Source organism: Algoriphagus mannitolivorans DSM 15301, from assembly GCF_000429425.1.
Taxonomy (GTDB): domain Bacteria; phylum Bacteroidota; class Bacteroidia; order Cytophagales; family Cyclobacteriaceae; genus Algoriphagus; species Algoriphagus mannitolivorans.
In genome coordinates this window covers 1-115,343 of the sequence record NZ_AUBV01000014.1, presented here as the reverse complement: position 1 = coordinate 115,343, position 115,343 = coordinate 1, and the positions used below count along the sequence as shown (strand labels likewise).

The following is a 115,343-nucleotide window of genomic DNA, read 5'->3' as shown; positions in this document are numbered from 1 at the left end:
ATTTTACTGCTTAGTGCTTTTCTGATTCTTACTTCTTTGGGGGCTTTTGCCCAAATCCAAACTCCAGAGCAATTTTTGGGATACAAACCCGGCGATCGCTTTACGCCCCATCACCGGATGGTGGATTATTTTGAGCACATCGCTGCAAACAACCCCAATATCAAATTGATCCAGTATGGTGAAACCAATGAAAAGAGACCTCTAATCATTGCGATTTTATCAAGCCATGAAAACATGGCGCGATTGGAACAAATCCGCACTGACAACCTCAAGCGTGCGGGTTTGATGGAAGGAAGCCCCAGCACTGAAATCCCCATCAACTGGATGTCTTTCAATGTCCACGGAAACGAATCGGTAGGAATGGAAGCTGCCATCTCTACTTTCCACACGTTGGCAGACCCTTCCAACCCAAAGTCTCAGGAATGGCTCAAGAATCAGGTTGTCATCATCGATCCTTGCATCAATCCTGACGGAAGAGATCGCTATGCCATGTGGTATAATCAAAAAATGAATACTACCCTTCAGCCAGACCTTCAGTCCATGGAACATAATGAGCCATGGCCGGGAGGAAGAGCCAATCATTACCTTTTTGACCTAAATAGAGACTGGGCTTGGCAAGTGCAGGTAGAATCTCAGCAAAGACTGAAAGTTTACCAGCAATGGATGCCTCAACTCCACTTGGACTTCCATGAGCAGGGAATCAACCAGCCTTTTTATATGGCACCAGCTGCAGAGCCATTGCACGAGCAGCTCACGGCATGGCAGCATGAGTTTCAGGATATTTTTGGAAGAAATACTGCCAAATACTTCGACCAAATGGGTCGCTTCTATTTCACAAAAGAGCGCTTCGACTTGCTTTATCCTTCTTATGGAGACACCTATCCTATGTACAATGGGGCCATCGGGATGACCATTGAGCAAGGTGGCGGAGGACAAGCTGGCCGTGGAGGATTCAATGCCGTCGGTGATACTGTGACTTTGAGCTATAGAATTCAAGGGCATTATACGGCTGCCATGTCAGCTGCCGAAGTGACCAGCCAAAACTCCAAAAAGCTTCTGGAGGAATACTCCAACTTTTTCAAATCCAATTCTTCCAATCCAAAAGGCAAATACAAGAGCTTTGTCATCAAAGGAGAAAGCAACGCTGCTCAGGTAGCCAAACTTTTGGAGCTATTGGACAAAAACGGAATTCAGTATGGCAAGGCGGGATCAAAAACCGGACTCAAGGGCTATGAATACCAAAGCGGAAAATCAGGAGTGACATTTTCCACCTCAGATCAGGATATTGTCATCAGTGCCTACCAGCCTAAATCTGTGCTCGCTCAGGTGCTCTTTGAGCCAAATCCAGTCTTGAATGACTCCATCACCTATGACATCACGAGCTGGTCTATGCCTTATGCCTATGGATTGAAGGCCTATGCCTTAGAAACCAGGCTTGACCCAACTTCGTCCTATCAAAAACCATCATTTACTCCTAATGTGGCTGGTGCGACTCCTGTTGCCTATTTGGTGAATTGGAACGGGACTCGGGACGCGGCTTTTTTAGCAGCCTTACTTAACCAGAAAATCCGTGTGAAATATGCTGAGTTTCCTTTTGAAGTAGAGGGGAAAAGCTTCCCAGCAGGGTCCCTGATCATTACCAAAGGAGGAAATGAATATGTGGGTGATTTTGACAAAAAAGTCGTGGACACGGCTAACAAATTCGGGGTTTCTCTCGCCACTACACAAACTGGCTACATGGACAAAGGAAAAGATTTTGGTTCCCCAAATATCCGAACCATCAAATCCCCAAAAATCGCATTAGTCGGAGGCGCAGGTACCTCTTCTTTGAGTTTTGGGGAAGTTTGGCACTTCTTTGAAAAAGAGTTGAATTACCCGCTCAGCACCTTGGAAGCTGGGTCTCTTGGAAACTATGATCTCAGCCGATACGATGTGATCATCATGCCCTCCACCTTTGGTTCAGCGATCAACGGAAATGCACAAACCAAGCTTATGGACTGGGTAAAAGCTGGAGGAAAGCTAATCGCTATGGATGCTGCCCTGAATCTGTTTGCCAACAAAGAAGGCTTTGGATTGAAAACTTTCGATACGGAAGAGGAGAAAAAAGCAGCTGAAAAAGCCTCTCAGGAATTGGCAAAACAGGAACGCTTAGAACCATACACCGAAGGGGAAAGAATCAACATTTCCTCAGGAGTGGAAGGGGCGATTTACGAGGTGAAAATGGATCAAACCCATCCGCTGGGTTACGGAACGGGAGGCAAATATTATACGCTGAAGAATAATTCAAGTCGATTTGCCTATCTCACAGAGGGAATCAATGCTGGAATCATTGCAGGAAACGACTCTTATCGTACCGGATATATCGGCTATAAGATCAAGTCCAAAATGGGGCAATCATTAGCCATCGGAGCAGAAAGACAAGGCCGGGGACAGATCGTTTACTTTGTGGATAACCCGATCTTCAGAGGCTTCTGGGAGTCAGGGAAATTGATTTTAAGCAATGCAATATTCCTCGTAGGGCAGTAAAGCACTCAAATCCAGAGGATATTTCACAATGCCGCTTGCCAGAAAAAAGGCAGGCGGCTTTCTTTTTGGGAATGAAAGCCGGTACCAAAAGCATTTTTTATCCTGTATAAATTGGCTATCTTTTTCAAAAAATCTGACTAGGCTGAAATCCTATGGCTTTTTCAGGACAATCTTTGGAACCCACGTTCATGAAAAGTTTACTCCGGTATTTTGGATTTTCTTTTATTCTTTTTTCATGTAGTCCAGGAGAAAAGACCCCAACTTCAGCCAATGAGGTAGTCCTTCAATCCTCCCAGGTAACGGTTCTTGCCAACCTGCCTGATTCACTTCAGGCACGAAGGATTGAACTTGCAAACTCACCTGCACCGAGAGTGGTGACTATTCCTGCGGGAGATGGAAGAGTGTACTCCTACACGAATGAATCTGGGGAACCTATCAGCATAAATCTCGCTACCCCCAAAAAGCAAGACCTGCTAGTCTTGAGTTACACCAACGGCTCAGTGATCAAAAGCCCTGATGGAAAAACATTTTTATTGGGGGAAGGAGGAGTATCCCAGTTTAAATCCTTTACCACTGATGACGGCTTAGCCCTAGATGGAGTGAATTGCGCCATTTTGGACCGTAGGGGCCACCTGTGGTTTGGCACCAATGGAGGTGGAGTAAGCCGGTATGACGGAACAGGATTTACAAATTTTTCAACTGCTCAGGGCTTGGTAGGCAATACTGTCCGGAGCATCTGGGAGGACAGCTCAGGTCATCTATGGTTTGGGACCTTAACGGGAGTAAGCAGTTTTGACGGTCATAGTTTTACCAATTATACCTTGGAAAATGGCCTGGTCAACGATGTAGTGTTTGGAATCACAGAGGATGCACTTGGCAATATCTGGATGGCTACAGGAGGTGGAGGAGTCATCAAATTTGACGGCAAAGAATTCACCAACTACACTACCAAAGATGGCTTGGCGGATGATTTTGTGATGGCGATTGGAAAAGACTTGAAAGGAAACCTGTTCTTCGGCACCAATGGGGGAGGAATGAGTAAATACGATGGCTCAAAATTCACCACTTTTACCGAAGCGGATGGCCTTGTGGGCAACCGCGTGAGAAGCTTTGGAGTTTCCTCCACCGGTGATCTCTGGATAGGAACTATCGGTGCCGGAGTCAGCCGATTTGACGGGACAAACTTCCAGAATTACTCCATTCAAAATGGTCTGGCAGACAATATTGTCCGCTCAATTCGCGAAGACAGAAATGGACATATCTGGTTTGGAACAGAACATGGAGCCAGTAGGTTTGACGGCCAAAAATTCACCAGCTACACAAGAGAGCAAGGAATTTCTGCTAACAGTGTCATAGACATCGTTCTGGATGATTCCGGGAAAATCTGGTTTTGTACAGACGGAGGGGGAGTCAGCCGTTTTGATGGAAGTTCGTTTACCAGCTTTACAGTAAACCAAGGTCTGGGAGCCAATATCATCATGAGTTCTCTGGAAGACCGTCAAGGGAACATTTGGTTTGGGACCTCGGGAGGAGGAGTAAGCAAATTTGACGGAACTGGTTTTACCACCTATTCCCTATCCCAGGGACTTGCTGGAGATATTGTTTACGCCATGGTCCAAGATCGGAGCGGCAATATCTGGTTTGGCACTGGAGGAGGACTGAGTCAGTTTGATGGGAAAAGTATGACCACTTATACCTCTGCACAGGGTCTCAACTCTAATGAGGTTTATGCCATTGAAGAAGACATTACCGGTAACTTATGGCTAGGCACTGAAAATGGCCTTGCCAAGTTTGATGGAAAATCCTTTACTCAATACACCCCTGAGCAAGGTCTGGCAGGATATATTGTTTTAAGCATTCAGGCAGAAAAAGACGGAAGCCTCTGGATCGGGACTGTGGATGGAGGACTGAGCTATTTTGACGGAAAAAAATTCACCCAATTGACAACCCATCAGGGCTTGGCAGATAATTCCGTGATTCAGGTCAAGTTAGATTCTCTTGAAAATCTTTGGATCGGAACCCTGAAAGGAATCAGTTTTCTACCCGAAAAAGTCAAATCCTTGGCAGCGGAGGGCAATACCAATGTCATCGAGCTCTTTCGGAATTTCAGTACCGACGAAGGACTTCCTGACCAAGTGATTCTCCAAATCGTTCCCTTGCAAAAAGGAAAAGTGGCTGTCGGAACGAATCTGGGGATCGCGTTTTTTGACGGACCGAAAAAAGAGGAAGAGTTTACCGAACTGAAAAACATCGAAATTTTCAATTCCAACACCGGATATCCGGTCAAAGATCTGACCGATGGGCAAGATGGAATGTATCAGGACCGCAACGGGATTTTGTGGGCAGGAACAGGAAGCAATAAAACAGCCCTAGTCAGATTTGATTATCAGGCTTTGGTCCGAAATCAAACTCCTCCAAAAGTGTTTTTGAGACAGCTTCGAATCAATGAAGAAATAATTTCATGGAACAGTTTGAAACCCAAGACCGACCTTTCTCAACAGGTCTGGGAGGAAGTTACCTCTTTAGGAAAATCACTAAATCCGGAGGAAAGATCCAGGATTCAGGATCGATTTAAAGGAGTGGATTTCTCCAGCGTAAGTCCATTTTTCCCAATTCCTCAGGGTCTGGTTCTGCCATATAAGCACAATCATATCAACATTGACTATGGAACCAGCGAACTGGCAAAGCCATTTTTGGTCGAATACCAATACATGCTGGAAGGCTACGATGAGGAATGGAGCCCGGTTCTGAAAAAGACCAGTGCAACTTTTGGCAACATCCAGGAAGGAGAATATACCTTTTGGGTGAAAGCAAGATTTACAGGACCAAGTGAAGGAGAAGCCAGCAACTGGACAGAACCAATCAGTTTTTCCTTTACAGTCTTGCCTCCTTGGTACAGGACCTGGTGGGCATTTCTTGTTTATTCCCTGCTTTTCCTTTCTTTGATTTATCCTATTCACCGGTATCAACGCAACCAAACAATAAAAGCGGAGCAAGAGAAAGCTCGGGAAAGGGAATTGGAACAGGCTCGGGAGATTGAAAAGGCATACACCAAATTGGAAGCTGCCCATGAAAATCTCAAGTCCACGCAGGCTCAGCTCATCCAACAAGAAAAACTCGCCTCCTTAGGCCAGCTGACAGCGGGGATTGCCCACGAAATCAAAAACCCGCTGAATTTTGTGAACAACTTCTCGGGATTAAGCATGGAGTTTTTGGATGAAATCGAAGAAGAGCTCGAAAAAATCGAGGAGTCTGAGTCAAAAGAAAACATCCAGGATTTGTTGGGAGACATTCGGATCAATTTGGAAAAAATCCGACATCACGGAGGAAGGGCAGACAATATCGTCAAATCCATGCTCATGCACTCCAGAGGCGGCTCGGGTACGATGGAGCCTTCTGATCTCAATGAGGTAATCCGGGAATACGTCAATCTCTCCTTTCATGGAATGCGGGCCAACAAAAACCCCATCAATGTCGATATAGCCTTAGAACTCGACGAAAAGCTGCCCAAAATCCCGCTCAACTCCGAAGACTTCAGCAGAGTCATTCTCAACCTGACCAAAAACGCCTTCGATGCCATGAGAGAAAAACTGAATTCCAATGGCCAGGAATACAAACCCAAGCTGACGGTGAAAACCAAAGATTTGGGAAATCAAGTCCTGATCGAAGTAGAAGACAATGGTCCGGGTGTATCCGATCAAATCAAAGACAAACTTCTAATGCCTTTCTTCACCACTAAAAAAGGGACTGAAGGAACCGGCCTTGGCTTGAGCATCACTCATGATATCATCAAAGCCCATAATGGTAGTCTTGATATCAGCACTGAGGTCGGGGAATGGACCAAATTCAGCATTATTATTCCAAAAACTTAACAACTCTAGAACTATGAAAATCCTAATTGTAGATGATGAGCGGGATATAGAAGACCTATTCAAGCAAAAATTCCGCAAAGAAACACGAAATCTGGGCTTAGAATTGGTTTTTGCATTTAGCGGACAGGAAGCTCTGAATATCCTGGGCAGCGAAAATCCCCCCGAAGTCATGTATGTATTTTCAGATATCAACATGCCCGGCATGAGCGGATTGGAAATGCTATCCATCGCAAAAGAACGATTTCCACAGATTCAGATCAGTATGATTTCGGCTTATGGAGATTCTGAAAATTACAACAAAGCTATGGAGTCAGGAGCAAAAGGGTTTTTCACTAAACCTGTAGATTTTGAAGCTTTGAGAAAAGAAATCGTAAAGATCCTTACGAAATAATTTTCCCGCATTGATCTGGAAAACTTAAAAACTAGAAACGCTGAAACCCTATGATTCTGGTCAATATTATTTCATTTTTCCTGCTTTACTACCTAAAGAAATTTTTTGGAGGAGAGAATTTTTCTCCTGAGCTGAAAAAGTATTTCAAATTTGGGATGCTGGGCGCTGGTATCCTAGCCTTGGCAGGTATCACCAAAATCCCTCCAAAACTTCTTTTCGACTTCCTTTCTTTAGCCTTGGCTGGGGGAATAATCTTTTTGATTATCAATTCCCCAGAGCTGGAAGAGCAGAAAAACCTCGCAGTGACTCCCCTGCCTATCCTGGTTGTTCAGGTGGTGAAGTTTATCCTCGAAACTTTCTTGCCTTCGTACTATGAGGTAATAGACAAATACCTCGCAGCAGCCGGCTTTTTTGCTATCATCTGGGCAGTCACCATGTGGCTCAATCACCGAAAGGAGATGAAAGCGATTCAGATTGAGCGGATGATTTCCAAAGAAAAAGAGCGACAGCTTTTTTTAGCCCAAGAAAGAAAAGAAGAACTCGAGCGCCTCGTTCGTGCCCGAACCTCCGAGATTCAAAATCAAAAAGAAGAACTACTTCAAGCCCTTAACCATCTTAAATCCACGCAAGAGCAACTCGTTCAGCAAGAAAAATTAGCCTCTTTGGGTCAACTCACAGCAGGTATTGCGCATGAAATCAAAAACCCGCTGAACTTCATCAACAACTTCGCGGAGCTCAGTGAAGATTTTTTGAAAGAAATCCAGGAAGAAGTCCAAAAAGAAAACGGGCAAATGGACCGGGAAAACCTTCAGGATCTTTTGGAAGATGTGAAGTCGAATCTGAAGAAAATCCGCCACCATGGACACCGGGCAGACAACATTGTCAAATCCATGCTGATGCATTCCAGAGGAGAAAAAGGCGAGATCAAAAATACTGACCTCAATGCCTTGATCCGGGAATACACCAATCTTGCATTTCATGGTATGCGAGCCAATCCCAACCCTATCAACGTGGAAATTGCGCTTGATTTGGACGAGAGTTTAAAGCCTATTCTTTTGAATGCCGAGGACTTCAGCCGGGTAATTCTAAACTTGACCAAAAACGCTTTTGATGCTATGCGCGACAAAATAAATGGTGTAAGTTCAGATTATAAAGCTAAATTAGAGATCAGAACTAAGGAGCTGGAGGATAAGGTGTTATTGGAAATTGAAGACAATGGCCCCGGAGTTCCGGAGGAAATTAAGGATAAGCTTTTGATGCCATTTTTCACCACCAAAAAAGGAACAGACGGTACGGGGCTTGGACTTAGCATCACTCACGACATCGTCAAATCGCATGGCGGTTCCCTTGAAATCCAATCAAAGGTGGGTGAGTTTACCAGATTTAGAATTTTATTACCAAACAGTGCCACTTAAATTTTTGACCTATGAAGATCATGATTGTAGACGATGAGCAGGATGTGGAAATCCTATTTCTCCAAAAATTTCGGAAAGAGATAAAAAACAAGCAGTTGGAGGTAGAATTTGCTTTTTCAGGAGAAGAGGCTCTCAAAAAACTGGGGGATTCTGGTTCTCCGGATGTGGTCTATGTTTTTTCAGACATCAATATGCCCGGAATGAGCGGTCTTGAACTTTTGGAAAATATCAAGGCAAAATTCCCCAAGATTGAAGTGAGTATGATTTCCGCTTACGGTGACAAAGAAAACTACACCAAAGCCATTAAATCCGGCGCAAAGGGGTTTTTCACAAAACCTGTGGACTTTGAATCCCTAAAGCATGAAATTGCCGAACTGCTTACCAAAAAATTAAACTGATTCTATGGCAAAGATACTGGTAGTGGATGATGAGGAAGATTTGGAAATTCTGTTTCGGCAAAAATACCGACAGAAAATCCGGTCAGGTGAGTATGAAATGCTTTTTGCGCTCAATGGGCAGCAAGCTTTGGACCTATTGAAAGACCATCCCGATGTGGACATGGTGCTCAGTGACATCAATATGCCGGTCATGGATGGACTTACCCTTCTTTCCAATACCAAGGAAAAAAATCCTCTGCTCAAAACCATCATTATCTCCGCCTATGGAGACATGGAGAATATCCGAAAAGCGATGAATTTGGGGGCATTTGACTTTGTCACCAAACCCGTAGATTTTCAGGACTTGGAGATTACCATGGAGAAAACACTTGGCTATATCCACCAGCTCAAATCCACCATTCAGGCCATGCGCGAGAACAACATCCTGAGAATGTACGTGGATGAGACTGTTTTGAATTTTATGGGTGGTAAAGAAATCGAAACGGCTCTGATGGAGAATGAAACCATCGAGGCCACGGTTGCCTTCATTGACCTGGTAGGATTCACCAGGATCTCCGAAAATGAGGATCCCAATACAGTGGTGGGCTTATTGAATGAATACTTCGACCTCATGGTCAAAGAAATCATCGAGGAAAAAGGAAGCGTGGATAAGTTTATCGGTGATGCGGTGATGGCTGTTTTTCAAGGTCCTAATCATTTGGATAGAGCTACTAGAGCCTGCATAGCTATACGGGATAAAATGGCCTTAATTCCCGAGTATTCCGAAAAATCCCATTTCAAACCCCAGGTATCCATTGGGATAAACACCGGTGAAATGATTTCTGGGAATATTGGCTCCAAATCACTCAAACGCTTGGATTATACCGTTGTGGGTGATGCTGTGAATGTGGCTTCCAGACTTCAAAATGCCGCCTCTGCAAGCCAAATTTTGATGTTAGAAAACTGTGCTGTAAACCTTTCTCCGGAAATAAAAACCGGGGTTGTAGGGGAAATGACTTTTAAAAACAAAGCGCAGCCCGTCAAAGTGGTGGAAATCCTTTCCTAAATTCTCTCCATTCTTAATGCTGGTGCCTCTCCTTGATCAGGAAAAGACAATGTCCGTTTTGTCCGATAATGAGCTATTTATCAACAGGGTGCTCACTTCTTTTTGAATCACAATTCTAAATGTTAGATTCATCTCCCCAAACCCAAATGAAAATGAGAAAACTAACCCAACCTGCCTTTTTGGTAGCCTTGGGAGTCTCGGTAAGTATGGCCGCCCTTGTGCCAAAATCCAATCCGACTCTCCTTCCTTTTTCCAAAAACCATGTGGCACAGGATAGTGTCAAAAAGGACTCTTTAGACTACCCTAAATTCAAAGAACTTCCCCTAAAGCCTGAACGAGAAGTAAAATTCACAACCAGCGAAGGCACCTGGATGAGCGTAGATGTCAGTCCAGATGGCAAAACCATTGCCTTCGATCTGATGGGAGATATCTACACAGTACCCATGGAGGGAGGAAAAGCATCTCCCCTGACTACTGGGATCGCTTATGAAACGCATCCGAGATATTCTCCGGATGGTAAAAAAATTCTCTTCACCTCAGATAGAGCCGGCAATGACAACCTCTGGTATATCGACATGGAGAAAAAGGACACTGTTCAGGTGACCAAAGACAAAAACGGCGATGTACCGGGAGCCCATTGGACACCTGACGGAGAATACATCGTGGTTGCAAAAGGCAGAAGAATCACCAAACTGTGGATGTATCACAAAGACGGTGGTGGGGGAATCCAGCTGAATGAAAATCCAGCAACCATGAAGACCATCGATCCATTTGTAAGCCCAGATGGCAAAAGTGTTTATTTCTCTTGGAGAACAGGGGCTTGGAATTACAACGCCATGCTGCCGCAATATCAGATCGGAACCTATGATTTTGATAAAGGAGAAATAACCAGCATTACTTCCCGCTACGGTTCTGCCTTTACGCCTACCCTAAGCAAGGATGGCAATTGGATGGTATATGGGTCAAGATGGCACGATAAGACAGGTTTGGTCATCCGTAACCTCAAAACAGGTGATGAAAAATGGCTTGCCTACCCCGTACAAAGAGATGAGCAGGAATCCATCGCTCCTCAGGGCGTTTTGCCTGCTATGGCATTTACTCCTGACAGCAAATTCGTGATTGCTTCGTATGGAGGAAAACTTTGGAAGCTTCCGGTGGATGGTAGCCAAGCGACAGAAATTCCATTCGAAGCTGATGTTAAATTGGCCATGGGTCCCCGCTTGTACTTCAATTATGAAATCAAGGATACCACTCATAAAGTAGCCTCACAAATCCGGGATGCTGTACCTTCTCCTGATGGAAAAAAATTGGCATTTTCTGCCCTCAACAGACTTTATGTGATGGATTACCCTTCTGGAACTCCCAAAAGAGTAACCAAGAACGAGTTCACTGAAGCTATGCCTTCTTGGAGCCCAGATGGTACTCAGTTGGTATTTGTGACCTGGGAAGAGAAAAATGGAGGCAGCATCTACAAAGCCAATATCTCAGGCAATGGAGCTGTTACCAAGATTTCCTCTGAGTCGGCCTTGTATTCTGGTCCTGTTTGGGGACCAAAAAATAGAATTGTTGTCTTTAAAGCACCCAATAGAGTAATGTTTGAAGCTGAAGGCCCCGGAGTAAATGGCTCAGAAGCGGAGCTTATTTGGATTCCTGCCGCTGGTGGTCCTGCCAGAAAAGTACTCAATGCAGGGAATTATGGAAATGCTCATTTCACTCAGGATACCAGTAGAATTTTCCTCAACAGCCCAGGAGGCACCTTGCTAAGCGTAAAATGGGACGGAACCGATCCCAAGGAAATCGCTAAAATCACCGGCATCACTCCATTTGGATCCGTGGTCGATCCGCATGAGGATCACTCAGGGCATGGCCATGTGGCTTCTGATGTGAAATACGTCATGGGGCGGCCTGTCTCTAATGCGGATGCAGTTAACTATTGCATGCTTCCGGAGGGAACTAATGCCAGAGAACCGCAGATGCGTCCGGCAAGTGCCAGCACTATCTTGATGGCTCCAGTAGGAAATCAGGCTTTGGCACAAGTCAATAATAACGTCTATGTGATCACCATTCCTACAGTGGGAAAAACCCCTAGTATTAATGTCGCAGAACCGAGCTCAAGTACTTTCCCGTCCCGTCAATTGACGGAAATCGGCGGAGAATGGCCGGCATGGGAGGCAAATGGAAAAAAAATCCATTGGTCACTAGGAAACGGACATTGGGTTTATGACTTGGATCGGGCAGATTTTATTGAGGATTCGGTAAAAGCAGCTAAAAAAGCCAAAACTCTTGCCGCTGCAGACAGTGTAGCTGCCTTGAAAGCTAAAGGCGAAGATGCAGTGAAATTAGCGGACTCTCTTGCCAAAGCCGAGAAAAAGCGAATTGATTCGTTGTTCAAAGCGGATAAAGAGAAGTTCAAAGCAGATAGTATTTACAAAGCTGAGCTCAAGGAAAAGGAAACCTACAAGCCAAGCGAAAATCAGGTCAAAGTTTACTTCGCCAAGGCGACTCCTTCGGGAAGCATCCTCTTAAAAAATGCAAGGATTGTGACCATGAAAGCAGGCGAGGTAATTGAAAATGGTGACATTCTCATCGAGAATAACCGAATCAAAGCCGTAGGAAAAACCGGCACTCTGAATGCCGGTTCGGCCAAAGTGATCGATGCTTCAGGGAAAACCATCACTCCCGGCTTTATCGATACTCATGCTCACATGTGGCCGACTTGGGGGCTACACAAGAATTCCGTTTGGATCTATGCCGCAAACCTAGCCTATGGGGTGACCACTACCCGAGACCCTCAAACAGCAACTACAGACGTATTGACCTATGGGGATATGGTAGAAGCCGGGATGGTTCCTGGACCTAGAGTATATTCCACCGGACCGGGTGTTGGATATTGGATGTACAATCTGAAATCTTTGGATCAGACCAAAAACATCCTGAAGCAGTACAGCAAGTACTTCAATACCCAGTACATCAAAATGTATCTTGTCGGCAACCGTCAACATAGACAGTGGGTGATTATGGCTGCGAAAGAACAAAAGCTAATGCCTACCACTGAAGGTGGTTTGGACTTCAAACTGAACATGACTCAGCTATTTGACGGCTATCCAGGACATGAGCACTCTATTCCGATCTTCCCGCTTTACAGCGACGTGACCAAGACTATTGCAGAAAGCAAAATGGCCTACACCCCGACTTTGTTGGTGGCGTATGGAGGTCCTTGGGCTGAAAACTTTTACTACACCACGGAAAGTCCACTTCACGATCCAAAACTTAACAGATTCACTCCTTACAATGAGCTGAATGAGAAAGCCCGAAGAAGAGTCGGTGGACTAGGTGGATGGTTTACTCCTGAAGATCATGTCTTTGAAAAGCATGCCCAAGGGGTCAACTCCGTGATCAAGCAAGGCGGATTGGCTGGAGTAGGATCCCACGGACAGCTTCAGGGTTTGGGCTACCACTGGGAGCTATGGTCTGTGGCTAGCGGTGACATGAGCACTATGGATGCACTTCGAGTTGCTACCATTTTGGGTGCAGAAGCTCTTGGTTTGGATAAAGAACTTGGAAGCATCGAAGCCGGTAAGTTGGCTGATTTGGTGATCATGGATAAAAATCCTCTCGAAAACATCCGCAATACCAACACAATCACCCATGTAGTGAAAGACGGTAGAGTGTATGATGGAAATACCTTGGATGAAATTCTTCCTACACCACGTAAACTGGATGTAAGTCCATGGACCAAGGAAGCGCCTAAGGTGACAACAACCGTTGTACAGTAAATAAAATCAGGATGATAAGAAGGCCGACTGGAATTTAGTCGGCCTTTTTTAATTCAATTGCCAAATGGCAAAATTCAATGCTGTCGCAAAAGACACCCAAAGCAGATAGGGAACCATTAATCCCGAAGCCCAAGCACTCACTTTTTTGAACTGAATGACACAAATCAAGATCATTGCCCAAAGCGGAATAATCACCACCAAGCCCAAAATCGGGCTTTCAACTCCAAAAAATGCTGGAGACCATAGTGTATTTAAACCCAATTGAATAAAATAAAGCGTCAATAGCTGTTTTTTCTGTGGATGCTCGCTTTTCCAAATCAAGTAGCAAGCAATTCCCATCAAGACATAAAGCGTAGTCCACATTGGCCCAAAAATCCAGTTGGGCGGATTCCAACTAGGACGATTGATGGTCAGGTACCAGTCCCGAACGGATGAAAAGGTAAAGAAAGCTCCCAGACCACCTGCTAATTGAGGTAAAGCTAAGCTTATAATTAATTTCAGGGCCCTAGACATCAGATGGTCTCTAATAGTGTACGGAAGGCTACCGCCTTGTCTTTGTACCTTTCTTGAGTTTTGGCGCGAAGGAGTGCTGCATGCTGCTTTTCATACTCCATCATTTTGTCAATGCTCTCGGTAAAATATTGGATGCAGTAATTGGTGGATCCATCCTCAGATTCGTGCAATAGTCTGAAAAATTTATGATCATGGAATATTCCGGTGTTCAAAACCTCTGGGATGTGGGTCGTCTTCATCCAGGAAATAAAGTCTTCCTCGATCTCCGCCGTGACATTAATGGTGATATTATATAGGATCATAATCAGTGAATTGGGTTTTATTTACTTTTTTTGCCAACAAGAATCTCTCGGGCAAAGTTAGGAATCCCAGAACGAATCTTACCTAAAATTTGAAATATGCATAAAGTGGTCCCCTCCAGAGGAGAATCAAAATCATTGAGAATCACCATTGGAAAGGTAATAATTGTCCTTTTGCACTTGGTGGGCCTGGTGGGACTAAGCTTTCCCGAGAGTCGGGAGCTTTTTCAGTTTCTCACTCCGGTTCAGCTTTTGACCACCTTGTTTTTGGTGCTTTTCTATCACCGGGGCTGGAATGATGCCTTTCCTATTTTTGCGGCAGCTGCATTCTGGATCGGATTTGGGGCTGAGTTGATCGGAATTCACACAGGGTACCTTTTCGGAGATTATGTCTATGGTACCGTGCTCGGTCCAAAACTTTGGGAAGTGCCAATTGTCATCGGAGTAAATTGGTTTATTCTTGCCTACCTTACGGGTTCGGCCTTCCATCGAGTGCCTAATGATTATTATGCCGCCTTCTTGGGAGCATCAGCTATGACCGCTTTGGATTACATCCTAGAACCCGTAGCAATATCCTTGGAGTTTTGGGCATGGAAATGGGATCAGATCCCGGTGGGTAATTATGCAGCTTGGTTTGCTGTATCATTCCTGATCCATTTCATCTGGAGAAAAGCCAATTTCGAAAAAGATAATCCGATAGCGGTATTTCTTTTGATTACCTGGATAATCTTCTTCGCGCTCTTGAATTTTACACTTGGAATTTAAAAATTCCATGATAGAAATAAGTTCCTGCAACAAAATCACCTCGAGATAGTTCTTCAAATAATGATAACGGCAATAGGATTTACGGTACTTGGATTTGCTATCATGGAGTTTTCCGGATGGTTTATTCACAAGTATGTGATGCATGGTCCCTTGTGGATGATCCACAAAACCCATCATCAACCGTCCAAATCATTCTTTGAGTTGAATGATTTGTTTTCCCTTTTGTTTGGCAGCATTGCTGTAGCACTGATATTGGTCGGTGCTTCTGGTCTGGACTATCGGTTTTGGATAGGAATTGGTATCAGCCTCTATGGGGTTTTGTACTTTTTCCTTCATGATGTATTGGTGCACAGGAGATTAAAATGGTTTGACAGACCTAAAAGTCATTTCCTCAAGGCCATCTTTAGAGCACATCAAGCACATCACAAAACCAATCAAAAGGACGACGCTGTATCATTTGGCCTTTTTTTGATCCCTAAAGAATTTCTAAAAGAAGAAGAAAAGTGAGCACGTATTCAATCAAGGACCTCGAACAACTATCGGGCATCAAAGCCCATACGCTCAGAATTTGGGAGCAACGGTATGATCTTCTTTCTCCAAAAAGAACTGATACCAATATCCGCTATTACGACGATCAGGATCTGAAGCTGATTCTAAATGTCTCACTCTTGAATGACAACGGATATAAAATCAGCAAAATTGCTTCCATGTCCATGGAGGAAATCAGAGGTGAGGTGCTCAAACTTTCTGAAAAGAGCCTAACTCACGATGATCAAATCCATACTTTGACAATTTGTATGATCGAATTGGACGAGGAGCGTTTTGAAAAAATCCTTACCACCAATATCATCAAGCTGGGATTTGAGCAGACCATGCTCAACATCATCTATCCTTTCATGACCAAAATCGGAGTCCTTTGGCAGACCGGAGCTATCAATCCAGCTCAAGAACATTTCATCTCCAATTTGGTAAGGCAAAAGCTGATTGTGGCAATTGACGGTCAGGTGGGAAATTATACCGGAAAAAAATTCCTTCTTTTCCTGCCTCAGGGCGAATTGCATGAGATCTCAATCCTTTTTGCAAACTATCTCATCAAGTCCAGAGGCCATAAAGTGATTTACTTGGGACAGAGTACTCCTCAGGCAGATCTCGAATCCGTTTATAATATCCATAGACCTGAATTCCTTCTGACGGTGATCACCAATTCACCTTCTTCAGAAAATGTTCCGGAATACATCAACTCCCTCTCTGCCAAGTTTCCAGAAAGCCAGATTTTGGTTTCTGGCCATCAAGTAATCGGTCAGGACTTTACCTTCCCTTCCAATGTCCGCCAAATGATGTATATCCGAGACATCAAGGACTTTTTGGAAGAAATTCATGAGGTACCTCAAGAGAAATAGTTTAGCCTTTTACTATTTTTCTTAAACAAGGCTAAAAATCCACTTTATTCCAATCTTCTACATTTTCGTCCATTGAATGGGTTTTTCAATCCATTTATAATTTTTTGTTGAAGTTTTTTGAAAATAAATTCAACAAAGTCTTGTTCTTTGTTTAATCTTTCTTATTTTTGATTAAACAAAACCACAAAGCTATGACAACTCTAGAATTTAGCTACTCTCTCAACAAACTATCCAGCTCCTTGAAGCCTTTCGCCTTGAAGCTGACCCGAGATGTGGATGACGCAAACGATTTGATTCAGGACACGATGGTAAAAGCCTTCACCAACAAGGACAAGTTCACAGAAGGTACTAATCTAAAGGCGTGGCTTTATACCATCATGAAAAACACCTTCATCACTAACTATCAAAGAATGGTGAGAAGAGGTACATTCGTAGATACTACCGATAATCTGCACTATATTAATTCGAGCAGCGTACAGATAGAAAACGGAGTTTTTGGTAATTTCACCATGGATGATGTGACTACCGCCATCGAAAAGCTTGATGACGTTTACAAAACACCATTCATGATGCACTTCAGAGGTTTTAAATACCATGAAATTGCAGACAAACTTCAGATTCCGATCGGGACAGTTAAAAATAGAATTCACATTGCCCGTAAGCTTCTAAAAGAAGATTTGATGGTCTATCAGCATAAAAATTGATCCTATGTCCAAGAAAAAAGTGGTAGTGATCGGCTCTGGATTTGCAGGGCTTTCCGCAGCCACCCATTTGGCGCAAGACTCCAATTGTTCAGTTACACTCCTTGAAAAAAACGATTCCCCTGGTGGTAGAGCAAGAAAGTTCGAGCATCAGGGGTTTGTGTTTGATATGGGTCCAAGCTGGTATTGGATGCCCGATGTGTTTGAGAATTACTTTGCACATTTTGGCAAAAAACCCAGTGACTTTTATGAACTTCTCCGGCTAGATCCTTCCTATGCGGTGATTTATGGGGAAAATGACGTTCTGGATATTCCTGCAGACTTGGAGCAATTCAAGTCCATGCTGGAAAAAATTGAACTCGGAGCAGGAAAGCAATTAGAGTCTTTTTTGGCTCAGGCCAAGTATAAATATGAAGTCGGCATCCATGACTTGGTCAAAAGGCCAAGCCGCTCAGTTTTTGAATTCACTTCCCCAAGTTTATTGGTTGATATGATTCGAATGGACATTTTCCAGTCCATGTCTAAGCATGTCAGGAAGTTTTTCTCCCATGATAAAATCATTCGGCTGATGGAATTCCCGGTTCTTTTCCTGGGAGAAACCGCTGAAAATATACCAGCGTTGTACAGCTTGATGAATTATGCTGATATCGCGCTGGGAACTTGGTATCCAAAGAAAGGGATGCATGAGATCATTCGAGGAATGGTCACCCTGGCAGAGGAAAAAGGAGTCCAAATCCGATACAGCTCTGAAGTAGAAGAAATCGAAATAGAAAACGGAACTGCCAGACGAATAAGACTGAAATCAGGAGAAAAGATCGAGGCAGATGTAGTCGTAGCAGGTGCAGATTATCACCATGTGGACAAACATTTAGTCAATCCCAAATACAGCAATTACACTGAAAAATATTGGGACAAGCGGGTCATGGCTCCTTCCTCCCTACTCTTCTATTTGGGAATCAACAAGCGCCTGAAGAATCTTCGTCACCACAATCTTTTCTTTGACGAGCCTCTCGGACCGCATGCCGACGCCATTTACAAAAATCCAAGATGGCCGGAGAAACCTCTTTTTTACGCTTCTGTTCCTTCCATCACAGATCCTACCGTCGCTCCTGAAGGATGCGAAAACTTATTCCTGTTGATTCCATTGGCTACAGACTTAGAGGATGGCGATGAAATGAGGGAAAAATATTACCACATCATCATGGACCGTTTGGAGAAAATCACGGGACAGGAAATCCGTTCGCATGTGATTTTCAAGAGAAGCTATGCACATGCGGATTTCAAATCAGATTACCATGCCTTTAAGGGCAATGCTTACGGACTGGCCAACACGCTGACTCAAACAGCTGTTTTGAAACCGGCACTCAAAAACAAAAACGTTAGAAATTTGTACTATACCGGCCAACTGACGGTTCCTGGCCCAGGGGTGCCTCCATCCCTGATCTCCGGGCAAGTCGTCGCTGCTGAGGTAAAGAAAGATTTCAACCTGTAACCCCAGACACATTAGAAATGGATGCCATAGAGCTATTTAATCAGACCACTTTGGAGTGCAGCAAGCTGATCACCCAGCGATACAGTACCAGCTTTACCATTGGTATCAAAACGCTGGACAAAAAACTCCACATGCCGATTTATGGCATTTATGGTTTTGTCAGGTTTGCAGATGAAATCGTAGATACTTTTCACCAGCAGGACAAATCACTTCTCCTTCAGCAATTCAAAGAAGACACCTATCGAGCAATCGAAACAGGCATATCGCTCAACCCGGTCCTCCATGCCTTTCAATTGATTGTCAACAAATACAATATCCCTCTGGAGTATATCGAAGCTTTTTTGGTCAGTATGGAAATGGATCTGGACGCCAAAAAATATGATGACTCCAAGTACAAGGAGTATATCTATGGTTCAGCTGAAGTAGTTGGGCTCATGTGTTTGAAAGTATTTTGCGAAGGAAACGAGGAGCTTTTTGAAAAACTTAAGACACCGGCATGCAAACTAGGCTCAGCATTTCAAAAGGTAAATTTCCTCCGTGACATCAAAAGCGACTATGAAGAAAGAGGGCGTGTCTATTTCCCAGGAGTAGATTACAAACATTTTGACCAAATTGTAAAAACCCAGATTGAAGAAGATATCCAGCAAGATTTCAACGACTCCCTGATAGGAATCGAACAATTGCCTACTTCGGCAAAACTCGGAGTTCGGGTTGCCTACATGTATTATCAAAAACTCTTCGATAAAATCAAAAGCCTTCCTGCTGACACCATCACTAAAAAGCGAATCCGAATCCCAAATAGCCAAAAGCTTTCTCTATTGGTTGGAACTTATTTTGAAACCAAACTAGGCATCCTCTGATGGAAAAATTCCTATATCTGGCGGTTGATCTGTTTGCTTTATCCTATCCATTGGCTCAGTCCTTTGAGCATAGAATCAAATATTCAAGTCAATGGGGAGCACTTTTCCCTGCATTGCTGATTACAGGAATCTTCTTCGTCATTTGGGACATTTGGTTTACACACTTGGGTGTCTGGGAATTCAATCCACGGTATTTAATTGGAGTTTACTTGGGAAATCTTCCTTTAGAGGAATGGTTGTTCTTTCTGATTATTCCTTTTGCTTGTGTATTTATCTATGAAGTATTGATTTACTTTTTCCCAAAAGATCATTTTAGGCCTGTTGCCAAACCATTTGTTTATGTGCTAGTCCCTTTGCTTTTAGGCTTGGGAATACTTCATCTGGACAAGTGGTACACCTCAGTCAATTTCATAATCGGAGCAATATCGCTGTTGGGACATTACCTCTATTTCGGAGATCGGTATTTGGGAAGATTCATCTTTGCCTATCTGATTCATCTGATTCCATTATTTCTATGCAATGGAGTTCTCACAGGTGGCCTGACAGAGGAACCTGTGGTGATTTATAACAATGCCGAAAACCTAGGAATCCGGATTTGGACGGTTCCGATTGAAGACACTATTTATTCTATGACGCTGTTTCTCTTGAATATCAGTATATTCGAAAAGATCCGAAGCCGAAAAACAATTACAACCCTGAGTAGTTAACTATCCGATGAAAAACCTTCAGGTACATATCGATTCAAATTCAGGCTTTTGCTTTGGAGTCGTCTATGCCATAGAAATGGCAGAGGAAATATTAGATGAGCAGGGCTACCTCTATTGTCTGGGAGATATAGTCCACAATGATGAGGAAGTAAATCGATTGACTGCAAAAGGTTTAAAAATTATCAATCACCAAGAGCTGCAGGATCTTAGTAATGAAAAAATCCTGATCCGGGCTCACGGAGAACCGCCTTCAACCTATCAATTGGCTATCAAAAACAACCTGACACTGATTGATGCTTCTTGTCCGGTGGTGTTGAAGCTGCAAAACCGAATCAAAAATTCTTTCGACAAAGAGGAAAAAATCTATATCTATGGCAAGCATGGCCACGCTGAGGTAATCGGACTTCTAGGCCAAACCAACAATGAGGCCGTGGTATTCCAAGATATCTCGGAGCTCAATCTAGAATCTCTTCCGAAGAATCTTACCCTTTACAGCCAGACCACTAAGAGCACGGACAAGTTCTACGAAATCAATGAAGTCTTGAGGGATAACGGAATTACGGTAAACACCAACGATACCATCTGTCGGCAAGTATCGAATCGGGACAAGGAACTTCGGGAATTCGCCGACAAATACGATAAAATTGTCTTTGTATCGGGCACCAAATCTTCCAATGGAAAAGTATTATTCAACGTGTGCAAGGAGAAAAATCCCAACACTTTTTTTGTCTCTAACCCGGAACAAATCGACTCTTCTTGGTTTGCCTCCAACGAATCCGTAGGAATATGTGGCGCCACCTCCACGCCGATGTGGCTGATGGAGCAGGTCAAAGAAAAATTACTTACCTTTTAGCAAAAAGGGGCTCAAATGCCTATTTCTATCCTATGTTCGGCAAAATAGATCCCAAAGGTCTAATCATCGCTTGGACCATCATTTTCATTTGGTTTTGTTCCCTCGTTTTCCTTTTGACTTGGGAAATCAACTGGTCCAATCCCGTGACTTACTTGGCGGTTTTGATTCAGATGCATCTTTATACGGGGCTTTTTATTACTGCCCACGATGCCATGCATGGGGTGGTTTCTTCGAACAAACAGATAAACCATATTACTGGGTGGATTGCTGCCATTTTATTCTCCTATAATTTCTATTGGAGACTTTTCCCCAAACATCATGAACATCATCGCCATGTAGCCACAGATCAGGATCCGGATTATCACCCTTCTGGAAAATTCCTGATTTGGTACTTTTCCTTTCTTCGCCAATACATCAATATCTGGCAAGTGCTGTTGATGGCAGTGACATTTAATATTCTAAAGCTGTTTCTTCCAGTCGAAAATCTGATTTTATTCTGGATGCTTCCGGCAGTTCTTTCCACTTTGCAGCTCTTCTATTTTGGTACATATGTTCCTCACAGGGGCGAAAGCGACAATCCACATCATTCTCATACCTTATCCAAAAATCACCTTTGGGCATTTATCTCTTGCTACTTTTTTGGATATCATTTTGAGCATCATGATGCTCCCGGGGTTCCTTGGTGGAGACTCTGGAGAGAAAAGGAGAAAGGTCTTATTTGATTTTTGGCAAAAATTCAATGCTGAGGAAACAATTCCTTTTTTAATTGCTTTTTAGTTTACCAACACTATCCACATGAATCTCCGATTATTCCTTCTTGCTCTTTTTTTGATCCCAGCCCAACTCCTCGCACAGGGTATTCTCAGGGGAAAAATCTTCAACCCGATCAACAACGATCCCATTCCCTATGCCAATGTGCTAATCTTGAACACGGATCTTGGGGGAATTTCTGATGAAAATGGATTCTATGAAATCAAAAACATCCCTCCCGGACTTTATAATATCCGCGCAAGTTTTGTCGGATTTAAAGCTCAAACCCAATACGAAATCCAAATCTCCCAAGCTCGGCCTGTCCAATTGGACTTTGCCCTGGGAGAGGAAGCTTCGGAACTCAATGAGGTAGTGGTCAGCAGTGAATTTACCCGCTCAGAAGAAACTCCCATTTCTGCACGAAGGCTCAATACCAACGAAATCGAACGATATCCGGGAGGCAACAGAGACATTTCCAGGGTGATCCAATCTTTGCCCGGGGTAGCCTCCACCGCTAGCTTCAGAAATGACATCATTATTCGCGGTGGAGCACCCAACGAGAACAAATTCTTTGTCGATGAAATCGAGGTCCCTGTCATTAACCATTTTGCGACGCAGGGTTCTTCCGGTGGTCCGGTAGGAATTCTCAATGTAAACTTGATCACAAATGTGGATGTACTGACGGGTGGTTTTCCTTCCAATCGGATGGATGCACTGAGCTCATTTTTCGATTTTCAGTTGAAAGAGGGCCGTCGGGATCGAATGTTTACTCAACTGACGGTAGGCGCCTCCGAGATCACACTTTCGAATGAAGGCCCAATAAGCGAAAAGACGACCTATATTCTTTCCGCCAGAAGATCCTATCTCCAAGGTCTTTTCAGGCTTTTAGGCCTGCCATTTTTGCCTACTTTCAATGATTTTCAGTTGAAAACCACTACCCAAATCAACGATAAAACAGAGCTGACTTTTATCGGAGTGGGGGCAATTGACCAGTTTGTCCTCAATGAAGAAATTCCAGAAGGGGAAACAGAAGAAGAATTGGAAAACAGGCTTTACCTACTGGACATCTTGCCGGTTCAAAATCAATGGAATTACACCACGGGACTGAAGCTAAAACGCTATCGGGAAAATGGCTTTTGGACGTTTATCCTGAGCCGGAACATGCTGAATAACCGCGCCTATAAATACGCCGGAAATGATGAAAGCTCCCAGGCCAATCTCCTCTCAGACTACCTTTCCCAAGAATCTGAGAATAAATTCAGAGCAGAAAATTCGATTTTCGGAAAAGGTTATACCCTGAAATATGGAGTGAATTATTCCTATTCAAGATTCTTCATCAATAATTTCGACCGCAGTACGCTTTCCTTCTCAGGGCAAATCATCGATGTACAATCCACTTCCAATTTCAACCAATACGGAGCATTCTTTTCGGGTAGTAAAAACTATTTCAATGATAGACTATTGATTACAGGAGGAGTTCGGGTGGATGGCTCAGATTTTGGAAAAACTGCCCAAAACCCTCTTAACCAGATCAGTCCGAGGGTTTCTTTTTCTTATCAATTAAGGAACAACCTCTTTGCTACAGCCAATGCCGGCATCTATTACCAAAAACCCGCTTATACCGTTCTCGGGTATCGATCCAATGAAGGACAGCTACTCAATCAAATCAATGATGTGCGGTTTATTCGCAATTCTCAACTGATTGGCGGATTGGAATTTGTCGTGCCGGAAAAGTATCGAAGATTTACTCTGGAAGGGTTTTATAAGAAGTATTCCAACTATCCTTCCTCGATCCGGAATGGGATTTCACTCGCCAATCTAGGGGCTGATTTTGGGGTCATTGGAAATGAACCTGTCGAATCCAATTCTCAGGGTCGGGCTTATGGCTTGGAGTTTCTGGCTCAGCAGCGACTTTTCAACAATTTCTATGGCATTGCCGCAATCACTCTGGTGCGGAGTGAATTCACCAATCCGAATTCTGAAGGATATCTTCCTTCCTCTTGGGACAATAGGTTTATCGTCAGCCTGACTGCCGGAAAGAGATTTGGTAAAAACTGGGAATTGGGAGGCAGATGGAGATTTTTGGGAGGCACCCCCTATACCCCTTTCAACTTGGAGGAATCTTCATTGAAGTCCAATTGGGATCTGAGGAATTCCGGAGTGCTGGATTACTCCCAGATCAACGCTGTAAGGCTCCCTGCCTTTCATCAGTTGGATCTTAGGTTGGACAAAAAGTATTACTTCCCTAAATGGAACCTCAACTGGTATGTGGACATTCAAAATTTCTACAATTTCCAAGCCCAACAAGCTCCTCTTTTGGTACCGGTTCGGGATGGGTCCGGAAATATTCTTCAAGACTCCAATGACCCGAATAGATATCAGCTAAAACTGATTGAAAATACTGCTGGAAATGTGCTGCCTACCGTGGGGATTATCGTAGAGTTTTAAGCCAAAAAATTCAGTAATCGAAGAATCTGCCGTACCTGATGATCTTCATTGGAAGAGGAATAAATGGTTTCGATCCATTCCTTTTGTTCCTTTTCCGGAAGCTTTTGAAAGCTCTCCCATTTTCCGGGATCATCTTGGAGACAAGCCTTAAGTTCTCCCGGAACCTGATCTGGAATGGATTCAGTGAAAAGAATCAATCTTACTTCGTCTCCGGCTTCTTTCTTGATTTTGGTTCGGATTTCTTTGGAAACGGGGAGGAAAACGGTCCCGTCCCCCATGGGCATCAGATGCTTTTTTTGGAAAACATACTCATCGACCTGACCAGAAACTTCCAGCATGCCAAAATACTTTTTAGAAGGCAGTTTTTCCTTTGGTACTCGTGCATAGGTCCAACCACCTTTGCCGGTAAATCTTTCCAGAATCACTACTTGGTTGAAAAATTCATCCATAAAAAAAGCGGGGTGTTCCCCCGCTAAGTTACTTAGATCATTTTAACCTCCATCGGATATTCAATCCAAATCCTCCGGCATCGAAGGTGGTCTGTTCCACCAGAATGAAGTAAGGTCTCCAGTCCAAACCTACCGTGATCGGAACTTCGGTAAAGGCATATTCTGCGCCAATTTCACCAGCGGCACCCAATCTGAAATTGTCCGCCAGAAACACAGAGGGACCAAAGCCTGCATACCATTTAAAGTCAGTGTCGGCTATGTCATCATAAACTGGGTTCCAAAGGGCATCAATACCCAAACCTCCACCGCCAAAACTCACATCAGCATGGACTCTGCTGAAATCTCCCAGAGAAAAAACTCCGTCAACAGCCACGTTATTCCCGTTCACGTTGCCTAGTCTGATACCGATTTCCTGAGCATTTGCATTCAGCACCAACGCTCCTCCCAAAAACAAGCATAGGGAGATTACTTTTAAGAATTTCTTCATTTTTTGTGTATTAAATTGTTGGTTTAATAGAAGGATCTCCATTTGGGGAGAAAAATCATAAGCAATTCCTTTCGCCAAAATCGCACCAATTATTCTTTCCCAAGGCTTAATTTGAAGATTTTACCCTTTTGAAAGCTCATTAATCCTGCCTATTCCATTCAAGACCTAGGCAGAACACATCCCATCAATAGGTTTCTCTTTTATGATCAGGGATTTTGCCTATTTCCTTACAAAAACAGGAGCCAGCTGCGTTTTGAGAAGCGTATCGGTTAAAATTTTAGATTCCTTGCTCTCCCAATTCATCAAAACAATATGAAACTGTTTGGAAAGGGTGTCCTGATATTGCTCAAAGGCAAGCCACTTTCCATCAGGACTCCAGTCATGATAGACTTCTTTTTTGCCACTTCTGCTGATCTGCCAATTTTGGGTACCGTCAGGAGTCACTCCAAAAATGAAAGTCCCATTTCCTCTGGAAGAGGCATAGGAGATAAAATCTTCGGTGGGATGCCATCTCAAGGCTCCTGCCTTATATCCATAAGAATTCGCTGCCGGATCTTCTGCAGGAAAGACGGTCAATTGCTTTTCTCCACTCCCATCCCGATTCATGAGGAAAACCTCTGGGAAAACGCCTTCCTTTTTGGTTTTCGGGCTTTTTACAAAGGCAATTTGGTTACCATCCGGTGAAAAGACCGGATCAGAAAAGCGGTAAGCCGTATCATTGACTAGAGGAGAATAATTTCCATTTTCCAGATTTATCAGATACAGCTGATACCGAATATCCAGGGAAGGTCTTGCCGCTACCACCATCTCATTTTTTTCAGGGTTTATATCCATCCAGCTATCTTCCAGTCTCAAATCTGAAAGCTTTTTTACCCCAGATCCGTCAGGACCCATTTCGTAAAGGAAGAAATGCCGATAAGCTGTATCCCTGTCGCTGATGAAGAAAATCCTGTCCTCATGGGCTAAATATGTCCACGCTACATCAGGGTGATTGATGATGTTTTGAGAGGTATGAAGGCTATCCTCTGGATCCAGAATCCGGATTTCCCAATTGTCCTCAGCTATGGAATCCGGCTCCCAGGTATTGTAAGCAATCAAGAAATCCATTTTTTCAGAAACCGTTGTTTCCTTAGGCTGACAAGAATACAGCAAGAGGGAAAATAGTAGGCAAAGGAAAGTCTTCATATGGCAAGGGTTTAAGGAATTTACCCTTTTTCCAGATTATTCGCCAATTTCCCTTCCTATCCTTAGTACCTCTCTCACCAGCAAATCCATATCTTCCATGCGGGTTCTTTGATTTACATTGGCCACACGGAGGGTATATTTTCCCTGAAGAATCGTAGAACTTGGAGAGGCAATCCCTTCTTCTTGAAGCCGAAGTAAAATCTCCCGATTCAAGTCTCGTAGTTGGGATTCTGAAAGGTCTGGTTTGACCATTCTAAAGCAAGTGATGGACATAGAAACAGGAGCCGTAAGTTCCAGCTCGGGAGAGTTTTCCACCAAACTTCCCAAATACTCGGCCTGTCGGTTGTTTTGGGCAATCATCTCGGCATACTTCATTCTACCATGCTCCTTGAGAGACATCCAAATCTTCAAGGCTTTGAATCCACGGGAGAGTTCAAAACCATAATTATTGACTGAATCCAATCCCCCGGAGAGGCCCCGAGATTCCTGCAATAAATAATTAGGGGTGATCGCAAAAGCCTCCCGATGTTTCTTGGCATCGCGAATTAAGGTGCAGCCCACTTCGTAAGGAACATAGAGCCATTTGTGCAGGTCGAAGGCCAAGGAATCTGCTTCTTCAATGGCTTTCAGTCTGTCAGAATATTTGGAATCCAGCTTCGCCAATGCCCCATAAGCGCCGTCAACATGAAACCAAAGGCCGTATTTTCTGGAAATAGCCAGCAATTCCTCCATCGGATCAATCGCGCCAGTATTGACTGTCCCCGAGGTCCCAACTACAGCAAATGGAAACAATCCAGCCTCCAAATCTTCTTGGATACAGGACTCCAGCTCATCCCCGTTCATTTCATACCGCTCATTTACACCGATCTTTCGGACTGCATCAGTCCCTAAACCAATGATTTCTGCGGCTTTTTGAATACAGGAATGGGTCTCCACTGAACAGTATAATACCAATTGGGCTGAGGCAGCTTTCAGTCCTTTTGTTCGGATTTTTTCTTCTTTGAAAGAATTTCTCGCCACTGTCAAGGCAGTAATGTTGGCCATTGATCCTCCACTGACTAGGATTCCAGAGGCTTCTAGGGGGAAGTTCATCAGCTCTTTACACCAGTTGACAACTTGCCGATCTACATACATGGCAGAATGCTCGCCGATGGTCGTATTAGGATTCATCCCTGAAGCCAAGAGATCTGCCAAAACCCCCATGGGCGTTCCGGTACCTTGTATCCAGGCAAAAAATCTCGGATGAACATTCCCTTTATTGTAGGGGAAAACATATTGTTTAAAATCCCGATAAACCTGCTCGGGATCCTGACCCTTTTCAGGAATAGGCTGGTCCAAAAAGTCTTTGACCTCACCTGGGATGGGTTTCCAGATTTTTTGATCCCGTATAGATTGCCAGTAATCAAATAAATCGTCAATCATTTGATGCCCAAGCTGCCGCATTTGATCCCAATTCTCGGGATCAAGGGTTTGGTCTTTAGCAGTAATGTCAGTCATGAATTTGGGTTTTAATGCTTTGGAATTAGCCGAACACTAAAAATATCTCCAGCTCCTTCCGGTGAAATTGAGGTTGCGCGTAAAGTCAAAGTTTGGTTGCCCTTAGAAAAGTCCATAGTGCCTAGCCGAATCTTTTTCCAAGTTTGTTCAGGTGCTTCTTTTCGTAGAATCCGATCCGGGCTTTCGATCAACTCAGGAATAAACTCTTCCTCAATCGCAAGTGATAAACTTGAGTTTGAATTTGAAAGGTTCCATTCATGTCCGGTTTGTTTTTCCGAGGCCGCATATTCAATCCAGACTTCAAAAATACCCCCATCCAAGACCTCCAAGTCCCAGCGAATAAAATCTGACTCTTTCTTCCAGTTTGTCACCCAGTCCTGAGCCCAACCATGCCCCTCAAAAAAGCGGACCTCGCCTTCCAGCAAGGCTTCATAGGCCGGCAAAACAATCTGCTTTGCCTGGTTAGTAACCGGGATTTTTCGGATCATCACAATATCCGCACTTACGTCATTCCACCAGGATTGATATTTTTCCTCCATGGATTTTGCCTGATCGGGATAGCTTTGTGCTAGATCTTGTGTTTGCCCCGGATCATTTTTTAGATCAAACAAGCTGACTCCCTCTGGCAAAAGAGTTAGCAATAAGGAATCTTGTCGGATGGCTCCAGGCCGGCTTTTTAATTCTTTGTCCAAAAACGCCACATGAGAATATATCGGTCGGGATTCCAATTCCTCCCCTTCAAAAACCGGAACCAAGGAAACCCCATCCCAAGGCTTTTCTGCCTTACTTTTCAATCCAAAAAGTTCCGCCAAGGTAGGCATCACGTCAATGTGTGCTGCTGGAGTGGAAATCTGCTGAGGAGTGATTTTTCCTTTCCACCTCCAAAAGCTCGGAACACGGACCCCTCCTTCATGAATGGAGCCCTTTACCCCTCTCATTCCCGCATTAAAGCGCTGCCCATTCGGTCCATTGTCTGTCAGAAATATCACCAAGGTATTCTCATCCAGCTCAAGCTCTTTTAAAAGGGCCATTACCCGGCCAACATTCCAGTCGATATTTTCCACCATGCCATAGATTGCCGCGAGCTCATCCTCCAGACCTGCATTTTTGTAGGGCTGAAAAAATTTATCCGGTACCTGATGAGGACTATGGGGTGTATTTAAGGGCAAATAAGCGAAGAATGGTTGGTCCTTATTTTTCCTTATAAAATCCATCGCCTCATCCGTCAACACATCTGGCAAATAGCCTTCAAACTTTATTTCTTCCCCATTTTTTTCCAGATGAGAATTGAAATAATTGGACCAATGCCCCGCAGAAAATCCGGTAAACTCCTCAAATCCCTGAGCTAAAGGGTGATTGGGAAAATGCTGTCCATTATGCCATTTGCCGAAAATCCCGGTCCTATAACCATTATCCAAAAAAAGCTCTCCTAAGGTATACTCCTCGGAGTCCACGGTCTCCAAGCCATTGGACACGGATACAGCTCCAGTTCTCAAGTGGTATCTACCCGTCAACAGGCTGGCTCGGGTAGGTGCACAAAGCGGACTGACATAAAACCTCTCAAACTGAGCAGACTCAGAGGCCAATTGATCTAAGTTCGGGGTTTTTACAAATGGGTTCCCATGGATGGCAAGATCCCCAAAACCCTGATCATCGGTCATAATGAGGATCAGGTTGGGAGGAGTCGAAGGGGATTTCTTTTCACAGCCAAAAAATAGACTACAAAAGAGGAGCAGGATAATTTGGGGAAAGTGTCTCATAATTGCCGGCTATTTCTTGAAGATAAAGTAAACCGCCAAGACTAAAAAAATGCCTCCGATGAGGTGATTGAGTCTTAATGATTCATTTTTGAAGGCAATCAAAGTGAAAACCATAAAAACAATCAAGGTAATCACCTCCTGCAGGACTTTGAGCTGAACCAAAGAAAAGGGGCCTCCATTGCCGGAGAAGCCTATTTTATTGGCAGGCACCTGAAAGCAATATTCAAAAAGGGCGATTCCCCAGCTGATCAAAATCACAGAGACCAAACCAAGTTTGGAAAACCATTTCCATTCTGCGAATTTCAAATGACCATACCAGGCAAGAGTCATGAAGGTGTTGGAAAGGACCAAAAGCCCAATGGTAAGAAATGCTTTCATAGAAATAGGGAAGAGAACCAAGAAGGAAAAATCGGAAGATTCCTAGAAATTTGGGCTAATCCAATCCGGTATCTTTTCGGACTTTTCGGATCAGGTTACCCTTTTTACCCCAAACGCTTCGAAATCGTGGTGCCGTGGGATGAATTTTCAATTTTTTCAACACCCAATCGAAAGGCAATCCAATCACACGCTTGAGCAATACTTTGGGCTGGAAGAAAAATTGATCTTGTACGAATTTGTAAGCAAAAATTGCAGCTTGCTCAAGAAGCTTAGCTTTCAATTCGGGGTCATCTAACTTTTGAGAAAAAAATTCATGCTCAAAACTACTCTTGATCACATAGGAGTTTTTTCTTTCTCCGCTCAAAATCACTATGACTCCTACCCACGAAGGAAAATGAAATTTTATCCCCGCCTGAAAAGCTCTAAAAATCCATTCTTGAGAGGGAGTGACATAGAGTTCCTTTTCAACCTTCCAAGCACCAATCTTTTGGGCAATTTCCTTTTTGAAAAACCAGGTGGAAGCCACGCTAAATACATTGGTAGAGAACTTCCCGTCAGGATGTACGCTGCAAAGGTCAGCCCTATATTTCCCTTTTTCGAAATCCTCCTTTTTGGTGGTGATAATTTTTAGCCCTGGCACAATCAAAAAATCTGCTCCAGAGGACTCTATTTCCTGAACACATTTCGATAAATGATCCGGGTAAAATAAATCATCCTGATTAAGAAAAGCGATGAACTCTCCCCGCGCTTTTGTCAATCCAAAATTGTTGGGAGTGGCCTGCTGCCCGCTGTTTTTTTTCAGATTATAAAAGAAAATCCTCGAATCAGAATAAGCTCTGACTAATTCCTCTGTGTCATCGGTACAGCAATCACCCACCACAATCAGCTCCCAATCCTGATATTCGGAATTTAAAACAGACTGAATAGCATGCCTGAGAAGATGGCTGCTATTGTAAGTGGCGGTGATAATGGATACCTGTGGTTTTCTCATTGGTTTCGTCTTTGCCGTCTATCCTGTTGGCCACTTGAAGCGCAAGCAGGGGAATTAGGGTATATTTCCCGGTATTTACAGAATGATAGCCATCAAAGGATCGAACTCCCACCTCATGTCGGGTGTGTAATTTGCTGGAGGAATTGTCCACGTCAGTATTTCCAAGAGCGAAAATTACCCCTCCTACCGGATCCACTTTCTCATTCGGAAACTGAAGTCCTTTTAATGCGGGAACTCTTTGCTTTAATTCCTCAAAACTTCTTTGGAAGATGTCGAATCTCTCCTCTTCGGAATACATCTTGTCCCATTCGGGGGGATTTTTTCCTTCTGACCAGCCTGTTCGGCCAATAGGATACCAGGAGAAAAATCCTCCTCTGTCCTTGAAATTGACACAATCTCCAAAAGGGCCTTGGACCATCGTGCAAGACGGAAAATCCTCCGCCTGAAAAGGTACCAAAACCTTATTGCCAAACTTATACCGGAAAGACCAATTGTAAAGGGGTTCAATGCCCATGGTTTGGTCGATCTGCAAAAGATTATTCCAAGTACAGTTCACTACCTCGTCGTAATCTTCCCTGAATACCTGATCCGATTGAGAATAATGAACTCTGAAATTTGTCCCGATTCTTTCTACTTTTTGAACAGCGGAATTTAAATGGAGTTCGATTTTGGGTTCCTGATACAAAGCTTCTCTCAATAGGGACGCAATCCTCCTTGGCTCCACCGAGTATTCATTGGTGATAAAGACATCCTCCATAAACTCCGGGTTGACAATGTCTTCCATTTCGGATTTGGAGAGCTTTCTGGAGAAAATCTTATCCTCCAGATCCAGGTATTTCTTACCAAAGCGTTTGCTTACCTCGTCAAAAATTTGAGAGCATTTTTGGTAATGTAATGCTAGCTCCTCTGCATCCGCCAATGACCCTTTGTGGTTACAATAATTAAAAGGAGTTGAAATCAATTCCTCTGGCTGGATCGAAATCCATCTCTTCAGATTGGAAATAAAATGAACCGCTCCCACCAACATCTGCCGGGCCGTAAATAGATCCTTGTCCAAGGCGTAGATAAATCCCAAGTGGATTTTTCCTTCATTGACAAAACTGGCTTTTCGGATAGGTTCGGAATGCTTTTCAAACAAGTCAACTTGGTATCCTCTTTGGGCAAGCTCAAGGGCAGCACAGACACCCAATCCTCCAGCCCCAAGGATTGCTATTCGTTTATTTTTCAAAATCAAAAAAAGAATTCTATGAAATGATTCTTTAAAATTAAAAGGGCAAAGCAGTTAATCAAATTAAAGCCGGGAATTCTCCCAAAATCAAAATATCAGCTGATACATCTCTTCCAGCTTACTTACCTGGAGGATTTGGATTTTAAACTTCTTTGGGTCCAAGCCTTTTACAGCGTATTTGGACACTACAATTTTCTTAAATCCTAACTTTTCAGCCTCAGCAATCCGGTTTTCGATCCGGGAAACAGCTCGAATTTCGCCTCCAAGTCCCACCTCACCAGCAAAACATATTTGCTCCGAAACAGGAGTATCCTCATAGCTGGAAATCAAGGAAGCGCATACGGCTAGATCCAATCCCGGATCGTCCACTCTCAACCCTCCAGCCACATTCAAAAAGACATCCTGCTGCCCCAGCCGCATTCCTCCACGTTTTTCCAAAACCGCCAAAAGCATATTCAAGCGCTTGGCATCATGACCGGTACTACTTCGCTGTGGGGTGCCATAGGTGGCTGGACTGACCAAGGACTGAATTTCGATCAAAATGGGACGGTTGCCTTCCATCATGGCCCCGATCGCAACCCCATTTAGTACTTCTTCTCTTTGGGTAAGTAATATTTCTGAGGGATTAGCCACAGCGCGGAGTCCTTCAGCTCGCATTTCATAGATTCCCAATTCATGGGTCGATCCAAAGCGGTTTTTGGAAGTTCGCAAGATCCGATAAGTCAAATGCCGATCTCCTTCAAATTGCAAAACCGTATCCACCATGTGTTCCAAAACCTTCGGTCCGGCAATGGATCCATCTTTGGTGATATGGCCAATCAAAAACACCGGAGTTCCGGTCTCCTTAGCAAATTTCATCAGCTCAGCAGTACATTCCCTAACTTGAGAAACAGAGCCTGCCGCAGACTCCACGTATTGACTGCTCAACGTCTGAATGGAATCGATGATTAGAAAATCAGGCTTTAGGATCTCAATTTGCTGAAAAATCTGCTGGGTATTCGTCTCGGACAACACATAGCAGTCCGGGTTTTTTGCAGACATCCGATCGGCTCGCATTTTTATTTGGGCCTCACTTTCTTCACCAGATACGTATAGGACAGTTTTATTTTTCAGCGTAAGAGCAATCTGAAGCATTAGGGTGGACTTTCCTATTCCCGGCTCTCCTCCAATCAGCACCAGTGATCCTGGCACAATCCCCCCTCCTAAAACTCTGTCCAGCTCATCATCTCCGGTAATCCATCTGGGCTGCTCTTCGTAGTTGACCTCAGTGATTTTCTTGGGAGTACTTGCTTTTTTTGTGCCTCCGGAACTTTGCTTCCAAGTGCCTTTTCCGGAGTCCTCTTTTTGAAGGACTTCTTCTACATAGGTATTCCACTGCCCACATGCCGGACATTTTCCCAACCACTTAGGGCTTTGCGCACCGCAGTTTTGACAGAAAAAGGATGTTTTGATCTTGGCCATTTTTGAAGTATCAAGTAGTTGGTATCAAGTATCAGGATCTAATCCACATTGATGGCCAACCAATTTTGAAATTTTTCAGTCTTTCAATCCTAATGCGCTTCCAACCAATCAGAACCTACTCCTACCTCCACTTCGATTGGCACAGGAAGTTTGATTGCATTGGACATCAGACCCGGGATGTTCTTTTTCAGAATTTCCACCTCATCCTTGTGTGCATCAAATACCAATTCATCGTGTACCTGAAGAATCATCTTGGACTTTAACTTTTCCTTTTTCATCCATTGATGAACATGAATCATGGCAACCTTGATCAAATCTGCAGCTGAACCTTGCAGAGGGGCATTAATGGCATTTCGCTCTGCAAATCCCCGCATGGTCTGGTTTCGGCTATTGATGTCCCTGAGGTAGCGTCGGCGACCAAGGATTGTTTCTACATATTCGTTTTTCCGGGCTTTTTCGATTGCTCCATCCATGTATTCCTTTACCGCAGGAAATTCATTGAAATAAGCATCGATAATCTCCTTGGCCTCAGTTCGGGGAATAGAAAGCCGCTGTGCCAAGCCAAAAGCCGAAATCCCATAGATGATCCCAAAGTTGGCCGTCTTGGCTTTTCTTCTCATGTCAGAGGTGACTTCTTCCAAGTCCACTTTAAATATTTTCGCGGCTGTAGTAGCATGAATATCCCGTCCATTCTTGAATGCCTCCAGCATGGACTCATCCTGAGAGAACGCGGCCATCAGGCGAAGCTCTATCTGGGAATAATCCGCAGAAAGCAGGATGTGGTTTTCATCTCTAGGGACAAATGCCTTTCGGATTTCTCTCCCTCTGGCAGTTCTAATTGGAATATTCTGCAAGTTGGGATTGATGGAAGACAAGCGGCCCGTCGCAGCCACAAACTGATTGTAAGTGGTGTGGATTCTTCCGGTCTTGGAATTGATCATGGTAGGAAGGGCATCCACATAGGTGGACTTAAGCTTGACCATTTGGCGGAAATCCAAAATTGCCTGGGCAATCTCATGCTCATCTGCCATCTTGCTCAAAATCTCCTCTCCCGTGGCGTATTGGCCGGTCTTGGTTTTTTTGGCCTTAGGGTCAAGTTTGAGTTTTTCGAAGAGTACTTCTCCCAACTGCTTTGGGGAAGCCAGATTGAATCTCACTCCAGCCAGTTCATAGACTCGCTTTTCAATTTCTTTACTTTCCTCCTCAAGTGCCACCGAAAGCTCCGCCAAACTCTCGGTATCAATCCGAACTCCTTCAAATTCCATGTCGGTCAAAACCCGAATAAGAGGGTTTTCGACCTCATCAAAAAGTTTCTCCAGCCCATTGGATTTCAAAATGGGATCAAATTTCTTTTTCAGCTGCAGAGTGATGTCCGCATCTTCTGAAGCATAGGCAGTGACCTCATCCTCGTCCACATCCCGCATGTTGCCTTGGTTTTTCCCTTTCTTGCCGATCAGCTCGGTGATGGAAACCGGCCTATAATTCAGATACTGCTGGGCAAGCCAATCCATGCTGTGTTTTCCTTCCGGCTCTATCAAGTAATGAGCCAGCATAGTATCATACAAAAGGCCTTTGACCTCAATGCCATAGTTCTTCAGCACAAGCATGTCGTATTTGATGTTTTGGCCGATTTTGAGGATCTCTTCATTTTCGAATACAGGACGGAGGATCTCCAAAATCTCCTGAGTCTCCTCCTGGTTTTCGGAAACGGGAACGTAGTATGCCTCCCCTTCCACATAGGAAAATGAAAGTCCCACCAATTCCGCCTTCATGGCATCCAAGTCGGTTGTTTCCGTATCAAAACAGAGTTCCTTCTGAAGCAGCAAGTATTCCACCAGCTCTTTTACGGCTGCAGGTCCTTTGATTTTGTGATAATTATGGACATTGGAATGGATCGTATCCAGCGTTACCGGAACCTCAAATGCCGGTGGAGCATCTTCGCCCGATTCGGAACTTGAAGCCACAGATGCCGCTGCTCCGAAAAGCTCCATTTGTGCCGGCGCAGCAATTGCAGCCTTTTTACCGGTTCCGTCTTTAAATATCCTGCTTGCCAGAGTACGAAACTCCAATTCTGTGAAAATGGCCCGGAGTTTTTCTTCATCGAATCCTTCGTACCGAAGATCTTCCTCATTAAAATCTACCGGCACATCTGTCTTGATCGTCGCCAACTCTTTAGACATGATCCCTTGCTGAGCAAAGTTTTCGACGTTTTCCTTTTGCTTTCCTTTCAGCTTGTCCACATTGGCGATCAGACCTTCCACAGTACCATATTCCTTGAGCAATTTCACTGCGGTCTTTTCCCCTATCCCGGGAATCCCCGGAATATTATCCACAGCATCTCCCATAAGTCCCAGGATATCCCGAACCTGATCCACATGCTCGATATCCCATTTGGCACATACTTGCTTTGGCCCTAAAACGTCCACACCGTTGCCCATAAAGGCTGGTTTGTAGAGAAAAATATGGTCGTCCACGATCTGCCCGTAATCCTTATCGGGAGTCATCATGTACACGGTAAAGCTTTCTTTTTCGGCTTTTTTGGCAATAGTCCCGATCACATCATCAGCTTCAAATCCGTCCATTTCCAAAATGGGAATATTAAATGCCTTGACAATTTCTTTCACCCAAGGGATGGAGGTCGTGATATCTTCGGGCTGGTCTTGTCGATTGGCTTTGTATAGCTCATATTGGACATGCCTAAAAGTCGGGCCTGGCAAATCAAATGCAACTGCGATATGACTTGGTTTTTCTTTTTCCAATACTTCTAGCAATGTATTGGTAAATCCCAGCATCACACCGGTATTCAATCCTTTGGAATTAACCCTCGGGTTTTTGCTAAAAGCAAAATGAGCCCGATAAATCAAGGCCATGGCATCCAGAAGAAAAAGTTTGTGGGCTTGTTTTTGAGACATTATACGTTTAATTTAATCTTGTCAGCTTTCAAAGGGTTAAGTTACAACTTTTCGAAAGCGTTCAGGAATATAAAATTTGAGTTCTTGTTTCCCTTTGCGCCCAAAGGGAAATGTTTTTAATCAATCTTAACCAAATAAAACAACTATGAAAAAACTCCTGACATTTCTAATCCTACTGGGATCCATTGGGTTCCTCGAGGCGGCTCCAATTAAAAAGCCCAAAAAAGATTTAACTGAAGAACAGCAGATTCTTCTGGAAAAAATGGAGAGCAGGATTGACGAGATCAAAGCAATGGATTTTAGTTCCATGAGCAAAGAAGAGATAAAGGAACTCAAAGCCGAAATGAAGGAAATGAAGAAAAAGGCCGACGGAAACGGTATCTACATTTCATTCGGGGCAATTGTGATTATCCTCCTTCTTTTGATTCTTTTGACTTAAAAATAAAGGGGTCTGAAGTTGACCCCTTTATTTTTTATTTTTCTGATTCATTTAGATAATTTTTAACCTGAAGGCTTCTCAGAAATATCAATATCAATGGAATTAGCCAGAGAAGTTCATTAAAAACCAGATAAAAAATACTCCTCTTATTCCAGCCTAGCTCCGGCGCAAAGCCCAAGGAAAACCAGATCGCTGAGATTATTTTTCCACCAATTCCTGCCAATATTAGCCACACCCAGCTTACTGGATAAAATGCTGAAACAAAAATCACCAAGCCCAGCACGATTCCAAAAATCCCAAATGCTGAATGAGGCATGGCCTCCAATTCAGGGCTTCCCAGGGACAGCCAGCGAAGCAATTCTTCCCCTGCATATCTATAGAATGCAGACCAACAAATCGTGTAAATCCCGGCCAATAAAAGTAAGCCCCGAAAATGCATGGGGAATACAGGAAAGCTTGGTCTTTGATCCATGAACGGTTTGATTTTTTTGGGCTAAATGAACACCTTCAGGCGAAGAATGTTTGGTTCTAATACAAAACTATCCAATGAAACGAAAACTCCACCACACCAAATGGCCTTTTCTTGCAGGAGGAGCCATTACCTTTCTGCTTTTGGGATTCAACCTTGGGAGAAATATGGGAGAAATAACTCCCGCTACCATTGATTCGGCTGCGGATCTGATAGGCTTGTCTTTCACCAACTCTGAGAAAGACAGTATGCTTACCAATCTCAGCAACCAAAGGACCAACCTGGAAAATCTCAGAAAAATCACCCTGGAAAACTCAGTGGCCCCGGCCTTGATTTTCAATCCACTTCCTCAGGGTTTTTTCCCAAATCAAACCCAAAAACCTCTGGATTGGGGCCTTCCCAATACGGTGGAATTGCCTTCCCAAGATCATGACATCGCCTATCTTCCTGTCCATCAATTGGCAGTTTTGATCCAATCCAAAAAATTGAGTTCGGAGCGATTGACCCAAATCTATCTGGACCGGATCAAGACTTATTCCGACACCTTGCAGTGCCTAATTACGCTTATGGAAGAGTCTGCCTTGCAAAAAGCCCGGCAAATGGATCAAGAGCTAGCCTCCGGAAAATACAGAGGCCCTTTGCATGGAATTCCCTATGGAATCAAAGATCTTCTGGCTGTACCCGGTACCAAAACAACTTGGGGAGCAATGCCCTACAAGGATCAAGTCATTGATGAAACAGCCACCGTGGTAGAAAAGCTGGAAGATGCAGGAGCAGTACTCGTTGGGAAATTTACTCTCGGGGCCTTGGCTATGGGAGACATTTGGTATGGTGGAGTGACCAAAAACCCTTGGAATCTGAAACAAGGTTCCAGTGGATCTTCAGCAGGTTCCGCCTCAGCAGTGAGTGCAGGATTGGTGCCTTTTGCTATCGGCACAGAAACCCTAGGCTCCATTGTGTCTCCCTCCACCCGTAATGGAGTAACAGGTCTCCGCCCAACTTTCGGGAGGGTGAGCAAACATGGAGCTATGGCCTTGAGCTGGTCCATGGATAAAATAGGCCCTATTTCCAGATCTGCTTTGGACAATGCAATCGTCCTTGCGACCATTCAAGGGATAGACCCAAAGGATCCTTCTACCATTCCCGCCGCTTTTAACTATTCTGCAAAAAACAATGTCAAAGCACTCAAAATCGGGTATTTCCAATCTTTCTTTGAAGGTGAACGCCCAGGAATTGAAAATGACAAGGCAGTCTTAGAGGTGTTGAGAAGCCAAGGAATCGAACTTCATCCTTTGGAATTAAAAACCTCAATCAATCCTGCCCCATTGGTGAGCATGCTCATGGTCGAGGGTGCCGCTGCATTTGATGAGTTGACACGACTAAACTTGGATGATCAGCTCGTCGCGCAGGGCAGAAATGCCTGGCCCAATTTATTTAGGTCGGCTAGATTTATACCTGCAGTAGAATATGTCCAGATGAGCCGTCAAAGAAGCCTCCTGATCCAAGAAATGTATCAGCTGATGAAAGACTATGATGTCATTGTCACTCCATCTTTTGCTGGGCAGCAGCTTCAAATCACCAACCTAACCGGTCATCCTGCACTTTGTCTTCCCAATGGATTTGGAAGTAACGGAAGCCCGACCTCCATTACTCTGCTAGGCAATCTTTTTGAAGAGGAAAAACTCATCATGCTGGGAAGGTTGATTCAGGAAAACACAGACTGGCAAGCTAAGCGCCCTCCGCTTTTCGACCGATAAAAAAATGCCCGGAAGATGATTTCGGGCATTTTTTCTTATTTCAAAATTCCTTGGATTTTGATATTGGTGGGATCCAAGAAGATCACCTTTTGGGTAGTCTCGATGGTATAATGATCCACCTTATTGGTCAGTTGACTCATGTAAAGCTCCCCAATGGTGGTGGTGGAATAAAACAGGTTTTCTTCCTTCATTTTAATAGTGATGGAAGAAGGATAACTCTGATGATATCTCACCACGATCTCCTTGACTTTTCCTTTGGCTTCAGGCAACAGCTTGTGCACTAGGTAGTCATACTTAGCATCGGTAGAGTAGGAAGTCGCCAAAGAAGGCAAGTTGATATCTGCCTGATAAAAAACCTCAAACTCTTCCTTGAAATCCTGCTGACTGTAAACGGTATCCACTATGGATTCTTTCCCATTGATCCGGGAGGTTTTAGTCACCAGCACGGAGTCCAGTTTGGAAATTTCCAAATTCATAAAGCTTTTCAGATCGAAGTAGGGGAGCTTTTCCATCTCCACTTTCTCCGATGAAGGAGCACAACTGAATCCTAAGCCTACAAATAGGGCAATTACTAGATATCTGTAAATTTTCATGGTTTAAATAAGGATATCCCCTGTCATTTCAGAAGGGGTCTCCACACCCATCAGTTTTAGAATAGTGGGTGCCAAATCTCCCAGTTTCCCGTTTCTGACAGGGATTTGGTCTTGAGCATCTACTAATATAAAAGGAACAAGATTGGTGGTATGGGCGGTGTTTGGTGTACCGTCCTCGTTGATCATCATGTCGGAATTACCATGGTCTGCAATCACGATGATCGTATAGTTATTTTCCAAAGCTGTGGAAATGACGCTTTTTGCGCAGGTATCCACTGCCTCACAAGCCTTAACAGCAGCATCAAAATCTCCGGTATGTCCCACCATGTCTGCATTTGCAAAATTCAGACATATGAAGTCCGCGCTCTTCTTTTTTAGCTCCGGGTTGATTTTGGATGCAATTTCGAAGGCACTCATCTCCGGCTTTAGGTCATAAGTAGCCACTTTCGGAGAAGGACACAGAATGCGGCTTTCTCCTTCAAATTCTTTCTCCCTGCCTCCTGAGAAAAAGAATGTCACATGAGGATATTTTTCGGTTTCAGCGATTCGGATTTGCTTTTTCCCAGCCTTCTCCAATACCTCCCCAAGTGTATTATTGAGATTGTCCTTATCAAATAATACCTGAACTCCCGTGAAGGTATCGTCATAGTTGGTAAAGGTGACGTAATCCAAGGCCAATTTCTTCATATTGTAATCCTCAAAGTCCTTTTGAGTCAAAACCTGAGTGATTTCCCGGCCTCGGTCGGTTCGGAAATTGAAACAGATCACTAAGTCACCTTCCTCAATCATAGCGAGAGGTTTGTTGTCCGCACCTACATGGATGATCGGTCGGATAAACTCATCTGTTACATTGTTATTGTAGGATTTTTTGATGGCCGCCAAAATATCCTTTGACTTTTCGCCTTCTCCATTTACCAAGGCATCATAAGCAAGCTTCACTCGCTCCCATCTGTTGTCCCGATCCATGGCGTAATATCTCCCCACTACGGAAGCAATTTGACCAGCCGAATGGGTCAGATGATTTTGAAGATCCTCCAAATATTTAATTCCGCCTTTTGGATCAGTATCCCTTCCATCCGTGAAAGCATGGATAAATACCTTTTCCATTCCGTGGAATTTGGCAGCATCGCAAAGTCCCTTTAAATGATCAATATGGGCGTGTACTCCCCCATCAGAAACCAATCCAATGAAGTGAATCTTTTTATTTCCAGCCTTGGCTTTGGAAAAGGCTGAAGCCAATACCGGATGGGAATTAAGCTCCCCTTGAGCTACTGCCTTGTTAATTTTTACTAAATCTTGATAGACCACACGGCCGGCTCCGATATTCATGTGACCGACCTCAGAATTACCCATTTGTCCTTCAGGAAGACCTACTGCCAAACCGGATGCCTCCAGAGTTGCATGGGGGTATTTGGTGTATAAGCTATCCACAAAAGGCGTCTTGGCTTTATCAATCGCAGAAACGGCCGGGTTGGTAGCAATACCCCAGCCATCCAAAATCATCAGTAAAACTTTCTTATCCATGCGGCAAATATATTACTTTTCAACCCAAAGTCCCCCAGCAAATATTTTTAGACATTGCTTGTCGCCTTCCTTTTGAGACCCCCAAAAATGAATCTCCGGTACATTTTTTTGGCTTGGATTTTGCCAATTATGGGCGATGTTGTTTTTAAATCTTTTTCTGTCTCTATGGATTTTCCTGACTCCTCTGCAAAAACCAGAGTTGGAAGTGCATACCATCGATCCCATTATCGCAGCCTTGGGCAATGGGTCAAGTAATGACCTTGCCAAATTTTTTGACAGTAGCATTTCCCTGAATATCAATGGACAGCAGGGGGATTACTCCAAGACACAGGCGGAATTGGTGCTGAGGGATTTCTTCAAGAAAAATCCGTCTCAGGGATTTTCCATCCTTTACCAAAATGAAAATCAGGGAAGCATCAGCACCTATATCGGGGAGTATTTAAGTTCTCCGGGAAATTTCAAAGTGTTCATCAAAGTATCCCAAACCCAAAGCGCTTACAAGATTTATAGTCTTGATTTTGTAAAAAACTAAGGGAAAAAGGCTCAAGAAGGGGGATTTGGCTATTTTTGCCTCATGAAGCCCGCCTACCTGACCCCAGAAGCCATCCATAATTTTATTCAATCCGCCCTTCAGGAAGACATAGGCCCGGGAGATTATTCTTCTTTGGCCTCAATTCCTTCGGATCAAAAGGGTCGGGCAAGGCTGCTGATCAAGGATGATGGGGTAATTGCCGGTCTGGAAATGGCTGAATTGATTTTTAAAGCGGTGGATCCAATTTTGGAAGTCGAGTTTTTTAAAAAAGACGGTGACCTTGTCAAAAAAGGAGATATAGGACTGCATGTCTATGGGCCCTCAGCTTCCATCCTTTCTGCAGAACGATTGGTGCTCAATTGCCTGCAGCGCATGAGCGGCATTGCGACCAAAACCCACCAGCTCACTCAATTAATCCTCCATACCAAAGCCCGTCTGATGGATACGCGGAAGACCACGCCAAATTTCCGATTGATGGAAAAATGGGCGGTGGCTATCGGCGGAGGGGTAAATCACCGCTTTGCACTTTACGACATGGTCATGCTCAAAGACAACCATGTGGATTTTGCCGGAGGGATACGTCCTGCTATCGAGAGAACCCGAAAGTATTTAAAGGAAAAGGGCCTAAATCTGAAAATTGAAGTGGAAACCCGGAATCTCGCAGAGGTACAAGAAGTCCTTGAGGTAGGAGAAATTGACTTCATCATGCTGGACAATATGGACTATGCCACGATGCGCGAAGCCGTAAAGATGATTGGAGGAAAATATTCAACCGAAGCCTCGGGGGGAATAACTGCAGAAACACTGGCCGACGTAGCTGAATGCGGGGTGGACTACATTTCCATGGGGGCGCTGACCTATTCTGTTCAGGCTTTGGACATGAGCCTAAAGGCCTTTTAAATCCAGAAATTCAACATTTCTCTTAATCCCGGAAAACTTTGTCCGCTTTACAGCCGACTTGGCAAAAACCCTTTTAAAAGTCTCCTCGGTCATCTCTTTCCATTCCCGCTTGGAGAATTGAGCCAATTCCTCGGAAGGTTGAAAAGCAGGTTCCTGATGCGGTCTCGAAAATCGGTTCCAAGGACACACATCTTGGCAGATATCGCAGCCAAAAACCCAATTTTCCATCTTCCCAGCAAATTCATCAGGAATCGCTTCTTTTAATTCGATGGTCAGATAAGAAATGCACCTCGATCCATCAATCACTTCCGGCTGCACAATGGCATCCGTCGGGCAGGCATCGATGCAGGCGGTGCAAGTCCCGCAATAGTCTTTCGCTAAAGGCGTGTCGGGTGTGACTTCCAGATCAATAATCAACTCCGCCAAAAAGAAGAAGCTCCCCATTTGCCGGTTCAGCAGCAGACTGTTTTTTCCGATCCAACCCAATCCGGCTCGTTGAGCCCATTGCCTCTCCATGATGGGAGCTGAATCCACAAAGGAACGCCCGTTGATTTCACCAATTTCTTCCCGAAGCACTTCCAAAAACTCGGTTAGTTTGGTCCGAATCACATCATGGTAATCTTCACCGTAGGCATATTTGGCCAGTTTGAGGTCTTCCGGCTGATTGGGAAGCTGCTTTTCGGGATAGTAGTTATAAATGAGAGAAACGACCGTTTTGGCTCCTTCCACAAGTTTGGTGGGGTCTAATCGTTTTTCGAAATGATTGGCCAAATAGGCCATTTTTCCCTGATAATTCCGATTAAGCCATTCTTCCAGTCTTGGGGCCTCAGATTCCAAAAATTCTGCTTTGGCAATTCCACAAAAGTCGAAACCCAGTCGCTTGGAGGTGGATTTGAGGATTTGGGCATGTTTTTCGGCGGAGCTCATAGGACTCGAAAAGTAGGTTAAATCATTTTAAAGCGAAAATTGAAAACTCGAAGAAAAAGACACGCATATTTAAATAACACACTTGCAATTTGGAATTCGAGCAAGACTCCGGCTTCTATTTGAAAACTGATTAGCATTCTTGCGAAATTCCATGAGGCCATAATAATTATAACATATGAAAACGAAGCTAACATTGACCATCAAAAAAGAAGTGGTGGAAAAAGCCAAAAGAAAGGCAGCAAGTCAGGGAATTTCTCTTTCCAAGATGATTGAGAATATCTTTGAAAAGGAAGAACCAGAATTGGAAAAAACTCCTGAACAACTCGCTGCTGCAAGATTTCTAGAAAGACTTAAGAATGAGACTCCAATCAAAGCATTGGATAAGTCTGATAAGGAGCTGGCTAGAGAGCATCGAGATAAAAAATATGTTTAGGATTTTTTTAGACACGAATGTTGCACTCGACTTGATTGCAAATCGGGAACCTTTTGTACAGGATTCCCTGCCTTTTCTTGAGCTTGTAAAAAAAGGTGAAGCCCGTCTTTTTATTTCTGAAGATTCAATTGGAACTATAGTTTACATGGCTGTTGACCGCTTAAAGCTGGTTAATGCAGAAGAAAAATTGATTCAATTTTTTGATTTTGGCAATATCATTACAGGAGGAAAGGAAGTGCTCTTGAATTCATTGAATTCAGATTTCAAGGATAAAGAGGATGCTATTCAATATTTTACAGCAATCGAAAATGATATGGATTTTTTCATTACCAGAGATAAAAACGGATTTAATACAGCTGATGGAAGAATTCCCATTCTGACCCCAAAAGAATTTTTTGAGAATTGATTTATCCTACTCCCTTCTTAAATCCTCCCGATCCTGATACCACTGTTCTTCAAAAGTCTCCTCGATTTCTACAGGCGCGGCCAATACTGCCCATACCATCCATAAAATCAAAAACGGAGCAGCCAAAAAAATCCCCCAGATCAAAACCTGGTCAATATTGAATTGAATTAAGGTGACAAACAAGATCAACACTCCCGTCACGATTCCTACTGCGCTATGATAGTTTTTCATGTTTTCCCCGGATTTTGTTCCAAATACTAAACTCAGTTGCCCCTCGCTTTGTTAACCTTTCAACGATTCCAGTTAATTTATTGCTAGATTCTGTATCACAGCCAATTACTATTGGTGTCTTGCTTCTAATGTCTAACATCTACTTATGAAAGGCTTTCGATTCACTCAATATATTCCTCCCCAAGACCCGGAGAAAAACACCTTTGAAAATCTGCTGAACATATTTCTTCAGCTGGTCACCATGACCGGCGGAGATGTAGCAGAGGCGCTGAGTTGGCTTACCAATTTGGACAAGCGCTACAACCTCACCAATCCCAACTACGGCATTGGTGACTTTATCGAGGACCTCAAAACCAAGGGCTACCTAACCGAGGAAAACCAAAAAGGGGAATTTAAAATCACCGGAAAAGCAGAGCAAACCATCCGTAAATCAGCACTGGAAGAAATCTTCGGCAAACTCAAGCGGGGAAAGTCAGGTCAGCACAAAACCACCCATTCCGGCCAAGGAGAAGAGCGTGGCACCGATCGCAGAGCTTATGAATTTGGAGATAATTTGGATCAAATTGCTCTTACCGATTCGCTAAGAAATGCCCAAGCCAATCATGGGCTTTCCGGAGATTACCTGCTGACAGAAGACGATCTGGAAGTAGTGGAGACTGAGTTCCGGTCCCAAACCTCCACCGTATTGATGATCGATATTTCTCATTCAATGATTTTGTATGGGGAGGACAGGATAACGCCTGCAAAAAAAGTGGCCATGGCTTTGGCCGAACTGATCAAAACCCGATACCCCAAGGATACTCTGGATATCATTGTCTTTGGAAATGATGCCTGGCAGATCGAAATCAAAGATTTACCCTACCTCCAAGTCGGGCCTTACCATACCAACACCGTGGCAGGTTTGGAACTCGCTATGGATCTGCTCCGACGCAGAAAGAATCCCAATAAACAGATCTTTATGATCACTGACGGAAAGCCCACTTGTCTCAAAGTCGGGATCAAGTACTACAAAAATGCCTTTGGCATAGACAGCAAAATCCTTTCAGAAACACTTAAGCTAGCTGCCCAATGCCGAAAATTGAAAATCCCCGTAACGACCTTTATGATCGCCTCGGACCCCTATCTTAAGGAATTTGTCAAAGAGTTTACCAAAGTCAACAACGGAAATGCCTACTACAGCAGCCTGAAGGGACTTGGCGATCTCATTTTTGAAGATTATAGACGCAACCGAACCAAACGATTCTAAACCACATGGACTACCAAACACTCTCTGGATCCCAACGCTTACAAATCAAAACCTTAGGCCAACTCAAAGCAGCCGGCTATCAGCCCAAATCCATCAAAGAAGAACTCCGTGACAACTTGATTCTGAAGATCAAGCGGAAGGAAAATGTTTTCGAGGGAATTTGGGGCTATGAGGATACCGTCATTCCTGACATCGAGCGGGCGATACTTTCCAGACACAACATCAACTTGCTTGGGCTTCGCGGGCAGGCAAAAACCCGGATTGCAAGGATGATGACCCAGCTTTTGGATGAATATGTCCCCGTAGTGTTTGGCTCTGAACTTAATGACGACCCACTTCATCCAATTTCCTCATTTTCCAAAAATCTAATCGAAGAAAAAGGAGATGATGCACCAATCTCTTGGCTACACAGAAATGATCGCTATGCGGAAAAACTGGCCACACCTGACGTCTCTGTAGCTGACCTTATCGGAGATGTGGACCCAATCAAAGCCGCAACCATGAAACTCAGCTATAACGACGAGCGGGTGATTCATTATGGCTTGGTACCACGCTCTCACCGGTGCATTTTCGTGATCAACGAGTTGCCGGACTTACAGGCCAGAATCCAGGTGGCCTTGTTCAATATCCTCCAAGAAGGAGATATTCAGATTCGCGGTTTCAAATTAAGATTGCCACTGGACATTCAGTTTGTCTTTACTGCCAATCCAGAGGATTATACCAATCGGGGAAGTATCGTCACTCCCCTCAAAGACCGAATCGAAAGCCAAATCATCACCCACTACCCCAAGTCCATCGAAATCGGCAAAAAGATCACCGCCCAAGAAGCAAATTTGGCAGGAAAGCCGGTGGAAAATATCCACGTTCCAGAACTGATGAAGGACCTTATCGAGCAAATTGCCGTGGAAGCAAGGGGTTCAGAATTTGTGGACGAAAAAAGTGGGGTCTCTGCCCGTTTGACTATTTCAGCCTATGAAAACCTGATTTCTGCTGCAGAAAGAAGACTTTATCTCAATGGAGAAAGCAATACGGTCGTCCGAATTGCAGATTTGATTGGGGTGATTCCAGCGATTACCGGTAAAGTCGAACTGGTCTATGAAGGAGAACAGGAAGGCGCAGGTTTGGTTGCATACAATTTGATTGGAAAAGCGATAAGAAGCCAGTTTGTGAATTATTTTCCATCTCCAGAACAAAAGAAAAAAGACAAGAATGGCAATCCCTATGTGATTCCATTGGCTTGGTTTGGAGAAGGAAACGAACTGGATATCTTGGCTTCCCAGTCAGATAAGGAATACAAAACACTTCTCCACTCAGTCCCAGGACTTGAGGAAGTAGTCACGCAGATGGTGAAGACTCTCCCGGAAAAGGAAAAAGAATTCTTCATGGAGTTTGCCCTTCATGGCCTTGCCGAATATTCCCAATTAAGCAAAAAGCTACTTGACACCGGACTTCAATTCAAAGATCTTTTTAGCTCCATGTTTGATATGGGGGCAGGGGATGAAGACGATTTTGAGGAAGATGACGATAATTAAAAGAAGGGGCGAAAGCCTCTTTTTTTTTAAATTGAGCATTGAAACGAGTTAAATATGACCATTGCAGAGAAAAAAATAAATCTAATCTCCTAGCTGTTCAATCTTCAGGATGAAGATATTTTGAATCAATTCGAGTCTAATCCAAAGAAAGCAGTTCAGAGTAACTATCATTAGTCAATCTTTCCAGTGACCATGGAGGAATTTGAAAATCGAGTGGCTGAAGCGGAGGAAGATTTTAAATAAGGTCGATATATTTTCTAGGAAGAACTCAAAAACGAATTAAAGCAGGCAGAACTCTATGAAAATTTTTTGGTCAGAATTGGCCTATTAGAACTGATAACACAAATGGGAATAAACATTGAAAAACAAGTTGAATATTAGATTACTGGAGCTTCTGAAGATCTAGAAGTTGCTGAAATTCTGATCGAGGAACGCAGATTTCTACATGGTTTATTCTTTTGTCATTTGGTTATCGAGAAAGCAATCAAAGCGCATGTGGTCAAAGTCACTGGAGAATTAGCTCCCAAATCCCACAACTTGATTTATCTTTCTGAAAAATCTGAACTATTACTTAAGGATGAAACCTTGGAGTTTTTCGGCGTGTTGATGAAATATCAATTGGAAGGAAGATACCCGGGATATCAACCGTTTATTCCCGAATATCGAGTGGTTCAAGACTATTTGAGAGAAACTAAAATGCAATTATCATGGCTCAAGGAGAGGTTATCCAACTACTGAAAAAATACATTGAAATTCTTCGCGCCGAGGGAATTTCAGTCAGTAAAGCTTTCTTGTACGGAAGCTATGGAGATAATTCTGCCACTGAAGAAAGCGATATTGATGTTTTGTTAGTTTCGGACGGATTTGAGGAATCCAATGATAGATTGGTAGGAAAAGTTTGGAGGTTGACCAGCAAAGTCAATTCTAGAATTGAGCCCATTATCATTGGGACCAAAAATTATGAGAATTCGGAAGGTTCTTCTTTGATTTCAAAAATTAAAGAAACAGGAATTCAAATAGCCTAATACCGACGGCTGCCGTGAACCTAAATCAAAATCAATACAATCCCCACCAAGGCCGGCAAGCCCTGCACATAGAATATTTTTTTACTCGCTGTAATTGCCCCAAAAATCCCTGCAATCAAGACGCAGGTCAGAAAAAACAAGGCTACTTTATCCGCCCAGACCGGGTCAGTAATAATCAAGGACCAAACCAAACCCGCTACCAGAAATCCATTATACAAGCCCTGATTTGCGGCCATTACCTTCGTTTTGGGGAAAATATCTTTAGGCATCTGCCGAAAAATCTTCCTCCCTGTAGTCTCCCAGGCAAACATCTCAAACCATAAAAAATACAAATGCAATGCGGCTATCAGCCCAATGAGGAGGTTAGTAAGGAGTTCCATAGTTGTATGAGTTCAGGATTAATTTACACATTTTTAAAGTGTTCATTGATCAATCTCAGTTATCAGAAAATCTACCAATTTGGACTGAAATCTGATCACTATCTTTGACCCATGTCAGCTATCCAACTTCCCAAGGACTTCGAATCCCAGATGCAAATCCTATTGGGAAAGAAAGAATACGAGCTTTTTTTAAATGCCATCGATAAGCCTGCCCGAACTTCCATTCGGCTAAACACCTCAAAACCTTTCAAACTCAATTGGTCTGCCAGTCAGATTCCATGGACAGTTACTGGCTATTTTTTGGAAGAAAGGCCAAGCTTTACCCTTGATCCCATTTTTCATGCAGGTGGCTACTACGTCCAGGAAGCCTCCTCCATGTTTATCGATCACATTCTAAAAAGCCTGGAAATTCCCAAAGGCATATACTTGGATCTGGCAGCTGCTCCCGGAGGAAAAAGCACACTTTTGTCCACCTATTTAGGAAATGAAGGCCTTCTGGTGGCCAATGAGGTAATTCAATCCAGAGCCCAGATTCTCAAAGAAAATGTCATCAAATGGGGTCTGGGAAATACCTTAGTCACCAATAATGACCCCGATCATTTTTACCCATTGGAGGGTTTCTTTGATTTGGTGTTAGTAGACGCTCCATGCTCCGGAGAGGGCATGTTCCGAAAAGACCCACAAGCCCGGGAAGAATGGTCTGTGGACCACGTGACGCTTTGCGCTTCACGGCAAAAACGGATTATGGATCAAGCCGGGGCATTGGTCAAAGGAGGGGGATACCTGATTTATTCTACCTGTACTTTCAACGAACAGGAAAATGAAGACATGATCCGATTTCTCACCGATGAATTTGCCTTCGAGCCGGTTCGGATTGCCCTCGAAGAATCCTGGGGAATTGTGGAATCCAGTGTGCAAACAGAGGACGGAAAATTTTATGGCTATCGATTTTTCCCACATTTGGTAGAAGGAGAGGGTTTTTTCATCACTATTCTGAAAAGACCAGACACCGCCTCAAGCCAGGAACCTGGCAGAATCAAGGATTTCAAACATGCTGTTTTGAAATCTGTCAGTGAAAAAGACGCAGAGGCTCTGGAATTAGAATTGGGATTCGACGGGTCAGGAAAATACTACACCCTAAACGACTCCTATTTCCGGATTCAAAGGGAATTTTATCGCTATTTTGAAAAGCTCAGCCAAGTGCTTAGCCTTCGCTATTTTGGGGTCGAGCTGGGCAAAAAGCAAAAAAACGAATGGATTCCAAGTCATGAATGGGCATTGTCGAATTTGCCTAAAACCCAATTTTCAAGCCTCGAACTGACACAAAGCCAAGCCTTGGAGTTTTTGAGAAAAAATGATTTCCAGATCGAAGACATCCCTCTCGGCTGGGTTTTGATCAAGTATCAGGGATTACCATTAGGCTGGATAAAGAATCTTGGCAACCGAATCAACAATTACTATCCCAAGGAATGGAGAATTCGGATTTAAGTTTCATTCTTTAATAAATTCAAACCTAGCCCATCTTTCCCGATATCTCAGGTCATTTCCTGCACCTAAAAAAGGAGGCAAATAGGTTAGTTTTTCCAATCGGACTTCGTGGATTCCAGGACTTAAATGGCCTATTGGTAATTGCCCTAATAATGCTCTCTGACCAGTATGTCCTGCCTGTACTTGTGACCAATCTTTTAATTGGAAAAGGGAATCATTCAAGTAAATTCTAAACTGATCCTGATAGGATTCTACTTTTTCATATGGAATACTGTCTTTAGGCAAGAGACTATTGATTTGAGCAATGGAATTTTGTTCCCTCCGATAAAGTGGTAAAAAGATTTCCAACACACTTTCATTAACTCTTTTGGTGGGTGTCCAGACCCGTGGAAATCGTTTTTTTTCAGAATTATACTCTTCAAAATACTCCCGGTCATTCGGCCAGTCAAAATCCTCCTGGTCTAAATTAACTTGGATTTGATAAGATGAAAATCCACTCAAATCTTGAGTAATAAAAGGTGCCGAGATCAAAACCAACAAGAGGGAAAATATAACAAATGCCCATTTTCCAAGATTGCTTTGGTACACCGCACCGATAGTGCCACTCATGCTGCTGCCAACTTTGTTCTTAATTCTAGAGTTTTTCCCGACAAATGACGCTATGGTGAAAAAAATGATAGAAACCATAAAGACCAAATAGACGACCTGAAAGTCTAAATTGAATACCAAATAAATCCCTATGAGTAAGATTAAGTACACAGTAATACTAAATATTGGAACCGCAAGAGATATTGGAAAACCATAGAGCATACTGCACCATCGCTCTAGCTTTAGAAGGTAAATATTGGGGTGGGGATACTCTACGGTCTGGGAATACTTAAATAGCTTTTCCTTGATTACACCATCCGGAAATGCATAGGTAATTCCCAGCATTCCTGCCCAAATAAATCTCATAACCAGATGTATGACCAGAAATATCTTAAAAACAGTGATTATCAACGAAAAATACACCAAGATCAGTTGAGCCGGAATTTGCTCCAATCCATAATCCTGAATCAAAACCACAGAAACTTCAAATAATCTGGACGGTATAATAAATAATACTGCAAGAGAAATACCTGAAATAATGACTTCCGGTTCCCAACTATTTCTTTGCAAATGTTCTAGCCAAGTTATTTCACTTTGTTTTTCCATATTCGGATTAAACTATTTTCTTAAATAATTTTTTTAGTTAAAAAACTCGGGAAGTCACCGCTTTTATTTGAGAAAGGTTATCTCAAGCCCCAGTTTTTTGTTAGATTCTATCTTAATATCCAATAAATATTCTGCAGATTCATGGAAGAACATCATAAAGAATCTGAAATTTCAGAAAGTAAGAAAGCGAAAAAAAGAATTCAATTAGAACGAGCAAGGGCCGCATTTGAGCGACTCCAGCTGGCTTGGATCAGAACTTCTTTTACCATATTAGCTTTTGGAGTGGTGGTCTATGAGTTCTTTTTCAACCGTGTAGCAACCAAGAAATCACCTTTATTTGAAACTTTTACCGGGCGGGAACTTGCTTTGGTGCTCTATATTCTATCCTTCATCATGCTGTCTCTTTCCCTTTTTCAGCATATGAAAAGCATGAGAACCCTGAAAGAAAGCTATCCCGATTCCAGATATTCTGTGGCCGCCCTGCTGTCAATTCTTTTGTTAGTTTTGGCACTGTCCTTGGTCGGCCTTATTCTATTCAAAGCCTAAGCGATTCAGTTTTTCCCCTTCAGCCATTCCAATACCTTCTGTTTGGGTAAGGCCTCCACGGTTCTTCCATCTTTTCCTGTCATGGTTTCAGCTGCAAATAAGGAGTTGATGATCGCTTCCTCCGTAGCCTCAATGACTGCCAAAAATAAAGCCGTCATATCCTCATTTCCCAGAAATTCAGCTTTCAAAAGTTTTTGGGAAGGATTTGAATAAGGGACTCTTAATCCCTCATTCGTAGAAAAAGCTATAACATAATCTCCAGAACCATTAGAAGCAATCCCTCCCGTCTTGGCTAAACCCATCATGGCGCGCTGGGCCATGCGTTCCAGATTTCTTTCCAACACCGGAGCATCTGTTGCTACAACGATCATGCAACTTCCGTCGGATTTTTCCAGAGCATCTTTGAATGGATACTTCCCCAGTTTTTCGCCCACAGGGATTCCTGCTATCTGAAGATTACCTCCAAAATTGGTCTGTACTAACACTCCTACGGTATAGCCGCCGAGACTTTCAGGCAATTTTCTGGAGGAAGTTCCTATTCCGCCTTTCCAGCCAAAACACACCGTACCTGTTCCTGCACCCACATTGCCTTCCTCAACAGTCCCCGATTTTGCGGATTCTATAGCTCTTATGACTTCTTTGGGTGAAATGTGCATCCCACGAATGTCATGCAGATAGCCATCGTTGGTCTCCCCTACGACCGCATTTACAGATTGAACAGATTCATTTCCGGGTTGATGGAGCGAGTAGCGTACCACCCCTTCAATTCCTGCCGCTACACTCAAAGTGCTGGTCAAAACAATGGGAGACTCGATATTTCCCAGTTCCTGGATTTGGGTGACTCCTGCCAATTTGCCGAATCCGTTCCCCACAAAAATTGCCGCAGGCACTTTCTCCTGAAATAGATTTCCTCCATGGGGAAGGATCGCCGTCACCCCGGTGCGTATGCTTTCGCCTTCGATTTTAGTCAGCTGACCTACTTTCACCCCTGGCACATCTGTAATGGCGTTGAGTTGACCAGCTGGCAAAATTCCGAATGGAACTCCCAGCTCCCTTGGGCGGGATTGGGAATAGCTTTGGTGCATCAAAAAAATGATCAGGAAAAGGAAATAAAAGTTTTTCATGGAATTAGGGGAAATACCGGTAGATCTCTTTTCGATGTAATATCCGGACAAAAATCAAAACCTCCCCGTCCAACTCCAATCCGAGACGAAAATCCCCAAGGCGGATCCTATAAAAATGATTACTTCCGGACAATTTCTTTAATTGAGGCAGTTCCGAAAGCTGATTTGCCAATTGAGCCTTTTCTATAATCTCAATTAACTTCTGATTGAGGTCCTTGTCCTTAATTTTTTTCCAATCTTTTTGAAAAGTTTTATCGATCAGAATTTTCATTTTTCAGTTCATTTAAAAAATCTTCAGAGGAAATGTAGTTCTTGGATTTTCCTGTTTTAATGGCATTTGACAAGGAAATATCCTCCAAAACCTCCTCATTGATCACAGAAAATTCTATTCCTAGTTTTTGGGCAAACTCTTTTATAAGATTAATTTGTTCTTCCGTTTGGCTTTTTAATAGGATCGCTTCCATGACTTTTTTCTTTAAATATATTCAAAATCAAAACTTGAATTCAAGAGCAACAGTTCAACAAACTTAATCTCTTAAAAGTAAAGTTTCCTTATCTTAACCTACCGATCAATTTACTGCCATAGAAATGCTCAAAAAACAACGATACGAAGCTTTTATTCAACATTTCTCAGAAAATATGCCTGTAGCCGAGACTGAATTGGAATACGAAAATCCTTTCCAGCTTTTGGTCGCAGTGGTACTTTCTGCTCAGTGTACAGACAAGCGGGTGAATATCGTAACCCGTGAATTGTTCAAGCATTTCCCTACACCAGAACATTTGGCGGCCACTCATTTTGATGAGCTTTTTCCTTACATCCGGTCTATTTCTTACCCAAACAATAAAACCAAACACCTCATCGGCCTTGGAAAAATGCTCATGGAAGACTTCGGAGGAGAGGTTCCCTCCACGGTGGAAGAGTTGGTAAAACTTCCAGGAGTGGGGAGAAAAACCGCCAATGTTATCACCTCAGTCGTGTGGAATCAGCCGAACATGGCTGTGGATACCCATGTGTTTCGCGTGTCCAGAAGATTGGGACTTGTGCCTATGACTGCCAAAACTCCATTTGAAGTAGAAAAGCAATTGGTCAAGCACATTCCTAAGCAATATATCCATGTAGCACACCATTGGCTGATTTTGCATGGACGTTACGTTTGTCTGGCCCGGAGGCCAAAGTGTGAGGAATGCACGATCACACATTTTTGTAAGTATTTTGAGAAAAACCATGGCAAGGCCATTACGAAGGAAATCGAATAATCCATGTGCGGAATTCATCTGATTTGGGGAAAAGGGGCTAATCAAGACTCCATTCAATCCCTTGTGGACAGCTCCCAGCATCGAGGGCCGGATCAAAGTGCGGTTTTTTCACCCTGGCATGGCTTATGGGTAGGTGTAAACCGACTTAAAATCCTTCATCCCGGCTCTGATGCCGACCAGCCCTTTTGGGATCAGGAGGGAAAAAGTCTTTTGGTCTGGAACGGGGAAATCTACAATTTCAAGGAGCTGAGAGGGGGCCTTACAAGAATGGGCGTGGAATTTTCAACTCAATCCGATACGGAAGTACTGCTTCAGCATCTCAAGTTTTTCGGAACCGAAGGCCTTCCCAAGCTGAATGGCATGTTTGCCATCATTTATATCAACCTGGTTCAGAAGTCTGTTTTGGTAGCCCGGGACCGAAATGGAGAAAAGCCTCTTTACTATTCCCAGAGCCCTGAAGCATTGATTCTTTCCTCTGAAACCGCCGGTATTTCCAAATTGACCAAGGCTGAATTGGATCCATTGCAAATCCCTTCATTTTATTACTTCAGAAGTGCTACACCGGGGAAAACTTTTTACAAAGGAATCCGGGAATGGAAACCCAGCCGATACAGCACCATCTTACAACATTCGACATTTAGATGGGATAATATTCCCATGCCCAAGAAGACGAGCGAAAATCCCTCCCTGGCTCTATTTCAGGAGATCTTACAGGAAGCCGTCAAGACTCAATTCCACGCAGATGTCCCGGTTGGAATGATGCTCAGCGGAGGTTCGGACAGCTCCCTGCTTTATGCCAATTGGTATAAAACAACAGGAACCCTGCTACCGGCCTATACTATCCAAGTGGAGAAAAAATACAGAAGCAAATATCAGGACGCTGATTTCGCTCAAAAATTTGTCAAGCAGTTCCCTGCAAATCATATAATGGTCCCGGTGGATCAAAAATCCTTTTTGGATCAGTGGGACTCCTACCTTTCCTCGGTAGATCAGCCTGTAGGAGATTCGGCTGGTTTCCTGACTTGGATGCTAGCCCAAGAGGCCAAAAAAGAAGTCAAAGTCCTCATCTCCGGTGCCGGAGCAGATGAGCTTTGGGGTGGATATCGGCGCCATAGCGCTTTTACGCAATACCTCAAGCAGAAAGATTTCTGGATCCAATGGGCCAAGACTTTGGGCAAAATACCTTTGGGAAGAGAGTGGAAAAAAATGATGTCAGGGATTGATCAAGATCCTAAGAAAACCTTTCTCAACTTTTCGGCTTTGGAAAACCTTGATCCCGATTTGGTGGAGGATTATGCCCGGATTTTCGATCCCAAACTTCCATTCTACAAGCAAATGCTGGACTTTGACAGACAAGTGTACCTGGTTCAGGATGTGCTCAAAATCCAAGACAACGCATTAATGGCGCACGGCATTGAAGGAAGGTCTCCATATTTAGGCAGCAAAATGCTCGCCCTTTGGAAAACGGTGGAGGACCCCAAATTGCTTTTGGATAAGCCTTGGATCAAAGCTTCACTGGATGAATACGGGTTGAACTGGATTTCCAAGCGGAAAAAATTCGGATTCGGTCTTCCGCTCCAAGAATGGCTCTTGGAAGGTGGACCAGTGGCGGTCAAGATTTTCTCCACTTTGAAAGAATTTGGGAAAAGCCGGGAATCTGAACTTCCCCTAGCCGTCAGAGACTTGTGCCAAAATCCAGAGAAAAAGGTAAAATCCCACTTTTTAACCTTGTACAATCTGTTTCTTTTGGCAGAATGGTGGAAATTGCATCAATCATGAAAGTCATCTACATCCACCAATATTTCAGGACTCCAGAACAAGGCGGAGCTGTCAGATCTTATCATTTGGCCAAAGGACTTGTTCAGCAGGGTATCGAGGTGGAGATGATCACAGCCCACAACCAGCCTACTTATGACCAACGATGGATTGAAGGAATCAAAGTCCATTACCTTCCAGTCCCCTATGATCAAAAGTTCGGATTTCTCCAAAGAACCTGGTCTTTCCTGGAGTTTGTCAGAAAAAGCAAGAGTCTGCTAAAAAAGCTGAGCCGCCCTGACCTTTTGTACATCACCTCCACACCTCTCACTACCGGATGGATTGGCCTTTGGGCAAAAAAGAAAATGGCTTTGCCTTATATTTTCGAAGTTCGGGATCTTTGGCCGGAAGCACCCATTCAGGTAGGAGCCATTCGCAACCCTTTTTTGATTCGGTACTTAAAAGGATTGGAGCAAAAAATCTACCGGGAAGCTTTGAGCTTGGTGGCACTTTCCCCCGGGATTGGAGCTCATTTGACTCAAGTCTGCCCCAAACAGGAAGTTGCCCTAATTCCGAATTTTTCAGATTTAACCCGGTTTTCTCCCCAGGAAAAAGATCAGGCTTTGAAAAATAGCTTGGAACTGACTGATGGCTTGACCATCGCCTACACCGGTGCCATTGGTATGGTCAATGCATTGGATGAATTATTGGAATTAGCAAAAATGGCCCGGGATCGAGGGAAAAACTGGAATTTCCTCATTATGGGCGAGGGAAGCCATCTCGAATTATTGGAAAAAAGAGCCAAAGATCTAAGGTTGGATAGACTCCGGTTTCTTCCTTTTTCATCCAAAGATCAAGTCAATCAAGTGCTGAGCCTAGCCGATTTTTCCTGGATTTCCTTTGCACATTACCCTGTTTTGAAAACCAACAGTCCCAACAAATTTTTTGATGCATTGGCTGCAGGAAAAGCCATTTTGGTCAATCACAAAGGCTGGGTATATGACTTGGTCAAAACCCATCAGCTAGGCTTATCTTTTTTGCCGGGGAAATGGGAAAAAGCTTTTGCCAAGCTTGAGCAACTGGAATCCCTTCCTGATGAAATCCGGCAAATGGGCAAAAAATCCCGCAAACTTGCAGAAACTTATTTTTCCAAAGAGTTGGCCATCTCCAGATTGACAGAAATTATCCAACCCAATCCCGACACTACTCAGGGCGACGTGGCCGATATCCGGACTGCCTGAAAATCTGCTCTGCATTGGCTTCCCGCATCAGCTCAGGAAGGCTAAGATCCTGGTTGAGACGATAATCATCCACGATATTCCATCCCATCCATCTTCCCAATCTTCCGGGAGCTTTGGTGCTGATGGCGTCTGTAAACGGCGCTTCTCCGATATATTTTCGGATTTCAAAGGGATTGGTCTCGAAGAGCAATTCATTTTCCACAAAATGGGACCAAATGTATTCCTCATTGGCCCAGCATTCTTCGATTTCTTCGGGGGTATATCCGATAATATATTGGTCGGAGGTACAAGGCATGATGGATTTGACAAAATGGTAGGCTTTGCCATAATAGATCATTTCTGAAAGCAGGGTAATGTCAGCCGGGTTGGTCTGATTGTATCGGGAAGATATTGCCAACACGATCATGGGTACCAAAAACTTCCGTTCATACCGCACGGCCATGTATCTGGCAATGTCCGGTTGAAACTCATGATCCGCAGGGAGAAAATAATCCAGGCCGATGACAATCATATCCTCTGAAATCACCAAATCGGAATTAAACCCTGAGACAAAGGTATATACCTTAGGGGCCTTGAAATCCGGAAAATAGTGCCGAATGGATTTAAATGCATTTTCCAACTCGGTTTCGATATCCGAAACATCCGAAAACTCCACCAGGACAGAATCATACAAAACTCGCATTGCCGAATCCTGATTGACTTCCCAGAGCACACTGGCCAAGGAATCTACTGAAGGATATTGATCCAGCTCAAGGTAACCCGAAGAAAAGTCAGGGTATTTTTCGAGTAAAAACTTGATGTCTTCTGGGCTTTTTGCTTCAAAAAACTCTTTCTCCAAGCGGGCAAATTCCAAATCCAGGGGCTGAGATAGAATATCGGGATCCAACTCACATTCGGTTTGTTTTTTTCCGCAGGAAAAGAAAACCAGCAGACCAATCATCAAAAAAACGGGGAAGACTCTTCGCATGGGTGGGAATATTTGAAGGCAAAATAAATAAAGCCTTTGGATTCAACGAAGAAACCTAAGGATTGATATCCTGAGATTTTCTCCTTGAGTCAATTCCACTAAATTTCCACGGTGAAAAATCAATGGATTACAGCACTTGCATTTTTTTCTTACCTCAGCTTCGCAAAAGTTGGGAACTTCCTGCTGCTGTTTTTTTCATTTCATTGGAGCAAATGGGTGGGAAAGCCCATGATTTTAGGGCGTCCGACCACCCTGAGCATAGAACCCACCACGAGCTGCAATCTCCGCTGTCCCGAATGTCCCTCCGGCTTGAGATCTTTCACTCGCCCTACCGGGATGCTTCAGGAGTCACTTTTTGAAAAAACCATAACTCAAGTCCAGTCTCATCTCAGCTGGTTGCATTTGTATTTTCAGGGAGAGCCTTTCTTGAATCCCCGGTTTCTGGAAATGGTGAAATATGCGAATGAGCGAAAGATATTTACCTCCTCCTCCACCAACGCACATTACCTGAGTCCAAAAACTGTATCAGAAATCCTGGACTCCGGGCTCAGGCAGTTAATTGTCTCGATGGACGGGATCACGCAGGAGATTTATGAAAAATACCGCGTGGGAGGAAACCTCGAAAAAGTCCAGGAAGGACTCCAACTCTTGCTTTCTGAACGGAAAAAGGCCAAAAAATCCTTCCCCCGTGTGGTTTTGCAGTTTTTGGTCACCGGGCAAAATGAACACCAAATTCCCGCACTTCAGCTATGGGCTAAGGAGATTGGAGTGGACGAATTGCAACTCAAGACCACCCAGATTTATGATTTCGAATACGGATCAGAGTTGATCCCTTCTGATTTGGGATATTCCCGATATATCCCTGCCGGGAATGGCAAATGGAAGCTTAAGAAAAAGCTGGAAAATAAATGCTGGAGAATGTGGCAGGGGGCCGTGGCTACCTGGGATGGTAAGATTGTGCCCTGTTGCTTTGATAAGGATGCTCATCATGTCATGGGAGAACTGAGCCAAAATAGCTTGAAGGAAATCTGGAATTCAGAGGTTTATGCGCGATTTCGGGCTCAGCTTTTGAGGGACAGAAGCCAAATCGAGATATGTAAAAATTGTACGGAGTAATTATTTTCTCCCATATAATCATTTAATTGATGATTTCATATTGCCTTTTTATTAAAAATTGTATAACCTTGTGTAAGGTTATACTCTAATGGAAAAATACTTAACTATAGGCGAAGCAGCCAAAAAACTAGAGGTTAGTACAGAGACTTTAAGAAGATGGGATAATTCTGGAAAATTCAGTTCAATTCGCCACCCAATAAATAATTATAGAGTTTACTCTGAAAACCAACTAAACTCATTTGCGGATGAACTTCAATTAGAAATAAGATATCTTAAGTCTTCTGACCTTGAATTGGTTTCTAATCCATTTTTTGAATCCAAACTTGGAAAATTATATCAAATGGATGCCATTTCATATTTGAAAACTCTCGAATCAAATAGTATCGATTTAATTTTTTCTGATCCACCGTACAATATAGGCAAAGCAGATTGGGACACATTTACTTCTCAAAAAGATTATTTGGATTGGTGCTATGAATGGATTAGAGAATCTCATAGGGTACTAAAAAAAACCGGCTCACTTTACGTTTGCGGATTTTCAGAAATACTTTCTGACATAAAATGGGTAACAAATGGTCTTTTTCATAGTACAAAATGGTTGATTTGGTTTTATCGAAATAAAGCAAACCTAGGGAAGGATTGGGGTCGTTCACATGAAAGCATTTTGCACCTAAGGAAGAGTAAAAATTTCTATTTCAACATAGATGAAGTAAGAATTCCTTACAATGATCATACATTAAAATATCCCGAAAGGTCACAAGCTGAGACTTCCCAATATTCCAAAGGGGATAATAATAAACATGTTTGGAAACCAAACCCACTAGGAGCAAAACCTAAAGATGTTTTTGAAATTCCAACTATATCAAATGGTTCTTGGGAGAGATTTCCTCACCTAACCCAAAAACCTGTTGAATTACTTCGAAAAATAATTCTTTCAAGTTCGAAAGAGGGGGACTTGGTTTTGGATCCTTTTGGAGGATCTGGGACTACATTTGCAGTTTCTGAAGCGTATGGAAGAAAATGGTTAGGTACAGAATTGAATGAAAATCATTGCAAAATAATAAGAGAACGTCTTTCAGATAGTAATCATTTAAAGAGAATTCACGCTGAATTGGATACCCGAAAATCTAATTCAAGGAGAAAAAAATTAAGAGGAGAATAATTCAAAGATGTCTACCGAAACAAGATCTGAGAACTTCTTCATGTGATTTGAAAACGGTTTTTTTAAAGCTGCAGGAGGAGGGTCCAAATAGTATATACCTTCTAAAGATGTCAAAAACTGGGTGTAAACCATAAATAGACCAGAAACTAAAGTGTGGGAAATTCCCCCGCTCTCTTTTCGTTGAACATCATTTAAAAATATTCCTATAACTTTTTGTGGGTGACCAACAAATGTCTCAAGAAGCATTTTGTCTATAAAAATCTTACCCATACGATCCTTTGAGGTGGTTTTTGCAGATACTACAATTTCATCCTTGTCAAGGAAAGAAGAGGTAGAGTTGACTTTATCAAATGGGGAAAGGATTATATCATTTTCACATTTGTAAATTTTTTCACCGTCCTCAGTCTTATAAGGAATTTGAAGGACTGTTTTTTTATTAGAAACGCCTATTTCATCAAAAACTGCCTTTACTAATTCCTCAAATCTATTTCCTACATGCTTTCTTGAGCTGTTACTTCCTAATAACAAATCGAATCCAGCGCCAATTGATTGTTGAATTGTATAAAGAACTGAATCAATAATAATTTTTTCTTCATCGAGGATAGGAAAATTCCTGGCTTTAATTTTTCCAAGCACAATTAGCAACTCTAAAAACTTATTTTCAAATTCGATGGGATCTGAAATGAATAGTTTAGTGTTAATTGGTCTCAAATATTTTTCACTTCCTTCGATTTTCTGCTTTGAAATTCTATAGTCTCCTGAAATTAAAGTGTCTGTGGTCGAAAAATTCAAGAAAGTGAGGACATTCCTGGATGTTTTAAAAAATTCTAAAAGAGTTTTTTTCTTTGATTTTAATTGTAAATCTAATGGGTCTAACATGGATCAAGATTTTTTACCTAAATACTTATTATTTCTATTCAAAGTCAAGTGTAGCCCCCAAAATTTGGTAGACTAGAGAATTTGATGGATTTTTAACTCCTAAATTGCCCGATAATACACCCGGAACTCGGTTTTACTCATGATTTTATCCAAAAGACTCTGGTACTTTTTCGCCATTCTCAGTGCGCTTTACCTGTACAGTCCAGAAGCTGTTTCCCAACAAAGTGCTGATATCACGTCCATCAAAGTGGATGAATTGAGTGATTCTCAAATCGAGGAATTGGTAAATCGTGCCAATGCTGCTGGCTTGAGCACGTCTGAATTTCTCCAAATGGCCCAAATGAGAGGAATGCCTTCTTTGGAAGTAGAAAAGCTCAGAGAAAGAATAGAAGCTATGAGTTTGGGTGGACAAAGAAGAGAATCCAATGCCTCCAAACGTGAGCCAAGGCAACAAGTGGACCTCAATGAGATCACCCGGGGATTAATCCAACCTCAGCAGATTTTGGAAAATCCTCCATCTGGTGAAATCTTCGGCTCCAGCTTGTTTTATCAAAGTAACAGAAGACTCAGTTTCGAGCCCAGCCTGAATCAGGCCACACCAAAAAATTACATTCTGGGCCCGGGAGACTTGATTTATGTGGACATCTATGGAGAATCCGAGAAGTATTACGAAGCTACGGTAAACCCTGACGGCTTTGTGCTTCTAGATAATATTGGACCTGTATCTGTGTCCGGAAAATCAATTGAAGAAGCTTCTGCAATTCTGAAAAACAGAGTGGCAAGGTTTTATCCAAGCCTCAGTGGAAGCAATCCCCGAACTTTCCTTCAAGTCACCTTAGGGAATGTCAAAACCATCAAAGTTCATATTTTGGGAGAAGTCAGACTCCCTGGCACTTTTACTTTGAGTGCATTTTCGACTGTTTTCAATGCCCTTTATGCTGCTGGTGGACCTAACGAAAATGGCACCTTAAGGGCCATCAAACTAATGCGAAACAATAAGCAGGTTGCTGAAATTGACGTGTATGACCTCTTGATCAATGGCACTGCCAACCTGGACCTCCAGCTCCAGGATCAGGATGTATTGTTGGTTCAGCCATTTTTGGCCAGAGCAAAAATCAAGGGAGAAGTCAAGCGACCTTTGACTTTTGAACTCAAGCCTCAGGACAACCTCAAGGACCTAATTCATTATGCCGGTGGGTTCACCGACTATGCCTTCAAAGACCGTATTTCAATATCCCGGATCACCGGAAATCAAAGATCAGTCTCCGATGTCTTCCAGAATCAATTTGGCATTTTTCTGCTCCAAGGAGGAGATGAGATAACCGTAGGGAGGATTTTAGACCGCTACTCCAACAGAGTGCAGATCAAAGGGGCTGTTTTCCGTCAGGGTACTTTTGCCCTAACTGAGGGTCTTACCTTGTCTCAGTTGATCAAAAATGCCGAGGGACTTAAGGGAGATGCTTATACCCAGCGAGCCAGTATTTTGAGAACCAAAACGGATTTAAGTTCAGAAGTAATTGAGGTGAACCTCAAAGGTATTTTGGAAGGTACGAGTCCAGACATTCGTCTTCAACGGGAAGATGTAGTGAGGATTTCCAGCATATACGATATTCAGAATGAGCGGTACGTACAGATTCTCGGCGAAGTCAAAAGGCCCGGAACTTATCCCTATGCTGCAGGAATGACTCCGGAGGAATTGATCCTGATGGCCGGGGGACTCCAGGAAAGTGCCAATACGCAAGATGTGGAAATCGCCAGAAGGCTGGAAGATGCAGACTTGGGAACCTTGGCAGATATCATCCCTACTTCCGTAAATCCTGACCTATCCATCAATTCCAGCAGCCAAACTTTGCAGCCTTTTGATCAGGTAATCGTCCGAAAGCGTTCCAATTTTAACATGCAGAGATTGGTGTCGGTGGAAGGCCAAGTGAATTCACCGGGAATTTTTGCAATCGAGAGCAGCGTGGAAAGAATTTCCGACTTGGTAAGAAGAGCCGGCGGGTTGAATTCTTTTGCTTATTCCAAAGGCGCTACGTTAATCCGACGAACGGAATTTTTCAACACAGAATCCGAGCAAATCCGAAGACAGCGCAACTTGGAAGCTCTTCGATTGAGGCTGATCGAAGATCCCAATAACTCAGAAGCTCAGGAAGAACTCCTGAAAAGACTTTTCAAAGACCTTCCAAAAGAAACAAAAAGCACTCAGGACACGCTTCCAACCAATGCCAAAAAAGAATCCTTGGATCAAATCGCCGCTGAGACCCCAGGGTTTGCTGTAAAAATCAAAGAATCTGAAGCTGTAGCGATCAATTTGGAGAAAATCCTTTCCAACCCCGGTTCGGAGGAAGATCTTTTATTGGAAGAAGGAGATATTCTGACCATTCCTAAGCTTTTGCAAACCGTCAGAATGAGAGGGGATGTCGTCTATCCTACCACCATCCGACACCAGCAAGGCAAGGGTTTGAAATATTACATCAACAGCGCCGGCGGCTTTGAGCGCAGAGCCAACAGGAAGCAGACTTATGTAGTCTATGCGAATGGAGCAGTGAAAAGAACCAAAGGATTTATGGGAATCAGAAACTACCCACCTGTGGAACCCGGAGCAGAAGTAATCGTTCCGACCAAAGGGCCTAGAATCCCTCTGAGACTTGGTGAAGTAGTCGGTGTCACCACCGGATTGGCCACCTTGGCTTTGGTACTCTCTCAAATCAACTGGCAATGACGGAGAATAAGCATTTTTCTGACAATCAATTCACCTTTCGTGAAGTGATTCAAAACTTACAAGATTGGCTTGCTTACTTCCTTTCCAAATGGAAAATCTTATTCCTGGCCGGAATTATCGGCCTTGGGCTAGGGGCATTGGTCTCGATTTTCAAAAAGCCTGTTTTCCATGCCGAGACCTCCTTTGTACTTGAAGAAGGGGATGCGGGAAATATAGGTCAGATGTCCGGTTTAGCTTCCTTGGTGGGGGTGAATTTGGGCTCCTTGGGAAGTACCAGCGGACTTTTTCAAGGCGATAATATCATGGAGCTCTATCGTTCGGACCGTATGCTTGGGGAGACCTTGTTGAGTCCATTTGAAGGGGATAAACTCTTGATTGACCGATTTGTCGAGTTTGAGGAATTGGATGAAAAATGGGCCTCCAAAGTTGATTTTAGCCAATTGGACTTTTCTATTCCCCGGGAAAACTTCAGCATTACACAAGACTCGGTAATCTTTGAAGTAGCCAAATTAATCCGGGAAAGCCAGCTTGCCGTAGCCAAACCTGATCGGAAACTCAGCATCATTCAGGTAAGTATTTCCTCGAAAGACCAGGCTTTTGCTAAGGTATTCAATGAGACTTTGGTAGGAAAAGTCAATACCTTCTATTTCGAGACCAAAACCAAAAAGACGGGAGAAAACCTGGCCATCCTTCAATCTCAAGCGGATTCTGTGAGGGCTATCTTGGATGAAAGTATCGGGGCCTACGCCTCAGCCCAGGACCGGGTGCCTAATGCGAACCCCTTATTGACAAGTGCTACCGTAGAAAGCCGAAAGCGTCAAATTGATGTACAAGCCACGGGGGCAGTATATCAGGAAATTGTCAAAAATCTCGAAATCGCCAAGGTCAACCACCGCAACAATTCCCCTTTGATCCAAATCATCGACTCTCCCAGATTCCCGCTGAAACGGACAGAAATCCGCTTGGTAAAAGGCATGGTCTTGGGAGCCATTTTCGCTGGTCTTCTGGTTTTATTTGGACTTTACTTCCGCAGACTGTACCAAAAACATGTGCAGGAAAGCTAAACTCTAGGCTGCCATGTTTGAAAAACTCAACCAACTCATCCCGATCGGGAATTTTATCCGAAACAAATCCATCCAGAATTTTTTGTTTTTGGCGGTGATTCAGTCCTCCAATGTGCTGATCTCGATCATTTCTATGCCGCTGCTGATCCAGAGTATTGGCGTGGATCAATTTGGCTTGGTCAACCTTGCCCTCTCTGTGATCATTTTGCTGAATATTTGGGTAGGATTTGGGTACAATCTCAGTGCACCACGTGAAGTAGCTATCAACCAAAAAGACAAAGAGGCTTTGTCGCATTTGGTTTCCAATGTATTTTCCGCCAAACTTTTGTTGGCCACATTTGCGGCCCTGGCTATTTTCATCGGAATTTTTGGCTTTAACCTTTTCGAAGACTATCAATGGATTTTAATCTTTTCCCTGCTTTTGCTCTTTTCGGAGGCTACACTTCCTCTTTGGTTTTTTCAGGGAATGGAAAAAATGAAACTGGTGTCCATTGCCAATATCTTTTCCAAGCTGCTCTTCTTGATGGGAATCGTACTTTTTATCCATCGCCCGGAGCAAAGCCTTTGGGTGAATTTCCTGATGGGATTTTTTGGATTAGGAATCAACCTTTTCCTTTTGGGATATATCCACAGCCTGATGGATATCCGCTTTTACAGACCTGAATTTGCTGCGATCTGGATCAGCCTAAAGGATAATGTACTCTTGTTTTTCAGTAATCTGGCAAGCCATATTTCCATCAATGGCGGCTTGATCATTCTGAGCTTTTTCTCCGCAGCCGAGACCTTGGGGATGTACAGTTTAGCCGAAAGAGTGATCATGGTACTTAGGCTTTTTCCTGCCTTGATCATTCAGGCTATATTCCCAAATGCCGCCAAATTGTATAAGGAAGATCCTCCATCCTTCTATAAGTTTCTGAAAAGAGTCTATGTCCGTGTTGTATTGGTAGGCGCTGTGATTTCTCTCGGCACCTATGCAGCGGCCCCATGGATCATTCAAGTCCTTTCCCGCTCCAATCTTGCAGACTCTGTGATGTATCTTCAACTTTTGGCAGCTGTGCCTTTTCTAGCCTGCCTCAATGTTGCCCATATATTGCTTCTTCTTGTGGCGGATTTAAAGTCCCTTTTGTTTCGGGCCAGCTGGATGATGTGCCTGTATATGGTTTTGGTATCGGCATTCCTGACAGCAAATTACGGAGGAATGGGGCTTTGTCTGGGGATTTTATCCACGGAAATCATCGTGTTTCTCATTTGTCTGGTCCTTTTGTACCGACACAATCCTAAATTGATTCATGGCTTCTACTCCTGAGATTTCTGTTGCGATTATCTTGGTCAACTGGAACGGGCTGGAATATACCGAGGCCTGTTTGGAATCCCTGCGCCAGGTCGACTACCCTAATTTCAAAGTAGTAGTGGTGGATAATGCCTCTGCCAACCCTGAAGGAAAGCAGCTTAAAACCTCTTTTCCTGAAATCGAACTTATCCAGAACTCCCAAAACTTAGGCTTTGCAGGAGGAAATAATGTCGGCATCTGTTGGGCCTTGGAACAGGGCTTTTCTCATGTCTGTTTGCTGAATAATGACACCCAAGTAGCCCCTGATTTTTTAGGGGAAATGGTCCTCAGGTTCCGACAAGGGAAATCCCTCGGTGTCGTGCAACCCATGATCTTGTTTCTGCATCAGCCTAAAAAAATATGGAGTGCAGGTGGGAAATGGAATCCCAAGCTCGGACGAGCGGTCACGCTTGGAGACCGTGAGCCTTTGGTAAATTACCGGGTAAAATCCCCACAAATCGACTGGGCAACGGGATGCTGTATGATGGTTTCCAGAGAAGCTTTGCTCAAAAGCGGCCTTCTAAACGAACAATATTTCATCTATTTTGAAGATGTGGAGTGGTCGCTTCGGATCAAGAAACAAGGATTTTCCCTTGAATTGGCACCGAAGGCAGTAATCTACCACGAAGCTGGAGCTGCCTCCAAAAAATCCCATATAGAAGGAGTCCTTAGCCCAAAGGTATTTTATTACCATGTCAGAAATCAGATTTTACTGCTCCGGAAGTACAAAGCCTATATGGGGTTCGGCTATCATTTGGCAAGATTCTTCTTTTGGATGCTGTATTTCTTGGGAAGAAGAAGGTTTAAAAAGCTAAAAGCAGTAGTGAAGGGAATTAGAGATGGGTTTCGGGAAAAACTTCAAGCCCCTCCAGCATGGCCCTGATTTTTTTCATATTGATTTCCCTAGGAGTGGGAGCAGGACTGCTTTGGACCTTGGAAAAGATGGTTTTCCAGGGTAAATGGACCTATTTCATTTATTTTCTGGCAGCCTTTCTGCCTTTTTATATCACGACTTTAAGCATTGTCTATTTGGCCACCCGGTCTTCTGAAATCGTCGGAATTTTTCAGGTGATCAAAGAACTGGTGGTGCTTACTTCGGTACTGGTTTTTGTCATTTATCAGAAAAAACCAGGCGCCTATCCTTTCAGGCTACAGTCAGTGGATTGGTTCTTTTTAGGCTTTCTAGGATTGGCTTTTGCTTATTTATTGCTTCCCTTGGGAGAGGCATCTTTCCTGAACAAAGCATTGTATTATAAAAGTATGCTGATCCCTGGACTGGTGTATTTTTTGGGAAGAAATACCCGCATGGAGGAGATAGAAATCAAACGGATTTTTTCCATCATTTTCCTCATCGCCATTGCCGCTTTTGTCGTCAACCTGGTTGAAAACTTCGTCCTAGGTGCTCATTTGCAGCAATTCACCGGGTATGCCCTATACAATCAGGCGATTAATGACATCGATCCCACCGGTAATTTTGGGTTGACCTGGACATTTGAGACCCAAGCGGTGACCAAACGATTGGCGAGCTTTTTCTCGGACCCGCTGGAGATGGCCAGTTCGGTCTTGATGGGATTTGCGGCCGGTTTGATTTGGTTCCTGACTACCAAAAAAGAGCAGCACTGGCTATCTCTGCTGGTGATGGCTTGTTCTCTGGGAAGCTTGGTATTCTCGGCTTCCCGGGCTGCCTTTGGGGCCTTTTTCGTGATGATTTTCTTTATCGCCTTAGTGTTTCGCTTGTACAAACTGATCGGGGCAGGATTCCTCGCCCTGCTGGGATTCGGGCTTTATGTGATCTTCTTCGCTTCTGAAGATTTTTATTTTTTCGTTGTCGATACCCTCACTTTTGAAAACACTTCCAGCATAGGCCATGTCGTGGAGTGGCTTTTGGCTTTGGATTCTATGTTAGCCAATCCTTTGGGTATTGGCTTGGCAATGAGTGGAAATGTGGGAAGCGTTACGGATGAACTTCGAGTGGGAGGAGAAAACCAGTTTTTAATATATGGGGTGCAACTGGGTTGGCTGGGGATGATTCTTTACATCCTTGTATTAGCCTCTGGAGTAATTATTTCGCTCCGGGTTTTTTATCAAACAGAAAACACTATGACTGCCCGTTTGGCATTTGTGGGTGCTGTGACGAAAGTAGGAATGCTCTTACCGCTTTTCACGGCAAATGCCGAAATGTACACTTATGTCACTTGGCTAACTTGGTGGATGATTGGGTATAGTGTCCACCACTATAGTATTTTGAAAAAAAGTGTGGAAATTGAGCAGACATGAATGCTCCTGAAGGAAAATAATCTGAACTGTCAAGAATTAACTACAAGCTCACTTTTTCCTTTTTACCATCCAACTCATAGGGCTGAATAAGAACCTCAACCGGCAAATTCAACAAACTCGAAAGGTTTCTAACCATTTCGATGGTCATTGCCCTTTTCTTATTTAATACTAAGCTAACGGTGGTTTTGCTACCGATGGCAGGGATCAAATCTTTGTCCTTAAGTCCCTTTCTTTCCATAGTTTCTTGGATGGCGAGAATAGGGTCCGGAAGAGAAATCGGGAAATTCTCCTTTTCGTATTTATCAATTAAAGTAACCAACAATTCAGCCTCCATCCCTTCTGGACTGTCAGGATCCGCTTCGAAGATTTTTGAAAGTCTGGCAAGTGCCATATCATATTCCTTTTCTGTCGTGATAATCTTTTCCCACTTCATGATTCTAATCTGATTTCCGGTGTTAAAATTGGTCTACAGTAGTTGCATCCACTTTGTCATACTCAGCATGTGTTCCGATAAATTTGATAAACACCCACTGCCTCAAATAACTTATTTGGACAATTAATCGGTATTTATTTCCTGAAATATTGAACACCACGCGATTGTTTTTGACAGGATCGGCGTCTGGAAAATCCAGAATAACATCTGATGGTTTTAGCCAAACAGCATGTCTGGTGATGGCAATCCAGGTTTCTATACTTGATTTGGAATCTGGATGTTTTTTGTAAAACTCCACCAGATTTTTAGTCGCAACGATGTTTTTCAATGCCTGCTGTTATGAAAACGATGGAAGATAGCATAAAGTTTTCATTTTGAAAACTTATTAAAACCTGTATAATCTAATTGTCAAAATTTATTCACTCTACTTCTAGCGAGTGATTCATCCTTTTTTGGAAAAAGACTCATTGCTTTAAATACAAAATTTCATTCTCCAGATTGCGAATTCTTATTTCACCAAGCTTTTTATATGAAAAGTGGAATCCATGAATTTTGGAATATTTTACGAATTCTGTGCACTTAATTCCTAAATTAAAACTCCATTAGAAGGGAATTCCTTGTCTTTGGTCAATTTATCACCATAGAATCAAAATCCATTTTCCTTGAAAGTCCTCCTCGATCTTCAATACCTCAACGTCGCCAGTACCGGGATCAAAACCTACATGGTAGAGCTGGCAAAGGCAGCCCGAAAATATCCACATAAGGAGATTGAATGGATTTTTACCCATGAACCGGACAAGCAGGCTGCTGATGTTTCCTATAAAGACCTGAAATCCAAAATTCAAAAGTTGAATTACCACATGGACTATTTCCGGTGGAAGGAATTTCAGCTTCCGGATATGGTGAAAAAATTCAAACCGGATATCCTAATTTGTCCAGATTTTGTATCACCTGCAGCCACTCTGGGATGCAGGAGAATGACTGTGATACACGATGCGTTTTTCTGGCAAATGCCCGAAAACTACCCTCGCTGGTGGAGAAAATACTTTCTCAGCCTGATCAAAAAAGGTCTCAAAGAAGACACTACCTTGATTACTACCACGCAATATTCAAAGCAGTCTTTGGAACAGTTTCTGGGAAAATCCTGGCCGATTGAGGTGGTCTATCAAGCCCCCAAGGGCCTCAATGCTGCGGTGGATCAGAAGTTTTTGGCAGAGCACCAACTAGAGGCAAATGACTATTTCTTACACATCGGGACCTTTGACCGGAGAAAAAACATCCCCCTTTTGGTAGAATCTTATGCCTCGTATTTGAAGAAATCCCAAAGTTCCAAAAAACTCGTTCTTGCAGGTGGTCCGGGCCAAAGCAAGCAAATGAATGATTTCCCGATAGTCCAAAGTCTTGTCGAGAAACTAGGCCTCCAAAATCAGATTCTCCTCACGGGATATATTACAGACAGCCAAATCAAATCCTTGTATGAAGGTGCTTTTGCCTATGTTTTCCCTTCCCAAAATGAGGGCTTTGGCATTCCTATTTTGGAATCTATGGGCTTTGGAGTGCCGGTGATCCATTCTGATCAACCCGCATTATTGGAAGTCGCCAATGGGGCCGGATTATCTTTTCAAACCGGAAACCAGGCAGACTTGACCGAAAAAATGATACTTTTGGAACAGGAAAACGACTTGAGAGATTTGCTTATCCAAAATGGAAAAGTGCGATCCAAGGATTTTTCTTCCCAAAAATTTATCGAAGCTTTTCAACAGCTCATTCTGAAACCCGGTCCTTAATCCATGCGGCAAGTAATCTGTCCGGTCTGCAAAACTCCCCCCAATTTTTCCCACTCTCCTTATTCCATTTGCGATTGTTCCACTTGCGGAGTTCGATGGACTTTCCTCCCTAAAGAGATTCAATGGGAAGAACTGTATCGGGATGAAGTCTATGCAGTAGTCGATAATCGAACTTCAATTTTTGAAAAAATCATCTTTTCTGAAGCTCGAAAAGTACTCCGTCAAGCGCAATCTCTTTTCCCTCAAGCCAATCGCCTGTTGGATTTTGGATCAGGAAAAGGCCAGTTTCTGGCAGTGGCCAATGCTATGGGTTGGAAGGGTCTGGGAATCGAAACCGAGGCAGAAAGGGCCAAATTCGCCCGGGAAAAGTATGGAGTGGAAGTATTGACCAGTTTGTATTCTCAGGGGAAAATAGAGAATGGCAACTTTGATCTCATCACACTCAATCATGTTCTGGAACACCTTCCTGCACCTATTGAATTGTTGAAGCAACTCACTAATGATAACCTAGCCAAAGGGGGCATCTTATACCTTGAAGTTCCAAGAGCAGATTCCTGGCAGGCAAAAATCGCCGGCAATCAGTGGATGCATTGGGATATTCCCAAACATTTATCGCATTGGACAGCACAAAGTCTCATTGATCAACTGAAGCAACTCGGATTTTCCAAAGCTGGGATTCGCTCCTTTTCGGTTCACCTGGGAGTATTAGGGATGTTGCAGGCCCTGATGAGCCTGTTTGGATTTAAGGAAAATCTGATTTTAAGGCTAAAGAGAAAAAAATCTGTAGGGCTTCTTATGGGTATCGCAATGCTCTTGCCATTTGCCCTTCTTTTGGAGTTGCTTTCCGTTGCTTTTGGAAAATCAGGGATAATGGGAATTTATTGGAGAAAAGATGGCTAAAACCCGGCATATCCTTTTTTTACAAAGCAGCTCAGAAGGCTATGGTTCAGGAAAAATTATCCTTCAAGTCCTTCGATTCTATCAAAATCAGGGTTTTTCACCGGTAGTCGTTCTGACCAACGAAGGGCCAATCCAAGAGGAATTGAAGAAGCTGAACATTCCCACTTATGTCCAAAACTTGGGCATCTTGAGAAGGAAATACGTGAATCCTAGTGGTATTTTTAACCGAGTTCAGAAAAACCTAAACGCCTATCGGTTTTTGAAGCAGCTTCACCGGAGGTACTCTTTCGAGCTGGTATATTCCAATACCTTGGCGGTTATTGTAGGTTCTATTTGGGCCAAGCGAAATCAAATTCCTCACATCTGGCATATTCATGAAATCCTTCTTGGCCCAGCCCCTTTAGTCAAGCTTTTGGCAAAAATGCTGGACAGCAGTACGCCAAAGCCCATTGCAGTCTCTCAAGCAGTGGCTGATCACTGGCAAGCCCAATTACAAAATGCCCAGATTGAAGTGATTCCAAACGGAATTCCCTATGAGGGCTTTCTGAATGCGAAAGGAGCTTTAAAAACTGAACTTCAGCTCAGCCCAAAATCAGTTTTGATTGGCATGATCGGTCGGATCAATCCTGGAAAAGGGCAATTATTCTTTCTGGAAATGGCCGATAAAATCGCCAAAAAATATCCAGAAGCGCATTTTGTCTTGGTAGGAGACCCTTTTCCAGGCTATGAATATATCTTGGAAGAGGTGGAACAAGAGATCATAAAAAAGAAATTAGAATCGAGAGTAAGCTACCTGGGTTTTCGAACAGACATCCCTGAAGTAATGGCTTCCTTGGACATTTTTGTTTTGCCTTCTGTTTTGCCCGACTCATTTCCCACGGTTATTTTGGAAGCCATGTCTGCTGGCAAACCTGTTGTAGCCACTAAGTCTGGCGGTGCTTCGGAAATGGTTTTGGAAGGGGAAACCGGATTTTTGATCCCCATCAAAAATGTGAAAACCGGATCAGCCGCCATATCCACCTTGATTGAAGATCCCTCTCTTCGAAATTCCATGGGAGAAAAGGGCAGAAAAAGAGTCCTGGAGAAATTCAGTTTAGAATCCTTCGAACAAAAAGTCGTCAACCACCTATGGCAACATCTGAGAAAAAGCTGAAAGTAGCCATCATGGGTGCCAAGGGATATCCTTACGTCTATGGAGGATATGATACTCTGATTAAGGAGCTCGGGGAGCGGCTGGTCAAAAAGGGCGTTCATGTTCGGGTTTACAACCATCGGGCATTATTCAAAGAAAGGCCCAGATGGGTCAATGGGATCGAATGCATTTACACTCCCGCCATCGAATCCAAAAGCCTGACCCAGTTAACGCATACCTTTTTCTCCATGCTTCACGCCAGTTTTTCGGATGTAGATGTGATTTTTGTGGTCAACTCCGGGAATGGTCCCTTTGGGGCTATTTCCAAAATTTTCAGAAAACCTACGGCTATTAATGTCGATGGCTTGGAGTGGTTGAGACCCAAATGGAAAGGGCTAGGAGCAAAATATTTTTTCTGGGCGTCTAAAATGGCTACCAAATTTTATGATCAGGTGATCAATGATTCAGATGAAATGCGAAGAGTCTATCTGGAGCTTTTCCAAACGGACTCCAAGGTCATTGCCTATGGTGCAAATCCCCGAGAAAGCGTTGGTCCTGAACCCTTGCAAAAGTGGAATCTGGAAAGCCATTCGTATTATTTAATTGTTGGAAGACTGGTTCCCGACAACAATGCAGACCTGATCATCGAAGGATTTTTGAACTCAGACTCTGAAAGAAGATTGGTGATTGTTGGGGATGTCCCTTATGCAGATCCTTGGGCTAATCGCTTGAAAAACATTCGGGATCCCCGACTTCTTTTTACAGGATATGTCACTGATCCGGAGGAATTGGCTGCCTTGTACTCCCATTGCTATGTGTATTTTCACGGACATGAGTTTGGGGGAACCAATCCAGCCATGCTGAAGGCTTTGGGATATGGCTGTGCAATTTTGGCACTAAACACCCCATTTAATCAGGAAATGCTTCAAAACGGAACCCATGGCTGGTATTTTGAGAAAAACTCAGAGTCTGTAAAAGCATTGGTGGAAAAGGCGGATTCGCATCCTCAAGAATTGGAAAATCTCCGAAAAACAGCCAGAAAAGGACTGACCCAAAAATACAATTGGGATTATGTGACGGAGCAGTATTTGGAGGTTTTTCAAAGACTTTCTATATCCCGCTGATATTCGCCGATCTTCATCGCTGATGATCGCTGATTTTGGAAATCACCGGAGATCAGCAACATTTTCTGCGGAGATCAGCGGGAAAAAATCAATCATGAAAATTATTTACTCTTCTGTGGATTGATTTAGCAATGTCTTCTGTATTAAAATTCACCAAGATGCCAACTCTTAAGCCCGATAATCTCAAGTAGGTCACAATCTGTTTGTAATGAACTTCTGCAAGAGACTCGACTGATTTAATTTCAACAATTACTTTTTTCTCGACCAGCAAGTCCAAACGATAACCAACATCTAATTTCATTTCTTCATAAAATAAGGGTAGTCCTACTTGCCTTTCAATAAAGAGTCCAGCCTTTATTAACTCATATTCCAGAGCTGCTTCGTAGCTGGATTCCAGAAGTCCTGGGCCGAGGGTATTGTAGACTTTAAAAATTGCTCCCCGGATTAAAAAAGTGATCTCATTTTCATGCATTACTAAATTTAAATACTAATCTTCAAAAGTAGGCCTCTAGATCCCAATTCCTCTTTTTCATACAAAAAGCTTTGTCCCTTCGGATTCAATTATATTAATCCCGCTGATATTCGCTGATGATCGCTGATTCTAGAAATCTCCGGAAATCAGCGACTTTTTCTGTTTAGATCTGCGGGAAACCCAAGAAATTTAGATTGCCAGAAACTTTCTCCTTTTCAAATCCCTTTAATACTTATCTTTTAATCTCTAAACTCTTTAAAACCATGATCAGAAAAGCAACAGCCGTATGGAAAGGTAGCGGCAAGGAAGGCTCAGGTAAATTAACTACCGACAGCACTGTACTAAAAGACACTCAATACTCTTTCAACACCCGATTTGAAGACGGAGTAGGCACCAACCCGGAGGAACTCGTTGCGGCGGCTCACGCAGGCTGCTTTGCCATGAAACTGAGCTTCAATCTCAGTGGAGTCAATTTCCCTCCAAAATCTTTGGACGTAACATCCAAAATCACTTTTGAGGATGGCACCCTGAAAAAATCCCATTTGGTGATCAAAGCAGAGGTAGAAGGAATTTCCGAAGAAGAATTTGCCAAACAAGTCAAAGACGCTGAGGAAAACTGCCCTATTTCCAGAGCCTTAAAATTGGAAATTAGCTCAGAATATACGCTAACTGCTTAATAAGCCTTAGAAAAATCAAAAAATGCCCGGAATTCTGAATCCCGGGCATTTTTTTTAAAATCTAAATTTTATCCCTAACCCGGGAACACCAGCCCTAGAGGAATGGAAATTTATAGGTACCATACCTACCTGAGCCTCCAGAGCTCTTGCTGCACGAAAGTTCTTATTTGCTGAAATCATAGTAACGGTGCCCAAAGTCGCCAGGATTACACCACCTCCAAATAAAACTCCTATGCTGTCCAAATCCGGCTTGCCGGATGCCATGTAGGCCACTAAGACCGCCGTGCCTGAGAAGGCGATCAAACTTACGACAAGTTCCCCACTTCCATTTTTCCTTAATTCATCGGCAGTCTTTGGCGATGCTTCCTGTGCCATTACACTTATTCTCATTAAAAGGAATAAGCTGATTATCCATATCCTTTTCATAGTTTTTTTATTTTTTGAAACCAAAAATTAGAAAAGAAGCCTCTTACTAAAGGACAGAAATTTGCATACTGATTTTTTTTGATTTGCGAAAAAAACTAAAAAAGAGGCTCCTTTTTTTACAATGTCAAGACTATCGAATATGGTAGGTCCAAGCCACAAAACGACTGATTTTATTTCCCTGTGCCATCTCTACCACTTTGTGTTCTCTAATTCCTGCCAGAGCCATGGATTTCAAAATCTTGGGCAGGTTCTCCGATTTGGACACCAAAGTCGTAAACCAAAAAACCTGACTTTTGAAACGGAGACTTTCCCGGATCATATTCTGAATAAACGCCAATTCCCCTCCCTCAGTCCAAAGCTCTGCTGCCTGCCCTCCAAAATTTAAACCCGCTTTGGAAACCGACTTTCCGGTTAGGTTACGAACTTTTCTCCGGCTTCCTTCCTGGGCTGCTTCGGCTGACTCGTGAAACGGCGGATTGCACATGGTCAGGTCGAAAAATTCTCCTTTTTCAATTATCCCCTGAAAAATCAGGCCAGGAGATTCCTGTTTTCGAAGCTCAATCTTCTCCTTGAGCAAAGGGTTTTTCTGTAAAATCTGAAAAGCAGACGCCAATGCGGCAGGATTTATTTCAGAACCCACAAATGACCACCCATAAACCGAACTCCCGATGATGGGATAGATCAAGTTCGCCCCAGTTCCTATGTCCAACACCTTGATTTCAGAGCCTTTCGGAATCTTTTGTCCGTTCTTTTCCGAAAGTAAATCCCCCAAATAATGAATGTAATCCGCTCTTCCCGGAATCGGTGGGCAAAGAAAACCCGGTGGGATATCCCAAAATTCAACTTTATAGAAAGATTTGAGCAGGGCAGCATTGAGAGCTTTTACAGCCAAAGGATTCGAAAAATCTATACTATTATTCCCAAATTCATTGGTAAAAACAAACTCCCGCAGCCTCTCCTCCACTTTTACCAGTTCATCTAAGTCATACCGACCTTGGTGGATATTTCTAGGGTGAAGTTTCGGGGATTCTTGCTTTTTCATCTACCAAATCTACCAATCAATCTACCTCAAACACCAACTTCATGGTAATCGAAGCGGTTTTGTTTTTGGATGCGGTATTGAACGCGCCTCCCCAGGAGTAGTCTTCCCCGGAATTTTGCCCGGTGATTTGAAAGACTCCCATATTAGCAGTGACTAGGTCTCCCAACCTGGATTTGGAGTTTTCGGCAATTCGCTCGGCACGTACCCTTCCATCCTCTGTGGCTTTGGCAACCATTTCCAATTTGAGGGATTCGAGTTGGGTATAGTAATATCTAGGTAGCTGAGAATAAAAAGTGATTCCCTGATTCAAAAGCTCCGTGATTTCCCTGCTCACCTTTTCCACTTTTTCTACTTCTTTAGACTCGATCACCAAGGTTTGGCTCAATTGGTATCCTGTAAAAGTCTGCCCGGCATAATTTCCCGAAGCGGTGTAATGTTGCTGATACATCGGTAGCGTGGAAACGGCATTAAATACCAGCTGATCGTCCATGATTCCTTTGGACTTTAGGTATTGGGTGACTGCCGTCCTGTCTTTTTCCAAATCCGCATAGGCTGCTTTCAAATCCTTGCTTTCCCGCGTAAAATGTCCCTCCCAGACTATCAAGTCTGAGGTAAAGTTTTGTTCGCCCAAACCTGTGACATGGACAGTTCCCTGGGGTCTGTTACGATTAATGACCGCATGACCCAGTACCCAGGCAGCGATGATGATGGCGATGGAAAAAAGGACGGCCGAAAGATTGGTTTTCATGGGATGAAAAGTTTACAGTTTCTTGAAAATAAGAGTTTTAATACCCCCATCAAACGCAAAAAAACCTGCCGTTGCGACAGGTTATTGAATTTTTATGGAAACTTAACTCCTACAGTACCCGGTTTTTGAATTCCTGGCTTTTGGGGTTTTCCAAATCAATTAGATAGCCATTGATCACGGCGTATTTGAGCGCTCCGTTTTTGGAGAGAAAGAAGTTCGGGGCAGAACTGGTAGTCCAACCGCCGGATAGTTTTTCAGTAGATTTCAAAACTTGAATAGGAAGACTATGCAGCTGTCGTGGAGTTCCATTTTTTACTTTCACGGCCATAAATCCTTGTCTGAGTAACTCCAGGGCCTTTTCAGAACTGATCTGCTGGATATTTTCAAAAGCATTGGGGTAGACTTTTCCTTCAGTATACTCCAAACCAGTTGCGTCCAATTCCTCAAATCCAAAATACACCTGCATATCTCCCAAATCATCAATTGCCCCACTTACAAAGTAGGATCCGTTGGCTTCAGACTCCCTTCTTCGGATGACCAGGTCAATAGGATATTGTTTTACGTTCATAGTCACGAGCATTTCGTTGATCTTTAAGTCCACCAGCTGAAGTCCGTTATCCGGAATGGCAAAATATTGCTCAGTAGTATATTTCTCATATCCCTCTGTGGCGATTTGGTGGAGGGCATTCAGGATAATCATAAAGTTGATCTTTCGGATTTCCTGCTTCTCGGGATCATTAGGATAGCCTCCGGATTCTATCAGGATCGTACTGGTACCCCATTTTTGGATATTATCCCCAAAAGCTCTGGGCTCAAAGGCATCGTCATATTTGCCAACTCCCTCTGGGATAATTTGCTGAAGGAGTTCATTCATCCCTGCAATGGTTTTCATGGCTCGGCCACGAACCTCATTGATTTCAGTTTCATGATTATATGCGGGTGCCAAAAGGGAGATCGTGGCTTGCTTTGGCGTATTTACCACATTATAATACACTTGCTGGTCATGAAGATTGAAGCCAAACTCGGGTTCGAAATTATCCCGTGCGGCCTTAAGAATCACCGCCTCAGGAGAAATCTGAGAAATGGCATCCCGGTTCAGATCAATGTCCAGAGAATTTCTTCTTTTGAATGCTTCTGCCCCGTCCGGATTGATCATCGGGATAAATTTTAGACTGAGTTTTTCCTTCAAAAGCTTTCTCAGCTCATCATATCCATCCTCTTTCCCTTCCAAAAAATTAAAGAGATCAAAGAGGGACATGGTCGCTGTGCTTTCATTTCCATGCATTTGGGACCAAAGCATGACCTTGGTTTTTCCCTTCCCCCATTTCAGAGAGGAAATACTTCTTCCTTCAATAGACTCGCCAAGCTTTTCGATCTGAAATGCCCCAGAGTGCTTTTGAATCAATGGTTGTAATTCCGCGTGCTTGAATCTTCGGTGGGTCAAGGCAGGCTCTTGATACTTGGAAAAAGCCGCCTCAAGCTTTTCCAGTGACATGGGAAGGTAGGTATCTTGAGCCTGAACACTTAAAGTGGCAGTCACAAACACCAGGAAATACAAAAACAGGTTTTTTGGCAATCGGTTGACCATTTTCAATTGATTTTTCATGGAATTCGGAATAAAACTAGGCATTCGGAAGTAATAAAAGCATGTATTTTTACCAAACCTTAAAAATCGGGCCATGAAGTTAAGTTATCAGGTTTTTGACCTCCCCTTGAAACATACTTTTACCATCGCACACCAAAGTCGGGATATTCAGGATACCCTGATTGTAAAGCTCGAGGAAGAAGGAGTGTATGGTCTGGGAGAGTCCACCACCAATCCTTTCTATGGCATGACCATCGAAAACATGAGTGCCTGCCTGGAAGAAGCCCGGCCAGTGGTGGAAGGCCGTATCTGGAAAACTCCCGAGGAACTATGGGAAAAAAGCAAGGAAATTTTTAAAGACAATCCTTTTGCACAATGCGCACTGGACATGGCGGCATGGGATTGGTTTACCAAAAAACAGGGCAAAAAACTGTATGAATATCTTAATCTGAACCCAAAAAACATTCCACTGACCAACTTCACCATCGGGATTGACACGGTGGAAAAGATGGTTGCCAAGATGAAAGAAGTCGACTGGCCGATCTACAAAATCAAATTGGGAACTCAGAATGACTTGGAGATTGTCCGTGAGCTTAGAAAACATACCGACTCTACCTTCCGAATTGATGCCAATTGCGCCTGGACAGCTGAGCAAGCTATTCGCTACTCCGAAGAGCTAGCAAAATTGGGCGTGGAGTTTATGGAGCAGCCCTTAGGAAAAGATGATTTGGAGGGGATGAAAGAAGTCTTCCAATTCTCCAAACTTCCTGTGATGGCCGATGAAAGCTGCATCGTCGAAAGTGATGTAAAAAAATGTCATGGCCTATTTCATGCCATCAATGTGAAACTGGTCAAGGCGGGAGGAATCACGCCTGGATTGCGAATGATCCATGAGGCCAAGTCTTTGGGGATGAAAACCATGGTGGGATGCATGACCGAATCCTCAGTGGGAATCACCGCAATCGCCCATATTGCTCCCTTACTAGATTATGTGGATATGGATGGGGCAATGCTGTTGGCAAAAGATCCGGCGAGAGGTGTAATGATAACTCCTGAAAAGGTGGCATTTCCTGAGGGGCCGGGTATTGGGGCGGAATTAGTTTGAAGGTGTTTCGGATAATTTCCCCTTACAAGCAAAGCGGTATGTTTTTCAAAAACCCAGAAAAGTCTGATTTTCGTTAACTTAGATTAAAATTTGAATTATGGACGCGGCGGCACTAAAACTGGACTTGATAAGATGGCTTACCCAGCTTCAAGATGAGGTGATTTTGAAAAAAATCAATGAGCTTAAAGAATCCAACGAAGAGGTACCTGAGTTATCTCCTGAACAAATCGAGGAACTTGACCGCAGACTTGAAAAATATCAACGCGGTGAAATGGAATTTTTTTCATGGGAATCAGTAAAGGAGAGGATAAAATCAACCGGAAAAAATGAAGGCTAAAGTTCAGCTTTCCCAAGAAGCAGAAAAAGATGTTTTGAGTCTTTTAGATGGTATGAAGATCAAAAAACAGGCCTAGGGGATGCATTTTTAGAAGGGTTGGAATCTGCCCTTTCCTCGATTGGTGAAAATCCAAACGCCTATTCTTTTCGATACAAAAAGCTAGTCAGGGCGTTCCCTATGGACCGATTCCCTTTTTTGATTTTTTATGTATTGAAAGATAGTTTTGTGGATGTTATTTCAGTTTTTCATACTAGTCAAAATCCAAAAGCCTGGAAAAAGCGGATTTAAACGAAAAGCCCCGAATTATTCAATCCAGGGCTTTTGCTACAAATCAATTAATCTAGCATCTTGAGTCTAGCCTTATCCTTCTCCTACGATCAACTTAAATCCTTCTCCATGCACAGTGATGATCTGCACTTTGGGATCGTCTTTAAGGATTTTTCGGATTTTGCTCAAATACACATCCATGGATCTCGCATTGAAATAGCTGTCATCCCCCCAAATTTGCTTGAGTGCATGGCTTCTATTGACCAGTTTGTTGATTTCAGAGGCCAAAAGACGGATCAACTCATTTTCCTTGGAGGTCAGCTTATGCTTTCCTTCTGGTCCCTCGATATACTGCTCGTCGTAATGCAGGACAAAATCCCCAAAGCTATACGTCTTTAGCGGAGCTACATCCGTGGACTTCTGGGTTCTCCGAAGGATGGCCGTGATTCTCAACAAAAGCTCTTCCATGCTAAAGGGCTTGGTTAAGTAATCGTCCGCTCCAATTTTAAGCCCTTCGATGATGTCGTCTTTTTGATTTTTTGCCGTCAGGAAAAGGATCGGAAGATCTTCCTGCACTTTTTTGATTTCTTTAGCCAAAGTAAACCCGTCCTTTTTGGGCATCATGATGTCCAAAAGGCAGAGGTCGTATTTATCCTTTTTGAATTTATTCCAGCCTTCTTCCCCGTCCCTGCAAAGGGTAGGTTCGTAACCCTTCATCTGAAGGTACTCCTGTAGGATGTCTCCTAGATTTGGGTCGTCTTCGACCACCAATAGTTTGGCTTTGCTCATTGTTTTCTGGGTAGGTTAATAGTGAATTTGCTTCCTTTTCCGGTTTCTGATTGTACGTGGATCTCTCCATGATGAGCTTCAAGCATGGCTTTGACATAGGAAAGTCCCAGTCCAAATCCTTTTACATCGTGAAGATTGCCAGTCGGAACCCGGTAGAATTTATCGAAAATCTTCTTTTGAGCTTCTTTGCTCATTCCAATACCATTGTCTTCAATTTGGACGATCAGCTGATCTCCATCTTCTTTCGCGGTGACTTTTATCAAGGGAATCTCCCGCGAATATTTGTTGGCATTGTCCAGCAGATTGTTGAAAATATGGGTCAAATGGAAAGCATCACCTTCCACTTCGGGATTAAGGAGCTGGTTGAAAAACTCGATTCTTCCCCCCTTCTTCTCTACCTGCAAACTGATATGATCAACCGTACTTTCTATCAAATCGGCAAGGTTAATTTGCTCAATCTTTAATTTGAAATCCTGCTTATCCAAGGCTGCCGCCTGCAAAACCTTCTCGACTTGAGAGACCAGTCTTTTATTTTCGTCCTTGATAATTCCCAAATATCTTGCCCGAAATTTATCCTGAGTACTCAAGTCAGGGTCCTGCAAAGCCTCCACTGCCAGACTTACCGTTGCCAAGGGAGTCTTAAACTCGTGGGTCATGTTGTTGATGAAGTCATTCTTGATATCAGATAGCGCCTTTTGTCTTAGAATCACCTTGATGGCATAGACAAAACAGGAGATGATAACAAGAATAAACAGAATAGAAGACGAAATCGGCAACCATACCTGGCGGAAAATATGGCTGTTTTTGTGTGGAAAATAGACATATAAATAATTGTCCCTTCCTAGGATATCATTGGGAAACAGCTTGGCTTCGATCCCATCTGACATAAGTGAGCTGGTGTCAATCTGAGGGCCGATTCCGATAATTTTGCCCTCTTCGTCCAATAGCCCCAATTCAAAATTCTCGTTAATCCCTTTCTCAGCAAGTTGACTTTTGAGGAGATTTTTCACCCTAGCGGTGTCGAGTCGGTCCAGAATAGCCTGTTGTCCTTCCGCAAGTTCCGCGAAGGCCTGATTCATCATTTCGATTTTCAGATTGGTTTTCTTGATTTTTTCCAGAGCATCATCTGAAATATTGATTTCTGTGAAAAAGGGAGGGATAGTATTGCTTCGGGAGTTTGGGTTTTGAGCCAAGTATTTCTGCCTCTTGTCTATAAACTCCAATTGCTTCTCTTTTTCCTGAAGAAGAATCTGCATTTCATCAGGAGTAAAAAAAGTAGAGGCCACTTCCGGAGTCATGTAGGTGAAGAAGTTTTCCAGCTCAGACAAAATTGTAATATCCAAGCCCCGGGAAAGGAGCATTCTTCTAAAGGTCTGGCTGACTTGTGGGACCTCTGTGGAAAACAGGGTGTCGACCACGGAAGGCCTAGAGTAAGTAGGGGTAGCCTGAATCTGAAGTTCAATCGGATCAATCTTCTTGAAAAGGCTTTCCTGAAGAATAGAATCCCGAAGTAGATGGCTCAAAAATGCGTCACTGGTCTCTCCTTTTTCCAAATCTTCCACCGTGCTGGAAAGAGCCTGCAGGACGTTTTGGTCAAAGCGCTCCTGATTGATCCGAATGGCATTTCTCACCCAATAGTATTGAAATCCCATCAAGCCAAAGCTTGCCAAGGACATAAGGACTACTACCAGAGTGATGCTATTTTTAGACATGTTACAAATTTACGGGTATTGGAAAGGGCCAATTGATTGGTTAACATGTTTTAACTCATAGGAGTAATTGAACAATGAAAACCATATCGAAATAAACCCGTTCTTTGGAAAGGTTATCTTAATTACAACGGTTTACACAAAAAGGGAAGCTTTACGGCTTCCTTTTTTTAGCTCCATAGGGTACCTTTGCCGCTTAAATTTTCCACAAAGGATGCACAACCCTACTGAAATTCAAGGAATACGTTTGGAGTCATTGGCTCATCAATTCGGTACCGCTCTATATATATATGATGGTGAGAAGATCTTCAATCAGGTCAAATCCCTGCAGGAGGCTTTTTCTGCGGCACCGGTCAAAGTAAAGTATGCCACCAAAGCCTTGTCAAATTTGTCCATCTTGAAGTTGATCAAAAAGGCCGGGGCAGGAATGGATGCAGTTTCTATTGAAGAAGTTAAGTTGGGTCTGATCGCTGGCTTTTCCCCTGAAGAAATCATGTACACCCCAAGCGGTGTAAGTTTTGAAGAAATTCAGGAAGCGGTGAAAATCGGCGTCATGATCAATCTGGACAGCATTCCTTTGATGGAACAGTTTGGTGAAACCTATGGGAATTCGATTCCTACCTGTATCCGGATTAATCCTCATATCATGGCCGGAGGAAACCTGAAGATCTCCACCGGACACAGCGAAAGTAAATTCGGAATATCCATCGAGTTTTTGCCTCGTATTTTAGAAACAGTAGCTAAGCATCAACTTCAAATCGTAGGCCTTCATATCCATACGGGTTCGGATATTCTGGATGCAGAGGTTTTCCTGAAGGGAGGAAATGTGCTTTTCGAAGCCGCAAAAAACTTTCCTAATCTTAAGTTTCTGGACTTTGGAGGTGGGTTTAAAGTAGCCTATAAACCCAAAGACATTGCCACGGATATTCCAGAAGTGGGGAAAAAAGTGGGAGAGGCCTTTCAGAATTTCTGTAAGGAATACGGGCGGCAGCTGGAGCTTTGGCTGGAGCCTGGAAAATATCTCGTAAGTGAGGCCGGGTATCTTGTCGTGAAAACCAACGTGGTCAAAGAATCCACTTCCATCACCTTTGCCGGTGTGGATTCCGGGTTAAATCACCTGATCCGTCCCATGATGTACGATGCTTATCATGAAGTATATAACCTCAGCAATCCCGAGGGACCCAAGAAAAAATATAACGTCGTTGGCTACATCTGCGAAACGGACACCATTGCCCCACATCGGGAGCTGAATGAGATTCGTCAAGGTGATTTTTTGGTGATCAAAAATGCCGGCGCCTATGGCTTCAGCATGGCATCCAATTACAACTCCAGATTAAGGCCTGCTGAGATTTTGATCTGGAAAGGCCAAACCCATCTCATCCGGGCGAGGGAAGAGTTTGAGGACTTGATCAAAAATCAAATTGTTGCTGAAATTTAATCTCAAAGGCGCCTCTCGGCGCCTTTGGTATAATTATTGAGTTTTCCCCTGAAGCTTGTTGCGAAATCGGCTTAAAACCCGACTTGGTAGCAAGGAATTTTGCGATTGTTCGCCCCAATCCTAAGCCCTAGTTGAGATTACACTTCAAAAAATAATGTATTTAAGTTATTGATAATAACTTTGCTATCCGGTTGGTAGAGGTTATGCTTAGGAAAATATTCAGTATTGTCACGTTAATCTTTTTGATCTTGAAGTTGGATATTTCAAGTGCTCAAGACGTGCAATATTCTCAATTCTATGCTGCACCTCTTTACTTGAACCCTGCATTGACTGGAGCTAGTGAGCTTACAAGAGTCGGAGTCAATTACCGAAATCAATGGCCAGGATTGGATCACAGTTTCAATTCGTACTCAGCCTACATCGATCATTACATTTTTGATTACAACAGCGGAATAGGCCTGATCTTTAATAGCAACCAAGAATCTCTGGCCAATCTGTCCACCAACGAAATCGGACTTAGCTACTCCTATAGACTACGACTCAGTGACAACTTCTTTTTCCGGATCGGCGGGCAAGTCAGCTACATGCAGCGGGATGCTTTTTTCTCTGACCTGGTATTTGGCTCCATGATCGATATCGTCAATGGAACAGTCGGAGGAATAACTGACGAGCTAAACGGAATTCCCCTGGATAGCAGGCATTCCTTTATGGATTATGCGGTCGGAGGCCTGTTTTACAATGATAAATTTTGGTTTGGAGGATCCGCCCATCACCTGACTGAGCCCAATGTGTCCTTTGTTGAAGATCAGACCAGCGTCCTACCGATGAGGTTATCCTTACAGGGGGGCTATAAATTAAATCTGTCTCCAGGAGGAAGAGATTATTTTACCCATATCGCACAGGAAAGATCACTTTCCTTTGCTTTCAATTACAAGCAACAAGACCCCTTCAACCAGTTGGATGTTGGAACTCAATTATTCTTGCAGCCTTTGGTTTTGGGACTTTGGTATAGAGGACTTCCAACCAAAAATAATTTGCCAAACAATGAAGCTGTCATTGGATTAGTCGGGGTTTCTTTGGAAAGCGGATTGGATATTGGCTACTCTTACGACGTGACGGTATCCAAATTGGGACAAAAAAACAGTGGAGGAGCACATGAAATATCGATCAGATATACCTTTTTATGGGGTGATCCCCGTTCCAGAAACCAAAGATCAAGGGTAATTCCTTGCTTTAAGTACTAATTTTTGGGCGAAAACGACCTCGCTTCAAAAATATTTTCAAAAAAATCAAAGTTTTTTTTCGGGCCTGTTTTCCAGGCCTTTTTCATTTCATCCCAAAAAAAAAGTAAGACCTAAACAATTTTTTCTCTGTTGAGAGAATTTCAAGAATTATTAGACAATTCTAAGGCGCATTTCATTTTTAGAGGCCAACCCCAAACTCTTGTTTTTTAAAATTATTTGCCTCTATTTTCACATATCACGTTGTTTTAAAGAATATCATTTTGTCGTATGTGATTTACAAAAAATAATATTCTAAAAAATGAAATACACAAAAGGGAATTTATAAGGCAAAAAAAGCAACCTGAAAAGAGCTTAGGTACAAAAAATGAAACTGAAACTGGGAACATATCTGAAAAAAGGGATTCTGCTGGCGATGTTGGCAGGGCTACCTTTTGTTTCATTTTCCCAATTCGCCTTTGACCTTCCTTCCAAAGGAAATGAGCGTATTTTTAACTATTCCGGAATTTGGGTTCAGGTAAGCGGAAAGCTGGCTTTGTGCTCTCACAGCGAAAAAGGTCATATCAACCTGGAAGTGGGTGGAGGAAAACCTCCTTATACTTTCAAATGGAACACTCTCCAAACCACTCAAAACAGAACCAATCTCAATGCAGGCACCTATACGGTATGGATCACTGATTCAGAAGGCAAGGTTCATGAAGAGAGAATCGTAATCCAGCCTCCTTTTCCTCTAATTCTCAATAATGTCGAAAAAAAAGACGCGAGCTGTGGATCCGGAAAGGACGGTTACGCAAAGATTTCTGTCAAAATGGGCAGAAACGATTATGAGCCCAACAGTCCTCCTTACAAAGTCACTTGGAGTAATGGCCTCAAGGATGTTTGGGAAGCAAACAATCTAGAACCGGGCGTTTACACCGTCACTGTAGCAGATAAGTACAACTGTGATGTAAGTGTAAGCTTTGAAATCAAATCCGCCTCTGAGGGAATCAAGGTTTCAGAATCTATCGAAAATGTATCCTGTAGCTCAGACGCCACAGGAAAAATTGCTTTAAACGTATCAGGAGGTCAGGCCCCATATTCTTACCTATGGAATACCGGTGCTACCACCAAGGATCTTTCCAATCTTTCAGCAGGCACCTATCAGGTTCAAATCAAAGATCAAAAGGGGTGCTCTTTCCTTGCTTCCTATACCATTGCCGCTAGCTCTCCAATCTTACTTTCTGAGCAAATCCTTCAGCCTTCCTGCGAAGGAAACACCAATGGAGAAATCTCGGTCAATGTTTCCGGCGGAAAAGCGCCTTATACCTACCTATGGAGCAATGGCCAAACAGGTGCTTCCATTAAATCTCTGAATGCCGGAGTTTATACTCTGAAAGTTACCGATGCCCAGGGCTGCAAAGTAGAAAAACAGTTTTCCCTAACGAATGAATCCAACCTTCAGCTTGAGGTGTTGGAAAATAGAGCAGTTTCATGCCCCGGAAAGTCAGACGGAGGGATCTCATTGGCAGTGAAAGGAGCAAAAGGGGCTGTGGAGGTAACTTGGTCCGATAGTCCCATCAATCAGCTTCAAAGAAAAGATCTAAAAGCGGGCGTGTATATCGTCAATATTAAAGATCAGAGTGGCTGTTCAATTTCCAAATCTCTCGAAATCAAAGAATCTCCGGGACTCAATGCAAGAATCGAAACTGCTCTGGATGTGGATTGTGAGGCCGGAAAAGTAGAAGGACTGGCTTGGGTTTCTATCCAAGGTGGGAAAGAACCTTACACCATTTCCTGGAGCACAGGATCAGCCAATTCAAGAGAAATCAAATTCAATAAGTCCGGAATTCTTAAAGTCACTGTAAAAGACGCTTTGGGATGTACCACCGAAACGGAGACCCGTGTTGATTTTCCAACTCAAAACGTCTCCGGCTCTAGACTGGACTTTCAGTACAGAAAACTTGAAATCAACAGCGAACCAGAGGTGTTGGCTAAGGAGGAAATCCTGTTTGAAAGCCAAATATCACCGGAGTTCCTGAGCTGGCAATGGGAGTTTGGAGATGGTAAAAAGTCATCTGAAAAAGACCCCATCCATGTGTTTGAAAAGCCAGGAACTTACGAAGTTACACTCACCGCATATGATTTATTAGGCTGCTCCTCAGTCGAAAAAAACACCATTCAGGTAATTCCCCCAGCTCAAATGGTGGTCATCCCAAATGCATTTTCACCCAATGGAGATGGACTAAATGACACCTTCCTTCCTAAAGTCAAAGGAGTCTCTTCCTTCTCCATGGAAATTTTCAATACCTGGGGCGAAAAGCTATTCAGTACCGCCAGCATTGAAACCAAAGGTTGGGACGGATTTTACCAAGGTCAAATGTCTCCTCCGGGCAACTATCTCTATCGTATCACCTACACCACTCCTGATGGTATCACCCATTCTCAATCAGGAGGCCTCACCCTAATCAGATAAGTTTATGAAAAAAACATTTACGCTTATCATTCTCTTCTGTATATCCTTGAGCCTCAAGGCCCAGGATGTGCAATACTCGCAGTTTTACTCTAATCCAATCTATTTGAATCCTGCTTTGACAGGAGCCAGCGAGGGCACCAGTATGGGGATCAATTACCGGAACCAATGGCCCGGTTTAGAGCAAAGCTTTATCTCCTACTCCGCGCATGTGGACCATTACTTTTTTGGTGCCAAAAGCGGAGTGGGATTGATATTTAATCGCTCTCAGCAAAGTATGGCTAATCTGAGCGTCTCTGAAGTCGGCTTGTCTTACTCTTACCGAGCAAGGCTAGGATTCAGATCTTTCCTGAGAATCGGAGGCCAAGTAAGCTACATGGACCGAGATGCTTTTTTTGGCAATTTGATCTTTGGTAGCCAGATCGATGACCAAACAGGCGCCATCGGAGATTTTTCCGGTGAAAATCTAGGGTCAGACTTCCGTCACCAATTTGCTGATTATAGCGTCGGCGCTCTTTTCAACAATGACAATTTCTGGTTTGGATTCTCGGCTCATCATATTTCCCAGCCCAATATTTCCTTTTTGGACGGACAATTCAGCCAGCTTCCAATGAAACTATCTGCCCACGGCGGATATAAAATCGATCTTTCAGGGGCAGGGGCCAAGCACTTCCTCAACAGATCTACAGGCAACAGAGAACTGACTTTTGCCTTCAATTACAAAAATCAAGAACCCTTCCAACAGCTCGATTTGGGTGCTCAAGTGAATCTTCAGCCCTTGGTGCTTGGTCTTTGGTATCGGGGAATTCCAGTCTCTGGAGAAAGTCCTTCCAACAATGAATCCGTAATTGGCTTAGTTGGTATTTCATTGTCTTCCGGACTGAGTATAGGGTATAGTCATGACTTCACCATTTCCTCTTTAGGCAACGGAAATACGGGTGGAGCACATGAAGTAAGCTTGCGGTATAGTTTTTTGGCAAGTTCTAGCAAGGGGGCGGGTAGAAAATCCTCCATGCCATGTTTTAAATATTGACTTTTTAAACAATGATTGGGAGAAAGGGCTTTTCATTATGGAAAGCCCTTTTTTATGTCCAAAACCCTACGACTGATTCTCGGCGACCAACTCAATGGTCAGCATCCTTGGTTCGAATCCACAGACAAATCCGTCAGCTACCTGATGATGGAGGTCCGGCAAGAAACGGATTATGTAAATCACCACATTCAGAAGGTGGTGGGATTTTTTCTCGCTATGCGGAATTTTGCAGAAGAGCTTCGGTCAAAAGGCCATCAGGTTCTCTATTTCAAACTTGATGACCCCAAAAACCAACAGGATTTTTCCATGCAGATCCACTCCCTGATCAAAGAAGAGGGATTTACCAGATTTGAATACCTACTCCCGGATGAATACAGATTGGATCAGCAACTGAGAACCCTTGCGAAATCTCTTGAAATCAACACGGAAGCAGTTGATACCGCGCATTTCCTTACTTCTAGGGAATTCTTGAAAGATTTCTTTGAAGGGAAAAAAACCTACCTCATGGAGACCTTTTATAGAGAAATGAGGAAGAAATACGATATCCTGATGGAAGGAAAACAACCCATCACCGGGCAATGGAACTACGACCAGGATAACCGGCAAGCCCTGAAAGACAAAAAGCTTCTGCGAAAAGCAAAGCTACACCCCAAAAGAGTCACTGATATGGTTGAAATCCTGGAAAAATCCGGAGTAAAAACCATCGGAACTATCGATCCGGAGAATTTCACTTGGCCTGTCTCGAGAGAGGAAAGCTTGGAGGTATTGGAGTATTTCTGTGAAAATCTCCTTCCGAATTTTGGCTCTTACCAAGACGCCCTTACTACTTGGGATCCTTTCCTGTTCCACTCCAGATTGAGTTTTTCCCTAAACACTAAAATGATCAGCCCTCTTGAAGTTGTTCAGAAAGTGGAGGAATATTGGAAGGAAAACCAAGACCGGATTTCTATCTCCCAAGTGGAGGGATTTATCCGGCAGATCATCGGTTGGAGGGAGTATATGAGGGGAATTTATTGGGCAAAAATGCCAGATTTCGCCCAACTAAATTTCTTTGGCAATGAGCGAAAACTCCCAGATTGGTTTTGGACTGGAAAAACCAAAATGAACTGCCTGAGTCAGTCCATAAAACAATCTTTAGACTATGCTTATGCTCATCATATTCAGCGCTTGATGGTCACAGGCAATTTTTCCTTACTGGCAGGAATCCATCCCGACGAGGTGGATGCTTGGTACTTGGGGATTTATATCGATGCCATTGAATGGGTGGAAATCACCAACACCCGTGGCATGAGCCAATTTGCAGACGGAGGGATTGTGGGAACCAAGCCTTATGTTTCTTCAGCCAATTACATCAAAAAGCAGGGTAATTATTGCGATCACTGCGCCTACAGTCACAAGGAAAAAGTCGGAAAGAACGCCTGTCCTTTCAACAGCCTCTACTGGCATTTTTATGCCAGGAATCGGGAGCTTTTGGAGAAAAATCCGAGAATCGGCATGATGTACCGCACCTTGGATAAAATGGGAAACAAGCAGGAGATTCTGGACCAGGCGGAGGATTACCTAAATCGGTTAGAAGAGCTTTAATTCCAAAAAACCGAAAATGAGCCCAAAACAAATAAGTTGTCAGATTTTGGGTCTGAATTACCTTGGTACAAAGGGTTGGGTGAATCCAGATATCTTCCCTCCAGTCTGATCATTCCCCAATTTCCCAGTTTGCGATCTAAATTGAGAGAAACACCTCCCACCTCCAAGCCCTGATCGAAGAAGGAAAAAGAAATGCCTTGGAAGGGGTCGTCAAAATACTCCCACCGTATCGCTGAAGACAATTTTTCGGAAAAATTATACTGGACGATCAAGGAAGTGCCCCACCAGGACTGATTGGAGGTAAGCTCATTGACCCGGTTGCCCACGTCCAAGGCTGCTATCAATTTCCATTTTTTTCCCGGAGAAAAAATCCCATACATATTGCTGAAATAAATATACGTCCCGGCCTCGATCCCACTGTCTGTCCCCAAAAAAGTACTCCAGTTCAAGGTCGTGGTTGAGTTCGGGGTGTAGCTCACTTGTGTACCAAATGAAGGTTTATTGACCCCTTGTATCGGCTGAATTCTCTGCCAGCCATTTAAGTAAAGAAAGGCTAAATACCACTTTTCATCAGCTTGCCATCCCAACTTAAAGCCTGTTTCAAAATAGGGACTGTTTTCCGCAATCATGGATCTGGATAGGGTAAGGTTTTCCTTGGAAATGGCATTTTCAAAGCCAATATGAGAAGGCAGTACGCCGGCTTCCAGCCAAAGTGTTTTTTCCGAATCCAAAGCATACTCCACATTAGCTTGATGGATCCATTTCAGAAGATCCGGTTCAGAGGCTAAATTATCGGCCACATAAGTCCCCTGCTGAATTCCTAAATTGGCCCGAAATCTACCGGACTCATAAGTCCCCGCAAGTAGAGCTAGATTAACAGCAGGTTTTGCATGCCGGGTATGATTGTACAGAAATGGGAGCCGTTTTTCGGTAGTTGGCCCATTGAAATCATGGCCATGGTAGAGATTCAAAAACGCCGAAAACCGAAATGCAGAAGGTTTTTCTTGCTCTTGAGCCAAGCTGCCAAAAGCAAGAAGGAAAAGAAAAACAACGCCAAGTACGTTTTTGCTCATTTTGTGAAAATACAATAATCAAAAATTAAGAGGGAATTGAAAGCCTTCCTCTCGGATGTTTAAAATAGAATATGATTATCCGCAATTGCACCACAATCCAAAATTCCTTTGGCTTGGCGGTCGGAAGTCCGAAGACCGAAGCTGACTAGAACTGAACTTCAAGCGAGATTTTATTCATAGCGTACGGCCTACTGGTAATAATGCGGATATACATAAAATTGAACTTAAGGAAAAGACAATCCTTATCCATAAACCTAAAAAAGCCGCTCAATATGATCGGCTTTTAGGATATAAATTTTACCAAAGGAAAAGATTTGTTTAAGATGGGAGGACTTTCAAGGGTAAATCCAAAGTCCCGCTACACCACCCCGCCATTAAGTCTCCATCGTATTGACCTAAGTAATAGAGGATTTCCCATTCTTTGTCCATATCAATGACATAGGGAGCAAAAAAACCCGGATCCACAAATGGAGGAGGGGCCATAGCTGCGGTGCCTCGGATGGTATGGTTATACAATTGTCTTAGGGGAATTCTACTAAGAAGACGATTAGCAAGAACCGTTGGACCTGTGGCTTGAGTAAAGAAGTTGACAGCATACAACCTTGATTGGTAAGCCTCTGCCAAAGCGGGTTTTTTGGCAGCTTCGGCCTCCACGATTTTTCCCTTCAGCCAGTTCATTCTATTTTGAAAGAATGTATTCAGGCTTTCCTGAGATTGGCCGATTTGGGCCAAACCTTCATTGGATAAGGCAAAACGCTGAGTAGGTAGCCTTCTGTCCACTTCATCATTGGGAAATAGTTGATACAACTTGTAATCCGGAAATTTAATTGACAAGGGATCAAATCTGCTCAACACCTGTTTGGAATCATCTGGAGTGGAAATGGTGAAAAGAAAAGGATTGACAGTAAACCTATCGGGATCCCCATCAGAAGTTATCTGATTTCTCCCTTCGAAAATCGGTCCTTTAAATGGCCCGTTGGATTGGGGGCGATTGGCAAACCTGCAGAGTCCTCCTTTTAATTTTCCTTCCAAATCCAGCGCTGTCTCCCCATCCACCTTGACCGAGGTGACATTGATCCCTATTCCACGGGAATTGTAAACCTCAAAGTCCGGAGAAGCCTCTCGGATATTCTTGATGTCAAATTGGGGATTGGACCTAAGAGGGTCAAGAAAAGCCTCGTCCTTCTTGCCATAAGCTTTTTCTATATCCTTTGCCTGAGACCAGATGGAAGGATCCAAGAGCGTCTCTCCAGCTACGGAATACGTAAATCCACTCAGTCCTCTTTGTTCATTGGAAGGATCGGGATCTGTGGCTAACCTGCACTGAAAAAACCCCTCAAAAGAAATTGATAATGTTGCCATGAAAAACTTTAATTAAAAGTGGAAGAATAATTTTGAAATCCTTTGGATGAAACTGGCGCTACCATTTCACCATTCCAATAGGCCAAGAAGTTTTGCCCAATCCGGTGCATATTTTCTGACAAATAGGTAAAAGATACGTCAAAGTCTCTGGCATCCTCCTGTTTATAAAACGCCATGTGGTAACCCCGAGCTTTACAAGCAGTAGCCAGTTTTGCAGCAGATTCTTCCATTTCTGTGAAAATTTTCAGGTATTCTTCAGGTTTGGTGAAAGGCGCCGTCTCAGATTTGATCTTTTCAAAATCCTGTTGGGGAATCTGTAGCATGAAGTCCGGCCCTGCACATCGATCTGGAACTTTTCCTCCATTGGGAACAAAAGTTTCATCAGCTGGAAGGCGGCAGATCATTTCACCCAATGGGCGAATGACGTTAGTCATAAAGGGATAGAATACTGTCTGGAAATAGGCATTGACCTGAGGAGGTCTGATGCCTGTCGTCTGGTCGATTTCATAATACCCAAAAAATCCACTGAGCATACGAACCATCACCGAATAGGCCTTATTAAACAGGGCCATGGCATCTTTTGCCACGGTATTGGTAATTATCGTTGGGCCTGCTTGAGCGTAGTCAGGATTACAACTTACCAGATGGAATTCATTGCTAACAATATAGGCCGGGTTCCAAACGACCGGAAGTGCTGGCTCAAAAGGGAGTCCGGTATCCTTTCCCACATTTTCCAAATCATCCAAAATACTCTGGAACACCCAAAAGTGGCTACCTAGTGCGGGAGGTGTTCCCCAAACACCTTCCCCCTCTTCGATGATTTGAACAATCGCTTCATTGATATATTTCTCATATTGGCCTAAAACCAATGGATTGAGCGAAATATTAAATCCGTAATGCTCATCCACGATCCTTTCCATATTCTGACCTTCCAAAATCTTGTATTTAATCCCCAAAGTCATGTAGATCTGGATAAAAGTGTACAGCTTCTCAATGCTTTTGAAATAAGAGCCATTGGTCAAGGGATCATGGATTTGGTCTAAATGATCCTGAGGAACAGTCTTGTTCAAAAATCCTTTGAGGAAGTCCAATGCTTCCTGAGTGGCTATTTGGGGGTCATGAAGAATCGGATCCTCATGGGGTATTGAATATAAAGGCTTGATATGCTCCGGAAGTCCTTCTGCCCATACCGGGTCTGGAACAGGTAGGTGATCGGGCTTTTCCCAAAACCGGTAAATTTCTATGGCAGCTTTGGAAAATGGCATCAGGTTCACTGGCTTGGCAAGAGGGAATGACTCAGCCGGTACCGGGAAATTAGGCCTAAATAGGTATGGATCTTTTCCCAAAATGGCCAATAAATTCTGATCATAGCAGAGGTGGGTCATCTCTTCCCGAGACACCATCAGCATATTTGCCTCCCACCTCCGGATCTTTTCCACCTGTGCTAATCGGATTTGATTGATTTGCTGCTGCTTGGGATCCGTGGAACCCGGAATGTAATCCTCAAACTCCTCGGGGTATTTTTTCATGGTAAAGCAGGTAAACAAATACTGCATCGCCAAGAGATGTTCAGTGGTGCTTGCTTGCTTTAGGAGTGAAAAAATAATTTCGGTGAGTTCATCTTTTGCTGAATCCCCAATTACTTGAAGCATTTGGTGAAGTTCGGCGTCTAATTGAATTTTAGAGGTATCTTTTTGTGACATTTGGAGAAAAATTTAGTACCAAACAAATTGGCGGTTGAAATATTTTATAGTCAATCAATATACTATATTCTTGGCTTCCTATTGAATTTCATTATATTCAATTCTCTAATTTTCAAATTTTTAACCCAATTTTTGACCATGGCAAACATTGTAAACGGTGTCGATCTCGACAACATCCAATCACTAGTAGGGGCAATTCAAGGAGATCCAGCAATTGCTAAAGTACAATTTCAGGCAAAGTCCGAATGGAAAGGAGGAACCAAGGCCTCAGTAACGGTTTCAGAGCTTTTTTCAAACGGCCAAAACATCCGCAGCGAGGCCAGTAAGTTTCATCTTATGGTAGATGAACCAGCCGTATTGGGCGGAACAGATGAGCATCCCAATCCGGTGGAATACCTTGCATCAGCCCTTTGTGGCTGCCTTACCGCAGGAATTGCCACTAATGCGGCTCTTTTTGGGACAGAACTTGAAAAAATCAACGTAGAAGTCCAGGTTAATTTTGACATCCACGGGGTGCTGGGCCTGGACCGAAGCAAACCCAATGGTCCTTTGGACTTACACTACAAAGTTACCCTGAAAGGCAAAAATGGGGCAAGCAAGGAGCAACTGATCAAGTCTAAGGAAACCCTTGATAAAAAATCTCCTATCAAAAACACCATTGAACTTCCATTGAGGGTCACAACAGAAGTTGTGATAGAAGAATAGGAAAACATGAGTCATCAAGGGTCCTCTTTTGGGGTAGGGTTTTCCGAATCCTCTAATTCCCTGAAAGCAGGAATGCTTGCAGCTGGCATTGCTTTGTCCAAAGCTGGACTTCCCAAAGAGAAGGTCCAGCTTTGTTTTTTGTTCTGTACTTCCAGACATGATCCGAAGGATTTCTTTGAAGGAGTAAAATCTCATGTTGGAAAAGACACCCTGTTTTTCGGTGGCTACGCAAACGGCACCTGCAGCAATGATCAATTTGGCTATGATGGCTATCAGACGGTCGTGGGCGTGTGGGGAAATGCCGAAGTTTCTTTTGACCTCTTCATCCAAGAAGGGATCGCCTTTCAGGAGTATGAGACTGGCCGTGGCTTGGGAGAGCAAATCCAGGCCAAAAAGTACCAATCCCAGCCTCAAATGCTGCTCTTATTCGATGCAGTAAATAGGCTGGAAGGAAAATTCAGGATGAACTACGGCACTCCTTTCATCAAAGGGATGAATGAGACTCTTAAGAATTGGCCAAAAGTAATCGGCGCCAGAATGCTCGGAGACATGAGATTTAAACCTACCTACCAGTGGTTTGAAAAGAAAATGACTCAAAATGCTGCCATGGCGCTTTTAATGACCGGCAATATCCAGATGGATTACCAGATAATGCATGGCTGCCAGCCCGTGAGTGCCTACCATACTGTCACCTCCGTCAAAGGGGCCAGCATTCTGGAATTGGATCACCAACCTGCCTTGGATGTGGTCATTGATATCCTCGGAGAAGACCTCAAGGAAAATCCTCAAGAGGTGAAATTCTTTGTCACCCTGGGAAAAAATACCGGAGATAAATGGGCAGAATACAATCCGGGAAATTACATCAACAGAATGTGCGTCGGGGTAGATACCGCCTCCAGAGGTCTGTATATGGCCGAAATGGACTTGGAACCCGGAATGGAGATTCAGCTGATGCGGAGAAGCTTCGAAATGGAATATGTAGGCCGAAGAACCCGAAAATTGATTGATCAGGTAAATGCCTCTGGAAGAAAGATAATTTTTGCCCTTTATATTAATTGTTCAGGGAGGGCTGCGGCCTATTCCAATCAGACCGATGAAGACATTCGGCATATCCAGGCAGAAATTAATCACGAATTCCCTCTGCTGGGAATCTATGAGGCAGGAGAATTGGCTCCGATAGCAGGAGTACTGCAAGTATTGGATTGGACAGGGGTATTGTGTTTGTTTAGTGAACTAGTAAAGAAATGAACGTGTCTGAAGAGGAGTTAAAGCGACAACTAGCCTATTACAAAAAGCTGTCAGATGAAGTAGCGGGTCAAAATATCCGAAGTGATTCCACGATCTCTCTACTCAAAAGAAAACTCACCCAGAAAGAAAACGGATTTACCATTTTGTCGGCTTTGCATGATGTCTTTGGCCAGCAAATCCACGAAAAGGAATTCTTTACCAATGTCCTGGAATTGATCAATATCACGCTCAAAATGGACAAAACCATCGTTCTCTGGAGAAGTCAGGATCAACCGATGGAGTTTTATCCCAAATTTCTATTAGGATACCAAAAGCCGGAAGAAAAGGATATTTCCAGCCAAAGAATCAACTTTTCCCAAGCCTCCGATCAGGAATTAATCCGGGCTTTTCTCTGTCATCAAAAATCCGAACCTAATCCCATCCACGAACTGATTCGTGAGTCCTTGCTCCTTCCAAATTTTATTGCCGTACCTATCCGGGTTCAGAGGAATATAGAAAGCTGGCTAATCAGCGGCAGGGATCAGGAAGCCTGGCCTTTTTATCCGCCTTTGGATGAAGGCGACATGGACACCTTGATCGCCATTGGAGGATTTTTGGAAGCCGGTCTCGCCAATGCCAGGCTCTATGCCAGTTTGGAAAGAGCCAACCAAGAATTGGAAGCTTACAATCATGAGTTGGAATTAAGAGTGGCTGAGCGAACCAAGGATCTGAGAATCCGAAATCAGGAACTGTCCATCGAGAAAAAACGATCCGAAGATCTTTTGCTCAACATCTTGCCCAAAGACACTGCCGACGAGCTCAAGAAAAACGGATTTGCCAAAGCGAAGCTTCAGGAAAATGCTACCATCATGTTCACGGATTTTGTGAACTTCACCAAGTTTTCCTCAGCCATTTCTTCCGAAGAGCTTGTCGCGGAATTGGATCATTGCTTTAGAAATTTCGATACCATCACCACCAAATACGGCCTGGAAAAAATCAAAACCATCGGGGATGCTCACATGAGCGCCTCAGGGGTCACCGGAGAAGGAGGGAATCCGGCTAATGTAATCCGAGCTGGTTTGGAAATGAGGGATTTTATAGAGGAATACCGTAAGCAAAAACCAGAACACCTTCGAGAGTATTTCCGGATCCGGGTGGGAATAAATTCGGGCCCTGTGGTAGCAGGTGTTGTGGGCTTGAAAAAATTCTCCTTCGATATTTGGGGAGACCCAGTCAATACCGCCTCCCGAATGGAATCCAGCTCCATAGCAGGAAAAGTGAATGTTTCCCACACCACTTATCTGGCCTGCAAAGATGAATTTGATTTTGAGCCCCGAGGAGAAGTCTCGGCCAAAAATAAAGGGGACATTCTCATGTACTTTGTAGAAAACAAAAAAATCCTGCCCTTTGACTGAGCAGGATTTTTTGAATCAATCACCGATCCATTCAGCGACAAAAAGATTCGTGTCCCGAGTTCCTCCATTATTTCTGTTGGAAGAGAAGACCAAATATTTCCCATCATTTGAAAATACCGGAAAGGCATCGAAGGTTCCGTCATGAGTTATTTTGGTCAAGCCAGTGCCATCCAGATTGATCATAAACAGGTTGAAAGGGAATCCTCTTTCGGTCTGATGATTCGAAGCGAAAATCAACTTGTTCCCGGATGGATGAAAGAATGGCGCCCAATTGGCTTTGCCCAAACTGGTGATTTTTCGGATATCGGTCCCATCTGCATTGGCAACATAGAGCTCCATGTCAGTAGGTTTTACCAAGCCTTCCTTCAGTAAATCCTTGTATTCCTTGATCTCTTCCTCCGTCTGAGGTCGGGAAGCTCTCCATACCAGCTTACTTCCGTCCGGTGAGAAAAATGCTCCGCCGTCATAGCCTAGGTCTGAAGTGATTTGCTTTACATCCGTGCCGTCTATATTCATGGTGTACAACTCCAAATCACCGGATCTCATAGAGGTAAAAACAATTTTGTCCCCTTTTGGAGAAACTGTCGCTTCAGCATCGTATCCCGGCTCATTAGTCAATTGAGAAATAATATTACCCTCCAAGTCCGCAGTGAAAATGTCAAAGGAATCATAGATTGGCCAAACGTATTTTCCATCTTCTCTGCGCGCTGGAACAGGCGGACAAGCGGCATCCTTCAGATGGGTGGATGCATAAACAAATGTCTTATCTCCAGGAAGAAAATATGAGCAGGTAGTTCGCCCCAGGCCGGTGCTGATTCTCTTGGGGGCATTTTCCTGTAAATTGTCCGTCTTCCAGTTCACATAGAACATCTGGTCGCATTCATTTCCCCAGGCCGCATAATCGGACTGGAATACCAGCATGGAGTCATCAAATGACCAATAGGCTTCGGCGTTGTTTCCACCAAAAGTGATCTGCTTGATGTTTTTGAGATATTTCATCTCTTCAGGATGAAGTAGAAGGGAATCTGATGCGGAATGTGCTTCTTGTTCCAATGATGCTTGCTCAGTTTTTGGACTACAGGCAAAAGCCAAAAGCAAGGCGGAGTAAAGGATATTTTTCATTTAATTAAGTGAGGATCAAATAATCTTTGGGCGAAGATACCAATTATTATCTTTGGACTAAATCTACTTCAACCATGAAAAAACTAATTCGCCAAACGGCAATAATCATGTCCTCAGCAGCTTGGATAGTGGCTTGTGACAGCCCTCCGACGGATGAAAAACTGATGCAAACACTTCAAGAAGACGTGGTTTTTCTGGCCGCTGATGACTTGGGAGGCCGGGCTATCGGTACTGAAGGAGAGCAAAAAGCCGCTGAATACCTCGCCAAAGAGTTTGAAAAAATCGGCTTGGCCCCGAAAGGAACGGAAGGCTTCTTTCAGCCATTCACCGTATCCAAGCCAAGTAATCCTCATGAGGAGGCCGTTATCGGGACGAATGGAGAAGGAGTAACAGGGAGAAATGTCGTAGGCTTTTTGGACAAAAAGGCCGACAAAACAATCATCATCGGGGCACATTTTGACCATTTGGGAATGGGCGGTCAAGGCTCGTTGCACCGTGGAGACTCTTCTATTCACAATGGTGCTGACGACAATGCCTCCGGAACAGCCGCTCTTTTGGCTTTGGCCGAAATCCTAAAATTCGAAGACTTAAAAAGCAACGTGCTGTTTATCGCCTTTTCAGGCGAGGAAAATGGGCTATGGGGCTCCAACTATTTCACCAAAAACCCAACTCTTGATCTCAAGACGGTCAACTACATGATCAATATGGACATGGTAGGACGTATGAAGGAAGACAACTCGCTGGCGATTAATGGCGTGGGAACAAGCCCGAGTTTTCCTCCGGTTTTAGATCTTATTAATACAGACAGCCTAAAGCTAATCACTTCTGAATCTGGGGTAGGACCATCCGATCATACTTCATTCTACCTTCAAGACTTACCCGTGCTTCATTTCTTTACCGGACAGCATGAAGACTATCACAAGCCCAGCGATGATGCTGAGCAGATCAATTATGCTGGAATTATAAAAGTGGTGCGCTACATCACCCGACTGGTAAAGCAGTTGGATCCTGAGGAAAAACTTGCCTTCACGAAAACCAAAGATTCCAGTGATTCGCCGAGATTCACAGTATCCATGGGCGTGGTGCCCGACTACATGTTTGACGGCAAGGGAATGCGAGTGGATGGTGTTTCGGAAGGAAAACCGGCTCAGGCAGCCGGAATCCAAAAAGGTGATATCGTGGTCCAATTGGGTGATTCCACGATTGTGGACATGATGAGCTACATGCGTGCCTTGAGTGCATTCCAAAAAGGGGATTCTACCAAGGTCGTACTGGATAGGTCGGGAAAAAAGATAGAATCTGTCGTAAAGTTCTAGGAACTTATTCATAAGCAACTTTAGGCCACTGGAAATTTCCAGTGGCCTTTTTCATTAGCATTATGGGCTGATGACACTTCAGTCCCGAATTTTGACACTTCAGTCAGGTTCAATTTTTTAAGAGAATGGCTTCAGGCAATTTTGATTCAAATCAAGCCAGCTATGAAGCCAATACTTGTACTTTTTCTACTTCCTCTTCTTTTTTCGGTCGAGGCATTTTCCCAAACCAAGGTTTCCGGGAGGGTTTTGGACGAAAAAAACCAGCCTCTTCCCGGGGTTAACGTTTTTCTGAAAAATACCTTCGACGGAGGTAGCACAGATAAGGAAGGGAATTTCAGTTTTGAAACTGGCGAGTCCGGCCCACAAGTGATTGCATTTAGTATGATGGGATTCAAAACCCAGGAAATGGCAATTAATCTTTCCGGGGCTTCACTGGAAATCCCGGTAATTACTCTTAAAGAAGAATACAATGAGCTAAATACGGTGACCATTTCAGCGGGAGCCATGGAAGCTTCGGATGAAAAGAAATCCGTAATCCTCCGTCCTCTGGATATTGTGACAACTCCTTCTGCGGTGGGCGATATCGTAGGGGCATTTCAGACCCTACCCGGTACAAGTACCGTGGGAAATGACGGAAGACTTTTTGTAAGAGGAGGGGATGCCAGTGAGGTCGGGATTTACATTGATGGGATGCGAGTAGGAAATGCTTATGGAACTACCGCCGGGAATGTCCCTACCCGCACCCGGTTTAATCCCAATCTTTTCAAAGGCACTTTTTTCTCCACCGGGGGCTATTCTGCAGAGTTCGGCCAAGCGCTCTCTTCTGCCTTAGCACTGAATACCAAGGATTTGGCCAAACGAAGTCAGGGTGATTTGTCCATTATGTCAATAGGAGGTGGATATTCCCATACTTTGGCCAATGAAAAAAGAAGCCTGACTGCCAGTGCCAACTACTTTAACCTAGCTCCCTACCAAGACCTGATTAAGCAGGAAATAGACTTTGAGCATGCTCCGAATGGCTGGGATCTGGAGCTGGCGGCACAAATGAAAACCGGAGAAAACGGCTTAATGAAAGTTATGGCAAGGACTGAATCAGGTGGTATGAAGCTTTGGTCTCCCCTTCCGGGGACAGAAAAAAGAGTATTAGTCAGCCTGAAAAATGATTACAGCTACGCTCAGGCCAATTGGAGAACCAGCCTAAAAAAGAGCTGGACACTATTTACGGGTGTTTCAATCTCAAAAAACCTGGACGAACTTGGCTATGACAGCCTCCAAATTGAAAGAAAAAGTGACCTGATTCATTTTAAAATCAGTGCAATCAAAGATTTTTCTGACCGGTTTTCGGCCAAGTTTGGAGGAGAGCATTTCATTCACCTTTATTCTGAAGAACTGATTCGTCAAGCTTGGATTAGGGATTTTAAGGATAAGGAAAGCTACCTCTTTAGCGAATGGGATTACTATTTCTCCAAAGCCTTTGTGATCCGGGGCGGGATCCGGGCAGGCTCCAGTCAGATCGCCGAGCAGCTGTGGGTGGACCCCCGGGTTTCCTTAGCTTACCAACTCCCCAAGCAAGGGCAACTATCCTTGGCTGCAGGAAGATTTCATCAGCTTCCCTTAGACAATTTCAGAGTTTTAAACACTGATTTGAAAAACTCAGAATCCCAGCATCTTATCCTCAATTATCTTCTGAGCACAGATGGAATTACTTTCAGGGCAGAAGCATTTTACAAGTCCTATGCTCAGCTGGTGACTTTCGAAGGAAGTTTGGAAAATCCTATGGCACTCAAAAATGAAGGAGAAGGATTTGCCAAAGGACTGGATTTCTTCTTTCGTGATCGGCAAACCTTAAAAAATACTGACTACTGGGTGACCTACAGTTTTGTGGACAGCAAGCGCCAGTTTAATCAATACCAAACTAAAGTCCAGCCAAGCTTTGCCCCAAAACATAACCTTTCCGTGGTAGTCAAGCGATTTATCGTACCCCTAAAGTCACAATTGGGAGCCTCTTTCGCCTACAACAATGGCTACCCTTTCACAGATCCCAATCTGGACAGTTCAGAGATGAACTCCAAAACCAAAAGTTTTCAAAACTTAAGCCTCAGCTGGAGCTATTTGCCCAAACCTAACCTGATCATTCATTTGGTCTGTACCAATGTGCTGGGTAGGGACAATGTGTTTGGCTATACCTTCAGCCCTAAGGCGAATACAGAAGGGATATTTGAATCTATTCCTCAAGGACAGGTTGCCCCAAGATTCCTTTTCCTGGGCATCTTCTTCACCCTATCCAAAGACAAAAACGCAAATCAATTGAACAACCTCTAAACTTTACCCACCATGAAAAAGTATTTCCTTTCTCTAGTATTCCTATTTGCCGCGCTTGCCATAGCCAAGGCCAATGATCCTGCCTATGAAAATGCCATGAAAAAGCAGCTTCAAGCGATGAAATCCATTCAATCTGCCGAAGAATCCCAAAATGTCAGCAATGCTTTTTTGAGGATTGCTGAGGCAAAAAATGAAGAATGGCTACCCCTCTATTATGCAGCATATCTCCAGACCATGGCGGCATTTCGGTTTGAGGTAAACAAAGATCAATACTTCGACCAAGCCATGGAACTTACCAAGAAGGCTGAAAAAATCTCTCCCAACAATTCCGAGATTATTGCCTTACAGGGCTTTATTGTCATGGGAAAACTTGCTGTGGATCCCATGAATCGAGGCCAGGAAATGAGTCCCCAAGCCATGCAGCTTTTTGGAAAGGCAATCGCACTGGACAAAGAAAACCCTAGGGCGACTACTCTGATGGCCCAAATGCAACTGGGCACAGCTCAGTTTTTCGGCCAAGGGCCGGAGCAGGCATGCGGATTGGCCAGAGTAGGATTGGAGCTGTATGCCAAAGAAGAATCCAAAGTAAATGAAAGCTATCTCCTTCCGACTTGGGGAAAAAATCAAGCCCAACAGGTCTTGAATGCCTGTAAATAACATTGACTAAAAGCTAAACCAACTCTAGTCCTCTCCTCACTGAGAGGACTTTCCCCTTTCTTGGATTTCATCTATTTTCCTATCTTTCCTTATGACCCGAATCGCACTCGAACCGGAATGCAGTGATACTCAAAGTATCTGGAAGGATTTTCGGAAGTTTATCCTGATCAATCTGGCAATTGCTACCATTTTACAGCTTTTCTATTGTCCCATCTGCTTTTTGAACCTCGAGTATTTCATCAAGCTTTGGCCCCAGTTTTTGTTTTCATTCGTAGTCTCCATGGCCTTGAGCTGGGGAGGAAGCCGAGTTCAGGAATTTTGGGATCCCAGGATCTCCTGGATTAAAGAGCCCGTGAAGCGGGTGCTGGTATCAGGAATTACCTACCTGATTTATGCTTTTCTGGTGAGTTACGTCATCGTTTTTCTTTATGCTTGGTGGGACGATCAATTTACTTTAGACCAGATTCCCTGGAGGAGAATCTTAGATTTTTCGTTTACACCCATGACCATTGCCATGATTTTCATGGCCATCTTCACCTCCCGCTCTTGGCTCTTGGAATGGAGGAAATCAGCCATCGAAGCTGAGCAACTCAGAAGCAGTCGGCTTGCTTCCCAATACCAGAGTCTCAAGGATCAATTGAATCCGCATTTTCTGTTCAATAGTCTCAATGCCCTTTCCAATCTGGTCTATGAGGATGCGGACAAATCAGCTTCTTTTATCCAAAAACTCAGTAAAATCTACCGATACGTCCTGGATGTACAGCAGGAGGAACTCGTAGAGCTAGACCGAGAACTGGAATTTGCCAAAAACTATCTGGAACTCCAGAAAATCCGGTTTGAAGAAAATCTGGGTTTTTCGATAGCAGTCCCAAACTGCGAGGGTTGCTTTCTTCCTCCACTTTCCCTTCAATTACTTCTTGAGAATGCAATCAAGCACAACATTGCCTCGCAGGATCATCCTTTGTTTATCCAGATATTACAAAAAGAAAATGAGGTCTGGATCAGCAATACTTTTCAGCCCAAATCCGGTCAAAAGGAACCAAGCGCTGGAGTGGGCTTGGAAAATATCCGCCAGCGGTATAAAATCCTGAGCGATAAAACCCCTGAGGTCACCAAAACTGAGAATGAATTTTTGGTTCGACTGCCCCTATTAAAAATTGACAACCGATGAGTCTAAGCCTTATCCCATGAAAATCCTGATCATAGAAGACGAAAAACCTGCTGAAAACCGGTTGACCAAGCTTTTGAAGGGACATTTCCCCGGAGATGAGCTGATCGGAAATATGGATTCTGTCTCCCGGTCCATTGCTTGGCTTTCTGAAAATCCAGATCCTGAGCTGATCTTTTGTGATATTCAGCTGGCAGACGGAATCAGCTTTGAAATATTTGATCAAGTGCCGGTTAAAAGTCCGGTGATTTTTACCACTGCTTACGACCAATATGCAATCAAGGCCTTTCAGGTCAATGCCATCGATTACCTGCTCAAGCCTATCGACCCGGATGAGCTGGCCAGAGCTGTGGAAAAATTCCGCTCCAGACAGCTAAAACCACAGGTAAATATAGAACTGCTCAAAGAACTCCTTCAACCCGAAAACAAGACTTTCAAAACCAGATTTTTGGTTCGGTTTGGAGAAAAGATCCAAAGCGTCCCCACGGAGGAAATCGGCTTTTTCTTCAGTGAAGAGCGGGTGACTTTTCTACAGACTTTTGGAGGGAAGAAATTCGTTCTGGACTCGACTTTGGAGCAGATAGAAAGCCAGTTGAATCCCAAGGATTATTTTCGTCTCAACCGAAAGTACATTGCCAATTTTCTGGCGATTGAGGAGGTTTTGACCTACTCCAACAGCCGCCTGAAAGTAATCCTCAAAGGATGTCCGGATGCTGACATTCTGGTAAGCCGGGAGAAAGTAAGCGAGCTGAAGGAGTGGCTCGACCGATAAAATTTCGGCAGTTCCCAGAAAATTTTTGATTTTTAAGGTATGGGTCACGATCACGGTCACCATTCTCATGAACATGCATCAGGAAAAAACCTCAAGACGGCATTTTTCCTGAATTTGGGATTTACAGTTCTGGAATTGGTGGGAGGATGGTATGTGAATAGTGTGGCCATTTATTCGGATGCCATCCATGACTTAGGAGATAGCCTGTCTTTGGGCACTTCCTGGTGGCTTGAAAAATATGCCCAGAAGAAGCCGTCAGCCAAATATTCCTTTGGCTACCGCCGTTTTTCTCTTCTGGGAGCCTTAATCAATGCGATTGTCCTGATCGTAGGAACCGTATTTGTAATCCGCGAGGCCGTGCTTCGTTTGATTTCTCCGGAACTTTCAGATCCAAAGGGGATGATTGTCTTGGCCGTATTTGGAGTCGCCGTAAATGGGTATGCTGCATGGAAGCTTTCTCATGGACAAACGATGAATGAGAAGGTTCTCTCTTGGCATCTTATCGAGGATGTATTGGGATGGGTGGCGGTGCTTTTAGCTGCTTTGATTTTACTTTTTTACCCGACTCCTTACTTGGACCCGGCACTTTCTTTGGCAATCTCATTTTATATCCTTTGGAATGTCTGGAAAAGACTTCGAGAAACACTCTTTTTGTTTTTGCAGGGGCTGCCCTCCGATATAGATAAAGAAGCTGTGGAACGAGAAATTTTAGAAATTCCAAACATTGAGTCCACCCATCACACCCATATCTGGTCTTTGGATGGGGCTCACCATGTTTTTACTACCCATGTAAAATTGAGCCAAATCAACAGGCTTGAAGAAATTCTTGCTGTCAAGGAGGAGATCCGAAAAGTCATGAAAAAATATCCTTTTGTACATTATACCATTGAGACAGAATTAGACCAGGAAATCTGCTCTCTTGTGGATGAGAATAGGGATTAATGATCTGACAAATGGAATAAATTCAGAAAATCGGAGCTTTTTCTTTACTCTCTTAGGTTAAGAATCCTCTTTGCGTTTATGCACTTAATTTGATTTTTCAACCTTCAGGAAGCCGGACAATCCCATAACTCGCTCGTTATTAATGGACTTTTTCAGCGGTAGTTCGAGAAAATTTGGCTATATTATATAACCAAGCAATTGTATGTCAGTTTTTCTGGCCAAAGCCAAGTTTAGTTTGCTGAACTACCGCCTTACTACAAAACGGGAATTTACATTTTAACCCATCCAATAAATGGCGTCAAATGGATATACAGAAGCGCTCCTGCCTGATCCGGGCATTTTAATGGTTGCAAACATCTCAACAACCCGATTGGAAATTTTAAATTCCATTTCTCCCGGAATGAGGTGTTCCAAGGATAATTCTCTCGACAAAGTATTTCCATTTACTTTCAAATCTTAAAGCTCATGAAAAAGCCAGTGCTCTTCCTTATTGCCATTTTCCCCTGCTTGCTGGGCTTTTCCCAATCTGTAGATCAAATTAGATCCAAAGCCATTTCATTCTTAGAGACCCTGCCCAATGAACAGCAACAACTGGGCTTGATCGCCATCGAGGATGAGGTAAGAACCAAGTGGACCAACCTTCCTATCGGTTTGGCCGCCCGTTCGGGCATTCAATACGGAGCCCTTTCAGAGAAAAGTAAAATTGCCTTTCATCAGGTATTGAGCTCCATACTCAGTTCTCAGGGGTATTTGAAAACCTTTGCCATCATGCAGGTAGATGACATTCTCCATGAATTGTTTGAGATTCAATACAACCGGGGGCAAATCAACGAAAACACTATCAAAATGATCCGGGGATTAAACTGGGATTATGGGAATTATTACCTAGCCATCGCAGGAAATCCAAAAACCGACACTGCTTGGGGAATCAAGCTGGAGGGGCATCATCTCTCTCTCAATCTGACAGTATCTGGAGATAAATTCTCCATGACTCCCCTGTTTTTGGGATCGGATCCGGCAGTTGTGGAGGATACGCAATATGCGGGATTACGCCCTTTAAGCAAGGAAGAAGATTATGGCTTTTGGCTGATAAACGCCCTGGATGAAGAACAAAAAGCGAAAGCAACCTTGCCCGGCAAAGTGCCCGGAGATATCATCACCAGTCCTGAACGACCTCAATGGTTGGAAGAGTTTCAGGGTATCCGAGGTTCGGAATTGAATGAAGGACAGCAAAAAATCCTTCATTACCTCATTGAGGAATATATCGGCAACCTAGAACATCAAAAAGCTGAGGAGTATCTAAGCAAGCTTCATTCGAAAGGGATGGGGGAAATCTACTTTGCCTGGATTGGAAGCTACGAACCCATGAAACCCCATTATTACGTTATCCATAGTCCGGATTTCCTGATTGAATATGACAATGTGGGATTCTTGGACAATGCCAATCATATCCACTCCATCTGGAGGGAAAAAGGAAATGATTTTGGCGAAGATATCTTAAAAAAGCACCGCATGGAACATCAACACAATGAACCATCATGGTAATCCTGATCTTGAAACAAAGGCATTTGAAAACTTAATAATCAAATCAGAGAAATGAGTCCATAGCGTAGAATTGGTAGGTCTGAGTTCGGGGGTTCAACCTCAAAATTGTAAGGCCTGGAACTTGAAGAGTTCCAAAACTAGAGGGAAAAAAGATGAAGAAGGCGATTCTAATATTGATATTTCTGAGCTCCTTGGCCGTATTTGGTCAAGAGAATTGGAAGCAAAATGTGGATAGCTTATGCACCCAATCTTTTCAAGCTTATGGAGACCACCAATTCGAAAAGGCACAAGAACTGGCCGATTTAGCTTCTCAAATCAGTGCTGAAAAGAAATACAAAGTTGGTCTCCTTAGAAGTGAGTTTTATAAGACCATCGCAACACAGGAGCTGAATCCTTCTTCCTTTGATCCCAAAGCCGTAGAGTCCATAATTCCGAAATTTCAGGAAGCCGATCTGGAACTCGAAGTGGCCAGAGCTCATACTTTTCTCGCCGGGGTATATTCTTATTTCGGAGATGTCGAACGCGCAATCCAAAATCACCTACACTCTCTTTCAATTTATGAGAATCTAAATGATACCCTAGGCTTAGCGAGTGTCCATACTAATCTGAGTTTGGTGTATTATGATCAACAAGACTATGAAGAGGCTTTTAGACACGCGCGAATTTCGATGGCCTTTGATAGGAAGAAAGGAGATCCAAGACGCTTGCATTCCAGCTTTAACAACCTGGCCACCATATTTGAGAATACAGGCCCTATAGATTCCGCTATTTATTATCACAAACAGGCTTTGGATATTGCCAACCGGATCAACAATCCTTACTCCATTGGCCTATCCCTGAGTAATTTGGGAAACAACTATGCCATCAAAGGTCAATTGGAATTAGCCGAAACTACCCTACTGGAAGGATTGAGAATTAGGGACTCATTAGGGTATAGTAGGGGGCTTGCTCACACTCACAATTGCCTCTCAAGTTTATACCTTCAAATGAATCAACTTGAAAAATCCGAAGCTCATGCGCTGAAATCTCTTGAAAATGCCCAATCAGCCTCAGAACTGAAAGTAATCCGGATGGCCTATGAGCGGCTTATGGAGATCGCAGAGAAAAAAAGCAATCCCATAAATGAACTCAAGTACCTCAAACTAGCCACAGCACTCAAGGATAGTATTCTGAATGAATCCAACACGAAGGAGATCACGCAGATGATGGCCAATTATGATTTTGAAAAGAAGCAACTACTAGACAGTATCCAAAATGCTCAACTCCTAAGAGAACAAAGCCTGCTTTACGAAGAGAGACTTAAAGTAGAGCGCAACCAAAGGATAATTTTTATGGTCACCGGAGTTCTGCTTTTTGTGCTGGCCGTGGGATGGTGGAGAAGATATAAGTTTATCATGAAAGCTAGCCAAATCATCCAGCATGAAAAGGAAAGATCAGATACGCTGTTATTGAATATCCTTCCGGCAAAAGTGGCCGAGGAACTCAAAGAAAAAGGAAAGTCCGAGGCAAGAGTGTTCGAAAAGGTCACCGTGATTTTTACTGATTTTGCAGACTTTACCAAAAAGGCCCAACACCTCACCGCAAAAGAACTGGTGAATGAGTTGAATATCTGTTTTAAGGCGTTTGACCTGATTATGGAAGAATGTGGGCTGGAAAAAATCAAAACTATCGGAGACGCCTACCTAGCAGTCGGAGGCTTGAATGGGGACTCAGATGTACGTGACGTGATTTATGCCGCCCTGAAAGTCAAGGATTTTATTGAGCGGAGAAATGAAGACGCTTCCATTCCCAGCAAGGCCAAATTTGACATGCGGATAGGAATCAACACCGGTCCCGTAGTGGCGGGAATTGTAGGAATCAAGAAATTCCAATACGACATCTGGGGAGATACGGTAAATACCGCCCAGAGAATGGAAGCAGCATGTGGCTTGAATAAGATAAATATCTCAGACTGCACCTACGAATTGATAAAAGACGACCATCGCTTCGATTACCAATGCAGAGGATTTATTGAGGTCAAGGGTAAAGGTGCGATGAAAATGTGGTACGTAGAACCTGCCAAAACCAAAGTAGGAAAATTACATCTGCATAATGGGGTTTAATCCCGCTTGCCTAGAATAAAAAAGAGCATGAGAAGCTCTATAGGACAAGTCGAGGTGTTACCTTCCTTGAATTCCGCGATATTTTAGTGGGAAATATTCCTATATTATTGAGAATAAACCTCTTTCGATTTCGATTACCAAGGATCGGAATACGAGAAAATTGACTTTTCCCACTGGCCCCGATAGGAGTAAAACCTTAATTCTATGGTTTCTTTCTTCCGCAAAATCCGTCAAAAACTCCTGCAACAGAACCGGGTGACCCGGTATTTGGCATATGCGGTAGGGGAGATTTTTTTAGTGGTGATCGGTATCCTCATCGCCATTCAGATCAATAACTCCAATGAATCTAAGAAGCTCAGGAAAAAAGAAATCATTTTGCTCACCCAAATGCGGGATAACCTGAAATTTGATCAGCAGGATTTGGAGTATAATTTAAGTGGGAATACGGCCAGAATAAAATCTAATCAGATCGTATTGGATGCTCTTCAAGAAAATCAAGGTTTTCACGATTCACTGAAATTTCACTTTGGAAATATTTTGGGCAATTATCAATTAAGTGAGAATACAGGCGCATGGGAAAACCTCAAATCTGTAGGCTTGGATTTAATTTCAAGTGACTCTTTAAGGAATTCTATCTCCTACCTCTATTCCACTCGGTATGTTTACCTGGAAAATTTGGAAAAAGGCCTAGATGACCGGTACCAATGGGATTTTGTATATCCTCAAGTTTTAAAAAACCTCACCATTGATACGCTTTGGATTTCCTGTGAGCCAACCAACTTCCAGGAATTATCCCAAAATCAGGAGTTTAAAGAAGTTTTGAAAATGAATATCCTTTTTAGAGGGTTCATGCAAACTCAATATGAAGAACTTCATACCTATGTTGGTGATCTTGTCCAGAAAATCGAGTTTCATTTAGACCAATTGGAAGATTAATCCATGATCTCCTTTTTCAGAAAAATCCGCCAAAAACTGCTCCAGCAAAATCGAGTGACTCGATACTTGGCTTACGCGATTGGAGAAATATTTTTAGTGGTCTTAGGAATTTTGATTGCGCTTCAGGTCAATAACTGGAATGAAATCCCACAACTTGAAAAGCAGGGAGAACATTTAAAAATAATTGAATCCTAAAATTTTTACTAAAACATAGAAAAATGAAAACACTACTTTATCGCCCAATTCAAGGGTGTATTCTCCCAATTTTCGTATTAATAGCAATTTTGAGTTGTGAGTCCAATACAGCAACAAGTCCTAAGACACCACAATTTAACCATGTGTATTTGCATGTATCAGATATGGATAGATCATTGGATTTTTATACCTCAGCGTTCGATTTGGAAGTGACAAAGCACATCAAAAAATTAAAGCGAACCTTGGAAGATGGCCAGACGGTAGAACAGGAGATCAATTTGGCTTTACTAAAATTTCCGGGACATTATTTCGCTTTGGAAATTGGAGAAACACTTGATTCTCTTCCCAATAATACTAGGGCCAGCTATGCACATGTGGGGATAGAGGTAGAAGATATTGAGTCAGCAAGTGAGCGAATTATTAAAGCGGGAGGATTATCCTCTAGACCGATTACGCAGGTAGAAACGGAAAGCATCCAAGCCAAAACCGCTTTCTTCACAGGTCCAGATGGAGAAACCATAGAACTCATGCAAATCATTTCAGGTAATTTTTAAAAAATGAAACGAATCATATCCGCACTCAAAGAAAAATGGCCAGAGTATATACTGGAGATTATAGTACTGGTCATTGGTATTTTTATTGCCTTTGAATTGAATAATTATGGCGAAAATCAAAAAAGACAAAAGGAGGAAATTGAAATCCTGAAAGGATGCAGAGCAGAGCTTCAAACCGACTTAAAAGATATCAATCTCAATATCAATGATTTTAAAAAATCACTTTTCGCGTTAGAGACCTTTATCGACTTGTTGGAAAATGATGGACAATATCATGATTCTCTTGCAGCATTATTTAACTATACATTATTACCCATTCATTTTGTGCATTCTAGCAGTGCCTTTGAAACCCTTAAGTCTAAAGGTTTGGATATCATATCCAATCCAGACATCCGGACCAACCTTGTCAAAGTTTATGATTCACAGTATGATTTTTTTCTCCAAGCCGAATCAGAGGAATTGGATGAGGTTCATTATGGCTTGAGACATATACTTCCCGGAAGATTTGAGTCTGGGTTCAATTTCCCAAAATCAAATTTTGAAGGAGAGCTAATTCCACTGAATTTTGAAGCCTTAAAAAGTGATATTGAATTCCTATATTTTCTCAAAACTCACAGAAATAGAACACAATCCTACCTGGATTATTTTTATGCCAATTTGAAAAAAGATGTAGAGCGCATGATCAGCGATCTGGACACAGAGCTTAAACGTCTTGAATAATGAACATCTAGAAAGGCCGGATTTGATCTTGAGCCCGCGATTCCTGTCAGTTAGGCAAAACATTTTTCGCTGCTAATAGGTCAAGACAAAGATCAATGTGTAGTAATTTCTAATCGAAGTAAACCACATACTTTAGTAATGCACTAATAATCAGGGATTTTTTAGTATATTCTCGGGAAAATTTTGCTCTATTGATTTCATTTTTTCGAAAAATCCGCCAAAAACTGCTTCAGGAAAACAGGGTCACTCGCTACCTGATTTATGCGATTGGGGAAATTGTACTAGTCACCATAGGTATCCTGATTGCTCTACAAATCAATACATGGAATGAGCAAAGAAAGGATTCCAACAAAGAAAAATTGATTCTTCAAAGCTTGCATTCGGAGTTTGTAGTCAACAAAGAAAAAATACAAGCCAGTATCCAACAGCACGAAGCCATTCTAGGCTGCACCAAGGACCTTATGAAGCTTTTTAAGCTGCCCGATTCCACTCTCAAAACTTACAATTTGGATAGTCTTATCGAGAGGAGTCTAGATATTCGTGACCTTAGCACTTCTCAATCTGCAATTGAAGATTTAATCTCGTCGGGAAATCTAAACCTCATTTCGTCCGAAAATTTACGAAAGCTCATTTTTCAATGGAATGGTGAGATAATGGAAAAGAATGAAAGCTTCGAAACCTTGGATGAAACTGCTCAAACCTTGCTATTGCCTTATTTGATAAAGAATGCCTCCCTAAAAAATATTGATCAATATGGCTCTTTGAATTGGAAGGAAAAATCAAGATTTGATTCGCCTACGCCAAAAATGTTTCAGGAATTGGAGTTTGAAAACCAGCTTGACAGTCATGCTTGGGGAATAGCCAATTATTTGAATGCCTTATATGTTCTCCGGGAGATTAGTGAAAAAATTATTTCCGAGTCAGAGTCAACCAGAAACGTAGATAGATGATCTCATTTTTCCGAAAAATCCGTCAAAAACTCCTGCATGAAAATCGAGTGACTCGCTACCTGGTTTATGCGCTTGGAGAAATATTTTTAGTAGTCATCGGAATATTGATCGCCCTACAAGTGAATAACTGGAATGAAGAGCGCAAAATCAGGATAGCTGAGCAGAACATACTACAAAATCTTCAAACAGAACTCCTATTAAATATTCAGAACCTAAAAACCAATATCTCCTACCACGAACTGGCCCATCAGTGTAGCTTCGAACTCCTGCGCCTTTTTGGAACAGATATTTCCACTTCCCCTACCACCAGACTAGACACCCTACTTTTCAATTCCGAAACGGTGTACACTTTTGAAGTCAGAGACGGTTATATCAAATCACTTATCTCATCGGGAAACTTAGATTACATTCGGAATGAAGAATTAAAATCCATGTTGACTTCCTTTGAAGGGGAAGTAGTCGATGGATTGGAGGAATTTGATGTTGTTAAAAGTCTAATTATCAACAGGCTTTGGCCTGCCATTGATGGTAAAGTCAGTTCCTCTAATCGCATATTATCTGATGGTGAGTACAAAGATTTTCCAAAAGGATCTTATACTTCTGATTTCCAATGGTTTTTTGAAAATAGAGTGGTAGAAGATATCATCAGTAATATCGATTCTTGGAGGATTGATGCACTGGATGATGAAAAACAGCTTTTGGAGTTTTTTAATAAACTTCTACAGGCCATAGAGCAAGAAATTAATACCAACAACTAGCCCCAACTTTTATGAAGAAACTTTCCTATTTAATCGTACTCAGCCTATTGGTTCTTGTCGCTTGCCAGCAGTCGGCGGAAATTGATGCCAAAATCACAGTCTTGCAAGTGAAGGCTTCCCACTTTTTGGACAATTCTAAAATAGACAAAATTGGTTTTTGATGTTGACTATTATTACTACTAAGGGTGTTAATTGTGGGTAACTTCAGAGAAGTTATCCACTGTTAACGCCCATTGCTTTGCAAAATCTATTGGAGAGCAATTATTCAGGCTTCCGTGAGGTCTGTGATGATTGTAGTCCTCTATCCATTCCCGGGTAATCTCTCTGACTTCTTGGAGTGATACAAAGGAATAGTAATCCAATACTTCGGTTCGGTAGGTTTTGTTGAATCGCTCGATAAAAGCATTTTGCATAGGTTTTCCGGGTTGGATAAATAAGATTTTCAC

107 protein-coding genes and 1 pseudogene (1 of these 108 running past the window's edge) are annotated in these 115,343 nt (G+C 43.2%); 70 read left to right on the top strand and 38 right to left on the bottom strand.

Going from position 1 to position 115,343, the window contains the following annotated elements:
• From G458_RS0114975 to G458_RS0114940, 7 genes are all read left to right on the top strand, one after another.
• A protein-coding gene (locus G458_RS0114975) for a M14 family metallopeptidase (RefSeq protein ID WP_026952607.1) crosses the window boundary here: on the top strand, positions 1-2,526 show its 3' portion. 9 nt of this gene lie to the left of the window's left edge; only the last 2,526 of its 2,535 coding nucleotides appear in the window; its start codon lies off the left edge, out of view; it ends in the stop codon at positions 2,524-2,526.
• A gap of 188 nt (positions 2,527-2,714) precedes the next feature.
• The gene (locus tag G458_RS21530; protein WP_169719278.1) at positions 2,715-6,398 is read left to right on the top strand and encodes a sensor histidine kinase; all 3,684 of its coding nucleotides are present in this window, start codon (positions 2,715-2,717) and stop codon (positions 6,396-6,398) included.
• Between the two features lie 13 nt (positions 6,399-6,411).
• Positions 6,412-6,789, top strand: a complete 378-nt coding sequence (locus G458_RS0114960) for a response regulator (protein ID WP_026952606.1) — start codon at positions 6,412-6,414, stop codon at positions 6,787-6,789.
• 50 nt (positions 6,790-6,839) lie between these two features.
• The gene (locus G458_RS0114955) at positions 6,840-8,204 is read left to right on the top strand and encodes a sensor histidine kinase (RefSeq protein WP_026952605.1); all 1,365 of its coding nucleotides are present in this window, start codon (positions 6,840-6,842) and stop codon (positions 8,202-8,204) included.
• Between the two features lie 11 nt (positions 8,205-8,215).
• Entirely contained in the window at positions 8,216-8,602 is a 387-nt protein-coding gene (locus tag G458_RS0114950) for a response regulator (protein WP_026952604.1), read from the top strand.
• Between the two features lie 4 nt (positions 8,603-8,606).
• Complete coding sequence (locus G458_RS0114945) at positions 8,607-9,647, top strand: response regulator (protein WP_026952603.1); 1,041 nt, start codon at positions 8,607-8,609, stop codon at positions 9,645-9,647.
• A 152-nt stretch (positions 9,648-9,799) separates the two neighbouring features.
• The gene (locus tag G458_RS0114940) at positions 9,800-13,423 is read left to right on the top strand and encodes an amidohydrolase family protein (protein WP_026952602.1); all 3,624 of its coding nucleotides are present in this window, start codon (positions 9,800-9,802) and stop codon (positions 13,421-13,423) included.
• A gap of 48 nt (positions 13,424-13,471) precedes the next feature.
• Here the strand turns inward: G458_RS0114940 and G458_RS0114935 are convergent, their stop codons facing one another.
• Together G458_RS0114935 and G458_RS0114930 are read right to left on the bottom strand one after the other, a co-directional pair.
• Positions 13,472-13,936 (bottom strand): TspO/MBR family protein, encoded by a 465-nt coding sequence (locus tag G458_RS0114935; protein WP_026952601.1) that lies wholly within the window; start codon positions 13,934-13,936, stop codon positions 13,472-13,474.
• Complete coding sequence (locus G458_RS0114930; RefSeq protein WP_026952600.1) at positions 13,936-14,238, bottom strand: DUF4286 family protein; 303 nt, start codon at positions 14,236-14,238, stop codon at positions 13,936-13,938. Before G458_RS0114930 ends, G458_RS0114935 begins: the two co-directional genes overlap by 1 nt.
• A gap of 96 nt (positions 14,239-14,334) precedes the next feature.
• Here G458_RS0114930 and G458_RS0114925 point away from each other — a divergent pair, with 96 nt between their 5' ends.
• From G458_RS0114925 to G458_RS0114880, 10 genes are all read left to right on the top strand, one after another.
• A complete protein-coding gene (locus G458_RS0114925; RefSeq protein WP_026952599.1) occupies positions 14,335-15,000 on the top strand; it encodes a carotenoid biosynthesis protein in 666 nt (221 codons plus the stop codon).
• Between the two features lie 60 nt (positions 15,001-15,060).
• Positions 15,061-15,507 carry a sterol desaturase family protein gene (locus G458_RS0114920; protein ID WP_026952598.1) on the top strand — a complete coding sequence of 149 codons (447 nt, stop codon included), beginning with the start codon at positions 15,061-15,063 and terminating at the stop codon, positions 15,505-15,507.
• Positions 15,504-16,400, top strand: a complete 897-nt coding sequence (locus G458_RS0114915; RefSeq protein WP_026952597.1) for a MerR family transcriptional regulator — start codon at positions 15,504-15,506, stop codon at positions 16,398-16,400. The genes G458_RS0114920 and G458_RS0114915 overlap by 4 nt, the downstream gene beginning before the upstream one ends.
• Before the next feature lie 191 nt (positions 16,401-16,591).
• Positions 16,592-17,104 carry an RNA polymerase sigma factor gene (locus G458_RS0114910; RefSeq protein WP_026952596.1) on the top strand — a complete coding sequence of 171 codons (513 nt, stop codon included), beginning with the start codon at positions 16,592-16,594 and terminating at the stop codon, positions 17,102-17,104.
• A 4-nt stretch (positions 17,105-17,108) separates the two neighbouring features.
• Entirely contained in the window at positions 17,109-18,593 is a 1,485-nt protein-coding gene (locus G458_RS0114905) for a phytoene desaturase family protein (protein WP_026952595.1), read from the top strand.
• 17 nt (positions 18,594-18,610) lie between these two features.
• Positions 18,611-19,453, top strand: a complete 843-nt coding sequence (locus tag G458_RS0114900; protein ID WP_026952594.1) for a phytoene/squalene synthase family protein — start codon at positions 18,611-18,613, stop codon at positions 19,451-19,453.
• The gene (locus tag G458_RS0114895) at positions 19,453-20,160 is read left to right on the top strand and encodes a lycopene cyclase domain-containing protein (protein WP_026952593.1); all 708 of its coding nucleotides are present in this window, start codon (positions 19,453-19,455) and stop codon (positions 20,158-20,160) included. The genes G458_RS0114900 and G458_RS0114895 overlap by 1 nt, the downstream gene beginning before the upstream one ends.
• A gap of 7 nt (positions 20,161-20,167) precedes the next feature.
• Positions 20,168-21,013, top strand: a complete 846-nt coding sequence (locus tag G458_RS0114890) for a 4-hydroxy-3-methylbut-2-enyl diphosphate reductase (RefSeq protein ID WP_026952592.1) — start codon at positions 20,168-20,170, stop codon at positions 21,011-21,013.
• Between the two features lie 32 nt (positions 21,014-21,045).
• Positions 21,046-21,735 (top strand): fatty acid desaturase, encoded by a 690-nt coding sequence (locus tag G458_RS0114885; RefSeq protein ID WP_026952591.1) that lies wholly within the window; start codon positions 21,046-21,048, stop codon positions 21,733-21,735.
• 73 nt (positions 21,736-21,808) lie between these two features.
• The gene (locus tag G458_RS0114880) at positions 21,809-24,211 is read left to right on the top strand and encodes a TonB-dependent receptor (RefSeq protein ID WP_026952590.1); all 2,403 of its coding nucleotides are present in this window, start codon (positions 21,809-21,811) and stop codon (positions 24,209-24,211) included.
• On the opposite strand, the gene G458_RS0114875 is transcribed toward G458_RS0114880, so the two are convergent.
• From G458_RS0114875 to polA, 10 genes are all read right to left on the bottom strand, one after another.
• Positions 24,208-24,660, bottom strand: a complete 453-nt coding sequence (locus G458_RS0114875; RefSeq protein ID WP_026952589.1) for a YdeI/OmpD-associated family protein — start codon at positions 24,658-24,660, stop codon at positions 24,208-24,210. The two genes, G458_RS0114880 and G458_RS0114875, sit on opposite strands and share 4 nt — an antisense overlap.
• A gap of 37 nt (positions 24,661-24,697) precedes the next feature.
• Positions 24,698-25,147, bottom strand: coding sequence for a hypothetical protein (locus G458_RS0114870; RefSeq protein ID WP_026952588.1), 450 nt, complete (start codon positions 25,145-25,147; stop codon positions 24,698-24,700).
• Positions 25,148-25,366: 219 nt separating this feature from the next.
• The gene (locus tag G458_RS0114865) at positions 25,367-26,332 is read right to left on the bottom strand and encodes a TolB family protein (RefSeq protein ID WP_026952587.1); all 966 of its coding nucleotides are present in this window, start codon (positions 26,330-26,332) and stop codon (positions 25,367-25,369) included.
• Positions 26,333-26,368: 36 nt separating this feature from the next.
• The gene (locus tag G458_RS0114860) at positions 26,369-27,829 is read right to left on the bottom strand and encodes a pyridoxal phosphate-dependent decarboxylase family protein (RefSeq protein WP_026952586.1); all 1,461 of its coding nucleotides are present in this window, start codon (positions 27,827-27,829) and stop codon (positions 26,369-26,371) included.
• An 11-nt stretch (positions 27,830-27,840) separates the two neighbouring features.
• A complete protein-coding gene (locus G458_RS0114855) occupies positions 27,841-29,589 on the bottom strand; it encodes an arylsulfatase (RefSeq protein WP_035468315.1) in 1,749 nt (582 codons plus the stop codon).
• Positions 29,590-29,598: 9 nt separating this feature from the next.
• Entirely contained in the window at positions 29,599-29,967 is a 369-nt protein-coding gene (locus tag G458_RS0114850) for a DMT family protein (protein ID WP_026952584.1), read from the bottom strand.
• Positions 29,968-30,022: 55 nt separating this feature from the next.
• Positions 30,023-30,958 (bottom strand): glycosyltransferase family 2 protein, encoded by a 936-nt coding sequence (locus G458_RS21525; protein ID WP_051287355.1) that lies wholly within the window; start codon positions 30,956-30,958, stop codon positions 30,023-30,025.
• Complete coding sequence (locus tag G458_RS0114840; protein ID WP_169719277.1) at positions 30,915-32,186, bottom strand: FAD-dependent oxidoreductase; 1,272 nt, start codon at positions 32,184-32,186, stop codon at positions 30,915-30,917. The genes G458_RS21525 and G458_RS0114840 overlap by 44 nt, the downstream gene beginning before the upstream one ends.
• 87 nt (positions 32,187-32,273) lie before the next feature.
• Positions 32,274-33,647, bottom strand: coding sequence for a DNA repair protein RadA (gene radA, locus G458_RS0114835; RefSeq protein ID WP_026952582.1), 1,374 nt, complete (start codon positions 33,645-33,647; stop codon positions 32,274-32,276).
• 89 nt (positions 33,648-33,736) lie between these two features.
• Positions 33,737-36,559, bottom strand: a complete 2,823-nt coding sequence (gene polA, locus G458_RS0114830; protein WP_026952581.1) for a DNA polymerase I — start codon at positions 36,557-36,559, stop codon at positions 33,737-33,739.
• A 145-nt stretch (positions 36,560-36,704) separates the two neighbouring features.
• On the opposite strand from polA, the gene G458_RS0114825 reads away from it, so the two are divergent.
• Positions 36,705-36,998 carry a hypothetical protein gene (locus tag G458_RS0114825; RefSeq protein WP_026952580.1) on the top strand — a complete coding sequence of 98 codons (294 nt, stop codon included), beginning with the start codon at positions 36,705-36,707 and terminating at the stop codon, positions 36,996-36,998.
• Positions 36,999-37,032: 34 nt separating this feature from the next.
• On the opposite strand, the gene G458_RS0114820 is transcribed toward G458_RS0114825, so the two are convergent.
• A complete protein-coding gene (locus G458_RS0114820; protein WP_026952579.1) occupies positions 37,033-37,470 on the bottom strand; it encodes a hypothetical protein in 438 nt (145 codons plus the stop codon).
• Between the two features lie 74 nt (positions 37,471-37,544).
• Between G458_RS0114820 and G458_RS0114815 the strand changes: the two genes are divergently transcribed.
• Complete coding sequence (locus G458_RS0114815) at positions 37,545-39,224, top strand: amidase (protein WP_157359814.1); 1,680 nt, start codon at positions 37,545-37,547, stop codon at positions 39,222-39,224.
• Positions 39,225-39,259: 35 nt separating this feature from the next.
• Here the strand turns inward: G458_RS0114815 and G458_RS0114810 are convergent, their stop codons facing one another.
• Together G458_RS0114810 and gpmI are read right to left on the bottom strand one after the other, a co-directional pair.
• Positions 39,260-39,817, bottom strand: coding sequence for a hypothetical protein (locus G458_RS0114810; RefSeq protein WP_026952577.1), 558 nt, complete (start codon positions 39,815-39,817; stop codon positions 39,260-39,262).
• 3 nt (positions 39,818-39,820) lie between these two features.
• Positions 39,821-41,341, bottom strand: a complete 1,521-nt coding sequence (gpmI, locus tag G458_RS0114805) for a 2,3-bisphosphoglycerate-independent phosphoglycerate mutase (RefSeq protein WP_026952576.1) — start codon at positions 41,339-41,341, stop codon at positions 39,821-39,823.
• Between the two features lie 136 nt (positions 41,342-41,477).
• Here gpmI and G458_RS0114800 point away from each other — a divergent pair, with 136 nt between their 5' ends.
• Positions 41,478-41,873: a DUF4783 domain-containing protein gene (locus tag G458_RS0114800; protein ID WP_026952575.1), complete on the top strand. Its 396-nt coding sequence runs from the start codon at positions 41,478-41,480 to the stop codon at positions 41,871-41,873.
• Between the two features lie 42 nt (positions 41,874-41,915).
• The gene (gene nadC, locus G458_RS0114795; protein ID WP_026952574.1) at positions 41,916-42,773 is read left to right on the top strand and encodes a carboxylating nicotinate-nucleotide diphosphorylase; all 858 of its coding nucleotides are present in this window, start codon (positions 41,916-41,918) and stop codon (positions 42,771-42,773) included.
• Here the strand turns inward: nadC and queG are convergent.
• Positions 42,759-43,700 (bottom strand): tRNA epoxyqueuosine(34) reductase QueG, encoded by a 942-nt coding sequence (queG, locus tag G458_RS0114790; protein ID WP_026952573.1) that lies wholly within the window; start codon positions 43,698-43,700, stop codon positions 42,759-42,761. The genes nadC and queG overlap by 15 nt on opposite strands.
• A gap of 175 nt (positions 43,701-43,875) precedes the next feature.
• Here queG and G458_RS20985 point away from each other — a divergent pair, with 175 nt between their 5' ends.
• Complete coding sequence (locus tag G458_RS20985; protein ID WP_051287353.1) at positions 43,876-44,133, top strand: DUF6364 family protein; 258 nt, start codon at positions 43,876-43,878, stop codon at positions 44,131-44,133.
• Complete coding sequence (locus G458_RS20980) at positions 44,126-44,539, top strand: type II toxin-antitoxin system VapC family toxin (RefSeq protein WP_035468312.1); 414 nt, start codon at positions 44,126-44,128, stop codon at positions 44,537-44,539. Before G458_RS20985 ends, G458_RS20980 begins: the two co-directional genes overlap by 8 nt.
• A gap of 6 nt (positions 44,540-44,545) precedes the next feature.
• Here G458_RS20980 and G458_RS0114775 read toward each other — a convergent pair whose 3' ends face one another.
• On the bottom strand, positions 44,546-44,770 hold the full coding sequence (locus G458_RS0114775) for a hypothetical protein (protein WP_026952572.1): 225 nt from the start codon (positions 44,768-44,770) through the stop codon (positions 44,546-44,548).
• Positions 44,771-44,915: 145 nt separating this feature from the next.
• On the opposite strand from G458_RS0114775, the gene G458_RS0114770 reads away from it, so the two are divergent.
• The 4 genes from G458_RS0114770 to G458_RS20975 all read left to right on the top strand — a co-directional run bounded on the left by G458_RS0114770 (position 44,916) and on the right by G458_RS20975 (position 48,573).
• Positions 44,916-46,016 (top strand): vWA domain-containing protein, encoded by a 1,101-nt coding sequence (locus G458_RS0114770; protein WP_026952571.1) that lies wholly within the window; start codon positions 44,916-44,918, stop codon positions 46,014-46,016.
• A gap of 5 nt (positions 46,017-46,021) precedes the next feature.
• Complete coding sequence (locus G458_RS0114765; RefSeq protein ID WP_026952570.1) at positions 46,022-47,548, top strand: P-loop NTPase family protein; 1,527 nt, start codon at positions 46,022-46,024, stop codon at positions 47,546-47,548.
• Between the two features lie 381 nt (positions 47,549-47,929).
• Complete coding sequence (locus G458_RS0114760) at positions 47,930-48,286, top strand: HEPN domain-containing protein (RefSeq protein ID WP_084438882.1); 357 nt, start codon at positions 47,930-47,932, stop codon at positions 48,284-48,286.
• Complete coding sequence (locus G458_RS20975; protein WP_035468308.1) at positions 48,256-48,573, top strand: nucleotidyltransferase domain-containing protein; 318 nt, start codon at positions 48,256-48,258, stop codon at positions 48,571-48,573. Before G458_RS0114760 ends, G458_RS20975 begins: the two co-directional genes overlap by 31 nt.
• Before the next feature lie 20 nt (positions 48,574-48,593).
• Here the strand turns inward: G458_RS20975 and G458_RS0114750 are convergent, their stop codons facing one another.
• Positions 48,594-48,953 (bottom strand): DUF1304 domain-containing protein, encoded by a 360-nt coding sequence (locus G458_RS0114750; RefSeq protein ID WP_026952568.1) that lies wholly within the window; start codon positions 48,951-48,953, stop codon positions 48,594-48,596.
• Positions 48,954-49,064: 111 nt separating this feature from the next.
• Here G458_RS0114750 and G458_RS0114745 point away from each other — a divergent pair, with 111 nt between their 5' ends.
• Entirely contained in the window at positions 49,065-50,441 is a 1,377-nt protein-coding gene (locus G458_RS0114745) for a methyltransferase RsmF C-terminal domain-like protein (RefSeq protein ID WP_026952567.1), read from the top strand.
• A gap of 3 nt (positions 50,442-50,444) precedes the next feature.
• Here G458_RS0114745 and G458_RS0114740 read toward each other — a convergent pair whose 3' ends face one another.
• Complete coding sequence (locus tag G458_RS0114740) at positions 50,445-51,635, bottom strand: hypothetical protein (RefSeq protein ID WP_026952566.1); 1,191 nt, start codon at positions 51,633-51,635, stop codon at positions 50,445-50,447.
• A gap of 141 nt (positions 51,636-51,776) precedes the next feature.
• Between G458_RS0114740 and G458_RS0114735 the strand changes: the two genes are divergently transcribed.
• Positions 51,777-52,181: a DUF202 domain-containing protein gene (locus tag G458_RS0114735; protein WP_026952565.1), complete on the top strand. Its 405-nt coding sequence runs from the start codon at positions 51,777-51,779 to the stop codon at positions 52,179-52,181.
• A 5-nt stretch (positions 52,182-52,186) separates the two neighbouring features.
• Here the strand turns inward: G458_RS0114735 and G458_RS0114730 are convergent, their stop codons facing one another.
• The 3 genes from G458_RS0114730 to G458_RS0114720 are packed head-to-tail and all read right to left on the bottom strand — an operon-like array spanning position 52,187 to position 53,769.
• Complete coding sequence (locus tag G458_RS0114730; protein WP_026952564.1) at positions 52,187-53,305, bottom strand: DmpA family aminopeptidase; 1,119 nt, start codon at positions 53,303-53,305, stop codon at positions 52,187-52,189.
• A 4-nt stretch (positions 53,306-53,309) separates the two neighbouring features.
• The gene (locus G458_RS0114725; protein WP_026952563.1) at positions 53,310-53,576 is read right to left on the bottom strand and encodes a type II toxin-antitoxin system RelE family toxin; all 267 of its coding nucleotides are present in this window, start codon (positions 53,574-53,576) and stop codon (positions 53,310-53,312) included.
• The gene (locus G458_RS0114720; protein WP_026952562.1) at positions 53,557-53,769 is read right to left on the bottom strand and encodes a hypothetical protein; all 213 of its coding nucleotides are present in this window, start codon (positions 53,767-53,769) and stop codon (positions 53,557-53,559) included. Before G458_RS0114720 ends, G458_RS0114725 begins: the two co-directional genes overlap by 20 nt.
• 124 nt (positions 53,770-53,893) lie before the next feature.
• On the opposite strand from G458_RS0114720, the gene nth reads away from it, so the two are divergent.
• The 3 genes from nth to G458_RS0114705 are packed head-to-tail and all read left to right on the top strand — an operon-like array spanning position 53,894 to position 57,558.
• Positions 53,894-54,562 (top strand): endonuclease III, encoded by a 669-nt coding sequence (nth, locus tag G458_RS0114715; RefSeq protein ID WP_026952561.1) that lies wholly within the window; start codon positions 53,894-53,896, stop codon positions 54,560-54,562.
• A 3-nt stretch (positions 54,563-54,565) separates the two neighbouring features.
• Entirely contained in the window at positions 54,566-56,341 is a 1,776-nt protein-coding gene (gene asnB, locus G458_RS0114710; RefSeq protein WP_026952560.1) for an asparagine synthase (glutamine-hydrolyzing), read from the top strand.
• A complete protein-coding gene (locus G458_RS0114705; RefSeq protein ID WP_026952559.1) occupies positions 56,338-57,558 on the top strand; it encodes a glycosyltransferase family 4 protein in 1,221 nt (406 codons plus the stop codon). The genes asnB and G458_RS0114705 overlap by 4 nt, the downstream gene beginning before the upstream one ends.
• Here G458_RS0114705 and gldB read toward each other — a convergent pair.
• Positions 57,521-58,525: a gliding motility lipoprotein GldB gene (gldB, locus tag G458_RS0114700; RefSeq protein WP_026952558.1), complete on the bottom strand. Its 1,005-nt coding sequence runs from the start codon at positions 58,523-58,525 to the stop codon at positions 57,521-57,523. The two genes, G458_RS0114705 and gldB, sit on opposite strands and share 38 nt — an antisense overlap.
• A 111-nt stretch (positions 58,526-58,636) precedes the next feature.
• On the opposite strand from gldB, the gene G458_RS0114695 reads away from it, so the two are divergent.
• On the top strand, positions 58,637-59,641 hold the full coding sequence (locus G458_RS0114695; RefSeq protein ID WP_026952557.1) for an SPASM domain-containing protein: 1,005 nt from the start codon (positions 58,637-58,639) through the stop codon (positions 59,639-59,641).
• Positions 59,642-59,729: 88 nt separating this feature from the next.
• On the top strand, positions 59,730-60,803 hold the full coding sequence (locus tag G458_RS0114690) for a DNA methyltransferase (protein ID WP_026952556.1): 1,074 nt from the start codon (positions 59,730-59,732) through the stop codon (positions 60,801-60,803).
• Here the strand turns inward: G458_RS0114690 and G458_RS0114685 are convergent.
• Positions 60,789-61,682 (bottom strand): hypothetical protein, encoded by an 894-nt coding sequence (locus G458_RS0114685; RefSeq protein ID WP_026952555.1) that lies wholly within the window; start codon positions 61,680-61,682, stop codon positions 60,789-60,791. The two genes, G458_RS0114690 and G458_RS0114685, sit on opposite strands and share 15 nt — an antisense overlap.
• Positions 61,683-61,821: 139 nt before the next feature.
• Between G458_RS0114685 and G458_RS0114680 the strand changes: the two genes are divergently transcribed.
• From G458_RS0114680 to G458_RS0114660, 5 genes are read left to right on the top strand one after another with little or no spacing between them, the layout of a single operon-like run.
• Complete coding sequence (locus G458_RS0114680) at positions 61,822-64,404, top strand: SLBB domain-containing protein (RefSeq protein WP_026952554.1); 2,583 nt, start codon at positions 61,822-61,824, stop codon at positions 64,402-64,404.
• Positions 64,401-65,468, top strand: coding sequence for a GumC domain-containing protein (locus G458_RS0114675; RefSeq protein WP_026952553.1), 1,068 nt, complete (start codon positions 64,401-64,403; stop codon positions 65,466-65,468). The genes G458_RS0114680 and G458_RS0114675 overlap by 4 nt, the downstream gene beginning before the upstream one ends.
• A 13-nt stretch (positions 65,469-65,481) precedes the next feature.
• Positions 65,482-66,774, top strand: a complete 1,293-nt coding sequence (locus G458_RS0114670; RefSeq protein WP_026952552.1) for an oligosaccharide flippase family protein — start codon at positions 65,482-65,484, stop codon at positions 66,772-66,774.
• Entirely contained in the window at positions 66,758-67,681 is a 924-nt protein-coding gene (locus G458_RS0114665; RefSeq protein WP_026952551.1) for a glycosyltransferase family 2 protein, read from the top strand. The genes G458_RS0114670 and G458_RS0114665 overlap by 17 nt, the downstream gene beginning before the upstream one ends.
• Positions 67,672-69,075: an O-antigen ligase family protein gene (locus G458_RS0114660; protein WP_035468306.1), complete on the top strand. Its 1,404-nt coding sequence runs from the start codon at positions 67,672-67,674 to the stop codon at positions 69,073-69,075. The genes G458_RS0114665 and G458_RS0114660 overlap by 10 nt, the downstream gene beginning before the upstream one ends.
• Positions 69,076-69,115: 40 nt before the next feature.
• On the opposite strand, the gene G458_RS0114655 is transcribed toward G458_RS0114660, so the two are convergent.
• Both G458_RS0114655 and G458_RS0114650 read right to left on the bottom strand, forming a co-directional pair.
• Positions 69,116-69,508 (bottom strand): helix-turn-helix domain-containing protein, encoded by a 393-nt coding sequence (locus G458_RS0114655; RefSeq protein ID WP_026952549.1) that lies wholly within the window; start codon positions 69,506-69,508, stop codon positions 69,116-69,118.
• A gap of 22 nt (positions 69,509-69,530) precedes the next feature.
• Positions 69,531-69,836 (bottom strand): type II toxin-antitoxin system HigB family toxin, encoded by a 306-nt coding sequence (locus G458_RS0114650; RefSeq protein ID WP_026952548.1) that lies wholly within the window; start codon positions 69,834-69,836, stop codon positions 69,531-69,533.
• 334 nt (positions 69,837-70,170) lie between these two features.
• Here G458_RS0114650 and G458_RS0114645 point away from each other — a divergent pair, with 334 nt between their 5' ends.
• From G458_RS0114645 to G458_RS0114630, 4 genes are read left to right on the top strand one after another with little or no spacing between them, the layout of a single operon-like run.
• Complete coding sequence (locus G458_RS0114645) at positions 70,171-71,295, top strand: glycosyltransferase family 4 protein (RefSeq protein WP_026952547.1); 1,125 nt, start codon at positions 70,171-70,173, stop codon at positions 71,293-71,295.
• A gap of 3 nt (positions 71,296-71,298) precedes the next feature.
• Positions 71,299-72,195 (top strand): class I SAM-dependent methyltransferase, encoded by an 897-nt coding sequence (locus G458_RS0114640; protein WP_026952546.1) that lies wholly within the window; start codon positions 71,299-71,301, stop codon positions 72,193-72,195.
• Positions 72,188-73,348: a glycosyltransferase family 4 protein gene (locus tag G458_RS0114635; protein ID WP_026952545.1), complete on the top strand. Its 1,161-nt coding sequence runs from the start codon at positions 72,188-72,190 to the stop codon at positions 73,346-73,348. Before G458_RS0114640 ends, G458_RS0114635 begins: the two co-directional genes overlap by 8 nt.
• Complete coding sequence (locus tag G458_RS0114630; protein WP_026952544.1) at positions 73,324-74,451, top strand: glycosyltransferase; 1,128 nt, start codon at positions 73,324-73,326, stop codon at positions 74,449-74,451. The genes G458_RS0114635 and G458_RS0114630 overlap by 25 nt, the downstream gene beginning before the upstream one ends.
• Before the next feature lie 88 nt (positions 74,452-74,539).
• Here the strand turns inward: G458_RS0114630 and G458_RS0114625 are convergent, their stop codons facing one another.
• Positions 74,540-74,923 carry a GxxExxY protein gene (locus G458_RS0114625; protein WP_026952543.1) on the bottom strand — a complete coding sequence of 128 codons (384 nt, stop codon included), beginning with the start codon at positions 74,921-74,923 and terminating at the stop codon, positions 74,540-74,542.
• Positions 74,924-75,186: 263 nt separating this feature from the next.
• On the opposite strand from G458_RS0114625, the gene G458_RS0114620 reads away from it, so the two are divergent.
• Positions 75,187-75,600: an OsmC family peroxiredoxin gene (locus G458_RS0114620; RefSeq protein WP_026952542.1), complete on the top strand. Its 414-nt coding sequence runs from the start codon at positions 75,187-75,189 to the stop codon at positions 75,598-75,600.
• A gap of 54 nt (positions 75,601-75,654) precedes the next feature.
• Here G458_RS0114620 and G458_RS0114615 read toward each other — a convergent pair whose 3' ends face one another.
• From G458_RS0114615 to G458_RS0114600, 4 genes are all read right to left on the bottom strand, one after another.
• Complete coding sequence (locus tag G458_RS0114615) at positions 75,655-75,990, bottom strand: hypothetical protein (RefSeq protein ID WP_157359810.1); 336 nt, start codon at positions 75,988-75,990, stop codon at positions 75,655-75,657.
• Between the two features lie 166 nt (positions 75,991-76,156).
• Complete coding sequence (gene rlmF, locus G458_RS0114610) at positions 76,157-77,068, bottom strand: 23S rRNA (adenine(1618)-N(6))-methyltransferase RlmF (RefSeq protein WP_026952540.1); 912 nt, start codon at positions 77,066-77,068, stop codon at positions 76,157-76,159.
• Positions 77,069-77,084: 16 nt separating this feature from the next.
• The gene (locus G458_RS0114605) at positions 77,085-77,816 is read right to left on the bottom strand and encodes an SIMPL domain-containing protein (protein ID WP_026952539.1); all 732 of its coding nucleotides are present in this window, start codon (positions 77,814-77,816) and stop codon (positions 77,085-77,087) included.
• Between the two features lie 109 nt (positions 77,817-77,925).
• A complete protein-coding gene (locus G458_RS0114600) occupies positions 77,926-79,422 on the bottom strand; it encodes a M14 family zinc carboxypeptidase (RefSeq protein ID WP_084438885.1) in 1,497 nt (498 codons plus the stop codon).
• A 73-nt stretch (positions 79,423-79,495) separates the two neighbouring features.
• On the opposite strand from G458_RS0114600, the gene G458_RS0114595 reads away from it, so the two are divergent.
• The 3 genes and pseudogenes from G458_RS0114595 to G458_RS22080 form a co-directional block, all read left to right on the top strand.
• Positions 79,496-80,506: a dipeptide epimerase gene (locus tag G458_RS0114595; RefSeq protein WP_026952537.1), complete on the top strand. Its 1,011-nt coding sequence runs from the start codon at positions 79,496-79,498 to the stop codon at positions 80,504-80,506.
• 97 nt (positions 80,507-80,603) lie between these two features.
• A complete protein-coding gene (locus G458_RS0114590; protein WP_026952536.1) occupies positions 80,604-80,843 on the top strand; it encodes an addiction module protein in 240 nt (79 codons plus the stop codon).
• Positions 80,844-80,900: 57 nt separating this feature from the next.
• Positions 80,901-81,131, top strand: a pseudogene (locus G458_RS22080) (type II toxin-antitoxin system RelE/ParE family toxin); the annotation flags it as partial.
• Between the two features lie 72 nt (positions 81,132-81,203).
• Here G458_RS22080 and G458_RS0114580 read toward each other — a convergent pair.
• Complete coding sequence (locus tag G458_RS0114580; RefSeq protein WP_026952535.1) at positions 81,204-81,899, bottom strand: response regulator transcription factor; 696 nt, start codon at positions 81,897-81,899, stop codon at positions 81,204-81,206.
• Positions 81,896-83,611, bottom strand: coding sequence for a sensor histidine kinase (locus tag G458_RS0114575; protein WP_026952534.1), 1,716 nt, complete (start codon positions 83,609-83,611; stop codon positions 81,896-81,898). The genes G458_RS0114580 and G458_RS0114575 overlap by 4 nt, the downstream gene beginning before the upstream one ends.
• Before the next feature lie 211 nt (positions 83,612-83,822).
• Between G458_RS0114575 and lysA the strand changes: the two genes are divergently transcribed.
• The 5 genes from lysA (at position 83,823) to G458_RS0114545 (ending at position 91,353) form a co-directional block, all read left to right on the top strand.
• On the top strand, positions 83,823-85,046 hold the full coding sequence (gene lysA / locus G458_RS0114570; RefSeq protein WP_026952533.1) for a diaminopimelate decarboxylase: 1,224 nt from the start codon (positions 83,823-83,825) through the stop codon (positions 85,044-85,046).
• Positions 85,047-85,249: 203 nt separating this feature from the next.
• Positions 85,250-86,290 carry a PorP/SprF family type IX secretion system membrane protein gene (locus G458_RS0114565; RefSeq protein ID WP_026952532.1) on the top strand — a complete coding sequence of 347 codons (1,041 nt, stop codon included), beginning with the start codon at positions 85,250-85,252 and terminating at the stop codon, positions 86,288-86,290.
• A gap of 364 nt (positions 86,291-86,654) precedes the next feature.
• Positions 86,655-88,739: a PKD domain-containing protein gene (locus tag G458_RS20960; protein WP_051287348.1), complete on the top strand. Its 2,085-nt coding sequence runs from the start codon at positions 86,655-86,657 to the stop codon at positions 88,737-88,739.
• Positions 88,740-88,743: 4 nt separating this feature from the next.
• Entirely contained in the window at positions 88,744-89,769 is a 1,026-nt protein-coding gene (locus tag G458_RS0114550; RefSeq protein WP_026952531.1) for a PorP/SprF family type IX secretion system membrane protein, read from the top strand.
• Positions 89,770-89,823: 54 nt separating this feature from the next.
• Positions 89,824-91,353: a cryptochrome/photolyase family protein gene (locus G458_RS0114545; protein WP_026952530.1), complete on the top strand. Its 1,530-nt coding sequence runs from the start codon at positions 89,824-89,826 to the stop codon at positions 91,351-91,353.
• On the opposite strand, the gene G458_RS20955 is transcribed toward G458_RS0114545, so the two are convergent.
• From G458_RS20955 to G458_RS0114530, 3 genes are all read right to left on the bottom strand, one after another.
• Entirely contained in the window at positions 91,350-92,426 is a 1,077-nt protein-coding gene (locus G458_RS20955) for a porin (RefSeq protein ID WP_051287346.1), read from the bottom strand. The genes G458_RS0114545 and G458_RS20955 overlap by 4 nt on opposite strands.
• 318 nt (positions 92,427-92,744) lie before the next feature.
• A complete protein-coding gene (locus G458_RS0114535) occupies positions 92,745-93,788 on the bottom strand; it encodes a hypothetical protein (RefSeq protein WP_026952529.1) in 1,044 nt (347 codons plus the stop codon).
• A gap of 8 nt (positions 93,789-93,796) precedes the next feature.
• The gene (locus tag G458_RS0114530) at positions 93,797-95,491 is read right to left on the bottom strand and encodes a ferritin-like domain-containing protein (RefSeq protein WP_026952528.1); all 1,695 of its coding nucleotides are present in this window, start codon (positions 95,489-95,491) and stop codon (positions 93,797-93,799) included.
• A gap of 138 nt (positions 95,492-95,629) precedes the next feature.
• Here G458_RS0114530 and G458_RS0114525 point away from each other — a divergent pair, with 138 nt between their 5' ends.
• The 3 genes from G458_RS0114525 to G458_RS21515 are packed head-to-tail and all read left to right on the top strand — an operon-like array spanning position 95,630 to position 98,838.
• On the top strand, positions 95,630-96,196 hold the full coding sequence (locus G458_RS0114525) for an OsmC family protein (RefSeq protein WP_157359808.1): 567 nt from the start codon (positions 95,630-95,632) through the stop codon (positions 96,194-96,196).
• A gap of 6 nt (positions 96,197-96,202) precedes the next feature.
• Complete coding sequence (locus G458_RS0114520) at positions 96,203-97,444, top strand: FIST signal transduction protein (RefSeq protein ID WP_026952526.1); 1,242 nt, start codon at positions 96,203-96,205, stop codon at positions 97,442-97,444.
• Positions 97,441-98,838 carry an adenylate/guanylate cyclase domain-containing protein gene (locus G458_RS21515; protein WP_051287344.1) on the top strand — a complete coding sequence of 466 codons (1,398 nt, stop codon included), beginning with the start codon at positions 97,441-97,443 and terminating at the stop codon, positions 98,836-98,838. The genes G458_RS0114520 and G458_RS21515 overlap by 4 nt, the downstream gene beginning before the upstream one ends.
• Before the next feature lie 15 nt (positions 98,839-98,853).
• On the opposite strand, the gene G458_RS0114510 is transcribed toward G458_RS21515, so the two are convergent.
• Positions 98,854-99,960, bottom strand: a complete 1,107-nt coding sequence (locus tag G458_RS0114510; protein ID WP_026952525.1) for a TolB family protein — start codon at positions 99,958-99,960, stop codon at positions 98,854-98,856.
• Positions 99,961-100,034: 74 nt separating this feature from the next.
• Here G458_RS0114510 and G458_RS0114505 point away from each other — a divergent pair, with 74 nt between their 5' ends.
• From G458_RS0114505 to G458_RS21815, 15 genes are all read left to right on the top strand, one after another.
• The gene (locus G458_RS0114505) at positions 100,035-101,276 is read left to right on the top strand and encodes a M28 family peptidase (RefSeq protein WP_051287363.1); all 1,242 of its coding nucleotides are present in this window, start codon (positions 100,035-100,037) and stop codon (positions 101,274-101,276) included.
• A gap of 162 nt (positions 101,277-101,438) precedes the next feature.
• Positions 101,439-103,598 carry a TonB-dependent receptor gene (locus G458_RS0114500; RefSeq protein WP_026952523.1) on the top strand — a complete coding sequence of 720 codons (2,160 nt, stop codon included), beginning with the start codon at positions 101,439-101,441 and terminating at the stop codon, positions 103,596-103,598.
• A 12-nt stretch (positions 103,599-103,610) separates the two neighbouring features.
• On the top strand, positions 103,611-104,255 hold the full coding sequence (locus G458_RS0114495) for a tetratricopeptide repeat protein (RefSeq protein ID WP_026952522.1): 645 nt from the start codon (positions 103,611-103,613) through the stop codon (positions 104,253-104,255).
• Between the two features lie 91 nt (positions 104,256-104,346).
• A complete protein-coding gene (locus G458_RS0114490; RefSeq protein WP_051287342.1) occupies positions 104,347-105,426 on the top strand; it encodes a sensor histidine kinase in 1,080 nt (359 codons plus the stop codon).
• A gap of 16 nt (positions 105,427-105,442) precedes the next feature.
• Complete coding sequence (locus tag G458_RS0114485; RefSeq protein WP_026952520.1) at positions 105,443-106,195, top strand: LytR/AlgR family response regulator transcription factor; 753 nt, start codon at positions 105,443-105,445, stop codon at positions 106,193-106,195.
• 39 nt (positions 106,196-106,234) lie between these two features.
• The gene (locus G458_RS0114480; RefSeq protein WP_026952519.1) at positions 106,235-107,137 is read left to right on the top strand and encodes a cation diffusion facilitator family transporter; all 903 of its coding nucleotides are present in this window, start codon (positions 106,235-106,237) and stop codon (positions 107,135-107,137) included.
• 465 nt (positions 107,138-107,602) lie between these two features.
• The gene (locus tag G458_RS0114470; RefSeq protein ID WP_026952518.1) at positions 107,603-108,682 is read left to right on the top strand and encodes a DUF3500 domain-containing protein; all 1,080 of its coding nucleotides are present in this window, start codon (positions 107,603-107,605) and stop codon (positions 108,680-108,682) included.
• A 152-nt stretch (positions 108,683-108,834) separates the two neighbouring features.
• Complete coding sequence (locus G458_RS21510; RefSeq protein ID WP_051287340.1) at positions 108,835-110,784, top strand: adenylate/guanylate cyclase domain-containing protein; 1,950 nt, start codon at positions 108,835-108,837, stop codon at positions 110,782-110,784.
• Between the two features lie 204 nt (positions 110,785-110,988).
• Positions 110,989-111,720, top strand: a complete 732-nt coding sequence (locus G458_RS0114460) for a DUF6090 family protein (RefSeq protein ID WP_026952517.1) — start codon at positions 110,989-110,991, stop codon at positions 111,718-111,720.
• A gap of 3 nt (positions 111,721-111,723) precedes the next feature.
• A complete protein-coding gene (locus G458_RS0114455; RefSeq protein ID WP_026952516.1) occupies positions 111,724-111,915 on the top strand; it encodes a hypothetical protein in 192 nt (63 codons plus the stop codon).
• Positions 111,916-111,938: 23 nt separating this feature from the next.
• The gene (locus G458_RS0114450; protein ID WP_084438881.1) at positions 111,939-112,469 is read left to right on the top strand and encodes a VOC family protein; all 531 of its coding nucleotides are present in this window, start codon (positions 111,939-111,941) and stop codon (positions 112,467-112,469) included.
• 3 nt (positions 112,470-112,472) lie between these two features.
• Positions 112,473-113,189: a DUF6090 family protein gene (locus tag G458_RS0114445; protein ID WP_026952514.1), complete on the top strand. Its 717-nt coding sequence runs from the start codon at positions 112,473-112,475 to the stop codon at positions 113,187-113,189.
• A 191-nt stretch (positions 113,190-113,380) separates the two neighbouring features.
• A complete protein-coding gene (locus tag G458_RS21505; RefSeq protein ID WP_051287338.1) occupies positions 113,381-114,139 on the top strand; it encodes a DUF6090 family protein in 759 nt (252 codons plus the stop codon).
• A complete protein-coding gene (locus tag G458_RS21500) occupies positions 114,136-114,897 on the top strand; it encodes a hypothetical protein (protein ID WP_051287336.1) in 762 nt (253 codons plus the stop codon). The genes G458_RS21505 and G458_RS21500 overlap by 4 nt, the downstream gene beginning before the upstream one ends.
• Positions 114,898-114,908: 11 nt before the next feature.
• The gene (locus tag G458_RS21815) at positions 114,909-115,058 is read left to right on the top strand and encodes a hypothetical protein (protein WP_157359806.1); all 150 of its coding nucleotides are present in this window, start codon (positions 114,909-114,911) and stop codon (positions 115,056-115,058) included.
• Positions 115,059-115,085: 27 nt separating this feature from the next.
• On the opposite strand, the gene G458_RS20930 is transcribed toward G458_RS21815, so the two are convergent.
• Positions 115,086-115,343, bottom strand: a 258-nt coding sequence (locus G458_RS20930) for an integrase core domain-containing protein (protein ID WP_157359780.1), incomplete at its 5' end; no start/stop codon positions are given.

What these genes read in the sequence shown, in the direction of transcription:
- G458_RS0114955 (WP_026952605.1), top strand. Translation starts at nt 6,840, where the DNA reads ATGATTCTGGTCAATATTATTTCATTTTTCCTGCTTTACTACCTAAAG.
- gpmI (WP_026952576.1), bottom strand. Translation starts at nt 41,341, where the DNA reads ATGGATAAGAAAGTTTTACTGATGATTTTGGATGGCTGGGGTATTGCT.
- G458_RS0114445 (WP_026952514.1), top strand. Translation starts at nt 112,473, where the DNA reads ATGAAACGAATCATATCCGCACTCAAAGAAAAATGGCCAGAGTATATA.
- nth (WP_026952561.1), top strand. Translation starts at nt 53,894, where the DNA reads ATGCTCAAAAAACAACGATACGAAGCTTTTATTCAACATTTCTCAGAA.
- G458_RS0114725 (WP_026952563.1), bottom strand. Translation starts at nt 53,576, where the DNA reads ATGAAAATTCTGATCGATAAAACTTTTCAAAAAGATTGGAAAAAAATT.
- G458_RS0114600 (WP_084438885.1), bottom strand. Translation starts at nt 79,422, where the DNA reads ATGAAAAATCAATTGAAAATGGTCAACCGATTGCCAAAAAACCTGTTT.
- G458_RS0114800 (WP_026952575.1), top strand. Translation starts at nt 41,478, where the DNA reads ATGTTGTTTTTAAATCTTTTTCTGTCTCTATGGATTTTCCTGACTCCT.
- G458_RS0114620 (WP_026952542.1), top strand. Translation starts at nt 75,187, where the DNA reads ATGATCAGAAAAGCAACAGCCGTATGGAAAGGTAGCGGCAAGGAAGGC.
- G458_RS0114930 (WP_026952600.1), bottom strand. Translation starts at nt 14,238, where the DNA reads ATGATCCTATATAATATCACCATTAATGTCACGGCGGAGATCGAGGAA.
- G458_RS0114855 (WP_035468315.1), bottom strand. Translation starts at nt 29,589, where the DNA reads ATGAGACACTTTCCCCAAATTATCCTGCTCCTCTTTTGTAGTCTATTT.
- G458_RS21530 (WP_169719278.1), top strand. Translation starts at nt 2,715, where the DNA reads ATGAAAAGTTTACTCCGGTATTTTGGATTTTCTTTTATTCTTTTTTCA.
- G458_RS20980 (WP_035468312.1), top strand. Translation starts at nt 44,126, where the DNA reads ATGTTTAGGATTTTTTTAGACACGAATGTTGCACTCGACTTGATTGCA.
- G458_RS0114895 (WP_026952593.1), top strand. Translation starts at nt 19,453, where the DNA reads ATGGAAAAATTCCTATATCTGGCGGTTGATCTGTTTGCTTTATCCTAT.
- G458_RS0114860 (WP_026952586.1), bottom strand. Translation starts at nt 27,829, where the DNA reads ATGACTGACATTACTGCTAAAGACCAAACCCTTGATCCCGAGAATTGG.
- G458_RS0114745 (WP_026952567.1), top strand. Translation starts at nt 49,065, where the DNA reads ATGTCAGCTATCCAACTTCCCAAGGACTTCGAATCCCAGATGCAAATC.
- G458_RS0114815 (WP_157359814.1), top strand. Translation starts at nt 37,545, where the DNA reads ATGAAACGAAAACTCCACCACACCAAATGGCCTTTTCTTGCAGGAGGA.
- G458_RS0114605 (WP_026952539.1), bottom strand. Translation starts at nt 77,816, where the DNA reads ATGAAAACCAATCTTTCGGCCGTCCTTTTTTCCATCGCCATCATCATC.
- G458_RS0114590 (WP_026952536.1), top strand. Translation starts at nt 80,604, where the DNA reads ATGGACGCGGCGGCACTAAAACTGGACTTGATAAGATGGCTTACCCAG.
- G458_RS0114705 (WP_026952559.1), top strand. Translation starts at nt 56,338, where the DNA reads ATGAAAGTCATCTACATCCACCAATATTTCAGGACTCCAGAACAAGGC.
- radA (WP_026952582.1), bottom strand. Translation starts at nt 33,647, where the DNA reads ATGGCCAAGATCAAAACATCCTTTTTCTGTCAAAACTGCGGTGCGCAA.
- G458_RS0114820 (WP_026952579.1), bottom strand. Translation starts at nt 37,470, where the DNA reads ATGGATCAAAGACCAAGCTTTCCTGTATTCCCCATGCATTTTCGGGGC.
- G458_RS0114655 (WP_026952549.1), bottom strand. Translation starts at nt 69,508, where the DNA reads ATGAAGTGGGAAAAGATTATCACGACAGAAAAGGAATATGATATGGCA.
- G458_RS0114520 (WP_026952526.1), top strand. Translation starts at nt 96,203, where the DNA reads ATGAGTCATCAAGGGTCCTCTTTTGGGGTAGGGTTTTCCGAATCCTCT.
- G458_RS0114765 (WP_026952570.1), top strand. Translation starts at nt 46,022, where the DNA reads ATGGACTACCAAACACTCTCTGGATCCCAACGCTTACAAATCAAAACC.
- G458_RS0114665 (WP_026952551.1), top strand. Translation starts at nt 66,758, where the DNA reads ATGGCTTCTACTCCTGAGATTTCTGTTGCGATTATCTTGGTCAACTGG.
- G458_RS0114505 (WP_051287363.1), top strand. Translation starts at nt 100,035, where the DNA reads ATGAAAAAACTAATTCGCCAAACGGCAATAATCATGTCCTCAGCAGCT.
- G458_RS0114450 (WP_084438881.1), top strand. Translation starts at nt 111,939, where the DNA reads ATGAAAACACTACTTTATCGCCCAATTCAAGGGTGTATTCTCCCAATT.
- G458_RS0114480 (WP_026952519.1), top strand. Translation starts at nt 106,235, where the DNA reads ATGGGTCACGATCACGGTCACCATTCTCATGAACATGCATCAGGAAAA.
- G458_RS0114960 (WP_026952606.1), top strand. Translation starts at nt 6,412, where the DNA reads ATGAAAATCCTAATTGTAGATGATGAGCGGGATATAGAAGACCTATTC.
- G458_RS0114510 (WP_026952525.1), bottom strand. Translation starts at nt 99,960, where the DNA reads ATGAAAAATATCCTTTACTCCGCCTTGCTTTTGGCTTTTGCCTGTAGT.
- G458_RS0114525 (WP_157359808.1), top strand. Translation starts at nt 95,630, where the DNA reads ATGGCAAACATTGTAAACGGTGTCGATCTCGACAACATCCAATCACTA.
- G458_RS0114530 (WP_026952528.1), bottom strand. Translation starts at nt 95,491, where the DNA reads ATGTCACAAAAAGATACCTCTAAAATTCAATTAGACGCCGAACTTCAC.
- G458_RS20985 (WP_051287353.1), top strand. Translation starts at nt 43,876, where the DNA reads ATGAAAACGAAGCTAACATTGACCATCAAAAAAGAAGTGGTGGAAAAA.
- G458_RS0114720 (WP_026952562.1), bottom strand. Translation starts at nt 53,769, where the DNA reads ATGGAAGCGATCCTATTAAAAAGCCAAACGGAAGAACAAATTAATCTT.
- gldB (WP_026952558.1), bottom strand. Translation starts at nt 58,525, where the DNA reads ATGCGAAGAGTCTTCCCCGTTTTTTTGATGATTGGTCTGCTGGTTTTC.
- G458_RS21525 (WP_051287355.1), bottom strand. Translation starts at nt 30,958, where the DNA reads ATGAGAAAACCACAGGTATCCATTATCACCGCCACTTACAATAGCAGC.
- G458_RS0114890 (WP_026952592.1), top strand. Translation starts at nt 20,168, where the DNA reads ATGAAAAACCTTCAGGTACATATCGATTCAAATTCAGGCTTTTGCTTT.
- G458_RS0114770 (WP_026952571.1), top strand. Translation starts at nt 44,916, where the DNA reads ATGAAAGGCTTTCGATTCACTCAATATATTCCTCCCCAAGACCCGGAG.
- G458_RS0114905 (WP_026952595.1), top strand. Translation starts at nt 17,109, where the DNA reads ATGTCCAAGAAAAAAGTGGTAGTGATCGGCTCTGGATTTGCAGGGCTT.
- asnB (WP_026952560.1), top strand. Translation starts at nt 54,566, where the DNA reads ATGTGCGGAATTCATCTGATTTGGGGAAAAGGGGCTAATCAAGACTCC.
- G458_RS0114455 (WP_026952516.1), top strand. Translation starts at nt 111,724, where the DNA reads ATGATCTCCTTTTTCAGAAAAATCCGCCAAAAACTGCTCCAGCAAAAT.
- G458_RS0114875 (WP_026952589.1), bottom strand. Translation starts at nt 24,660, where the DNA reads ATGGATGAATTTTTCAACCAAGTAGTGATTCTGGAAAGATTTACCGGC.
- G458_RS0114580 (WP_026952535.1), bottom strand. Translation starts at nt 81,899, where the DNA reads ATGAGCAAAGCCAAACTATTGGTGGTCGAAGACGACCCAAATCTAGGA.
- G458_RS0114885 (WP_026952591.1), top strand. Translation starts at nt 21,046, where the DNA reads ATGTTCGGCAAAATAGATCCCAAAGGTCTAATCATCGCTTGGACCATC.
- G458_RS0114730 (WP_026952564.1), bottom strand. Translation starts at nt 53,305, where the DNA reads ATGAAAAACTTTTATTTCCTTTTCCTGATCATTTTTTTGATGCACCAA.
- G458_RS0114460 (WP_026952517.1), top strand. Translation starts at nt 110,989, where the DNA reads ATGGTTTCTTTCTTCCGCAAAATCCGTCAAAAACTCCTGCAACAGAAC.
- G458_RS0114615 (WP_157359810.1), bottom strand. Translation starts at nt 75,990, where the DNA reads ATGAGAATAAGTGTAATGGCACAGGAAGCATCGCCAAAGACTGCCGAT.
- rlmF (WP_026952540.1), bottom strand. Translation starts at nt 77,068, where the DNA reads ATGAAAAAGCAAGAATCCCCGAAACTTCACCCTAGAAATATCCACCAA.
- G458_RS21510 (WP_051287340.1), top strand. Translation starts at nt 108,835, where the DNA reads ATGAAGAAGGCGATTCTAATATTGATATTTCTGAGCTCCTTGGCCGTA.
- G458_RS0114675 (WP_026952553.1), top strand. Translation starts at nt 64,401, where the DNA reads ATGACGGAGAATAAGCATTTTTCTGACAATCAATTCACCTTTCGTGAA.
- G458_RS0114735 (WP_026952565.1), top strand. Translation starts at nt 51,777, where the DNA reads ATGGAAGAACATCATAAAGAATCTGAAATTTCAGAAAGTAAGAAAGCG.
- lysA (WP_026952533.1), top strand. Translation starts at nt 83,823, where the DNA reads ATGCACAACCCTACTGAAATTCAAGGAATACGTTTGGAGTCATTGGCT.
- G458_RS0114635 (WP_026952545.1), top strand. Translation starts at nt 72,188, where the DNA reads ATGGCTAAAACCCGGCATATCCTTTTTTTACAAAGCAGCTCAGAAGGC.
- G458_RS0114485 (WP_026952520.1), top strand. Translation starts at nt 105,443, where the DNA reads ATGAAAATCCTGATCATAGAAGACGAAAAACCTGCTGAAAACCGGTTG.
- G458_RS0114750 (WP_026952568.1), bottom strand. Translation starts at nt 48,953, where the DNA reads ATGGAACTCCTTACTAACCTCCTCATTGGGCTGATAGCCGCATTGCAT.
- G458_RS0114535 (WP_026952529.1), bottom strand. Translation starts at nt 93,788, where the DNA reads ATGGCAACATTATCAATTTCTTTTGAGGGGTTTTTTCAGTGCAGGTTA.
- queG (WP_026952573.1), bottom strand. Translation starts at nt 43,700, where the DNA reads ATGAGCTCCGCCGAAAAACATGCCCAAATCCTCAAATCCACCTCCAAG.
- G458_RS0114945 (WP_026952603.1), top strand. Translation starts at nt 8,607, where the DNA reads ATGGCAAAGATACTGGTAGTGGATGATGAGGAAGATTTGGAAATTCTG.
- G458_RS0114880 (WP_026952590.1), top strand. Translation starts at nt 21,809, where the DNA reads ATGAATCTCCGATTATTCCTTCTTGCTCTTTTTTTGATCCCAGCCCAA.
- polA (WP_026952581.1), bottom strand. Translation starts at nt 36,559, where the DNA reads ATGTCTCAAAAACAAGCCCACAAACTTTTTCTTCTGGATGCCATGGCC.
- G458_RS0114775 (WP_026952572.1), bottom strand. Translation starts at nt 44,770, where the DNA reads ATGAAAAACTATCATAGCGCAGTAGGAATCGTGACGGGAGTGTTGATC.
- G458_RS0114630 (WP_026952544.1), top strand. Translation starts at nt 73,324, where the DNA reads ATGGCAACATCTGAGAAAAAGCTGAAAGTAGCCATCATGGGTGCCAAG.
- G458_RS0114935 (WP_026952601.1), bottom strand. Translation starts at nt 13,936, where the DNA reads ATGTCTAGGGCCCTGAAATTAATTATAAGCTTAGCTTTACCTCAATTA.
- G458_RS0114940 (WP_026952602.1), top strand. Translation starts at nt 9,800, where the DNA reads ATGAGAAAACTAACCCAACCTGCCTTTTTGGTAGCCTTGGGAGTCTCG.
- G458_RS0114810 (WP_026952577.1), bottom strand. Translation starts at nt 39,817, where the DNA reads ATGAAAATTTACAGATATCTAGTAATTGCCCTATTTGTAGGCTTAGGA.
- G458_RS0114545 (WP_026952530.1), top strand. Translation starts at nt 89,824, where the DNA reads ATGTCCAAAACCCTACGACTGATTCTCGGCGACCAACTCAATGGTCAG.
- G458_RS21500 (WP_051287336.1), top strand. Translation starts at nt 114,136, where the DNA reads ATGATCTCATTTTTCCGAAAAATCCGTCAAAAACTCCTGCATGAAAAT.
- G458_RS0114685 (WP_026952555.1), bottom strand. Translation starts at nt 61,682, where the DNA reads ATGTTAGACCCATTAGATTTACAATTAAAATCAAAGAAAAAAACTCTT.
- G458_RS0114625 (WP_026952543.1), bottom strand. Translation starts at nt 74,923, where the DNA reads ATGCATGAAAATGAGATCACTTTTTTAATCCGGGGAGCAATTTTTAAA.
- G458_RS0114670 (WP_026952552.1), top strand. Translation starts at nt 65,482, where the DNA reads ATGTTTGAAAAACTCAACCAACTCATCCCGATCGGGAATTTTATCCGA.
- G458_RS0114680 (WP_026952554.1), top strand. Translation starts at nt 61,822, where the DNA reads ATGATTTTATCCAAAAGACTCTGGTACTTTTTCGCCATTCTCAGTGCG.
- G458_RS0114500 (WP_026952523.1), top strand. Translation starts at nt 101,439, where the DNA reads ATGAAGCCAATACTTGTACTTTTTCTACTTCCTCTTCTTTTTTCGGTC.
- G458_RS0114690 (WP_026952556.1), top strand. Translation starts at nt 59,730, where the DNA reads ATGGAAAAATACTTAACTATAGGCGAAGCAGCCAAAAAACTAGAGGTT.
- G458_RS0114865 (WP_026952587.1), bottom strand. Translation starts at nt 26,332, where the DNA reads ATGAAGACTTTCCTTTGCCTACTATTTTCCCTCTTGCTGTATTCTTGT.
- G458_RS20960 (WP_051287348.1), top strand. Translation starts at nt 86,655, where the DNA reads ATGAAACTGAAACTGGGAACATATCTGAAAAAAGGGATTCTGCTGGCG.
- G458_RS0114740 (WP_026952566.1), bottom strand. Translation starts at nt 51,635, where the DNA reads ATGGAAAAACAAAGTGAAATAACTTGGCTAGAACATTTGCAAAGAAAT.
- G458_RS0114550 (WP_026952531.1), top strand. Translation starts at nt 88,744, where the DNA reads ATGAAAAAAACATTTACGCTTATCATTCTCTTCTGTATATCCTTGAGC.
- G458_RS0114925 (WP_026952599.1), top strand. Translation starts at nt 14,335, where the DNA reads ATGCATAAAGTGGTCCCCTCCAGAGGAGAATCAAAATCATTGAGAATC.
- G458_RS0114825 (WP_026952580.1), top strand. Translation starts at nt 36,705, where the DNA reads ATGAAAAAACTCCTGACATTTCTAATCCTACTGGGATCCATTGGGTTC.
- G458_RS20955 (WP_051287346.1), bottom strand. Translation starts at nt 92,426, where the DNA reads ATGAGCAAAAACGTACTTGGCGTTGTTTTTCTTTTCCTTCTTGCTTTT.
- G458_RS0114920 (WP_026952598.1), top strand. Translation starts at nt 15,061, where the DNA reads ATGATAACGGCAATAGGATTTACGGTACTTGGATTTGCTATCATGGAG.
- G458_RS0114595 (WP_026952537.1), top strand. Translation starts at nt 79,496, where the DNA reads ATGAAGTTAAGTTATCAGGTTTTTGACCTCCCCTTGAAACATACTTTT.
- G458_RS0114565 (WP_026952532.1), top strand. Translation starts at nt 85,250, where the DNA reads ATGCTTAGGAAAATATTCAGTATTGTCACGTTAATCTTTTTGATCTTG.
- G458_RS0114495 (WP_026952522.1), top strand. Translation starts at nt 103,611, where the DNA reads ATGAAAAAGTATTTCCTTTCTCTAGTATTCCTATTTGCCGCGCTTGCC.
- G458_RS0114900 (WP_026952594.1), top strand. Translation starts at nt 18,611, where the DNA reads ATGGATGCCATAGAGCTATTTAATCAGACCACTTTGGAGTGCAGCAAG.
- G458_RS20975 (WP_035468308.1), top strand. Translation starts at nt 48,256, where the DNA reads ATGGCTCAAGGAGAGGTTATCCAACTACTGAAAAAATACATTGAAATT.
- G458_RS0114490 (WP_051287342.1), top strand. Translation starts at nt 104,347, where the DNA reads ATGACCCGAATCGCACTCGAACCGGAATGCAGTGATACTCAAAGTATC.
- G458_RS0114640 (WP_026952546.1), top strand. Translation starts at nt 71,299, where the DNA reads ATGCGGCAAGTAATCTGTCCGGTCTGCAAAACTCCCCCCAATTTTTCC.
- G458_RS21815 (WP_157359806.1), top strand. Translation starts at nt 114,909, where the DNA reads ATGAAGAAACTTTCCTATTTAATCGTACTCAGCCTATTGGTTCTTGTC.
- G458_RS0114470 (WP_026952518.1), top strand. Translation starts at nt 107,603, where the DNA reads ATGAAAAAGCCAGTGCTCTTCCTTATTGCCATTTTCCCCTGCTTGCTG.
- G458_RS0114950 (WP_026952604.1), top strand. Translation starts at nt 8,216, where the DNA reads ATGAAGATCATGATTGTAGACGATGAGCAGGATGTGGAAATCCTATTT.
- nadC (WP_026952574.1), top strand. Translation starts at nt 41,916, where the DNA reads ATGAAGCCCGCCTACCTGACCCCAGAAGCCATCCATAATTTTATTCAA.
- G458_RS0114575 (WP_026952534.1), bottom strand. Translation starts at nt 83,611, where the DNA reads ATGTCTAAAAATAGCATCACTCTGGTAGTAGTCCTTATGTCCTTGGCA.
- G458_RS0114870 (WP_026952588.1), bottom strand. Translation starts at nt 25,147, where the DNA reads ATGAAGAAATTCTTAAAAGTAATCTCCCTATGCTTGTTTTTGGGAGGA.
- G458_RS0114910 (WP_026952596.1), top strand. Translation starts at nt 16,592, where the DNA reads ATGACAACTCTAGAATTTAGCTACTCTCTCAACAAACTATCCAGCTCC.
- G458_RS0114660 (WP_035468306.1), top strand. Translation starts at nt 67,672, where the DNA reads ATGGCCCTGATTTTTTTCATATTGATTTCCCTAGGAGTGGGAGCAGGA.
- G458_RS21515 (WP_051287344.1), top strand. Translation starts at nt 97,441, where the DNA reads ATGAACGTGTCTGAAGAGGAGTTAAAGCGACAACTAGCCTATTACAAA.
- G458_RS0114850 (WP_026952584.1), bottom strand. Translation starts at nt 29,967, where the DNA reads ATGAAAGCATTTCTTACCATTGGGCTTTTGGTCCTTTCCAACACCTTC.